Annotated in this window: 107 protein-coding genes and 1 pseudogene; 34 read left to right on the forward strand and 74 right to left on the reverse strand. The window is 69.2% G+C overall.

Translation table 11 applies throughout. The annotated features are described in order from the left end of the window. Nucleotides 1-63: 63 nt before the first annotated feature. The 7 genes from INT51_RS17580 to INT51_RS17610 all read right to left on the reverse strand — a co-directional run bounded on the left by INT51_RS17580 (nt 64) and on the right by INT51_RS17610 (nt 6,833). The gene (locus tag INT51_RS17580) at nt 64-687 is read right to left on the reverse strand and encodes a histidine phosphatase family protein (RefSeq protein WP_193106640.1); all 624 of its coding nucleotides are present in this window, start codon (nt 685-687) and stop codon (nt 64-66) included. 34 nt (nt 688-721) lie between these two features. Next, on the reverse strand, nt 722-1,651 hold the full coding sequence (locus INT51_RS17585) for a carbohydrate ABC transporter permease (RefSeq protein WP_193106641.1): 930 nt from the start codon (nt 1,649-1,651) through the stop codon (nt 722-724). After that, on the reverse strand, nt 1,651-2,658 hold the full coding sequence (locus tag INT51_RS17590) for a carbohydrate ABC transporter permease (RefSeq protein ID WP_304502239.1): 1,008 nt from the start codon (nt 2,656-2,658) through the stop codon (nt 1,651-1,653). The genes INT51_RS17585 and INT51_RS17590 overlap by 1 nt, the downstream gene beginning before the upstream one ends. After that, the gene (locus tag INT51_RS17595) at nt 2,655-4,061 is read right to left on the reverse strand and encodes an extracellular solute-binding protein (RefSeq protein WP_193106642.1); all 1,407 of its coding nucleotides are present in this window, start codon (nt 4,059-4,061) and stop codon (nt 2,655-2,657) included. The genes INT51_RS17590 and INT51_RS17595 overlap by 4 nt, the downstream gene beginning before the upstream one ends. 99 nt (nt 4,062-4,160) lie before the next feature. Then, a complete protein-coding gene (locus tag INT51_RS17600; RefSeq protein WP_193106643.1) occupies nt 4,161-5,411 on the reverse strand; it encodes a cytochrome P450 in 1,251 nt (416 codons plus the stop codon). After that, the gene (locus tag INT51_RS17605) at nt 5,392-6,645 is read right to left on the reverse strand and encodes an NAD(P)/FAD-dependent oxidoreductase (protein WP_193106644.1); all 1,254 of its coding nucleotides are present in this window, start codon (nt 6,643-6,645) and stop codon (nt 5,392-5,394) included. Before INT51_RS17605 ends, INT51_RS17600 begins: the two co-directional genes overlap by 20 nt. Continuing rightward, nucleotides 6,642-6,833 carry a ferredoxin gene (locus INT51_RS17610; protein WP_193106645.1) on the reverse strand — a complete coding sequence of 64 codons (192 nt, stop codon included), beginning with the start codon at nt 6,831-6,833 and terminating at the stop codon, nt 6,642-6,644. Before INT51_RS17610 ends, INT51_RS17605 begins: the two co-directional genes overlap by 4 nt. Before the next feature lie 134 nt (nt 6,834-6,967). Here INT51_RS17610 and INT51_RS17615 point away from each other — a divergent pair, with 134 nt between their 5' ends. Continuing rightward, nucleotides 6,968-7,855: an AraC family transcriptional regulator gene (locus INT51_RS17615; RefSeq protein WP_193106646.1), complete on the forward strand. Its 888-nt coding sequence runs from the start codon at nt 6,968-6,970 to the stop codon at nt 7,853-7,855. Between the two features lie 91 nt (nt 7,856-7,946). Here INT51_RS17615 and INT51_RS17620 read toward each other — a convergent pair whose 3' ends face one another. The 7 genes from INT51_RS17620 to INT51_RS17650 form a co-directional block, all read right to left on the reverse strand. Next, nucleotides 7,947-8,423, reverse strand: coding sequence for a VOC family protein (locus INT51_RS17620; protein WP_304502240.1), 477 nt, complete (start codon nt 8,421-8,423; stop codon nt 7,947-7,949). A 106-nt stretch (nt 8,424-8,529) separates the two neighbouring features. Continuing rightward, nucleotides 8,530-9,510, reverse strand: a complete 981-nt coding sequence (locus INT51_RS17625) for a phosphotransferase enzyme family protein (RefSeq protein ID WP_193106647.1) — start codon at nt 9,508-9,510, stop codon at nt 8,530-8,532. Nucleotides 9,511-9,656: 146 nt separating this feature from the next. Beyond that, complete coding sequence (locus INT51_RS17630) at nt 9,657-10,391, reverse strand: phosphotransferase enzyme family protein (protein ID WP_193106648.1); 735 nt, start codon at nt 10,389-10,391, stop codon at nt 9,657-9,659. 2 nt (nt 10,392-10,393) lie between these two features. Then, nucleotides 10,394-10,876: an HIT family protein gene (locus tag INT51_RS17635; RefSeq protein ID WP_193106649.1), complete on the reverse strand. Its 483-nt coding sequence runs from the start codon at nt 10,874-10,876 to the stop codon at nt 10,394-10,396. A 135-nt stretch (nt 10,877-11,011) separates the two neighbouring features. Then, nucleotides 11,012-11,686 carry an HAD family hydrolase gene (locus INT51_RS17640; protein WP_193106650.1) on the reverse strand — a complete coding sequence of 225 codons (675 nt, stop codon included), beginning with the start codon at nt 11,684-11,686 and terminating at the stop codon, nt 11,012-11,014. Nucleotides 11,687-11,696: 10 nt separating this feature from the next. Further along, complete coding sequence (locus INT51_RS17645) at nt 11,697-12,164, reverse strand: nuclear transport factor 2 family protein (protein ID WP_193106651.1); 468 nt, start codon at nt 12,162-12,164, stop codon at nt 11,697-11,699. Between the two features lie 136 nt (nt 12,165-12,300). Next, nucleotides 12,301-13,305: a BadF/BadG/BcrA/BcrD ATPase family protein gene (locus INT51_RS17650; RefSeq protein ID WP_193106652.1), complete on the reverse strand. Its 1,005-nt coding sequence runs from the start codon at nt 13,303-13,305 to the stop codon at nt 12,301-12,303. A gap of 112 nt (nt 13,306-13,417) precedes the next feature. On the opposite strand from INT51_RS17650, the gene INT51_RS17655 reads away from it, so the two are divergent. After that, the gene (locus INT51_RS17655; RefSeq protein WP_193106653.1) at nt 13,418-15,886 is read left to right on the forward strand and encodes a family 78 glycoside hydrolase catalytic domain; all 2,469 of its coding nucleotides are present in this window, start codon (nt 13,418-13,420) and stop codon (nt 15,884-15,886) included. Between the two features lie 597 nt (nt 15,887-16,483). On the opposite strand, the gene INT51_RS17660 is transcribed toward INT51_RS17655, so the two are convergent. Genes INT51_RS17660 through INT51_RS17670 form a run of 3 tightly spaced genes read right to left on the reverse strand, consistent with a single transcriptional unit; the run spans nt 16,484 to nt 19,133 of the window. Beyond that, nucleotides 16,484-17,278 (reverse strand): ABC transporter permease, encoded by a 795-nt coding sequence (locus tag INT51_RS17660; protein ID WP_193106654.1) that lies wholly within the window; start codon nt 17,276-17,278, stop codon nt 16,484-16,486. Next, nucleotides 17,275-18,114, reverse strand: a complete 840-nt coding sequence (locus INT51_RS17665; RefSeq protein WP_193106655.1) for an ABC-2 family transporter protein — start codon at nt 18,112-18,114, stop codon at nt 17,275-17,277. The genes INT51_RS17660 and INT51_RS17665 overlap by 4 nt, the downstream gene beginning before the upstream one ends. Further along, on the reverse strand, nt 18,111-19,133 hold the full coding sequence (locus tag INT51_RS17670) for an ATP-binding cassette domain-containing protein (protein WP_193106656.1): 1,023 nt from the start codon (nt 19,131-19,133) through the stop codon (nt 18,111-18,113). The genes INT51_RS17665 and INT51_RS17670 overlap by 4 nt, the downstream gene beginning before the upstream one ends. A 283-nt stretch (nt 19,134-19,416) precedes the next feature. On the opposite strand from INT51_RS17670, the gene INT51_RS17675 reads away from it, so the two are divergent. Together INT51_RS17675 and INT51_RS17680 are read left to right on the forward strand one after the other, a co-directional pair. Next, the gene (locus tag INT51_RS17675; RefSeq protein ID WP_193106657.1) at nt 19,417-20,151 is read left to right on the forward strand and encodes an aminoglycoside phosphotransferase family protein; all 735 of its coding nucleotides are present in this window, start codon (nt 19,417-19,419) and stop codon (nt 20,149-20,151) included. Between the two features lie 38 nt (nt 20,152-20,189). Next, the gene (locus tag INT51_RS17680) at nt 20,190-20,729 is read left to right on the forward strand and encodes a GrpB family protein (RefSeq protein WP_193106658.1); all 540 of its coding nucleotides are present in this window, start codon (nt 20,190-20,192) and stop codon (nt 20,727-20,729) included. Between the two features lie 40 nt (nt 20,730-20,769). Here INT51_RS17680 and uppS read toward each other — a convergent pair whose 3' ends face one another. From uppS to INT51_RS17720, 8 genes are all read right to left on the reverse strand, one after another. After that, entirely contained in the window at nt 20,770-21,501 is a 732-nt protein-coding gene (gene uppS / locus INT51_RS17685) for a polyprenyl diphosphate synthase (RefSeq protein ID WP_193106659.1), read from the reverse strand. Nucleotides 21,502-21,511: 10 nt separating this feature from the next. Next, nucleotides 21,512-22,801, reverse strand: a complete 1,290-nt coding sequence (locus INT51_RS17690) for an MFS transporter (RefSeq protein ID WP_193106660.1) — start codon at nt 22,799-22,801, stop codon at nt 21,512-21,514. Between the two features lie 34 nt (nt 22,802-22,835). After that, entirely contained in the window at nt 22,836-23,897 is a 1,062-nt protein-coding gene (locus tag INT51_RS17695; protein WP_193106661.1) for a MerR family transcriptional regulator, read from the reverse strand. 47 nt (nt 23,898-23,944) lie between these two features. After that, nucleotides 23,945-24,559, reverse strand: coding sequence for a hypothetical protein (locus INT51_RS17700; RefSeq protein ID WP_193106662.1), 615 nt, complete (start codon nt 24,557-24,559; stop codon nt 23,945-23,947). Then, the gene (locus INT51_RS17705; RefSeq protein ID WP_193106663.1) at nt 24,552-25,181 is read right to left on the reverse strand and encodes a hypothetical protein; all 630 of its coding nucleotides are present in this window, start codon (nt 25,179-25,181) and stop codon (nt 24,552-24,554) included. Before INT51_RS17705 ends, INT51_RS17700 begins: the two co-directional genes overlap by 8 nt. A gap of 204 nt (nt 25,182-25,385) precedes the next feature. Beyond that, complete coding sequence (locus INT51_RS17710) at nt 25,386-25,679, reverse strand: hypothetical protein (protein WP_193106664.1); 294 nt, start codon at nt 25,677-25,679, stop codon at nt 25,386-25,388. A 169-nt stretch (nt 25,680-25,848) separates the two neighbouring features. Then, nucleotides 25,849-26,811, reverse strand: coding sequence for an aldo/keto reductase (locus INT51_RS17715; RefSeq protein ID WP_193106665.1), 963 nt, complete (start codon nt 26,809-26,811; stop codon nt 25,849-25,851). A gap of 108 nt (nt 26,812-26,919) precedes the next feature. Next, nucleotides 26,920-27,372 carry an anthrone oxygenase family protein gene (locus tag INT51_RS17720; RefSeq protein ID WP_193106666.1) on the reverse strand — a complete coding sequence of 151 codons (453 nt, stop codon included), beginning with the start codon at nt 27,370-27,372 and terminating at the stop codon, nt 26,920-26,922. Between the two features lie 97 nt (nt 27,373-27,469). On the opposite strand from INT51_RS17720, the gene INT51_RS17725 reads away from it, so the two are divergent. After that, entirely contained in the window at nt 27,470-28,030 is a 561-nt protein-coding gene (locus tag INT51_RS17725) for a TetR/AcrR family transcriptional regulator (protein ID WP_193106667.1), read from the forward strand. Nucleotides 28,031-28,043: 13 nt separating this feature from the next. Here INT51_RS17725 and INT51_RS17730 read toward each other — a convergent pair whose 3' ends face one another. From INT51_RS17730 to INT51_RS17740, 3 genes are all read right to left on the reverse strand, one after another. After that, entirely contained in the window at nt 28,044-29,360 is a 1,317-nt protein-coding gene (locus INT51_RS17730; RefSeq protein WP_193106668.1) for an AAA family ATPase, read from the reverse strand. Nucleotides 29,361-29,472: 112 nt separating this feature from the next. Next, a complete protein-coding gene (locus INT51_RS17735; protein ID WP_193106669.1) occupies nt 29,473-30,603 on the reverse strand; it encodes a DNA alkylation repair protein in 1,131 nt (376 codons plus the stop codon). Between the two features lie 142 nt (nt 30,604-30,745). After that, complete coding sequence (locus INT51_RS17740) at nt 30,746-32,128, reverse strand: amino acid permease (RefSeq protein ID WP_193106670.1); 1,383 nt, start codon at nt 32,126-32,128, stop codon at nt 30,746-30,748. Nucleotides 32,129-32,448: 320 nt separating this feature from the next. Here INT51_RS17740 and INT51_RS17745 point away from each other — a divergent pair, with 320 nt between their 5' ends. Then, on the forward strand, nt 32,449-33,231 hold the full coding sequence (locus INT51_RS17745; RefSeq protein ID WP_193106671.1) for a GH25 family lysozyme: 783 nt from the start codon (nt 32,449-32,451) through the stop codon (nt 33,229-33,231). Between the two features lie 28 nt (nt 33,232-33,259). On the opposite strand, the gene INT51_RS17750 is transcribed toward INT51_RS17745, so the two are convergent. The 10 genes from INT51_RS17750 to INT51_RS17795 form a co-directional block, all read right to left on the reverse strand. Then, nucleotides 33,260-33,625 carry a hypothetical protein gene (locus tag INT51_RS17750; RefSeq protein WP_226985883.1) on the reverse strand — a complete coding sequence of 122 codons (366 nt, stop codon included), beginning with the start codon at nt 33,623-33,625 and terminating at the stop codon, nt 33,260-33,262. Beyond that, nucleotides 33,612-34,130 (reverse strand): hypothetical protein, encoded by a 519-nt coding sequence (locus tag INT51_RS17755; protein WP_226985884.1) that lies wholly within the window; start codon nt 34,128-34,130, stop codon nt 33,612-33,614. Before INT51_RS17755 ends, INT51_RS17750 begins: the two co-directional genes overlap by 14 nt. Nucleotides 34,131-34,135: 5 nt before the next feature. Next, the gene (locus INT51_RS17760) at nt 34,136-34,735 is read right to left on the reverse strand and encodes an RNA polymerase sigma factor (protein ID WP_193106673.1); all 600 of its coding nucleotides are present in this window, start codon (nt 34,733-34,735) and stop codon (nt 34,136-34,138) included. Continuing rightward, entirely contained in the window at nt 34,732-35,394 is a 663-nt protein-coding gene (locus INT51_RS17765) for a hypothetical protein (protein WP_193106674.1), read from the reverse strand. Before INT51_RS17765 ends, INT51_RS17760 begins: the two co-directional genes overlap by 4 nt. An 11-nt stretch (nt 35,395-35,405) precedes the next feature. Then, nucleotides 35,406-35,954: a DUF6286 domain-containing protein gene (locus INT51_RS17770; protein WP_193106675.1), complete on the reverse strand. Its 549-nt coding sequence runs from the start codon at nt 35,952-35,954 to the stop codon at nt 35,406-35,408. Further along, entirely contained in the window at nt 35,951-36,334 is a 384-nt protein-coding gene (locus INT51_RS17775) for an Asp23/Gls24 family envelope stress response protein (RefSeq protein ID WP_226985885.1), read from the reverse strand. Before INT51_RS17775 ends, INT51_RS17770 begins: the two co-directional genes overlap by 4 nt. Nucleotides 36,335-36,336: 2 nt before the next feature. Beyond that, the gene (locus INT51_RS17780; protein ID WP_193106676.1) at nt 36,337-36,513 is read right to left on the reverse strand and encodes a hypothetical protein; all 177 of its coding nucleotides are present in this window, start codon (nt 36,511-36,513) and stop codon (nt 36,337-36,339) included. A gap of 62 nt (nt 36,514-36,575) precedes the next feature. Further along, entirely contained in the window at nt 36,576-37,106 is a 531-nt protein-coding gene (locus INT51_RS17785; RefSeq protein WP_193106677.1) for an Asp23/Gls24 family envelope stress response protein, read from the reverse strand. 175 nt (nt 37,107-37,281) lie between these two features. Further along, nucleotides 37,282-37,815: a GNAT family N-acetyltransferase gene (locus INT51_RS17790; RefSeq protein WP_304502241.1), complete on the reverse strand. Its 534-nt coding sequence runs from the start codon at nt 37,813-37,815 to the stop codon at nt 37,282-37,284. A 454-nt stretch (nt 37,816-38,269) separates the two neighbouring features. Continuing rightward, entirely contained in the window at nt 38,270-39,517 is a 1,248-nt protein-coding gene (locus tag INT51_RS17795) for an IS256 family transposase (RefSeq protein WP_193106678.1), read from the reverse strand. Nucleotides 39,518-39,521: 4 nt separating this feature from the next. Between INT51_RS17795 and INT51_RS17800 the strand changes: the two genes are divergently transcribed. Beyond that, the gene (locus INT51_RS17800) at nt 39,522-40,028 is read left to right on the forward strand and encodes a hypothetical protein (RefSeq protein WP_193106679.1); all 507 of its coding nucleotides are present in this window, start codon (nt 39,522-39,524) and stop codon (nt 40,026-40,028) included. Between the two features lie 189 nt (nt 40,029-40,217). Here the strand turns inward: INT51_RS17800 and INT51_RS17805 are convergent, their stop codons facing one another. Further along, nucleotides 40,218-41,030: a sugar phosphate isomerase/epimerase gene (locus INT51_RS17805; protein ID WP_193106680.1), complete on the reverse strand. Its 813-nt coding sequence runs from the start codon at nt 41,028-41,030 to the stop codon at nt 40,218-40,220. 159 nt (nt 41,031-41,189) lie between these two features. Here INT51_RS17805 and INT51_RS17810 point away from each other — a divergent pair, with 159 nt between their 5' ends. The 5 genes from INT51_RS17810 to INT51_RS17830 all read left to right on the forward strand — a co-directional run bounded on the left by INT51_RS17810 (nt 41,190) and on the right by INT51_RS17830 (nt 46,058). After that, nucleotides 41,190-41,930: a Pr6Pr family membrane protein gene (locus INT51_RS17810; protein WP_193106681.1), complete on the forward strand. Its 741-nt coding sequence runs from the start codon at nt 41,190-41,192 to the stop codon at nt 41,928-41,930. Continuing rightward, entirely contained in the window at nt 41,927-42,892 is a 966-nt protein-coding gene (locus INT51_RS17815; protein ID WP_193106682.1) for a LysR family transcriptional regulator, read from the forward strand. The genes INT51_RS17810 and INT51_RS17815 overlap by 4 nt, the downstream gene beginning before the upstream one ends. A 208-nt stretch (nt 42,893-43,100) precedes the next feature. After that, nucleotides 43,101-44,306 carry an LCP family protein gene (locus tag INT51_RS17820; RefSeq protein ID WP_304502242.1) on the forward strand — a complete coding sequence of 402 codons (1,206 nt, stop codon included), beginning with the start codon at nt 43,101-43,103 and terminating at the stop codon, nt 44,304-44,306. Nucleotides 44,307-44,339: 33 nt separating this feature from the next. Next, nucleotides 44,340-45,308 carry an NAD(P)-dependent oxidoreductase gene (locus INT51_RS17825; protein WP_193106683.1) on the forward strand — a complete coding sequence of 323 codons (969 nt, stop codon included), beginning with the start codon at nt 44,340-44,342 and terminating at the stop codon, nt 45,306-45,308. A 3-nt stretch (nt 45,309-45,311) separates the two neighbouring features. After that, complete coding sequence (locus tag INT51_RS17830; RefSeq protein ID WP_193106684.1) at nt 45,312-46,058, forward strand: aminoglycoside adenylyltransferase domain-containing protein; 747 nt, start codon at nt 45,312-45,314, stop codon at nt 46,056-46,058. 12 nt (nt 46,059-46,070) lie between these two features. Here INT51_RS17830 and INT51_RS17835 read toward each other — a convergent pair whose 3' ends face one another. The 3 genes from INT51_RS17835 to INT51_RS17845 form a co-directional block, all read right to left on the reverse strand. Then, the gene (locus tag INT51_RS17835; RefSeq protein WP_193106685.1) at nt 46,071-47,360 is read right to left on the reverse strand and encodes an RNA polymerase sigma factor; all 1,290 of its coding nucleotides are present in this window, start codon (nt 47,358-47,360) and stop codon (nt 46,071-46,073) included. 1 nt (nt 47,361) lies between these two features. Continuing rightward, complete coding sequence (locus INT51_RS17840; protein ID WP_193106686.1) at nt 47,362-47,787, reverse strand: YciI family protein; 426 nt, start codon at nt 47,785-47,787, stop codon at nt 47,362-47,364. Between the two features lie 496 nt (nt 47,788-48,283). Continuing rightward, nucleotides 48,284-49,027: an SDR family oxidoreductase gene (locus tag INT51_RS17845; RefSeq protein WP_193106687.1), complete on the reverse strand. Its 744-nt coding sequence runs from the start codon at nt 49,025-49,027 to the stop codon at nt 48,284-48,286. Between the two features lie 81 nt (nt 49,028-49,108). Between INT51_RS17845 and INT51_RS17850 the strand changes: the two genes are divergently transcribed. Both INT51_RS17850 and INT51_RS17855 read left to right on the forward strand, forming a co-directional pair. Next, a complete protein-coding gene (locus INT51_RS17850) occupies nt 49,109-49,660 on the forward strand; it encodes a TetR/AcrR family transcriptional regulator (RefSeq protein WP_193106688.1) in 552 nt (183 codons plus the stop codon). A 106-nt stretch (nt 49,661-49,766) separates the two neighbouring features. Next, nucleotides 49,767-50,342, forward strand: coding sequence for a sugar O-acetyltransferase (locus INT51_RS17855; RefSeq protein ID WP_193106689.1), 576 nt, complete (start codon nt 49,767-49,769; stop codon nt 50,340-50,342). A 94-nt stretch (nt 50,343-50,436) separates the two neighbouring features. Here the strand turns inward: INT51_RS17855 and INT51_RS17860 are convergent, their stop codons facing one another. Next, nucleotides 50,437-51,309, reverse strand: a complete 873-nt coding sequence (locus INT51_RS17860; RefSeq protein WP_193106690.1) for a helix-turn-helix domain-containing protein — start codon at nt 51,307-51,309, stop codon at nt 50,437-50,439. A 131-nt stretch (nt 51,310-51,440) separates the two neighbouring features. Further along, the gene (locus tag INT51_RS17865; RefSeq protein ID WP_193106691.1) at nt 51,441-52,295 is read right to left on the reverse strand and encodes an SDR family oxidoreductase; all 855 of its coding nucleotides are present in this window, start codon (nt 52,293-52,295) and stop codon (nt 51,441-51,443) included. A gap of 199 nt (nt 52,296-52,494) precedes the next feature. Here INT51_RS17865 and INT51_RS17870 point away from each other — a divergent pair, with 199 nt between their 5' ends. Then, nucleotides 52,495-52,833 carry a cupin domain-containing protein gene (locus INT51_RS17870; RefSeq protein ID WP_193106692.1) on the forward strand — a complete coding sequence of 113 codons (339 nt, stop codon included), beginning with the start codon at nt 52,495-52,497 and terminating at the stop codon, nt 52,831-52,833. Beyond that, nucleotides 52,817-53,335, forward strand: coding sequence for a TetR family transcriptional regulator (locus tag INT51_RS17875; protein WP_193106693.1), 519 nt, complete (start codon nt 52,817-52,819; stop codon nt 53,333-53,335). The genes INT51_RS17870 and INT51_RS17875 overlap by 17 nt, the downstream gene beginning before the upstream one ends. Before the next feature lie 333 nt (nt 53,336-53,668). Here INT51_RS17875 and INT51_RS17880 read toward each other — a convergent pair whose 3' ends face one another. Beyond that, nucleotides 53,669-54,112, reverse strand: a complete 444-nt coding sequence (locus INT51_RS17880) for a cytidine deaminase (protein ID WP_193106694.1) — start codon at nt 54,110-54,112, stop codon at nt 53,669-53,671. Nucleotides 54,113-54,220: 108 nt separating this feature from the next. Next, a complete protein-coding gene (locus tag INT51_RS17885) occupies nt 54,221-54,661 on the reverse strand; it encodes an NUDIX domain-containing protein (protein WP_193106695.1) in 441 nt (146 codons plus the stop codon). Nucleotides 54,662-54,692: 31 nt separating this feature from the next. Here INT51_RS17885 and INT51_RS17890 point away from each other — a divergent pair, with 31 nt between their 5' ends. Then, the gene (locus INT51_RS17890) at nt 54,693-55,577 is read left to right on the forward strand and encodes an aminoglycoside phosphotransferase family protein (protein WP_193106696.1); all 885 of its coding nucleotides are present in this window, start codon (nt 54,693-54,695) and stop codon (nt 55,575-55,577) included. Here INT51_RS17890 and INT51_RS17895 read toward each other — a convergent pair whose 3' ends face one another. The 5 genes from INT51_RS17895 to INT51_RS17915 all read right to left on the reverse strand — a co-directional run bounded on the left by INT51_RS17895 (nt 55,578) and on the right by INT51_RS17915 (nt 59,786). Next, nucleotides 55,578-55,967, reverse strand: a complete 390-nt coding sequence (locus INT51_RS17895; protein WP_193106697.1) for a hypothetical protein — start codon at nt 55,965-55,967, stop codon at nt 55,578-55,580. After that, the gene (locus INT51_RS17900; RefSeq protein WP_193106698.1) at nt 55,964-56,605 is read right to left on the reverse strand and encodes a uridine kinase; all 642 of its coding nucleotides are present in this window, start codon (nt 56,603-56,605) and stop codon (nt 55,964-55,966) included. Before INT51_RS17900 ends, INT51_RS17895 begins: the two co-directional genes overlap by 4 nt. A 158-nt stretch (nt 56,606-56,763) precedes the next feature. Continuing rightward, nucleotides 56,764-57,984 carry an exo-alpha-sialidase gene (locus INT51_RS17905; RefSeq protein WP_193106699.1) on the reverse strand — a complete coding sequence of 407 codons (1,221 nt, stop codon included), beginning with the start codon at nt 57,982-57,984 and terminating at the stop codon, nt 56,764-56,766. 13 nt (nt 57,985-57,997) lie between these two features. Continuing rightward, nucleotides 57,998-58,969: a peptidoglycan-binding protein gene (locus tag INT51_RS17910; protein WP_193106700.1), complete on the reverse strand. Its 972-nt coding sequence runs from the start codon at nt 58,967-58,969 to the stop codon at nt 57,998-58,000. 502 nt (nt 58,970-59,471) lie between these two features. Beyond that, on the reverse strand, nt 59,472-59,786 hold the full coding sequence (locus tag INT51_RS17915) for a putative quinol monooxygenase (RefSeq protein ID WP_193106701.1): 315 nt from the start codon (nt 59,784-59,786) through the stop codon (nt 59,472-59,474). Between the two features lie 135 nt (nt 59,787-59,921). Here INT51_RS17915 and INT51_RS17920 point away from each other — a divergent pair, with 135 nt between their 5' ends. From INT51_RS17920 to INT51_RS17930, 3 genes are all read left to right on the forward strand, one after another. Continuing rightward, entirely contained in the window at nt 59,922-60,461 is a 540-nt protein-coding gene (locus INT51_RS17920) for a type IV toxin-antitoxin system AbiEi family antitoxin domain-containing protein (RefSeq protein ID WP_193106702.1), read from the forward strand. Continuing rightward, nucleotides 60,458-61,375, forward strand: coding sequence for a nucleotidyl transferase AbiEii/AbiGii toxin family protein (locus INT51_RS17925; protein WP_226985886.1), 918 nt, complete (start codon nt 60,458-60,460; stop codon nt 61,373-61,375). Before INT51_RS17920 ends, INT51_RS17925 begins: the two co-directional genes overlap by 4 nt. A 321-nt stretch (nt 61,376-61,696) precedes the next feature. Then, nucleotides 61,697-62,236 carry an MOSC domain-containing protein gene (locus INT51_RS17930; RefSeq protein WP_193106703.1) on the forward strand — a complete coding sequence of 180 codons (540 nt, stop codon included), beginning with the start codon at nt 61,697-61,699 and terminating at the stop codon, nt 62,234-62,236. A gap of 103 nt (nt 62,237-62,339) precedes the next feature. On the opposite strand, the gene INT51_RS17935 is transcribed toward INT51_RS17930, so the two are convergent. Further along, on the reverse strand, nt 62,340-62,873 hold the full coding sequence (locus INT51_RS17935) for a kinase (protein ID WP_193106704.1): 534 nt from the start codon (nt 62,871-62,873) through the stop codon (nt 62,340-62,342). A 167-nt stretch (nt 62,874-63,040) separates the two neighbouring features. Here INT51_RS17935 and INT51_RS17940 point away from each other — a divergent pair, with 167 nt between their 5' ends. Both INT51_RS17940 and INT51_RS17945 read left to right on the forward strand, forming a co-directional pair. Further along, entirely contained in the window at nt 63,041-63,604 is a 564-nt protein-coding gene (locus INT51_RS17940; RefSeq protein WP_193106705.1) for an AAA family ATPase, read from the forward strand. Then, nucleotides 63,605-64,537 (forward strand): aminoglycoside phosphotransferase family protein, encoded by a 933-nt coding sequence (locus tag INT51_RS17945; protein WP_226985887.1) that lies wholly within the window; start codon nt 63,605-63,607, stop codon nt 64,535-64,537. Nucleotides 64,538-64,578: 41 nt separating this feature from the next. Here INT51_RS17945 and INT51_RS17950 read toward each other — a convergent pair whose 3' ends face one another. From INT51_RS17950 to INT51_RS17970, 5 genes are all read right to left on the reverse strand, one after another. Beyond that, a complete protein-coding gene (locus tag INT51_RS17950) occupies nt 64,579-65,025 on the reverse strand; it encodes an SRPBCC family protein (RefSeq protein WP_304502243.1) in 447 nt (148 codons plus the stop codon). Nucleotides 65,026-65,134: 109 nt separating this feature from the next. After that, entirely contained in the window at nt 65,135-65,788 is a 654-nt protein-coding gene (locus INT51_RS17955; RefSeq protein ID WP_193106708.1) for an alpha/beta hydrolase, read from the reverse strand. 130 nt (nt 65,789-65,918) lie between these two features. Next, on the reverse strand, nt 65,919-66,365 hold the full coding sequence (locus INT51_RS17960) for an NUDIX hydrolase (RefSeq protein WP_193106709.1): 447 nt from the start codon (nt 66,363-66,365) through the stop codon (nt 65,919-65,921). Nucleotides 66,366-66,394: 29 nt separating this feature from the next. Next, nucleotides 66,395-66,925 (reverse strand): hypothetical protein, encoded by a 531-nt coding sequence (locus tag INT51_RS17965; protein WP_193106710.1) that lies wholly within the window; start codon nt 66,923-66,925, stop codon nt 66,395-66,397. Continuing rightward, the gene (locus tag INT51_RS17970; RefSeq protein WP_193106711.1) at nt 66,922-67,998 is read right to left on the reverse strand and encodes an aldo/keto reductase; all 1,077 of its coding nucleotides are present in this window, start codon (nt 67,996-67,998) and stop codon (nt 66,922-66,924) included. The genes INT51_RS17965 and INT51_RS17970 overlap by 4 nt, the downstream gene beginning before the upstream one ends. Nucleotides 67,999-68,183: 185 nt before the next feature. On the opposite strand from INT51_RS17970, the gene INT51_RS22765 reads away from it, so the two are divergent. Next, a complete protein-coding gene (locus INT51_RS22765; RefSeq protein WP_193106712.1) occupies nt 68,184-68,777 on the forward strand; it encodes a DUF402 domain-containing protein in 594 nt (197 codons plus the stop codon). A gap of 15 nt (nt 68,778-68,792) precedes the next feature. Here the strand turns inward: INT51_RS22765 and INT51_RS17980 are convergent, their stop codons facing one another. The 3 genes from INT51_RS17980 to INT51_RS17990 all read right to left on the reverse strand — a co-directional run bounded on the left by INT51_RS17980 (nt 68,793) and on the right by INT51_RS17990 (nt 71,310). Next, nucleotides 68,793-69,713 carry a class I SAM-dependent methyltransferase gene (locus INT51_RS17980; RefSeq protein ID WP_193106713.1) on the reverse strand — a complete coding sequence of 307 codons (921 nt, stop codon included), beginning with the start codon at nt 69,711-69,713 and terminating at the stop codon, nt 68,793-68,795. Nucleotides 69,714-69,770: 57 nt separating this feature from the next. After that, nucleotides 69,771-70,151, reverse strand: coding sequence for a hypothetical protein (locus INT51_RS17985; protein ID WP_193106714.1), 381 nt, complete (start codon nt 70,149-70,151; stop codon nt 69,771-69,773). Between the two features lie 91 nt (nt 70,152-70,242). Continuing rightward, nucleotides 70,243-71,310, reverse strand: a complete 1,068-nt coding sequence (locus INT51_RS17990; RefSeq protein WP_193106715.1) for a LacI family DNA-binding transcriptional regulator — start codon at nt 71,308-71,310, stop codon at nt 70,243-70,245. 158 nt (nt 71,311-71,468) lie between these two features. Between INT51_RS17990 and INT51_RS17995 the strand changes: the two genes are divergently transcribed. Beyond that, entirely contained in the window at nt 71,469-72,644 is a 1,176-nt protein-coding gene (locus INT51_RS17995) for an epoxide hydrolase family protein (RefSeq protein WP_193106716.1), read from the forward strand. A 37-nt stretch (nt 72,645-72,681) separates the two neighbouring features. On the opposite strand, the gene INT51_RS18000 is transcribed toward INT51_RS17995, so the two are convergent. The 3 genes and pseudogenes from INT51_RS18000 to INT51_RS18010 form a co-directional block, all read right to left on the reverse strand. Continuing rightward, nucleotides 72,682-73,257, reverse strand: coding sequence for an ABATE domain-containing protein (locus INT51_RS18000; protein ID WP_193106717.1), 576 nt, complete (start codon nt 73,255-73,257; stop codon nt 72,682-72,684). A gap of 46 nt (nt 73,258-73,303) precedes the next feature. After that, nucleotides 73,304-74,137, reverse strand: coding sequence for an HAD hydrolase family protein (locus tag INT51_RS18005; RefSeq protein ID WP_193106718.1), 834 nt, complete (start codon nt 74,135-74,137; stop codon nt 73,304-73,306). Between the two features lie 42 nt (nt 74,138-74,179). Continuing rightward, a pseudogene (locus tag INT51_RS18010) lies at nt 74,180-74,257 on the reverse strand (MarR family transcriptional regulator); the annotation flags it as partial. Between the two features lie 142 nt (nt 74,258-74,399). On the opposite strand from INT51_RS18010, the gene INT51_RS18015 reads away from it, so the two are divergent. Continuing rightward, on the forward strand, nt 74,400-74,924 hold the full coding sequence (locus tag INT51_RS18015) for a pyridoxamine 5'-phosphate oxidase family protein (protein ID WP_193106719.1): 525 nt from the start codon (nt 74,400-74,402) through the stop codon (nt 74,922-74,924). 86 nt (nt 74,925-75,010) lie between these two features. After that, entirely contained in the window at nt 75,011-75,568 is a 558-nt protein-coding gene (locus INT51_RS18020) for a dihydrofolate reductase family protein (protein ID WP_193106720.1), read from the forward strand. A gap of 37 nt (nt 75,569-75,605) precedes the next feature. Here INT51_RS18020 and INT51_RS18025 read toward each other — a convergent pair whose 3' ends face one another. The 3 genes from INT51_RS18025 to INT51_RS18035 all read right to left on the reverse strand — a co-directional run bounded on the left by INT51_RS18025 (nt 75,606) and on the right by INT51_RS18035 (nt 77,951). Further along, complete coding sequence (locus INT51_RS18025; RefSeq protein WP_193106721.1) at nt 75,606-76,352, reverse strand: phosphotransferase family protein; 747 nt, start codon at nt 76,350-76,352, stop codon at nt 75,606-75,608. Nucleotides 76,353-76,431: 79 nt separating this feature from the next. Further along, a complete protein-coding gene (locus INT51_RS18030; protein WP_193106722.1) occupies nt 76,432-76,884 on the reverse strand; it encodes an NUDIX domain-containing protein in 453 nt (150 codons plus the stop codon). A 110-nt stretch (nt 76,885-76,994) separates the two neighbouring features. After that, on the reverse strand, nt 76,995-77,951 hold the full coding sequence (locus INT51_RS18035; RefSeq protein WP_193106723.1) for an SDR family NAD(P)-dependent oxidoreductase: 957 nt from the start codon (nt 77,949-77,951) through the stop codon (nt 76,995-76,997). Between the two features lie 81 nt (nt 77,952-78,032). On the opposite strand from INT51_RS18035, the gene INT51_RS18040 reads away from it, so the two are divergent. Beyond that, nucleotides 78,033-78,920: a helix-turn-helix transcriptional regulator gene (locus tag INT51_RS18040; RefSeq protein WP_304502244.1), complete on the forward strand. Its 888-nt coding sequence runs from the start codon at nt 78,033-78,035 to the stop codon at nt 78,918-78,920. Nucleotides 78,921-79,092: 172 nt separating this feature from the next. Here INT51_RS18040 and INT51_RS18045 read toward each other — a convergent pair whose 3' ends face one another. From INT51_RS18045 to INT51_RS18060, 4 genes are all read right to left on the reverse strand, one after another. Then, entirely contained in the window at nt 79,093-79,635 is a 543-nt protein-coding gene (locus INT51_RS18045; RefSeq protein ID WP_193106724.1) for a hypothetical protein, read from the reverse strand. Between the two features lie 357 nt (nt 79,636-79,992). Beyond that, complete coding sequence (locus INT51_RS18050) at nt 79,993-80,457, reverse strand: GntR family transcriptional regulator (protein ID WP_096196587.1); 465 nt, start codon at nt 80,455-80,457, stop codon at nt 79,993-79,995. Next, on the reverse strand, nt 80,457-81,407 hold the full coding sequence (locus INT51_RS18055; protein WP_096196586.1) for a hypothetical protein: 951 nt from the start codon (nt 81,405-81,407) through the stop codon (nt 80,457-80,459). The genes INT51_RS18050 and INT51_RS18055 overlap by 1 nt, the downstream gene beginning before the upstream one ends. A gap of 344 nt (nt 81,408-81,751) precedes the next feature. After that, nucleotides 81,752-82,933, reverse strand: a complete 1,182-nt coding sequence (locus INT51_RS18060; protein ID WP_193106725.1) for an NAD(P)/FAD-dependent oxidoreductase — start codon at nt 82,931-82,933, stop codon at nt 81,752-81,754. Nucleotides 82,934-83,027: 94 nt separating this feature from the next. Between INT51_RS18060 and INT51_RS18065 the strand changes: the two genes are divergently transcribed. The 4 genes from INT51_RS18065 to larB all read left to right on the forward strand — a co-directional run bounded on the left by INT51_RS18065 (nt 83,028) and on the right by larB (nt 86,897). Beyond that, the gene (locus tag INT51_RS18065; protein WP_193106726.1) at nt 83,028-83,519 is read left to right on the forward strand and encodes a MarR family winged helix-turn-helix transcriptional regulator; all 492 of its coding nucleotides are present in this window, start codon (nt 83,028-83,030) and stop codon (nt 83,517-83,519) included. 309 nt (nt 83,520-83,828) lie between these two features. Next, nucleotides 83,829-85,178: a lactate racemase domain-containing protein gene (locus tag INT51_RS18070; protein WP_193106727.1), complete on the forward strand. Its 1,350-nt coding sequence runs from the start codon at nt 83,829-83,831 to the stop codon at nt 85,176-85,178. Between the two features lie 137 nt (nt 85,179-85,315). Continuing rightward, nucleotides 85,316-86,170 (forward strand): ATP-dependent sacrificial sulfur transferase LarE, encoded by an 855-nt coding sequence (gene larE / locus INT51_RS18075; protein ID WP_193106740.1) that lies wholly within the window; start codon nt 85,316-85,318, stop codon nt 86,168-86,170. Further along, nucleotides 86,163-86,897, forward strand: a complete 735-nt coding sequence (gene larB / locus INT51_RS18080; RefSeq protein WP_370540829.1) for a nickel pincer cofactor biosynthesis protein LarB — start codon at nt 86,163-86,165, stop codon at nt 86,895-86,897. Before larE ends, larB begins: the two co-directional genes overlap by 8 nt. Nucleotides 86,898-86,912: 15 nt before the next feature. Here larB and INT51_RS18085 read toward each other — a convergent pair whose 3' ends face one another. Further along, nucleotides 86,913-87,275 carry a type II toxin-antitoxin system death-on-curing family toxin gene (locus INT51_RS18085; protein ID WP_193106728.1) on the reverse strand — a complete coding sequence of 121 codons (363 nt, stop codon included), beginning with the start codon at nt 87,273-87,275 and terminating at the stop codon, nt 86,913-86,915. Then, nucleotides 87,272-87,475 (reverse strand): CopG family transcriptional regulator, encoded by a 204-nt coding sequence (locus INT51_RS18090; RefSeq protein WP_193106729.1) that lies wholly within the window; start codon nt 87,473-87,475, stop codon nt 87,272-87,274. The genes INT51_RS18085 and INT51_RS18090 overlap by 4 nt, the downstream gene beginning before the upstream one ends. A gap of 115 nt (nt 87,476-87,590) precedes the next feature. Between INT51_RS18090 and INT51_RS18095 the strand changes: the two genes are divergently transcribed. From INT51_RS18095 to INT51_RS18105, 3 genes are read left to right on the forward strand one after another with little or no spacing between them, the layout of a single operon-like run. Then, nucleotides 87,591-88,214 (forward strand): TetR/AcrR family transcriptional regulator, encoded by a 624-nt coding sequence (locus INT51_RS18095; RefSeq protein WP_304502245.1) that lies wholly within the window; start codon nt 87,591-87,593, stop codon nt 88,212-88,214. Next, nucleotides 88,211-88,618 (forward strand): multidrug efflux SMR transporter, encoded by a 408-nt coding sequence (locus tag INT51_RS18100; RefSeq protein ID WP_193106730.1) that lies wholly within the window; start codon nt 88,211-88,213, stop codon nt 88,616-88,618. Before INT51_RS18095 ends, INT51_RS18100 begins: the two co-directional genes overlap by 4 nt. After that, complete coding sequence (locus tag INT51_RS18105; RefSeq protein ID WP_193106731.1) at nt 88,615-88,935, forward strand: multidrug efflux SMR transporter; 321 nt, start codon at nt 88,615-88,617, stop codon at nt 88,933-88,935. Before INT51_RS18100 ends, INT51_RS18105 begins: the two co-directional genes overlap by 4 nt. Nucleotides 88,936-89,049: 114 nt before the next feature. On the opposite strand, the gene INT51_RS18110 is transcribed toward INT51_RS18105, so the two are convergent. Beyond that, nucleotides 89,050-89,775 carry an NPP1 family protein gene (locus tag INT51_RS18110; protein ID WP_193106732.1) on the reverse strand — a complete coding sequence of 242 codons (726 nt, stop codon included), beginning with the start codon at nt 89,773-89,775 and terminating at the stop codon, nt 89,050-89,052. Next, nucleotides 89,772-90,323, reverse strand: a complete 552-nt coding sequence (locus INT51_RS18115) for an HAD family hydrolase (protein WP_304502246.1) — start codon at nt 90,321-90,323, stop codon at nt 89,772-89,774. Before INT51_RS18115 ends, INT51_RS18110 begins: the two co-directional genes overlap by 4 nt. Nucleotides 90,324-90,600 lie beyond the last annotated feature (277 nt).

Here is a 90,600-nt window from a genome sequence, read left to right on the forward strand (position 1 = left end):
CTTCACCCATCACGACCCACCCCTCGGACACCTCAACGATGAAAGCCCGAGGCTAGAGGATGCTCACCCGCCGAGGTGTCGCGTGTCGTTCAGGCGCTCGAGCGTGCGGTCATGGAATCTGTCGTCCTCGGCCAGGTGGGTGATGCCTCCGGGGCTCACGCGGAACCTGACGCGGTCGAGCGATGCCAGGGGCATGCCGAGCCAGTGGGCGATCGCGAAGGTCGCGGAGCCGCCGTGGGTCACGATGATCTTCGTGGCCTCCGGGCCCGCCGTCACGGCGTCCATCCCGGCGTACACGCGCCGTGCCCACGCGAGCTTCGTCTCCGAGCCGGGGATGCCCTCGTCGTGGTCCAGGCGTTCGCCGTGCACCGGGGGTGAGATGAAGCGCTCGCGCAGCCACGCGTTGGGGCGACCCTCCGCCTCGCCGTACGACTTCTCCCGCAGCCCGGTGAGCAGAACCGGATCGGCGCCGAGCCGGTTCGCAAGGATCGTTGCCGTCTCGACGGTGCGACGGAGGTCCGAGGAGAAGACGGGCACAGCGTCCTCGACCCTCTCGCGGAGGGCGTCGGCGATGCGCTCGGCGTGCGCCCGGCCTCTCGCGGTGAGGCGCGAGTCGAACCATCCTCCGACGCGATCCTCGACGGAGTGCGTGGCCTCGGGGTGGGTGACGACGAAGAGCTCCCTCATGTCGCGAGTCAACCACGGGCGTGTCCAGTCCTGCTCAGTCCTTGATGCCCGACATCGTGATCCCTTGGATGAACGTCTTCTGGGCGAAGAAGAACAGGACGATGACGGGGATCAGGATGATCGTGGAGACCGCCATCAACGGACCGGTGGCGCTCTCGCCCTGGGCGCCCTGGAAGAACGTCAGCCCGAGGGAGAGGGTGTACTGGCTGGACTTGGTGAGGTACAGCAGCGGCCCCAGCAGGTCGCTCCACGAGGCCAGGAACTGGAACAGCATGACCGCGGCGAGGGCAGGCTTGCACAGCGGGAGGATCACCTGGGCGAAGATGCGCAGTTCGCTCGCGCCGTCCACGCGGGCGGCGTCCGAGAGGCTCTCCGGGATGCTGAGGAAGAACTGCCGCATCAGGAAGATGAAGAAGGGGACGCCGAAGAAGGTGGGCACGATGAGGGGCAGGAAGGTCCCGGTCCATCCGATGGAGCGATAGAAGATGAACAACGGCACCATCGTGACGTAGAACGGGATCATCATGGTCGAGATGAGCAGGGCGAAGATCCCGTTGCGCCACGGCCAGCGGATCCGGGAGACCCCGTAGCCCACCATGGCGCTGGACAGGGCCGCACCCAGCATCGAGGGCACGCTGATCAGCAGCGTGTTGAGGAAGTATCTCCCGAGCGGGAAGGCGGAGAGCCCGTAGGTGAAGTTCCCGGTCGTGATCGTGTCCGGGAACCATTCCACCGGGAAGGCCCCGATGTCGGCTTGGGTCTTGACCGAGCCGGTGACCATCCAGAGCAGCGGCAGCAGGAACACCAGGCTGAAGGTGATGAGCACTGCGTGCTTGGCGATCGACTCCGCGATCTGGGGCCAGGTGCGGGGGCGCTGTCGTGGGCGAACCCCCGGGGAGAGGGTGGCCGTGTCCGGCTCGGCGCCGGTGCGGCCGGCATCGGCCGGCTTCTCGATCGTGGTCATCAGGCAGCACCTCCGTAGTAGACGCGGCGTCCCATGAGGCGATACGCCACTATCGAGACGAGCGCGATGATCACGAAGAGCACCCACCCGATCGCGCTCGCATATCCGAGCTGGTAGTTGAAGAAGGCCGACTGGTACAGGTACACCCCGGAGACCAGCGTCGAGCCGGCCGGATCCCCGTTGCCACCGGTCAGGACGAAGGCCGGGGTGAAGTACTGGAAGCCGGCGATGAGCCCGGTGATCACGGCGAACAGCAGGTGGGGACTGATGAACGGGACTGTCACGTTGCGGAACCGCTGCAGGGCCCCGGCGCCGTCCAGCGACGCCTGCTCGAGGAGGTCCTGCGGTACGCCCTGCAGGCCCGCCAGCAGGATCACCATCAGGTTCCCCGTGCCCCAGAGGCCGAACAGGATCAGGGCGGGCTTGGACCAGGCGGGGTCGCTCAGCCACCCGGGGCCCTCGATCCCGACCACCCCGAGCAGGTTGTTCAGGACGCCGTACTGGGGGTTCAGGACGTAGGCCCAGACCACGGCGCTCGCGACCACCGGGACGATCGAGGGGATGTAGAAGATGACCCGGTAGAAGCCGATGCCGCGGACCCGCCAGTTCAGCAGGAGGGCGAGGCCGAGGGCGACGGCGATGCCGAGCGGGACGGAGACGATGGTCAGGAAGAACGTGTTGAACAGGGAGCTCCACCACTGCTCGTCGCGCAGCAGTGTCGCGTAGTTCTCCAGGCCGACCCAGCGCCGGGTCCCACTGCCCAGGAGGTTCGCATTGGTGAAGCTGGTGACGGCACTCGCGATCACGGGGCCGCCGGTGAAGAAGACCAGGCCGATCAGCGCGGGGGAGGTGAAGAACAGCCCCCACCAGAAGGTGTGCCGCTGCGACCGGGTGCGGGGGATCCAGCGGGTCAACCGATTGCCCGCGGGGCGGCGTGGGCGCCGCGGGCTCGACGTCGTGGGAACGGGGGCTGATCCCCCGGGGTGAGGAACGGTTCCGGTGCTCACGCGTTCTCCTGACGGTAGGCATCCATCGCTGCGTTGACCTGGTCGGCGACCTTCGTGAGCGCCGCCTCGGGAGAGAGCTGGCCGTAGATCGCCGCGCTCACATTGGTGTCGAGCGAGGTGGTGTAGAGGCCGGAGACGGGGATGGTCGGGCGGATGTTCCGGCAGGTGATGAGCGCCTCGTGGTAGATCGAGAGGCGCGGGTCCTCCGCGAGCGCCTCCAGCGCGGGGGACGGCGAGTAGCCGGGAACGAGGGTGCTGGATTCGTAGTTCGTCATCGTCCCCTCGTCCGAGACGGTGGCGAACTGGAGGAAGTCCCAGGCCGCGTCGTGCTGGGTCGACTCCTCGGGGATGAACAGGTCGTACCCGCCCAGCCAGGTGGCGCTGCCGGGTTCGCCGAGGCCCTCGGCGTAGGGGAACAGGGCCGCGCCGAGGTCGACGGTCTCCGGGTCGCCGTTGAGGAAGACGTTCTGGGCGTCGGCCGTGGTCATCGGGGCCAGGCCCAGGTTCCCGCTGGCGATGGTGGGCAGCGTCTGCGACGGGGAGGTGATGGCGAGGCGGCTCGCTCCGCCCACTCGCTCCGCGTAGTCGCACATCCAGGTCAGGGCCTCGACGAGGTGCGGATGGTCGGGGGTGGCGACCTCGTTGTCCTCGCTCATGAAGGTGCCCCCGAAGGCGAACCCGCAGGTGTACATCGAGTTGCTGAAGCCGTAGTAGTCCCACGGCACGGTGCCGATGCGGGTGATCTGGCTCCCGCCCTTGGTGAGGATCGCGTCGGACATACGGTCGAGATCGTCGATGGTGGCCGGCGGGACGTCCGGGTCGAGACCGGCATCGGCGAAGACCTTCTTGTTCCAGAACAGCGGGAAGTTCACGTCGACGAGCACCGGGTGCGCGTAGATCGCATCCGTCTTCGTCATCTGGTCCCAGACGGCGGCGGGGTACTGATCCCCTGCGAGCCCGGCTTCGCTCATGTAGCGGTCCAGAGTGGCGATCACCCCGAAGCCGGCCAGCTGCGGGTACTCATCAGGGGTGCAGAAGGCGAGATCCGGTGGGGTGCCGGCGGCGATGGCGGTCTGCAGGCGGATCTGCGTGTTCCCGGACATCGGCGCGTAGGTCACGCGCACTGCCGTGTGGGATTGGGACGCCTCGTAGACCTCGGCGAGCTGCACCCAGGCGTTGCCGGTGCGGCCGCCCCAGATGTTGAACAGCTCGATGGTGTTCTGCCGTCCCGGCGCGGGCTCCTTGTGCAGCTCCAGGTCCATCTGATCGGGAGCGACGGCGCCGTCGTCGATCACTGTGCAGGCACTGGTACTGAGGGCTGCGGCGCCTGTGGCGAGGGCGGCGAGGGCCCGTCGTCGGGAGATGCTGTGTGAGGAGGGCCTGGTGGGGGGAAAGGGGGACATGGTGCTCCGTTCGTCGTCGTTGACCGGCGGAAGTCCTGCGGGAAACGTTTCAAGAGCGAGCGGTGAGGGAGCCTCCGCCGAGAGCAGAGGCGGCTGCCGTCACTGCGAGCCGGCGTCACCCCATCTCACCCGCACGGCGCCTGCCTCATAGGTCGCCACCGGATTGGCGAAGGGCAGCGGGCGGGTCTGCTCGGCGTCCACCAGGCGGAGGTCCTCGAAGCGCTCCAGGAGCTGACGGATCGCCTCGCGGATCTCGAGGCGCGCGAGCTGCTGGCCGATGCATCCGTGCGGGCCGTGACCGAAGCCCAGGTGGCCGAAGGCATCGCGCTCGATGTCGAACTCCTCCGCCCGCTCCCACCGCTGCGGGTCCCGGTTCGCGCCGACGGGGGAGACGGAGACCGTGCGCCCGCGCTCGACCACGACGCCCTCGATCTCCACGTCCTCGGTCGCGGTGCGAGGGAACAGCGTCAGGAACATCGCGCCGGTGCGCATGAACTCCTCCACCGCGCCGGCCAGTCGCGAGGGATCCTCTCGGATCGCCTGCGCCTGCTCGGGCTGGCTGAGCAGAGCGACCGAGGCGGTGGCGATCAGGTAGGCCACCGAGTCGTGCCCGGCGCTCATCAGCTGGAAGACCAGCCCCTCGGCCTCCACTCGGGAGAAGTCCGAGGCCAGCAGGTCGGTGATGACGTCCTCACCGGGATCCCCCTCCCGCCGGGCGACGACCTTGCGGATGAAGTCGAACTTCGCCTGCAGGGACGCCGGCTCCGTGAAGAGCTCCCGGAACCGTGGCACGAGATCGTCGGGGACACCGATGGCGAGGCAGTGCGTCGCGGCGGCGATCGGCTGCGCGTAGGAGGCGAACAGATCCGCCTCGCCCGCCGCCTCTCTGCCGTGGGTGAGCTCGTCGAGCTGCTGGGTGATCCGCCGACCCACCCATTCCTGCCGCGTGCGCACCTGCTTCACGGAGAAACGACCGGTGATCCCGCGGCGCATGCGCTGGTGGGTCGCACCGTCCAGGGCGAGCAGGTTCGCCGCGTCGATGGACGCCTTCGCCTGGTCATCGAGGGGATCGGGCCCCGGCGACTCTGCTGTCTCTGCCGTTTGCGCCGTGTCCGGAGGGCGCTGATGGCCGACGGCCGTGGGCATGCGGTGGGGGAGCTGGCTGAACCGCGGGTCGGACAGGATGGCACGGGCGGCGTCGTACCGGGTCACGACCAACCCGACGTGGTCGTCGTCGTAGAGCAGCGGCACGGCGGGGGCGGCGTCCCGCCAGTGGGCGATGGTCGGCGAGGGGCGCAAGGGGGTGCCATCGCGGGGGAGCTGCTGGGGGTCATGGAAGGGGCAGGACATCTCGAACTCCTGGAGAATCGGCGGTTCCGGCTCCGGCGCCCGCGAGCTGACGGTCGCGGTCGACGAGGGGTCGGGCGTCGCGGAACGCGCGGGCGGCCCTCCATCCGATGATGCCGAGGGTGCGCCCGCTGCGTGGATCGAGGGAGGCCAGCAAGGCGCGCCCGCCGGACTCCTCGAGGATGGTGAGTGGGATATCGGCAGGGAGAGTGCCGTACGCCTGGAGACGGGTCCCGTGGATCCCGGACCAGAAGAACGGCACCGGGGAAGCGGGGGAGGGAGCGCCCTGGATGGATTGCGCGACATGGTGCGCCTGGTCGATGGCGCTGGTCTGGTGGTCGACGCGGGTGCTCACCCCGGTGGCAGGGTCCATCCACCGGGCGACGTCGCCGATGGCGTGCACGTCCGGGGCTGCGCGACCGTGGGCATCGCAGAGCACACCGTCCTCGATCGGCAGTCCGGATCCGTGCAGCCAGTCCGTCCGCGGCCTGCTCCCGGTCGCCGCGACCACGACATCGGCGAGGATGTCCCGGCCATCACCCAAGGTCACGCGATGGCGAGGGGTGCCGGTCGCGGCCGACCGGCCTGGGACGGGCGCCACGTCCTCCACGGCACGCACGCCCGCGGCCAGCTCGAGGTGGACGCCGTTCGTCTCGTGCAGGGTGGCCACCCGGTCGGTCAGCAGGGGCCCGATGGTGCCGACAGTGAGTGCGCCGCTGCGACCCACGAGCGTGACATGGCACCCGGCGCGGCGAGCGGCGGTGGCGATCTCCGAGGCCAGGACCCCTGCTCCGAGGACGACGACGTCGCGACCCGGTCGGGACATTGCCTCGCGCAGGGCAAGGGCGTCGTCGAGAGTGCGCAGCACGAGGGCACGATCGACCCCCGGGACTGCGCCCGGTCGCGTGGGCTCGGCCCCGGTAGCGAGGACGAGGGCGTCGTATCCGAGCCTTCCCTCCGTCGTGGCGATCTCCCGAGCCGCGAGATCCAGGCCGGTCGCACGGCAGTGCCGGTGGTCCAGGCCGAGCGCGCGAATCTCGACAGGGGTGCGCAGGGTGACCTGATCCGGCGACCAGCTCCCGTCGAGGACCTGCTTGGACAGCGGCGGTCGGGAGTAGGGCGCGTGGGACTCGTCCCCGAGCAGGACGATGTCCCCGCGAAAGCCCTCGCGCCGCAGCGCCTCGGCGGCGCTGAGGCCGGCGATCGAGGCGCCCGCGATCACGACCCGCACGCTCACTCCGCGATCGTGATCGCGTGCGAGGGACAGAGCGAGGCCGCCCTGCGGGCCAGTGCCTCGTCGGCGGGGGCGGGAGTGTCCTCGAGGAGCTCGACGATCCCGTCGTCGTCCTGGTCGAAGAGGTTCCCGGCCACGAGGGCGCACTGCCCAGCGCCCACGCAGGCGGTCGTGTCGGCGGTGATGCGCATCGAAGAGCTCCTCGGAGGGCTGGCGGTCGTCGAGCAGAGATATTCAATCTAGGTCGATGTGAACGCGTCCGATATGGCGGGCGCGATCAAGGTATGGATAATCCGCGCAGCCGACAGCTCTGTAGCATGTTTGCATGGATCATGCACGCAGTTCCGCCGGGCCCGTGGTCGTGGCGGCGAACTGGTACGCCTTCCGGTCCCGGGAGCACATCGTCCATCCGTGCGTCATGAGCGAGTGCTATCTCTGGGTGCTCGAGGGCGCCGGAGTGATCCGGTCCCGGGGCGAGGAATTCCGGATGACCGCCGGAACGGCACTTCGCCTGCCCTGGGGGCACGATGTCGAGTATCGGGCCGATCGCACCTCACCGTTCCGGCTCGGCACCGTTCATGTCGTGCCGCGGTACGACCACGGCGCACCGGTCGTACCGCTCGTGGCGCACCTCCCAGGTGACCCGCTCCTGGAGGATCCCGCACGGTCTGGGACGCACGGATCGGCGGTGGAGGGGCCGGGCGCGGACCTGCCCCTCCAGGTCGATGCCTTCACCGGGGTCGCCAGACGACTCGCGGATCTCGGCCGTTATGTCGTGGAGCGCTACACCGAAGCGGCCTTCGACGAGCAGGTGTTCCGGGCGCTCGGTGACATCCTGGTCGCCGAGGGGGCGGAATGGGCCGGGGTCACCGGGCCCGAGAGCCGTGCCCCGACCTCGCTCGGGCTCATGACTGCTTACGTCACCGAGAATCTGCGCGCTCCGCTGCGCGTCGCCGATGTCGCGGCAGCCGGCGGGTGCAGCACCTCCACCGCGCAACGACTCTTCGTCCGTCATCTCGGATCCTCGGTCACGGCCTGGGTGCGCTCGGCGCGGATGCAGGAAGCGGCGACGCTGCTGCGCACCACGGGACTGCGGGTCGGTGAGGTCGCCCGCCTCGTCGGGTACGAGGATCAGCTGTACTTCTCGCGAGTGTTCCGCGCCAGGTTCTCGGTACCGCCCAGTGCGTACGCCGCCGACTCCATCCGACCATGAACGGTCGTCGGGCCATTCGTCCGGCGCGCGTCTGCGTCGCCCTCACCGCGCGGGCGAGGGCGACGGGCACGCGACTCGGACTGTGGAGCGTTCAGTTCTCCTCGGTGCCGCTGATGTTGACCTGCCAGACAATGCCGAAGCGGTCCGTGAAGCTGCCGTAGACGTCGCCCCACATCTGCTTCTCCAGGGGCATGGTGATGGTGCCGCCCTCGGAGAGCTTCTCGTAGGCGCTGCGGAGCAGGGTCTCGTCATCGCCCATCAGCGAGAGCGTCACGTTGTTGCCCTGGACGAATCCTTCGGGGCTCATGCCCTCGATGACGTCGGAGACGTACAGGCGGATGAGATCGGTGACCTCGAGGCTGCCGTGCATGATCTTGTCGGCGCTCGGGTCGCCCTCCGGGACTGCCTGGAACTCGCCGAAGGTGGCGAAATTCGGGATCGCACCGAGGCATCGGCCGTAGAACTCGAAGGCCTCGCGGGAGTTTCCGGCGAAGTTCAGGTAGGGGTGGAGTGCTGCGGGCATGGCGTCCTCCTCGACGATGGCGTCGACGTCGTGCCGACGGCTCACGGGAATCGTAGGCACAAGGGCCGACGAACACGAGGCCCGGCGAGTAACCGGGTCGGCTACGAGGCGGCCGCGTCGACGCACAGCGGGTGAGGCTCGGGAGAAGATCTCAGCGAGCGGCGGCCTCGGGGGAAGAAGCACGGTCGACCCCTGCCCGCACAGCGTCGGCGAGGTCGGGTTCGTGCCGGAACTGCCAGCGCAGGGCGTCGAGGGTCGGCTCGAGCTCAGCCTTCTGCGCGGGCAGGAGGCGCCGCTCGAGGCGGCCGGTGAGTATGCGTGTCGTCCACGACGCTTCGAGCAGGTTGATCGCGGTGATCGCGGCCGGCAGTGCTCGGAGCTCGGGTTCTGAGAGGGCAGAGGCGTGGTGGTAGCCGGCGACGAACCGGGACACGTTCTCGAGCGCCGCTGCCGGAGGAAGGCGTCGCTGCCGCCGGCTGAGGTACTTGCCGATGTCCCATACCCGAGGTGCCAGCGGAAGGTGGTCGAGATCGATGAAGGCTGCGGAGCCTTCGGAGCGGGAGACGAGCACGTTGTCGGGCGTGAGGTCGCCGTGCACGAGCTGGAGTTCGAGCGGATCGATCGCCGCGGTGACCTCTGCTCGCTGAGGTGCGAAAAGTTCCCGCACGTCGTCCGGGAGGAGCAGTTCACCATCGAGGCTCTCGGTGATGAGTTCGCGATAGGAGTTCGCGCTCCACGGGTAGGCGGCGAGGGCCTGGTGCAGCAGGGCGACGGACCGGCCGACGAGCCCCTCGACCGGCAGCGACTCCGCCGGATCGATCCGGTCGTGCGCGAGGTGGGGGAGGAGGATGAACGAGTCCTCGACCTCGCCGGCGAAGAGCCGAGCATCATCGGTGATCACGAACTCCGCCACCTCGACACCGCTGCGGGACAGATGCGCGAGGATCCGGGCCTGATCCGCGACGGGGAGATTCCGCCACGGCCCCAGTCGCTTCAGGACGTACTCCCGGCCGTCCTCGGCGGTGACAGGCCAGAGGTCTCGACCTGGCTGTTCGGGACCGACGTGCGGGTGATGGCCGAGAACGGTGCTCCATTCCTGGAGAAGGTCCGACGGCGTCTCGGAAGCAATCATGAGGAGGTCCTTTCCGCGCCAGCTGAGGAGGGGAGAGATGCTCCGCTGTCCTCGATCCAAGGCCATGGTCAGGGGACCAGGCGGCGACCCGTTGACGCACGACTTCTGTGATCTGGTTCACGTGCTGCTGTCGCGTGTGGCCGAGATCAAGCGGGGAACACCCGTCGGCCCGCACCCCGCATGGCCTCGAGGTCGCGACGCCATCGCATCGGCCATCCCTGCGCCACCCAGCTCGCATGGGGCTCGTGGCCGCGCTCGCCGAGCCATTCCACCTCGTCGATCGCCAGTTCGTGGCGGCGGACAGCCACCTCGACGACGTCGAGCGGACCAGACCAGCCGTAACCCTCCAGCAAGGCAGCGGCGCGCTCGCGACGGAGAGCTGCCTCCGCTGCCGAGTACTCCGGTGTCGGCGGGTCGGCATCGATAGGGGTCGTCCACAGGAGGGCGTAGGCGAGGTCGTCGATCGGGGTGCCAGGCCTCGCGGCGTCCCAGTCGAACAGTCCTACTGCCTGGCCATCGATCCATGCGACGTTCCCGGGCTTCGGATCGCCATGGCAGATGATCGGCCCCGAGTCATGGGGGACCGACCACAGCGCGCCGACAGGCGGTGTCCACTCCCGCGTACCGCCGTGAACCGTGCGCAGCAACCGGCCCAGCGATCGCGCGCCCTCGACCGATACCCCGTCGGGCCAGGCTTCGTCCCCGCCGAGACCGGCGACGAGGCTCACGTACTCGAAGCTCTCGTCGAGGCCCAGGGGCTCGGGCACCGGGAGATCGAGCTCGCGCAGATGCCGCAGCAGCGCATGCACGGTCTCGGTCCACGGCTTCCGGGGGCGCCGCACGGTCTCCCCGTCGATCCGGACCTCTCGCGGATTCTCCATCGTCACCTCCTCGCCGGCGCCCACACCGGACGCTCGTCGCGCTCTCGACCAGGAGGCGTGGGCTCGAGAGCGGAGCGGATCCGTTCCGCGTGGTCGTCGAGATCGGAGCGTTGCGGGTTCGATCCCCATCGCGCGTCGATCGTGAATCCGTCGCCGGCACACCGTGGGAAGACGTGCATGTGGGAGTGGAAGACCTCCTGGGAAGCCGCTTCACCATCGGCGTAGAAGAGGTTGATCCCTTCGCAGGGCAGCGACGACCTTCGCAGAGCTGCCGCAACGGCCCTGGCCACGGCGAACATCTCGGTGGCGATGGCATCGCCGAGGTCCGAGAGCTCGGGGAGGTGGGCTTTCGGAATGACGAGCACGTGACCGGCGGTCACCGGGTCGACATCCATGAATGCCAGGACGCTCGCGGACTCGAACACGACTGAAGCATCGAGCTCGCGTGTGGAGATCCGACAGAAGACGCATACATCGATGGTCATGACCTGATGATCGCAGACCCTTCGTGGGGTAGGGCGCTCGCGAAACGCGCTACGAACTCGTGCTGGACACCGCGCCCAGTTCTGGTGAGGAGGTATGCCCGCGCTCGAAAGAGCGCCGGGGAACGGCTGGTGTTCTCAGCGCCGCGTGGCCGGATTCGGTGAGGTCGGAGGCCGCTCTCCGCCTTCGATCAGCTCGAGGACCTCGAGCGTGGTGGGGGCGCGGACGGTCGGCAGCTCGGGATGGGTCCACTGCCGGCCGTGGCCGACCCACCCGGTGTGGAGGCCGGCCGCGCGCCCGCCGGCGATGTCGGCCTCGGCATGGTCACCGATCATCCAGGTCATGCCGTCGGCCGGGAAACCGTCCGTGGCGGCAGCGAAGATCTCGGGTGCTGGCTTCTTCACGCCGATCGCCTGCGAGATCACGACCCGATCGGTCAGAGCGTCCAGGCCGGTCAGCTCCACCTTGCGGGTCTGCTGTTCGACAGTGCCATTGGTGACGATCACCAGGGTGTGCCCGGTGGATCGCAGGTTCTGCAGGTGATCGAGCACGCCGTCGTAGCACCGCACGAACGGTACGTGGTCCAGCAGGAGGGTCTGCACGAGATCGTCCCGGGAGGTCGCGAGACCGTGGCGGTCGCCGAGGCTGTCGGCGAGCGCTGCTCGGTGCGTGTAGCCGTGCGCGTCGGCCTCGAGGAGCCACTGCAGGTCCGCCTCGTCGCCCCGGTGCTGCCCGACGAACTGCTCCGCCCACCGGGAGAACGCCCGGTCGCGATCGACCAGGGTGTTGTCGAGGTCGAGGAGGAGCAGCATGGGCTCGAGTTTAGTGACGGGCCCCGTCGGCATGGCGGGCGAGCAGGTGCGCGTTCTCCTGGTAGGTGGCGGTGAGCGTGACGTGGCTGAACCGCCAGCCGGCCTGGGTGCGCACAGCGCGGTTGTCGTAGAAGCCGACGACCAGCCAACGATTGGGGGCGTCAGCGGTCTGGGTGGGTACCCAGTGCTCGGCTCGTACGTGTGCGTGCGCCCTGGCGTGGTCGCCCTCGATGGTGATGACGTGGCCCGTGATGACGTGGTGCGTCGCCACGAAGGGGTCGAAGGAGCTGCGGAGCACGTCGACGTAGTCGTCCAGTGGGGTCGATGTCGCCGGGATCCCGGCGACGGACTCGAAGTCGAGAGTGAAGGGGTCGGTGTGGACGAGTCGGGGAAGTTCGTCGAAGCTCTTCATGTCGGCGATATCGGCGTACCGGCCGAAGAGCTCGAGGATGGCCGCGCGATCGGTCTCTGGGTTCATGGGAGTTCTCCTTGGATGACAGACCACGAATGTAGACAGCGACAACAGTGTTGTCAATGACTACACGGGCGCATGGGAGTGCAGCGCACGCCGTGGCGCGGCAGGTCCGTCGTGCAGCGTGCTGTCGCGCTGCTCGTCAGGCGTCTGCGCTGGCCAGCGCCGGCGACAAATTCTGAAGGATCGAGTCGTCCGGATCGATGCCGACCATCTCGAGAGCGAGCAGCGAGGCACCGCCCAGGGGGTCGAGCCGCGGCGGGACCAGTTCGACCGCGCGCCACGGACCGCTGGTCAGGGCGTGTTCCAGGCGCGTGCGGAAGCTCAGATCACGCGCCATCGACCCCGTGCACGCCACCGGCGCGGGGTCCGCGGCCATCAGGGGAGCCAGCAGCTGCACGCCCCGGGCCGTGCGCTCGGCCAGGTGTCGCAGGGCGACGTCGGCCAGGGCGGACTCGTCAGCCAGTGCGGTGACCTGCGGTGCGAAGTCCCCGTAACTGCGTTTGGTGTCGTTGCGGTTGCCCGCGGACCTCCGCAGCACGGCCTGCCGCAGCCCGTGGGCGTCATCGGCGCCGAAGTGCTCGAGCGCGGCGGCGTGCAGCGGATCTGCCGGGTCGCCGTCTTCGATGAGGATCCGCTGCACCACGTCGTGCACGAGGTGTCGGGCGGCGCCCGCGTAGTGCTCGAGCTGACCGCTCTCGGTTTCGACGCCGTGCTCGTCGATCGCCAGGATCATCGACCCGGTACCGGCGACCACGACGATGCCCGCTCGACCCGAGAGGGCACCGCGGTGGGCGACTACCGCGTCGTTGACGAGGAGCTTCTCGCACGTCAGGCCGTCGATCGCGACGAAGTGTGCGAACCGGTGGTTGTGCCCGAGGCCCTGATTCGATCCGGTCCGGTTGAAGCCTGCCATTCCGGCCACGAGGGCCGAGGCGCGGGCGGGATCGAGGTCGGCGCCGTCCAGGGCACGGGTGATCGTCGAGCGGACGTTCTCCTCGGCATCATCATTGTGCGTCGGACTGCCTCCGCCGCCAGTGGCGCTCGAGAGGCGACGCCCGTCGAGGTCGACGCAGGCGACGCGCGTATGCGTGCCGCCCGCGTCGATGCCGATCACGAACGTGCCCTGCGCCATCGCCTGGATCATGTCGGCGAACCTAGCATCGGGTCGGGGTGTCCCGCCCCTCGGTCCGAGGCCGGGAGCAGGCCGCCTGCTAGCCTTCCTGAGTCGTTTCATGACGAGCGGAGGACGGCGCCCGATGCACTCATCCACCCGCCCGACCGGTCTGCTGCTGAATCTCCAGGAGCGCGCTGCGGGGGTGAGCAGGGACGCGGCGCGGTTCTCGTGGATCGTGCCGATGCTGGGGGACGCGCGGCAGCGCTCCTCCCGGCTGCAGATCGCCGCTTCCCCGTCGTTCGACCCGCCGGTGTGGGACTCGGGCACCGTCGCCTCGGCGGAGTCCACCGGGGTCCTGGTCGAGGGCCTGCCCCTGGAGCCGTCCACGCCGTACTGGTGGCGGGTGCAGGTCAGCACCACGGTCTGCGGGGAATGGTCAGTGCCGGCCGCCTTCACGAGCGCTCCGGAGCACTGGGCCGCGGCACCGATCTGGGCCGACGACGGTGCGCCCTGGGCCCTGCTGCGCACGGAGATCGACCTTCCCGACGCCCCGATCCGCGCGGCCCTCCTCGAGGTGCTCGGGCTCTCGCCGGAGGGTGGTCCCGGTGGATCCGCAGGTCCCCACGGCGGGCGTCAGCACGTGGTCAAGGTCTGGGTGAACGGGCAGGTCACCGGCTTTGCGAGCGTTCGCAGCCCGGACCATCGCCCGCGACTGCACACCTATGACGTCACCGCCCCGCTGCGATCCGGGCCCAATGCCCTCGCGGCGCTGGCCTGGGCGCAGGAGGGTCAGCAGTTCGCGGCGCGGCTCGTGGTGATCCTCGAGGACGGCACCCGGCTCGAGCACGCCACCGCTCCCGGGACCTGGCGGGCCCGGTCGGGCGAGGGCCTGCTGCCGGGGCGGCGGAGCATCGGCGGCGGCTGGTACTTCGCTCCCGCCGAGGACCGGGACCTGCGCGAGGAGCCCGTGGGGTGGACGCGGCCCGGATACGACGACTCCGGGTGGGTGCCGGCGACCGCCGCGCCGCCCCTGCCCGGCCCGCCCGCGGCCGCGATCGTGAACCTCGAGCAGGTGCGGGGCGAACCTGCGCGGCTGGTACCCGGTGGTGCCGGGACCTGGTCGTTCGATCTGGGACGGGAGGTCGTCGGCGGCCTGCGCGTGGAGTGCCTCGCCAGCAGCGGGGCCCGGGTGGAGGTGCACCTGGGTGAGCAGCTCGATGCGGCGGGACAGGTGATCTCCTCGATGCCCACGGGCAACGTGTACGAAGAGACATGGACCCTCCGCGAGGGCAGGCAGGCGGTGGAGCACTGGGGGTACCGGGCATTCCGCTACGGCGAACTGAGCCTGCTCGACGGGCAGGTCGAGGATCTGCAGGTCACGCCCGTGATCCTGCGCAGCGCGCCGCGGCACACGGGGCGGTTCACGACGTCGGACCCGGACCTGGACCGCGTCCACGAGCTGTGCCGGTACTCGATCGAGGCCACCTCCCTGGATCTCTACCTCGACACCCCCGCCCGGGAGCGGGGGCCCTACGAGGGGGACGCCTTCGTCAATCAGCTCTCCCAGTACGCCTGCGAGCGCAGCTACGCCCTCGCCCGCACCTCCACCGAGTTCCTCACCCGCCGGCCCACCTGGCCGGCGGAATACCACCTCATGCCCGTGCTCGTGGCCTGGGAGGACTACCTCGCCACCGGTGACGACGCCCAGCTGCGCTCCGACCTGGACCTGTGGCGCCGCGCCACCTACGACCGGAACGTGCAGGCCGACGGACTGGTCCACAAGGATCCCGGCCCGTCGAGCTCCTGGGACGCGGACCTCGTGGACTGGCCGCAGACCTGCCGCGACGACTTCGAGTTCACCCCGGTCAACACCGTGCTCAACGCCTTCCAGGTCGCCGCGCACGAGACCCTCGCGAGGATCTGCACGGTCCTCGGCCGACGCGGCGAGGCCGATCATCACGCGGCGCTCGCCGACCGGGGGCGCGAGGGGATCGAGGCCCAGCTGGTGCGCGAGGACGGCACCTTCCGGGACGGCATCGGCACCGAGCACGCCTCCCAGCACGCGAACGCGATCCCGGTCGCCCTGGGCCTCGCGCCGACGGAGCGCCAGGACGCGATCGGGGACTTCCTGGCGGCCGGCGGCATGCGCATGAGCGTGTACGGCGCACAGTTCCTCCTGGATGCACTGTTCACCCTGGGCCGCGCCGAGGAGGCGCACGCCCTCATGACCTCACGGGGGGAGCGGAGCTGGCTGCATCTGATCGATGACCTGGGAGCGAGCATCGTCCCAGAGGCCTGGGACCCCTCCCTCAAGCCGAACATGACCTACTCCCATGCGTGGGGAACCGCGCCCGTGAACGTCATCGCCCGCTGGGTGCTCGGGGTCCGTGTCGTGGCTCCCGGGGCGGCCCGGCTCGAGATCGCCCCGCAGCCCGGGCCGCTCACCCATATGGAGGGCACGGTGCCGACCATCCGCGGGGACGTCCACGTGCGCTACGACCAGGGGGCGGGCGTGCTCGAGGTGCTGATCCCCGCGAACGCCACCGCCCGGGTGCGGTGCGGATCCGTGGAGCGGGAGATCGGCCCCGGGATCAGCACGATCCGGGTGTGAAGGGCCGGGAGCAGGTCGCTCGCCGGCTGCTTCGGCCCCCGCAGCGCTCGCGCCCCGCCCCGCCGCGTCCCGCCCCGCCGCGTCACGCCCCGCCGCGTCACGCCCCGCCGCGTCACGCCCCGCCGCGTCACGCCCCGTCACGCCCCGTCACGCCCCGCCGCGCCGCGCCGCGCCGCGGTGCCCCAGCCCCGTCCAGCCGTGATTCCGCCGGCCCCGGGGTCACGCCGTGGAACCCGGCCGCGTGGCCGTGCCGGTGGGTCCTGCCGCAGGACCCCGCCACAGGTTCTGGCCGCGGGCGGGCGGTGCAGGGGCCTCGTATCCACTGGCGTCACGCGGGCAGCGAGCCCGTATATGGCGCTGGCTGCTCGCCTGGTGCCAGTGGATACGAGGCCTGTTCGGACAGCTGGGCCCCTCAGCACTTCTGCAGGGGAGCGCGGAGGGGAGGGGAGCCCGAGCTCGACGCGGCGGTGCTGCGCGCAGCTTCTCGTATCCAGTGGCGTCAGGTGAGCAAGGAACCCGTATATGCCGCACCCTGCACGCCTGGCGCCACGGGATACGTCGCGTGCCGCCGGCTCAGTTGCCCAGTTGCCCAGTTGCTCAGCTGCTCGCGCTGTCGTAGCGGCGGATCGCGATCCGCCAGTGCACGGCCGTGAACGCGACCCCGATGCCCACGACCGCCGCACCGCCGAGCAGGGGGCCGCCCAGGTCACCGCCCAGCAGCACCTGTGCCGGGAGTGTGGCCAGCAGCAGGGCGGGCACGAGGGTCGTGAAACCGAGCATCGGCAGCCGGCGGAAGGCCGCCCCCGGGTACTGCCCCGCCTCGCGCAGCGCCCCGACGATGGCCTGGACGGGCTCGGCCGAGGCCCACCAGAAGGACAGGAAGCTCGCATTGATCCAGAACAGGGTCCATGCCCCGACCCCGAGGGCCATCATCACCAGGCAGCCGAGGACGCCCCCGATCGTCGGGACGTCGCCGGCCATCGAGAGTGCGCCGATCACGAGCGCGAGCCCCACCAGGAGGCGCGTCGCCTCGGCCGGACGCACCCAGCGCAGTGTCAGGGCGAGGAAGGCGGGGACCGGCCGGATCAACAGGAGGTCGAGCTCCCCGGTGCGCACGGCGGAGTCCAGGCGCAGGAGGTTCGGCCCGATCACCGTGTCCAGGACGGCGGTCGACAGGGTGAACAGTCCGACCACCAGCACTGCCGTGGACTCGTCCCAGCCGTTCTCGCTGGTCCGGGCGGTCTGGGCGAGGACCAGGGCGGGCACGAGAGAGATCGCCACGTCGACCAGGGCGCCGATCGCTATGAGGAGCGTCTGGGTGCGGAACTGCAGGTCACGGGTGATCGCCTGGCGCCAGCACGCCAGCCACCACGACACGATCCGGCCGATCATGCGCCGGCCGCCTCGTACCGTCGCACGCCCCGTGCCCACACCAGGGCGAGCATTGCGAGCGAGGCCCCGGTCCACGCGAGCAGCGCGAGCCAGTCCGCGAGCTCGGCGGTTCCGGAGCCCGTGAGGACCTCGAGCGGGTAGGCGAGGGTGAAACGGAAGGGCTGGAAGCGCACCGCGTCCTGTACCTCGGCCGGCAGGAGCATCAGCGGGACGACCGCTCCGGACAGCAGCCGCTGGGCGAGGACCACGATCCCCTGCACGCCCGCGACGTCCTCGAACCAGAATGCCAGGCAGCCGATGAGCACGTCGAGCACGAAGGAGAGGATCCCCGCGCAGACCAGCGCGCCCAGCGCGGCCGCCCAGACCGACGGGTCCGTCGGCAGCTGCACCTGTCGGCGGAACACGAGCCCGAGCCCGACGACCATCGGCAGCAGGACGACGATCTTCACCGCCTTCTCCGCCAGGTTGTTGGCCACGAGGTGGGCGAGGGCGGGGCACGGCCGCACCAGCCAGATCGAGAGACCGCCGGTGCGGATGTCCTCGGCGAGGAAGGATGCCGTCCAGCTCGAGGTGACCATGGAGACCACCGCGACCAGAACGAACCAGGTGACGATCCGGTCGGCCGGCACGGGTGGAGTGGCCCCTCGGGCGATGGCGCCGGTCCAGACGAGGAGGGAGACGACTGGCGGGGTGACCGCTCCCAGCTGGAGCAGCACCACCCAGGCCCGATTCGTGAGCGTCACCGTGAGGTCGCGCCCGAACAGGGCGATCCCGGTGGCGAGCAGGGCGCGATGGCGCCCTGCCGGGCGCGGCGCCGTGGAGATCACCACGCTCATCGCTGCCCCCGTCCTGCGCCGGCCTGCTCGGCGTAGACGCGGGCCATCACGGCATCCAGGTCGACCTCCTGCACGCTCAGGTCGCGGATGCCGCCGAGGGCGAGGACCGAGGCGACGGCGCCCTCGAGCTCCTCCTCCGACGCCTCGAGGAGCACGGTGCGGGGATCGAGCAGAGTCGCCCCTGTCGGCAGCTCCTCGGGTCTCAGAGCACGATCGAGCACGGTGCGGATCTGGCGCCGCGGCGCGATGCGCGCCCGCAGTCCGGCGAGGTCCCCGTCGAACGTGAGGTGCCCGCCTGCCACCAGGAGGATCCGACGGCACAGCGCCTCCACGTCGTCCATGTCATGGCTGGTCAGCACGATCGTGGTGCCGAGCGCCTCGTTGGTCCGGGCGAGCATCGACCGCAGCGCCTGTTTCGCGGTGACGTCCAAGCCGATGGTCGGCTCGTCGGCGAACAGCAGGCGGGGAGAATGCAGCAGCGACAGGGCGAGTTCGCATCGCATGCGCTCGCCGAGACTGAGCCGACGCACGGGGATGTCGATCACCGCGGAGAGGTCCAGGACCTCGGTGAGCTCGCCGACCCGGCGGCGGTACGTCGGGCCGTCCAGGGCGTACATCGCCTTGTGGACGAGCATCGAGTCGATCGTGGGGACGTCCCACCAGAGCATCGACTTCTGGCCGAACACCACGGCGATCGACTGGAGGAACTCGGCCCGACGCCGCGCCGGCTCGTGCCCGAGCACGCTCACCGTGCCGTTGGTGGGGCGGATGAGGCCGCAGCAGAGCTTGACCAGGGTGGTCTTGCCGGCGCCGTTGGGGCCGAGCAGGCCCACGAACTCGCCCGGTGCGACCTCGAGGTCGAGCGGGGCCAGGGCCAGCCGCTCCTCGGTGCGGCGGCGCACGAAGGCGCCCAGTGCGCCCCGGATCCCGGGATCCTGATGGTGACGGCGGTAGGACTTGGATAGGGAAGCGGCCCGGATAGCGGGCTGGGATGACGAAGTATGGCGTGCAGCAGACATGAAGCGCCTTTGATCTCTGAGCGCGCGGCTATGCCGCGATGACCGGGAGAAATGCCAGCGTTGCCGCCGGCCGGCGCATCATCCGGCCCCCCGCACGTCTCCGTGGGCAGGGGGTGGGACGGGGCGGACCTAGCGGCCCGCGTTACTTCGCGTCATGAGATGCACGGGGTCGAGGCTACCTCGGTCGGCGCTCCGCGTCCACGGATATGCCGGGCGTGAGGCCGACAAGAGGGAGATCGGGAAAGCCGTGGCGTGTACGGCCGGAGCTGGGCAGGATGTCCCTATGGAACAGCCGCTCGAGGGAGGGAACACGACTGCGGGCGTGGTCCGCGTCGGGGAGACCGTGCGCCGCCCGAGGAGCGCAAGGTCCGAATTCTCCTCCTCCGCCGTGGCCTGGCTGAATGCTCACGCATTCCCATATGCGCCTCGCTATCTCGGGATTGACGACAAGGGCCGCGACACCTTCGAGTACATCGGCGGGGTGACCACGGAGCACCCCGCCCAGCGTGACGAGCGGTCGTACGCGGCGATGGCCCGCATCCTTCGCGACCTTCACGCGCTCACTCAGGACAGTGACCTCACGGGCCCGGGGGCCTCCCTGGTCCACGGCGATCCCGGCCCCTTCAACGTGATCTGCCGGGCGGGGATGCCGGTCGCCCTCATTGACTGGGACTCAGCCCACGGGGGCGATCCGTCGGCCGACGTCGGCTACGCCGCCTGGACCTGGTGCGTCGGCGACGTCCCCGGAACCACACCCGCCGAGCAGGCTGGGCGGCTGCGCGGGTTTCGCGACGCCTACGACCCGACGATGACGACCGCGCGGATGCTCGGCGCCATCGAGCGGGCCCAACAGGGGATCATCATGGCCGAGAGTGCTGTTCTCGACGACCCGTGCCGAGATGCCGGGCGCCGCGCCCATGCTGAACGTGCCGTCCGCTGGGCGGAGACGGATCGCCGCTACCTCGCCCGAAACCTCGGAGTGTTCCAGGTGGTGCTGGGCGACGGGATGGCGGAGTAGCAGATCCGTCGGGACGCCACGAGCCGTACGGTGAGGACATGGCGAGCAGAGCGCACACCACTGTCGAGCTGGTTCCCTACGACCAGGGGTGGCCTGCGCGGTTCGCAGCGACGGCGGCGGAGATCCATGCCGTATTGCCGGACGCTGTCATCGAGCACGTCGGATCGACCAGCGTGCCGGGCCTGTCCTCGAAGGACACGATCGACGTGGCCGTGGGAGTCCGCGACGTCGAGGAGGCCCTGGACCCCGAGGTGCTGGCCGCTCTCGAGGTGGCCGGATTCGTGCATCGTCCCGAGTCCTTCGCCTCCGACCCTGATCACGCGTTCTTGCACCGCATCGTCGGTGATCACCGCACCGACCACGTGCACGTCATGCGACTAGGGTCGGCGCCGCTCGAGGGTCATCGGCTCTTCCGTGACTACCTGCGCGCGGTGCCGGAGGCCGCTCGCAGTTACGAGTCCATGAAGCTCGATCTCGCGCGCCGATACGCCGATCACCGCTCCGCGTACGTCGACCAGAAACAGGAGGTCGTGGACCGCCTCATGGTGGAGGCGCGCGCGTGGCGTCGGCGCACATGAGTGACCGGACTGCGGACTGCCGGGCTCGGTGCATCAATGATCACTGAGCGCTCATGCGCCGGGCCGCGTAGTAGGCGAGTGCCTCGTCGAAGTCGCGTTCCGTGAAAGCCGGCCAGGGCCCCGGGCTGACATAGAGCTCCGCAGATTTGCTCTGCCAGGGGAAGAACCCGGACGTGCGGCTGTCGCCGCCCGTGCGGATGATCAGGTCGATGTCCTTCACCGGCCCGCCCGCGAGGCGAGAGGAGATCATCTCCACCGTGAGCGAGCTCGGGTCACCGCTCGGCAGATCTGTGACCGCGCGGCGCAGAGCGTCCAGGATGTCCTGGTGGGCGTCGTATCCGATGGCCAGGGTCAGGTGCCCAGGTCTGTCCTTCGTGTCCTGGACCGCGGTGAGCAGGGCGTCTCGTGTCGAGGAGGGCAGCAGCTCGAGGTCACCGCTGATATGCAGCTGCCATCGTTCCGCCGCGCGCACTCGGTCGGGGATGACGGTCTCGATGAGCGCGAAGAGGAACTGCATCTCCAGGGAGTCGCGCTTGCGGATGTTGTCGGCGGACAGCACGTACACACTCACGTGGTCGATACCTCGCGCGGACGCCCACGCAAGCAGATCGGTCAGGTGTTCGGCTCCAGCGCGATGCCCCTCGCTGATATCTGCCAGCCCCTCGGCGCGTGCCCAACGGCGATTGCCATCCATGATGAGGCCCAGATGACGGGGCCGTGGCGCGCCGACCTGCACTTGGGTCGCAGAGGAGGCAGCTGCAAGAGGGGGCATGGGGCTGAGACTACGGGCTGTGCTGCGGAGGGACGGAGCTCCCCATGTCATCCCGCGCTATGTCGGGAGGGGGTGATCCCCGCAGGTCGAGATCGATGCCTCGTCGGTTCCGCATGGTGAGGGCGATGCACAGGGCCGCAAGGCCGGCCATCCCGGCGGCCAGGAGCATGGCGACGCCGGAGCGGCCGCTACCGGACAGCGCTGCGAACGGAGCGTTCACCAGCGCCGGCGGACCCAGCTGCACGACAGCCATGAGCGATTGGAAACGGGTCATCTGGCCGACGGGCGCGAGCCGGAGGAGCGCCGGCGCGATGTGTGTGGTGAATAGAGCCGTTCCCGCACCGAGGATGACGGATGCGGCCATGGCCAGCGGTGCCGTGATCGGGAGGGCCAGCGCGACCAATGCGAGCGCCGTGACGATGAGCCCACCGGTGAGCGCGAGAATCTGCCTCGTCGTCGTTCCGGTGAACGAGATCAGCAACGTCACGGCCAGCATCCCCGCGGCCCATGCCGACTCGAGCAGACTCGCCTGGGTTGCGCTCCATCCGTTCGCCCGTGCGGTGGAAGGCAGCACGACGGCGACCACCGGCAGCACTGCCGCGCACAGGAGCGCGACGGCCAGGAGGAAGGGCCAGATCCGCAGCTCGTGCGCGGAACGGATCCCCTCCCGCAGCGCTGTCCAGATGCTTCCGCCCTGGCCGCCAGGTGCAGTGGGAGCGACCGGCGTATGGGGTCGCAGCACGAGGAGTGCCGTGATCATGCACGCCGCGATGAACCCGTTCGCGACCAGAGCGACATGCAGGGACCAACCGGTGATGACGAGCCCGCCAGAGGCGACGCCGAGGATGCGCGCCGCATGGATGCTCCCGGAGATCCGTGCCAGCGCCCGGGGCAGCTGGTCGTCGTCGCGCAGCAGCAGCCGTGGATAGACGATCGCGGCCGGCTGCTGGAATGCGGAGATGACGGCGATGACCGCGGCCGTCGTGGCCAGGGCCGCGACCCCCGGCGCGCCACCGTTGAGGGTAGCCAGCAGGATCACGGCGACGGTCTGTGCGCCCGCGGTGGCGACGAGCATGCTGCGCGGTCCGTGACGGTCGCCGAGGACCCCTCCGAACAGGAGGAGCACGATCCGAGGCAGCACGGACAAGGTGCTCACGAGCGCCACTGCCCCGGGACCATGGCCGGTCGCGATCCAGATCAGGGCGAAGGCGAGCATCGAATCGGCGGCGGCGCCGAGGGTGGAGACCGCCCACCACAGATGGAAGCTGGCAGGCAGTCGGGAGGAGTTGCGTGATCTCATGCCAAGGAGGCTGAGGGTTCGAGCGGCGTGAAGGTCAAGCTCGCATGGGCATCACCAGAAGCGTCAGAGTGTCCTGCACCGGCGAGGTGACCCGCGCAGGTGTGCTCTCGTCGGTCAGGGAGATCAGCACCTCCTCCGCCGGGCAGATCGCGACCGCCGCAGCGAGAAGTGCAGGCTGCAGCAGGATCGACAGCGGATCACAGTCCGCTCGCGGGGCAGACGCCCATCCGTGCAGCGGGGGATCCGCGAAAAAGGTGGCGCTCTCCGCCTGGGCGACGAGCCGCAGCGTGTCCCCGAGGGATGGTCGCGCGAGGAGATCCACGAGATCCGCCCGACGGAATCCGGTGACGACACGGGCGGGTGGCTGGGTGGAGACCAGCAGGCCGAGATCCGGCACGGCGCGCTCGACCGTCTCGGATCGCATCAGGAGCGACCTGTCCGCACCGCGGATGGTCAGTTGGTCGCCGCAGAGCTCAATATGCACCTCACCAGCACGTTCACAGATCTCGGCGAGGGAGTTCGCGTCCGAGACGGGCACGATCGCACGGACCTCGTCCCCCTCGGTCTGTGCCCCCACGCGGCGATGCGCGAGCCAGTACCGATCGGTCGCGATCAGCTCGATGCCGCGCGGCCCCACCGTCCACACGAGCCCCGAGACATCGCTCGTCGCGGAGGCCGTCGCCGCCAGGACCTGTCGGACGGCGCTGGCAAGGACGGCGCCCGGGACAAGAGCTCGCGCGGCGTGACGGGACCTGTCGTCGGGCCGCAGCGTGTCGAGCAGGTCCCGCAGGGCAACTTCACGGTGCCGGGAGATCGCGCCGTGGTGGGAGAGCAGGCCCGTGAGCAGTGAGGCGGCATTCTGCCCCGTGCCGGCGAGCGCCTCACGCATCACGGACAGCGGGACGTCGGCGGACCTCATGCGACGTACGAGTACTCCGGTCTCGATCTGCGACGGCGCGTAGTAGCGGTAGCCCGTCACGGGATCCACGTCCGCCGGCTCGAGGACTCCTTGTGCGGAGTAGTAGCGCAGGGCGCTCGCGGGGACGCCGACCGCACGGGCGAAGGTGCTGATCGTCAGCAGTTGCTCGTCGGCCATCCACGCATCCTGGCACGTGCGGCGGTGCGGCTCGGACTGGTGCCGAGTCAGAAGCGGGCGGAGGCTTCCGCGATCACGTCATCGGCGAACCCCCTCAGATGGGGGCGGGCGCCTGCAATGATCTCGGCAAGCTCGATGATCCGATCCGTGCGGCTGGTCCCGAGGGGGTCGAGGGCGATGCGTTCGTAGGCGCGCACGAGCAGGTCGTCGGCCTGTTCCTCCTGGCCTCGCCCCACGGCTTTGACTGTCGCGAGGGCGTTCTGGAGGGCGCTCTCGTACGGGTCCCACTCGACGTCGTCCTGAGACGGGGCGGGCGTGCTGTCGGCGTCGTCGCTGACTGCTGTCCGCACCTCGAGGTCGAGCCGCCACCAGACCGGCACCCCGGCCAAGCGGGCGAAGAGCAGTCGCCGGGAAGGCGAGGTTTGCCAGTCGGGATCGGAGCGGAAGGAGAGCAGCGGGGTGATGGACGCGATCGCCGACGGCGCCGATCCCCGGGCCTGTCCGAAGAGGTGTTCGGGGACGGTCCACCTCAGATCGATGTCGCTGAACTCGTCGGCCGTGCCTGCCGCCAGGGAGCCGCGGAGCTCGACAGTCGATCCCGGGCATGCGCTGGCGAGGGACTCGATGAGGAGGCGTGCGAGGTCGAGCCGGCTGTCAGTCAAGGCGGCGCCTGCCCTGGTCGGACTCGAGCTGATCGAGATCCGCTTCGGCACGCTCGAGTGCCGGCCGGTTGCTGGTGGTCAGGTAGGAATGCACGGCAGTGGCGAGTTCGGTGATCGGGCGCGGCGGGAGATAGCCGGAAGCTCCTGCCTCGAGCATCCGGCTGACGGGGCCCGTGTAGTGGACGCCGAGCTCCTCGTCCTCGATCTCTGTGATCAGCAGGCGGGCGCGAGGGAACTGCCGGCGCAGCGCGCCCACCAGTTGCGGGCTGATGGGCGGGGTGAGCAGGACGTCAGAGCTGGGCGGGGCTTCCTGGAGATCGAGGACGAGGTAGCTCTCCCCGAGCTCATCGGAGAGGCGGCGCCGCACAGAGTCCGTGAGCTCCATTGCGGTCGCAACCACCGTGACCCCCTCGGGGAGCGCGTTCTGCTCCCGGGGCAGTGCAGGTTCGGCCAGGACGGTGCCCTCCAGCGTGGAGGAGCGGAATCCCAGGGTGCCGATCGGGTCCCCGGCTCGGGTGAGCGCGACGTCCTTGCCGGCGACGGCCGCCTCGAGGGCGGCGGCGACGTCGGCAGGAAGGTCTTCCAGTTCCAGCCTGTGGCGGGAACGGCGGCGGTGGCTCACATCGACTCCTCAGCTGGTGCTCGCCGATCGTCGTCAGACGGTCGGCGGGGCGATGCCGCCTCGGCCCGGAGCCCGGACGCGACGACCTCGAATTCCCACTATGCGCGACTCCTCCGCCCGCCACCACCCCGCTGAGCGGGTCCGTCCGTCCGCGCGGCGCTCGTCGCCTGCTCGCGCCGACGACAGGAAGCCCGCCCGCGGCGTTCAGGCTCCGAAGAGCGACCCCAGGTCACCGTGGAGGAAGGCCATGCCCACCCCGGTCACGGCGAGCAGGGCGATCGCGATGATCCAGCCCACCATCGCCAGGACGTTCAGAACGATGCCCCAGCCGGCGCGGCCGCGGGCAGTCGGCTCGTTCCCGAGCGAGGAGATCCCGAGGAACAGTCCGATGACGGGGGCGATCAGCACCCATCCGGCGAGGAGGGAGCAGATGCCGAGGATGAAGCTGGCGGTGCCCTTGCCGGTCCCGCGGTGGGCGATCGTGGTGTAGGTGGTCACGTGAGGTCCCTTCGTATCGGATGCGTTCTCGTCCGGCGCTGCGGGCGGGTATCTGCATCGTAGGAAGGGGTCGGCGCCACCCGGATCCGTCTGCGGGATGGTCCAGGTCCACCTCAGGGTGGACCTCGGCGAGGGCCGTGACCGCGCCGGGCCTGCGCACCGCTGGCGGTCACCAGGCGTAGGCCTCCGGGGCGGGGCCGCCGGGTCCGGGGAAGATCTCGTCGAGCGCGGCGAGGTCCTCGTCGGACAGGACGATGTCCACGGCGGCGATCGCGGAGTCGAGCTGCTCCATCGTGCGGGGGCCGACGATCGGGCCCAGCACGCCGGGTCGGTGCAGCAGCCAGGCGAGAGCAGCCTGACCGGGGGCGAGGTCGCGCTCCTGGCAGAATGCCTCCCAGCGGTCCAGCTGCGCGGTGAGGTCCGCGGGGTCGTGCCGGCGATCGGCGGTCCCGCGGCGCACGCCCTTCTCGGAGCGGCCGCCGAGCTTGCCGCCCGAGAGCGGGGACCAGGCGATGACGCCCATCCCGTAGTGCTCTGCGGCGGGGAGCACCTCGAGCTCGACGTCCCGGGACAGCAGGTTGTACAGGGACTGCTCGGAGACCAGTCCCAGCGCATGGCGGGCCCGGGCGGCCTCGTTCGCCTGTGCGAGGTGCCAGCCGGCGAAGTTCGAGGAGCCGACGTAGCTGATCTTGCCCTGCGCGACCAGCAGGTCCATCGCCTGCCAGATCTCCTCCCAGGGCGCGGAACGGTCCACATGGTGCATCTGGTACAGATCGATGTGGTCGGTGCGCAGGCGTCGCAGCGACTCGTCGACCGCGCGGCGGATGTTCAGCGCGGAGAGCCCGCGGTCGTTCGCGCCCGGACCCATCTCGCCGAACACCTTGGTGGCCAGGACGATCTCGTCGCGGCGGCCGGTCTTCGCGAGCCAGCGGCCCACGATCTCCTCGGTCCGGCCCTTGTGGTCCGTGCCGCCATACACGTTCGCGGTGTCGAAGAAGGTCACGCCCTGATCGAGGGCGCGGTCCATGATCGCGAAGGCATCCTCCTCCGCGGTGTGGGGGCCGAAGTTCATGGTGCCGAGGACGAGCCGGGAGACGGTCGCTCCGGTGCGTCCGAGCTGGGCGTGCTGCATCGTGGTGCTCTCCTCGCGTCGTGGCGGCGTCGCGTCAGGCGACCGGGGTCCACCGTCGGAAAGCGTACGTCCGGAGTCGGGTCGTGGCCAGGGAGGGTCGACCGGTGGTCACAGGAGCGTCGTGGCGACCACCACGAGCACGAACGCCACGACGAGGAGAGCGACCCGCACGATATGCAGGCGGTCCCAGCGCTGCTGGAGCTCCTGCCAGTTCCCGGGGTGGGACTCGGCGGTCCAGGTGATCGTCTGCTTGTTGATCGGGACGAGCAGGACGACCGACAGCACGACGCCGACCAGGAGCAGCGCCGCGGCGAGGAGAGCTGCACCTGCTGAGGAGGTTCCCCAGGTGAGTGCCGTGAGCGTCGCGAGGAGAATCGTCGAGCCGATGTACCAGAACGGCATCGCCCGCCCGAGCATGCGGCCCCCGTGGGCCCGCCCGGCGATCGCCGCGGCGAACGGCAGCCCCCGGAGAATCGGGTTCAGGACGACGGCCACGGCGAGCTCCACACCGACCAGGAGACCGGTGGAGGTGGTGGCGATGACGGCGAGGACGGAGGGCATCGGGGCTCCCTGGGACTAGTGGTGCTAGATTATCTAGCACTGTTAGGCTATGGCGCGGGAGCTGGCATGGCAAGGGGCGAGGGCAGGAGGAGGTCCGATGGTGGAGCCGACGGCACGGAAGCAGCGCACGGAGGAGCGGCGCCGACGGATTCTCGAGGTGGCGCGCGAGCGGGCGGACGCCGACGGATGGTCAGCGGTGACGACCCGACATCTCGCCGACGCCATCGGGTACACGCAGCCAGTGCTCTACGGTCACTTCCCCGGTGGTAAGTCGGAGATCATGCTGACCGTCGCGATGGAGGGCTTCGCTGACCTCACCCAGCGGTGCCGCATCGCGCTCGAGGCCGCAGACGCAGCGCGAGCGCCCGAGGTCGCGGCGCTCGCCTATCTGGACTTCGGAAGCGCGCACCCGGCCGTCTACGAGGCGATGTTCCAGCAGGCCATCGACGCGAAGTTCGACAGCGACGAGACGCCACCTGCCCTGCGGGCGGCGTTCGACCTGCTCAGCACGTCCATCGGGGACGACAAGGGCGGCGCCGCCACCGAAGTCTTCTGGGGCGCCCTGCACGGCATCAGCCTCCTCGAACGCGCCGGTCGTATGCGCCCGGAGCACCGCGCAGACCGGGTGGCGGAGCTGACCGCCCGTTTCGGGGCCTGAGCGGCATCACCTGTCACTTCTCCGGGCCGGGGTCGGTGCGCGGGTCGTAGAGCGCGAGCTCGCCGGCCGTCGGGGTCTGGAAAGCAGCCCGGTACGCGGCGATGTGCTCGCGGGTGATCGGGGGATCCTCTGCCGCGCGTGCGCTGATCCGCCGCCACAGCTCCTCGTCCGGGGCGTCGAGGACGCGCAGCTCGACGCGGACGCCGAGCGCGCGGGCTCCCTCGCGCAGGCGGTCCCGCTCCTCGCGACCCCACGTGCCCCTTTCGACGACCACGCTCACCCCCTGCTCGAGCAGCTCCTGGCCGAGCTGCCACTGCATCTGTTCGATGTGGTCACGCAGGTCCTCCTCCCACAGGGAGCTGCCCAACCGCACCATCCAGTCGTCTGCGCTGAGTCGCATCGCCCCCGTGGCGTCGACGATCCTGTCCGCCTCCGTCGTCTTCCCGCTTCCGGGGAGGCCGCAGAGAATCGTGAGCGTGGGGCGGAACGTACGCGGCCTGCGGCGATGGGCCATGCGTGCCCGCACCTCCTGCAACCAGCCGATGCCGAGCAGATGTCCGTCGGGCAGGGAGTCCTCTCGGTCCCAGCGCCAGGTCGTCACGAGCGCCCGGGTGAGGATCCGGCAGTCCTCCAGCAGCTCACGATCGATGCCCGGATAGTGCTCTGCGACCTGCGCGGGGGCATGGGCGAGGTCGAACTCGACGGGGCCCGAGCAGCAGGTCTCGAGGTCGATGAACAGCACGCCGTCGGCGGTGTCGAGCACATTGCCGGGGTGGGGTTCGCCGTGCAGGGCCTGCTGGTGGCCTCGCCGGTCGATCTCGACCCCGAGGTCGACGAGGGTCTCGCGCAGGAAGGTGCGGTCCGGTTCGGTCAGCCGCGGGGTGCGCGAAGGATCCTCGACCAGGGCGAGGGCCGAGGCGACGCGGTCGACGAACTGCGGGACCTCGAGATCAGCGTCGCGCATCGCCGCATGGAGGCGGGCGAGCGCCTCGGCGAACTCCACGGCCGGCAGCTCCCTGTCCTCGCGCGGGGCGTGGTGGGCCCACAGGGTGATCTCGAAGCCGTCGCGCACAGTCACCTGCGCCGGCGCGCGCGGGTCGAGGATTCCCACCGGGGCTCCGGCCTCCGCGAGGCGGAGCGCTCGGTCGACCTCCACCTGCGCGCCGGCCTGATCGGCGGGCCCGATGCGGGCCACCAGGTCGCAGGGCAGCAGGCGCACGGTGAGGCGATTCGAATTGTGGAGGTCGAGGACGTCGTCCACCTCGAGACCAAGCGCTCTGACCACGTTGGTGGCGGCGAGACGGGCTCGGGCGGCCGCGGGGGTGTGCATTCGGCTGACCGTAGAGCGAAGAGGTAGAGCGCGCAACGTCTTTGCCGGTCGGGGTCTCGGTGCCTGGGCGGGCGGGTGCTCGACTCGACCATGCGCTGAGCGGCCCGATCGCTCAGCCGCCCGCGGGGAGATCCAGGTGGAAGTCCTGACGACCCGAGGTGACGCCGTTGATCTGGAGAGCCACGGCGTGCGGACCGCTGTAATAGCGCCGGGTCGTGATCGGGCGGAACGAGTGGACCTTCCGCACGTCGCGCTCCTGGCCGGGGCCGAGCGTGAGCGTGGTGAGCTTGAAGGCCTTCGTGCTCTGCGTGCCGGCCGCTGTGGCGTGGTGGACGACGTAGTCGATCATCAGGCGCACCGACTCCTCGCCGGTGTTGCGCACGGTCGCCTGCAACTCGATCGATTCGCCCACCACGAGTCGGGCGCGATCCAGATGCGGGCCGTCCACCACGAGGGCGCCAGCGGGGTCCGGATACCCGAGCAGCGCGAGAGCGGCGGGATCCCCGCGCTTGAGGAGGGTGCGCAGCGCGTGGCGGACCACCTTCTCCGTCGCCTTCTCCGTCGCTGCGTCCACCGACCCGAGCCAGCGGGCGGTCGTGGCCACCACGAGTGCTGGATCGTCGCGGCTGAGGTCGTTGAGATGGTTCGCGACGGAGCGTCGCACGTACTCCGACGGATCGCGGTGCAGCCGGTCCAGGATCGGGATCGTCCTGCCGGGCTCGGCGGTCAGTCGCGGGACGCGCACTGCCCACGGCAGGTAGGGGCGGGTGCCTTCGGACGCGAGTCGTCGCACGTGCTCGTCCTGCGAGTGCGTCCACTCCAGAGCCTGGGCCAGAACGTGCTCGAGGTCGTGCCTCAGCAGGGTCCGCAGCGCGAACTCCGAGGTCAGCAGCCCGGTGAGCTCGGCCAGCAGATCGAGGGCGTCGGCGGTCGCAGCCGCGCTGCCATTGGCCGCCGCGGATTCCGCGACAGCGGTGGAGACCGGCCAGATCATCCAACCGCGGAACGTCGGGGAGTCGCGGATCGCTCTGCGGACCACTGTGGCGAGGTCCGTGAAGGGGCCTCCGAGGTCCTGCAGCATCGCGGCGCGCAGGGCGTCGACGCGTTCACGAAGGCTCAGCTCCGACAGGGACTCTGCGGCCGTGCGGAGCCGGGTGGGCGACGTGCCCGGGGCGGCCACCTCCAGGGCGTCGGCGAGATCGAGGGCGGTGCGCCGATCGATCATCTCGTCAGCGAAAGGCATGGCGCTCCTCGGGGTCGGACGCACGGACGGGCACGGGGAATCGGACGACGTGCGCAGGGCGTGCGCCATCGTCGGGACCAGGGTGCTCCATGGGAGGAGAGTAGTCGGCGGTGACCCCGGGGGGAGATGTCTCGTCCCGGGGTCAGGCGGACGTCGCCCGGCGGCGGATCGTCACCGCGTAGAGCAGCGTCATCACAGCCAGGAAACCGACGCCCACCAGGAGCGCCGTGTGGTACTGGCTCTGCCAGACCATGATGCCGAAGGTGAACGCGATGAACGCGATCGCGAAGATCTGCCCGAACGGCCACAGCGGGACCGGGAAGGCGAGCTCCGCGCGCTCCTGGCGGGACATGCTGCGGCGGGAGGCGACCTGCGCGAGCAGGATCATCAGCCACACGAAGATGGTGGCGAAGGTGGCCAGCGACGCGACGATCGTGAAGACCTCCGCGGGCAGTGCATAGTTCAGCACCACGCCGACCACCAGCACGCCGAGCAGGGAGAGCGTGGTGACCACGGGGACACCGCGCACCGTGCGCGCCATCACGCGCGGCGCGAGCCGCTCGCGGGCCATCCCGGCGACCACCCGGCCGGCCCCGAACAGGTCCGCGTTGATCGCGGACAGCGCCGCGGTGAGCACCACGACATTGAGCAGGGCGGCCGCCCAGTTCACGCCGAGGGTGTCGAAGATCTGCACGAACGGCGACACCTCGCCGGTGATCGTGCGCCAGGGGTTGATCAGGAGGATCACCAGGATCGCGAGCACGTAGAACAGCAGGATCCGCACGGGCACGGTGTTCACGGCCTTCGGGATCGCCGTACCGGGATCCTCCGCCTCGGTGCCGGCCACGCCGATGATCTCGGTGCCGCCGAAGGCGAACAGCACCAGGATGAACGCGGAGATCATGCCGCCGGCGCCGTGCGGGAAGAAGCCGCCGTCGGCGGTGAGGTTCGCCAGCGGATTCCCGTCGGCCCCGTTCCCGAGGCCGAACACGAGGATCGCGGCGCCGCCCACGATCATCCCGATCACCGCGGCCACCTTGATGATCGTGAAGACGAACTCGAGCTCCCCGAACCAGCGCACGCTCGCGAGATTCGCCGCTCCCACGATCAGCAGCGTGAGGGCCACCCAGATCCATTGCTCGGTGTCGGGGAACCAGAACCGCATGTAGATCGCGATGGCGGTGAGGTCGGCCAGGCACACGATGAGCATCTCGAAGGCGAACATCCACCCCGTGATGTAGCCGGCCCAACCTCCCAGGAAGCGCCGCGTGTACTCGGCGAAGGAGCCGGAGATCGGCATCCGCACCGCCATCTCCCCGAGGGCGCGCAGCATGAAGTACACGACGGCGCCGCCGAGCAGGTAGACCAGCAGCACCGACGGCCCAGCCGCCTGGATCGCGCCGGCGGAGCCGTAGAACAGGCCGGTGCCGATCGCCGAACCGAGCGCGATGAAGTGGATGTGCCGCGCCTTGAGCCCGGGTGCCCGCCGGGCGGTCTCGGGGGCGGCGTTCGCGGTCGTGCTCATCGGGGAGTTGCTCCGGGGCTGGATCGGTGCGCTCGCCGAAGGGGGCTCGCGCGGTGGGGGAGGCAGGGATCTGCCGTCGACACGGTACGTCCGCCCGGGCCCGGGCAGCACGGTCGGTCGAGGCCCTGGGGCACGGATCACGATCCCTGACGACGGTCGGCAGGGCGCCGGAACGGTCGTCGTGACACGCGACGACGATGAACACCGGGCAAAGGGTGTGTTCGCCGTCACCAGGCTCCGATAGCGTCGCAGGACCGTCCGGCAGGGATCGGGCGGCGAGCAGGGGCCTGGCCGCCCCGACGAGGAGAGAAGGACCCGAGATGAACGCCATGTCAGCCCGACCCGCTCACCGCATCGACCGCCGGAGCGTGCTGCGCTCCGCGCTGCTCGGCACCGCGGGAGCCGTCGCCCTCGGCGGCACGTCCGCCGCTCTGATGCCCGCACGAGCCCGGGCGGAGGAGGCTGGGATCCACGGTCAGGACGTCTCCTCGCACCAGGGGAACGTCGACTGGGCCGCCCAGAAGGAGCTCGGATCCCGGTTCGCCTACTGCAAGACGACCCAGGGGAACTGGTACACGAACCCGTACTTCGCGCAGCAGTACGGAGGCTCCTACGACGAGGGCCTCGTGCATGGTGCTTACCACTACGCCGAGCCCGGTAACAGCGGCCCGGCCGAAGAGTGCGAGTACTTCCTGACGCACGGCGGCGGCTGGACCGACGATGGCCGCACCCTGCCCGGCATGCTCGATGTCGAGGCCAATCCCACGGGCCTCGGACAGGCGGATCTCCAGGCCTGGGTGACCGAATGGATCGACTTCTATCGCACGGAGACCGGCCGCACCCCGGTGGTCTACACCGGAGCCTGGTTCTGGGACGACCAGGTGGGCCCGCAGTGGTCCCCGGAGAACGTGCCGCTGCACGTGGCCGCCTACACGGAGAACCCTCCCGAGGGCGTCGAGATCCCCGGCACCTGGAACGCCTGGGAGATCTGGCAGTACTCCGACTCCGGCCCTTTCGCGGGGGATTCGAACCTCTTCTACGGCAGCGAGGAGCAGTTCGAGGCCTTCGTCTCCGACGCGGACTACGACCCCGTCAGCAACTGAGCCGGGGAGCTGGGCTCACGCTCTGAGGTCACGGCGTGGCGAGGGACTGCACGCGCACCAGCACCTGCGGGCGCCCCGTCCCGGGATCGCCCACGGCGAGCTGGACCGCGCGCTGCACCTCCTCGACGATGCTGCGCACCGGCAGCGGCCCTCCCACTGCGATCTCCACGGTCACGTCCCCGGTCCCGGGGTCGATCACGAGGCCGTAGCGGGAGGCCGTCGGGTCGGAGCGCCGCAGGCGTGCGTCGAGGGCGCGGAGGGTGGTCGCGATCCCGGGCTCGAGGCCGCTCACGCCGGGCACTTCGGTGACGATGTCGATCAGCTCTGCCGCTCCGGTTCGCGGCGTCCGGACGGACTCGGAGCTCAGGGGGCTCTGGGGACTAGTGGGGCTCATGGAGATCCTCGATGTGGATGTCGACGGTCAGCTCGGACAGGCCAAGGTCCACCTCGCAGGCGAGGCGCACGGCGGCGCGGACCTCGTCGGCCAGGGCGGGCAGGTCACGCGTCCCGATCCGTGCGGAGAGGCGGCAGGTCGCCCGGGTGGGCAGCCCGCGGGAGCGTCCGGAGGACGGGGAGTCCTCGTACTCGAACGTGGTGCGCAGCGCCCGGGCGTCCGGGACTGCGTCGATCGTGCGACGCACCAGGGTGCGCAGGGTCAGCTCGGACACGGTGAACGGGCCGACGGGCGTGGGCGGCATCTCCACGTGCGCGCCGTGGCGAGCATCGGCGCGCACCGACTCCTTGATGGTCGACAGGGCGCCAGCGGAGAGTTGCACCGAACTGTCGCCGGCACTCTCCAGTTCATCCCATTCGGTGTGCACGGAACGGATCAGCTCGAGGTACCGCGCAGTGGCGGCGGCGTCCTCGGGGTCGGGGGTGTCCTGGTCGGGGTAGGGCATGGGGTTCACCTCCATTCCTCCATCTCTCGGACGATCTGGGTGCGCGCGCGGGCGATCCGGCCGCGCACCGTGGCTTCCGTCGCGTCGACGACGCGGCAGATCTCCCGGTACGACATCCCGTCGATCTCCCGCAGCACCCAGCAGGTGCGCAGGGCGGGATCGATCGAACCGAGGATTCCGGCGAGTGCGCGCATCTGGGCGTTGACCAGGGCGCTCGCAGCTGGGTCGGCCGCGGTGGATCGGTTCGGCGACACCCGGGAGGAGACGGCAGGATCTCCGGAGCTCGCCTCGAGGGCGTCGTCGGCCGCGGTGGAGGTGGCCCGGCGTGCCAGCCGCCGGACCACGTCGGTCGCGCTGCGGGTGCAGATCTGGGCGACCCAGCCGCGGAAGGCCGCCGGGTCCTCGAGCAGGTGCAGGCGGCGCCAGGCGAGGACCAGGGACTCCTGGACCACGTCCTCCGCGTCCAGGCGATCACCGACCACCATGAACGCGATCCGGAACAGGCGGCCCTGGTGCAGGTCCACGAGCTGCTCGAAGGCCGCGGCCTCGCCGTCCTGCGCCCGCAGGACGAGCGCCCGCTCCTCCGGGGTGGGCTGCGGCGTCATGCGGGGACCGTTCCGGGATCTGCCGGAGCCCCCTGACCGGCGGCAGTGCCGCGCTCCCGAGTACCGACCATGGCCCGTGAGGGGGCGGCCGACGAGCGCAGATGGATCAGCAGATCGATCTGTCGGGCATCGGTCCCCAGGACGGTTCGGACGTCCTCGGCGAGGCGCCCGCGGACGGACTGCGCCGCCCAGCAGGTCTCGGCGTCCTCGGCGATCGTGGCAGAAGCCTGCACCCACAGAGATGTGCTCGATCCGCTGATCTGCACCGAGGCGTCGAGCACGCCGGAGACGTCCTCGATGTGCTCGGACAGTGCGCGTTCCAGCACGGCCGGCTCCAGAGTCCCGAGCAGGGCGGCGCTGTCGTCGGAGAACCGCAGGGGAGCGGTCGTCGGGCGGAAGGGTACCTGGAGGACCAGCAGCCAGATGCCGATCAGGATGGCCAGCACGGTCACGACGACGGCGACCGGGAGCAGCCACTGCTCATGGGCCGCGGAGAGGGAGGCCGGGGTCGAGTCCCCATGGGGGAGGACCACCTCGGCGCCGGGCCAGCGGCTCGTGAGACCCAGCGAGGCCGAGGCGAGCCACGCCCCGGCGAGCAGGGCGATCAGGGACGCCACCACGAGGACCAGCCGATTGCGGGGTCCGGAGACGGTACGCATGATCTCTCCTCTCAATTCTTCCGCTGGATCCGCACGCGGGTGCGGAACGCGGTGGTGGGGCGGAGCTCAGCGACGGACTGCTCGGCGGCTGCGCGGGAGGCCTGGAGCACGGCGTCCGTGTCGTCGACGACGGTGCGGGCGACCACGCTGAGGCGGCGCCCGGCGATGGTGGTCCGGGCGCTGTGCACGCCGTCGACCCGCTCGACGCGGAGCGTCACCCGGCGGGCCAGGTCACGGTGGGACACGACCGTCTGCCCGGGGGTCTCCCCGGCCAGCACGCGACTGCGCGAGGTGGCGCCGGGCAGCAGGGCCGCCAGGAGCATGATCAGGCCGAGCACAGCCAGCACGCCGGCGCTCACGAGCACCGGGGTGGAGTCCAGGCGCAGGGCGCCGATGGTGTCGAGGCGACCCTGTGCGGCGGTCGGCCAGGCGCCGTCCACCAGGAGGGTGCCCAGCAGCCAGACGCCGAGGAGGCCGACGGCCAGGACCGTCAGAGCGAGCAGGCCGACGGGGATGCTGCGGGAGGGGCGTCGATCCAATCGGCGCGGTGCGCTGGTCATCGCAGGGTCCTCCTCGCTCGGGTCGCAGGGTCCAACCAGGAGACGGTGACGTCCAGGCGTCCCACCTCGAGGCCCGTCAGATGCTCGACCCGCTCGCGCACGTGCTCACGCAAGGTGCTCAGCGCGGTGCCGAGCGGGCTCGGGAAATCGACGCCGACGTCGAGGGTCAGGACGGCGGTGCGGCCGTAGAGGTCGCAGCGGGCGGAGGGGCGGGAGGCGAAGTCCTTCCGCGCCCCGACGCCGAGCACCCCGCCGGCGTCGGACCCGATGTGCGGGACCTCCGAGGCGACCTGCTCCGCGATCCGGGCGACCACCTGTGCGGGGACGCTCGTCGTGCCGCGGCTCTCCACGGGGGCCGGCGTGGCCTGAGCGGCGGACACAGTCACCGCCTCCAGCGATCGGTCAGGCCGCGGATCTCGATGCGACCCTCGATCGTCATGCCGACGGCGAGGCCGATCGCGGCGAAGATCAGGACCAGGAAGAACTGGCCGAACGTCCCGAACGCCAGGGCGGCGCCCAGCAGCAGCCCCACCAGCAGTGCGAATTGCGATGTCTTCATGACGACTCCTCGATCGTGGCGCAGGGCGGGCGCCGGATCGGGCCCGCCCTGCTCGCGACGGCTCACTTCAGGTCGGTGGAGCGCTGCTCGGGGGCGGGCTCGTCGTCCTGGCCGGGGAGGTGGACGTCGACGACGTTCACGTTGACCTCGATGACGTCGAGGCCGGTGGTGCCCTCGACCTGATCGATGACGTTGCGACGGATGGCGTTTCCGACCTCGACGATCGAGGCGCCGTACTCCACGACCACGGTCACGTCGACCGCTGCCTGGGTCTCGCCCTTCTCGACACCGATGCCGCCGGTGATGTTGGTCTGCCCGTTGGGGATCCGGTCGGTCACGGCGGAGAACGCACGACGCACGGCGTTGCCCATGTCGTACACGCCGGGGACCTCGCGAGCGGCCATGCCGGCGATCTTCGCGATCACGGTCTCATCCAGCGTGGTCACTCCGCGGCTGGTCTGGAGGGGACCGCGGGGGGCCTTCTCCTGCGTGACGACCTGCTGCTGCTCACGAGCTTCCTGCTGCTCGGCCTCGCGCTGCGCTGCCTCGCGCTCCTTCTGCGAACCGGTCTGGGGGATGGATGCGTCGGGCATGCGTGCTCCTTCGTGGTGCCCTGGTCTGGCCGGGGCCTGCGGTTGCGGACACCAAGAAGACGTCGCGTCGTCCGAGATCCTCACGCCCCAGTATCTGTGATGCCGCTCACTCCGGCTCGGGGTGCGAGGGGGCTTGCCGTGCCGAGGCATCCGGCCCAGTTGGATTCGGCCCTCGTTATCGCAGCCGGAGCAGCATCGTGTCGGATCCGCCTTCGCGGCCCACGACGGTGAAGCCGACTCGTCGGTACAGCTCGCGCGCATGATTGCCGTCCTCGACGCTCAGGCTCAGCCCGGGGAGGCCGCGCTCCGTCGCGTGGACGACCAGCGCTTCCAGCAAGTGCGAGCCGATGCGGCGGCCACGGTGTGCGGGGGCGACGGCAAGGGTCAGCTCGGGGATGGTGTCCGCGACGTAGCCGTATCCGGGGTCGGCGGCGGTGAGCTGGCGGGCCCAGGTCGCACCTGCCGGCTCGCCGTCGCGCTCGGCGATGACCCCGAAGTCGGTGTCCCGCTGCCAGCCGTCGACGTAGTGCGCGGCCTCGGGCGAGGCGAGCAGGGCATCGTCGAACTCCGGGTCATCGCGCCAATCGAATGCTGCGGCGAGCATCGCGCGCAGGAACGCATGGTCCGACCCGATCGCGGGACGGTACGAGAGGCTCGGCGGTGTCGTCGCGCCAAGGGTTCCTTCCCGCTCCGGGGCGCGGTCGGTCACGAGTCGGCGTCCCGTCGGGAGAGGTGGTCGGTGCGCTCTGGTGAGGACATGCGTCCAGGATGCGTGAGCAGCCCGAGGGTGTCGAGCGCGATCTGCAGCCCGCGACTCATCCCCTGCCACGGATCAGGGGTCGTGGAGGAAAGGCGGTTTCAGCCCTCTGATTTTCTGTGCACTGATCTGCAACAACACTGCTCCGAGCCGCGGATGAGGGGTGAGCCTGTCTGTCACAGCGCCTCGCAGACCCCCGACTCCCCGGGCCGACCTGCGCGGTTGTGATGTGCCAGACATTGCGCATAACGTTTCGGTTACGAGCAGAGAGCTCAGCCGGCCCGCCGGCGAACACGATGGGAGTTCGGTCATGACTGAGCAGAACAATTCCGGACAGTTCGGCAACCAGGGAGACGAGGAGGGTCAAGTCCCTGGAAGTGGTGTAGCGGTCCTTCGGTGAGAGCGGTCAGGCTGTCAGGGCCGGCAGGGCTTCGGTGGTCACCTCCTCCACGGGGTTGGTGGTGATGGTCAGGCGGCAGCGGGCCAGGACGTCGAGGCCGAGGTAGCGGCGGCCTTCGGCCCATTCATCGGTCTGTTCGGCCAGGACCGCGCCGACGAGGCGGACGATCGCCTCGCGGGAGGGGAAGATCCCGACGGAGTCCGTGCGCCGGCGGATCTCGCGGTTCAAACGCTCGGCGGGGTTGTTCGACCAGATCTGGACCCAGACGTCTTTGGGGAACCCGGTGAACGCGAGAACGTCGGCTCGGGCGGCGTCGAGGTGCTCGGCCACGGCGGGCAACTTCTCGCCGACGTAGTCCAACAGTCGCTCAAACTGAGCGGTGACCGCTGCAGCTTCGGGCTGGTCATAGACGCTGTGGAGCATCGCCTTCACGGCAGGCCACATACTCTTGGGACAGATGCTCATGAGGTTCGCGGCGTAGTGGGTGCGGCAGCGCTGCCAGGACGCTCCAGGGAGGTGCGCGGCGATCGCCTCGACCAGCCCAGCATGGGCATCGGAGGTCACCAGGCGAACGCCGCCGAGGCCCCGGGCGACGAGGTCGGCGAAGAAGCTGCTCCACGCCGCTCCGGTCTCCGAGGTCGCCACGCGCATGCCGAGGACCTCGCGGTGGCCGTCGCCGTTGACGCCCGTGGCCAGCAAAACCACGGCGTTGATGACCCGCCCGCCTTCGCGGACTTTCATCGTGAGTGCATCCGCGGCGACGAACGTGAATGGGCCAGCAGCGTCCAGGGGCCGGTGGCGGAACTGCTCGACGTGCTCATCGAGATCAGTCGCCATGCGGCTGACCTGCGACTTCGAGAGCGAGTTGATGCCGAGGGTCTTCACCAACTTGTCCATGCGGCGGGTGGAGACGCCAGCGAGGTAGCAGTCCGCGACCACGGTGATAAGCGCGGACTCGGCACGTTTGCGACGCTCGAGCAGCCACTCCGGGAAGTAAGTGCCGGTGCGGTACTTGGGTACGGCGACGTCGATCGTGCCGACCCGGGTGTCGAGGTCGCGGTGGCGGTAGCCGTTGCGCTGGACAGTTCGATCGGGGCTGGGTCGGCCGTATTCAGCGCCGGCGACTGCGTCAGCATCTGCTGAGAGGAGCTCGTTGATGATCCTTTGCAGCATCGTGCGCATCAGATCCGGGGAGGCGTCGGCCAGGGCTTCACCGAGCAGGCCGTGAGGGTCGACAATATGAGGAGCGGTCATCGTGATGACTCCGTTCGAGAGTGCTGTGAGAGGTTCACTCGAAGGATCACACGGTGACCGCGTCCTCGTCAGAGACGATCACGGGGCCACCGCGCTACACCACTATGCGGGACTCAACTACGAGGAGCAGCAGGGCCAGGGTGGCGGATTCGGCGGCGCTGATTCCGGCCAGGGTGGCCAGGGCGGCTATGGCGGTTCCGACTCGGGCCAGGGCGGCTCCGAGTCCAACCAGGGTGGCGGCCAGGGCGGCCAGGGCAACCAGGGCAACCAGGGTGGCTTCGGTGGTTCCGACTCCGGTCAGGGTGGCCAGGGTGGTTCCGACTCGGGCCAGGGTGGCAACGAGGGAGGCTTCGGTGGATCCGATTCCGGCCAGGGCGGGAATCAGGATGGAGGCCAGGGCGGCTTCGGTGGTTCCGATTCCGGTCAGGGCGGCGACCAGGGCAACCAGGGTGGCTTCGGCGGTTCTGAGTCCGGCCAGGGCGGGAACAACGAGGGTGACCGCAACTTCTGAGTGTCATGCCGGGGCATGAGTGTTCCGACGAGTGACGGGGGACGGCCAGGTGGCCGTCCCCCGTCGTGTGTCCGCTGGTCGTGAGGTCCGGGGAGCCCCGCGCACCGACGCTTCCTGCGGGAACCAGCTCGGGCACTATGCGTCGTGCCTTCGGCCCCTATGCCTGCAGAGACCCGATCACGGTCGGCATCACACCTTCTCGCGCACCTGCGCATGCGCTTCGTCGAGCATCGTCCACACGTCCTGCTCCGTGCCGTCGTAGACGAGCGAGAGCGGGCCGGTGTATGCGGCGGATTCCATGATGTCGAGGCAGGCGCGGAAGTCCTCGACGTCGAGCCCGCTGTCAGGATCGATGCTCACCTTCGCCTGGCAGCTCTCTGCAAAGGCTGCGACCTGCGCGAGCTCGTCGTACTTGCCCGGTCCCTTCCAGTTCCCGAAGTCGGCGAGGAAGCCGATCCGGCCCTCGCACCGTTCCAGCAGGTTCAGCGTGACCTCGGCGTTGACCAGCAGGCTCTGCCAGTTCTCCACCAGGATCCGCGTGCCCTCGTGACGATCGGCGAGGCCACGCAGGGCGGCGGCGCTGTGCGCGAGCGTGGTCTCCGACGGGGCCTGGTCGCCGGCGGAGATCCGTACCTTCCCCGCGCCGAGCACCTCGCCGACGGTGATCCAGTCCGAGATCCAGTCGGCCCACCGCGCACCCTCGCGGGGATCGGCGAGGTCGCCATGGTCGACGAGGAAGCACTCGAGGTCCACCCCTGAGCCGACGAAGGCCGAGCGGAGCTCCTCGAGGTACCCCGGGTCCGTCGAGGGGAGCGAGAAATGACAGATCTGGGCGCTCGCGAAGCCATGGGAGGCAAGCAGCTCGGGGAGGTCCAGGAGGGCGACGGCCTGGGCGGGGTCCGTGGCGCGACCTTCGAGCGCCGGCATCGTCCCGGGTGCCGCATAGCTCCCCAGCACCCGGAACAGGGACCAGGTGTGGATCGCTTTCGAGTGGTTCAGCATCGTCAAGGTGCTCCTAGGTCCGTTCCTCGTCGTCGAGCCGGTCGGCGGTGGGGGTATGCCCACCGCAGTAGCCTGTCACCTTCCGTGCGCCAGCGCAGCAGTGATTCTCCGCCGCGCGCGGATACGATGCAGATCGACGCTGCAGAGGGTGGAGACGCGATGACGACCTGGTGGCCCTACCTGCGGCTGGCGGCGGCCGGGCTTGCCCTCGCCGCGATCGTGCGGCAGCTGTCCCTGGCGGTCGCCAATGCTCGGGAGGCCGACACCGCCTGGGGCGCGTGCGTCCCGACGGTGGTGGCGAACTTCTTCAGCTACTTCACCATCCTCTCGAATCTGCTGGCGGCCTGCGTGCTCCTCGTGGGGGCGATCTGGCTGATGCGGCACCGCCACGGCACGGTTGTCGAGCCCGCCTGGCTCGCCACCCTGTTCGCCTGTGCCACGACCTATATCGTCGTCACAGGCGTTGTGTACAACCTGCTGCTGAGGTCCATCTCGATCGCTGGCATCTCTGATGCCTGGACGAACGAGACTCTGCACGTGGTCATCCCGCTCGTCCTGCTCGGGGACGCGTTCCTGGCACCGAAGCGCCGAGCGTTGCCGTGGCGCGCGATCGCAGTGGTCGTGGTGTTCCCGATCATCTGGGTGCTCTACACGATGGTCAGAGCGAATCTCGTCGTCGGGCCGCTCACGGGGGATCCCTGGTGGTACCCCTACCCGTTCCTCGACCCGCACCTGGTCCCGGGCGGCACTCTCGGCGTGGCCGGGTACATCGTCGGCATCGCGGTCGCGATCACCGCCGTGGCAGCGGGCGTGGTGTGGCTCGGCCGGTATCGGGCCCGACCCGCAACGTCGTCTCCTCGCAGCAGCAGCCGACACCCAGGAGGCGGAGAGAACTGGTGACCGAGAGCCATGACCCGGAACAGCCCCCCGTGCCCACCCGCCCCCGGGGCAGGGGTGCGGCACCGAGCCTCGCGCAGGTCGAGGCTCTGATCGCGGTGATCGACTACGGGTCCTTCACCGCCGCCGCAGACATCCTCCAGATCTCCCAGCCCTCCCTCTCGCGACGTATCCACACGCTCGAGGAGGCCCTGGATATCCGCCTGTTCTCCCCGGTCGGTCGCCGGATGGAGCTCACGGAGACAGGCCGTGGAGTCGTCGCCGCGGGGAGACGGGCGCTGGCGGAGATGGGGTCCATCGAGGCGATGGTCGCCTCCGCGCACTCCTTGACGACAGGGTCCCTGCGCGTCACCGGGCTGCCGTCGCTGGTCGGCAGCGTCCTGACTGATCTCGTCGGGCAGTTTCATCGGGCCCATCCCGGGGTGCGGGCGGAGATCTTCACGGTGGACGACGCCGAGGAGCTGTTCGAGGCGATCCGGGTGGGCAGGGCGGACGCCGCCGTCGGAGTCATCAGCCGTGTCCCCGACGACCTGACCGCGATCGCGCTGCCTGCCCAGGAGTTCGCAGCCGTGCTCCCTGCGGTCGCCCACGAGGGCAGAGACGAGGGAAGCGACGAGCAGCCCCTGTCGGCCCACGACCTGGCCGAGCGCACGCTCGTGACCTTGCCTCGAGGCACGTCGATCCGACAGCTCACCGAGTCCGTCTACCGGTCCCTGGGCATCGAGCCCGCTCGCCTCATCACGACCACCCAGCGCGACAGCCTGGTCCAGCTCAGCATCGCGGCCGACGGCGTCACCGTCGTGCCCGAGGTGCTTGCGCGGACGGCGCCCGCCTTCGGAGGCCGTCGGGTCCGGCTGCGCACACCGGTGCAGCGCGCCATCGGGATCATCCATCGACCCGAAGAATTCACGAACCCCGCCCTTGGTGGGTTCCTGGAGCTGGTGAGGCTCAGGCGTGCGCAATGACCTGCACGAACCGTGGGGGTATAGCGCACCTGCATGAATCGCTCGCCGCTCGCTATTGGAGCGTGACGGCCCCGCGTGGTGACCTGGTCCGTGGACCTGGACCGGAGAACTGTGTGAGGAGGGCGCGAGCGTGGACGTTGTCCCGAGCAGAGACCGTCGAACGGACCGGCCGCAGCCCCGGCATCGACGGTTGGGGGCAGGAACTCTGGTGTACCGCCGAGGCCGGATCGCGGCGGTCCTCGCGCTCGCGCTGGTCACCGTCCTGGCCGGCGGGGTGACCGGCACGATGATCCACCTGCGGGGGAACATCACGACCTCCCCGATCCGCGCAGGGTCAGAGATCGACCACGACACCAGGGACAGCAAGGACCTGAATATCCTGCTGCTCGGCTCGGACAGCAGGGACCTCTCGGAGAACGACTTCGGCTCCGGTGACGGCTCCCAGCGCAGCGACGCGATGGTGCTCGCGCACCTGTCCGAGGACGACGGTCGGATCGACGCCGTGCAGTTACCACGGGACACCCTCATGTCGCTGCCTGCCTGCACTGATACAGGTCACGGGCCCTTCTCCGGTGGGCGCGGGATGCTGAACTCGGCTCTGAACTACGGCCCGGCGTGCTCGGTCGCGGCCGTGGAGGATCTGACCGGAGTGCCGATCGACCACTTCGTGGAACTGAACTTCGAGGGCTTCATGGCGATCGTCGACGCCCTGGGCGGATTGCCGGTATGCCTGCCTGACGCGATGAGCGACCCCTACGCGGACCTGGACCTGCCCGCTGGACACCAGACCCTCGAAGGGAAGGACGCGCTGGCGCTCGCCCGCACCCGCCATGCCGTGGGCGATGGCAGCGACATCGCGCGCCTCGGACATCAGCAGATGGTCATGTCCGCTGTGGTGCAGGAGGCGACCAGCCGGCAGGTCGTCACCCGCCCCGACAGGCTGTACTCCTTCCTGGATGCCACGACGTCCGCGCTCACCGTCGATCCGGGGCTGAGCGCGATCACCGACATGGCCGCGCTGGGGAATCGAGTGGCTCGGGTCGCCCCCGAGAACATCACCTTCATGACCATGCCGTGGGAGCCGGCGCCCGGGGATCCCAACCGCGTGGTGCCGTCCGCCCAGGCGGAATCCGTCTTCGCGCAGCTGGCCGCCGACGGCCCGATCACACGAGCGGGCGCGCAGGACGAGGAACCCTCGCCCTCCGACTCCGACTCCGGCTCTGCCTCCGGCTCCGACTCCGACTCCGGCTCTGCCTCCGGCTCCAACTCCGGCTCTGAGGAGGAGCCACCACCGGCATCCGGAACCACACCCCCGGTACAAGAGGAGTCCCGCCCGGCGCCCGAGGCGCCGCCCCAGGACGCTCAGGTGGAGACGACGACGCGGACCGCAGACACGGACCTCTGCTCGGGCTGACGGGCGGGAGGGGCGGAGCTATGCTCTGCCGCTATGAGCTCCTCGACGCGCCGCGCGGTGATCCTGGGGGGAACTGGCGCCATCGGGGCAGCCACGGCGCAGCGCCTCGTCGAGGGCGGTTGGCGCGTCGACGTCACGGGGCGCGACCCGGGCCGGATGCCCCCGGAACTGACGCACCAGGGAGTTCGTTTCCATGCCATCGACCGTCGGGACGGGGCGGCGGTGTCGCGCCTGGTGGGCAGCGGCGCCGACCTGCTCGTCGATCTCCTCGCCTATGAGCGGGACGATGTCAGGGGCCTGCTGCCGATGATGGCCGACTGCGCGAGTCTGGTGATCGCCTCTTCGCGGGCCGTCTACGTCGATGGCGAAGGCCGTCACCTCAACGGTGACCAGCCCCCTCGTTTCCCGCTGCCGATGCCGGAATCCACCGCGACGCTCTCCCCGGCCGCACCGGGGACGAACCCGTTCACCCGCGAGGGATACGCGCCCTCCAAGGTCGCCGTGGAACAGGAAGCTCTCACCAGCGGACTGCCCGTGACCGTGCTGCGCCTCTCGAAGGTGCATGGCCCCTGGGCCCGCAACGCCCGAACTCGACCGATCGTGGAGCAGATGCTCGCCGGCGCCGAGGCGATCGAGCTGACCGACCGCGGGAGCTCGGTCGACCACCTCACGGCCGCGGCGAACACGGCAGGCCTGATCGAGACGGTCGCCGATGCCCCGGGGACCCGCGTGCTGAACTCGGCCGATCCCGACGCACTGACCGCCGCCGAGATCGTGCACGCCATCGGGGCAGCGATCGACTGGGAGGGCGAGATCGTGGGCCTCGAACCGGGAGAGGCAGGCGGCGAACATCCGTGGAGCGCCCCGTCCCCGATAGTCCTGGACATGCGCGCTGCGCGCGAGCTCGACTACCAGCCCGTCGCGTCCGGACGCGAGCTCATCGGGGCCGAGGCCCGATGGGTAGCCGGCATGGACTATCACCCGTGCTCGCCGAGGGCCTGAGTCATGACCTCCGTCGGCCCTGAGCTATGGCGCGCCCAGATGGACGCGCTTCGTGACCTCTTGTCCGCGCGGGTGCCGCGCCTGGTCGGCATCTACCTGCACGGCTCCGCAGCGCTGGGCGGCTTCGGGCCGGCGTCGGACCTCGACGTGCTGGCCGTGGTCGAGGATCTCCCCACGCCGGGCTGGGACCAGATCGCGCAGGAGATTCTCGCGGTGAGCAAGGGTGGGCGCGCCCTCGAGCTGTCCGTGGTGCGGCGTCGCGATGCGGCGCGGCCTGCGTCCCCCTGGCCGTTCGTGCTGCACGTCAGCAGCGGCGAGCACCGATGGGCCCTCGGCGGGCAGGGTGGCGACCCGGATCTGCTGGCGCACTACGCCGTGGTCCGGGCGGCCGGCGTGCCGCTGCTCGGGCCGGACCCGTCGTCCGTCGTGGGCGCTGTGGACAGGGATGCCCTCCTCGCCTACCTGGTCGACGAACTCGACTGGGGCGTGGCCGAGGCCGATCAGCGCTACGTTGTGCTCAACGCCTGCCGCGCGATCGTGTACGCGGAACAGGGAGAGCTGCTGTCCAAACAGGCAGGTGGTCGGTGGTGGATCGCGAGGAACGGCCCGTCGGACCTCGTGGCCGCGGCGCTGGACGCGCAGACCGCAGGCGCTGACCTGGGAGCGTGCAGCCAGCACGCGAGGGATTTCGTCGGCGCCGCGAGAGCGCACCTTCTGACGGCGCTCCGACAGGGCGCCCCGGAGGCCTGAGCCGCCTCGGGATCAGTCCCCGGCGGCCTTCGCCTCGAGCAGGGCGCGTTCGCGGTCGTTCGTGGACAGCGCCGCCGCCGCGGCGAACTCGACACGGGCCTCCTGCGTGCGCCCCAGGCGGAGCAGCAGCTCGCCCCGGGTAGCCGGCAGCAGGTGGTAGGAGCTCAGCGCGCCGGAGGCCGCGATCTCGTCGATCAGCTCCAGGGCCGCGGCGGGACCGGACGCCATCGTCACCGCGGCCGCCCGGTTCAGCTGCACGATCGGTGACGGGGCGACGCGGCCGAGTGTCTCGTAGAGCATGACGATGCGGTCCCAGTCGGTGTCCTCGAAGTCCGCCGCGATCGCATGGCACTGCGCGATCGCCGCCTGGATGCCGTAGGGGCCGCGGCCGCGGCCGATGGCGTCCGCTCGGGTCAGGGCATGCTGGCCGCGCTGGATACGGCCGCGGTCCCAGCGGCGGCGGTCCTGGTCGGCGAGCAGCACAGGGTCACCCTGTGCATCCACGCGCGCCGGGAAGCGTGCCGCGGTCAGCTCCATGAGGGCGAGCAGCCCATGGACCTCGGGCTCGCGCGGCAGCAGCGCGGCCAGCACGCGGGAGAGCCGGATCGCCTCGAGGCCGAGCTCGGGCCGCATCCAGTCGGAGCCGCTGCTGGCGGCGTGACCCTCGTTGAAGATCAGGTAGAGCACGCCGAGCACCGACCCGAGCCGGTCGGTGAGCTCCACGTACGGCGGCACCTCGAACGGGACGTTCGCCGCCTTGAGGGTCTTCTTCGCCCGCACGATCCGCTGCTGCACGGTCGCGGTCGGGACCAGGAAGGCGTGGGCGATCTGCTCGCTGGACAGGCCGCCCACCACGCGCAGCGTCATCGCGATGCGGGCCTCGCGCGAGAGCACGGGGTGGCATGCGATGAACACGAGCCGCAGCACGTCGTCGTCGATCGCCTCCGGATCCCAGGGCGGGGCATCGGCCGCACCCTCACCAGCGCGTTCCAGCTCGACAGCGATCTCGGCCATCCGGTCGTCGCGCCGCTGCTGGCGGCGCCACCCGTCGATCGCCTTGCGCTTCGCCACCGCCGTCAACCAGGCGGCCGGGTTGCGCGGCACCCCGTCGCCGGGCCACTGCCGCAGGGCATCGAGCAGCGCGTCCTGGGCCAGGTCCTCGGCCAGGCCGAAGTCGCCCGTCGTGCGAGCCAGCGTGGCGATGATGCGGGCCGAATCGATCCGCCAGGCAGCGGCGACGGCGCGCTCGACGGCCGAACGGTCGTCGGGGCGCGCCGTCGCCACGTCCCAGGGATCGGCCATCTCAATCCTGGCCGCGCTGCGCCTGCTCCTCGCGCCAGCCCGCTTCCTTCTCGATCCACTCGTTGTCGGCCGGGAAATCCTCCGGCCCGGTCACCCGGCGCACCTCGAGGAACGAACCGCGCCCGAGCGGAGCACGCTTGGCCCACTCGGCGGCTTCGTCCCGGCTGGCGACCTCGAGGATCCAGAAGCCGTTGAACAGCTCCTTGGTCTCGCCGTAGGGACCATCGGTCACGAGCGCCTCATCGGTGGAGAAGTCGACGACGAAGCCCTCGGAGGCATCGCTCAGGCCCTCGCCGGCGAGCAGCACGCCCGCCTTCATCATCGACTCGTTGTACTTCCCCATGGCCTCGATGATCTGCTCGAACGGGACTTCCTGGGAAGCCTCGACGGCTTCGTCGGTTGCGCGCATGATGAGCATGTACTTCATGATGACTCTCCTTGGTCCGGGACCGGCTTCTCGGCCCTCTCACTGACTACGTCGAACGGGAACGCGCCGGATCGACACGGGGGAGAAAGCAGTTCTGAATGCGTCGACCAGACGGCCAATCTATGACGCCTCGCCAGGGCGCGGAAGGCGATCGGGCCTGCGAATAATCGGTGGCCCCTGCCTGCCGGTGCGCCATACGTTGCCGGCATCCGGGCATCACGCCGGCTGATTCCGTCACCGGCCTGCCCGCACGGGCGGCTCCGCCATTCTCCGTACAGAACCCCACCCGTCAGGAATTCACCAGCATGGGCATCCCCTGACGCTTCACCATCGCCGAGTCGAGCCATCGCATCCTCGACCCCCTCACCTCGGAGACGATCACGTCGATGTCAAGAACGGGCTTCGCGGCCAGACCGGGGCGGATATCCGCACGCCCGCGGGGGTGCTGCGAGTCCTCAGCGAGCCGTGACGAAGGGGCCTGGTGATCCCTCCCGACTCAGCCCTGCACCGTGGGTCTGATGGTCAGGTCGCCGATCTCGACGTCGCGGGGCTGCTCGAGCACGAAGCAGATGGCGTTCGCGACCGCCATCGGGTCCAGTCCGAAGGAGCGCATGCCGGCCTGGATCTCGTCGCGTGAGCCCGGCGCCATCCCGTCGGCCAGCTCCGTGCGGACGAAGCCCGGTGAGATCGACGTCGTCTTGATAATCCCGTCGGTCGATTCGGCGCGAAGGCCCTCCATGATCGTGCGGGCGGCATTCTTGGTCGCCGCGTACACCGCCATCGTGGGCGAGATGGTGATGCCGGCAGTGGACACGGTGGTCACCACGTGGCCGTGCCCTTGTCGACGGAAGACGGGCAGTGCCGCGTCGAGCCCGTTGAGCAGTCCGCGGAGATTGACGTCGATCATGGCCGCCCAATCGTCGGTGCCGCCTTCCTCGAGCCGCCCGAGCCGGGCGAGGCCGGCATTGTTGACGAACGCGTCGAGGTGGCCGAATTCCGTGACGGCTGCGTCGACGAGGGCGTGCGTGTCGTCGGCAACGGTGACGTCCGTCGGGACGGCGATCGCACGACCGCCTCCGCTCTGGATGGTGGCGGCGAGGGCGTCGATGCGTTCACGTCGGCGAGCGGCCAGCACGACCGTCGCTCCGCGCCGCGCCATCTCGATCGCGGTCTGCTCGCCGATGCCGCTGCTGGCGCCGGTGATCGCGACGACTCGGTCCTGGAGGGAGGTGGTGTCCATCGGGGCTCCTTGTATAAGCTGACACGTGTCCGGTTCGACGACACTCTAAGCGGACACGTGTCCGCACGGTAAGGGGGAGCGATGCCAGAACGCAGAGTGCGGGCCGATGCCGCCGTTAACCGTGCCAAGATCCTGGAGGTCGCGCGGGAGCAGCTGGAGACCTCGGAGGAGCTGCGTCTGAACGCCGTGGCGAAGGCGGCGGGTGTCGGCCAGGGAACGCTGTATCGACACTTCCCGACGCGGGAGGCGCTGCTCGTCGAGGTCTACCGCGCCGACGTCGACGAGCTCGTCGAGGCGGCACGGGAACTGGTCGCAGTACAGGATGCAGTGACCGCCATGCGGTGCTGGCTGGATCGCGTGGCCGACTATGCGCGGATCAAACGAGGCGTGCTGGCGGCGCTCGAGCCGACGTCGGGCGCGGAGCTGACCTCGAGCCATGCCTCACGGATCGGTGACGCGATCACGATGCTGCTCGAGGCCGGCCGGGCCGAAGGCTCGATGCGCGTCGACGTCGACGAGGCCGACGTGCTCCTCCTGCTCGGCTTCCTGTCACGCATGACGAACGAGCAGGCGGCGAGCCGTGCATCCCATCTGCTCGGAGTGCTGCTGGACGGGGTGCGGGTGCGAGCCTGACGTCTCCTCAGGCCGCGGGCGATCGCCGCCGCACCGGTGAACTCGGCCCGAGGCGTCGATCTGGTCGCGCCGCGGGCCGACGCGCCACGCCTGCCATGATCGAGTCATGGCAACGCATCCGGAGCGCCTCGCGCGAGGCGAGTGGTATCTCGACGACGACGAACTGCAGGCTCGGCGACGCGACTGCTGGCGGCTGCTGGACACGTTCAATGCGGCGACGGCCGACGAGGACGAGGTGCGTCGCGAGACCCTGCTCGCGATGCTCGGCGCGGTGGGGGAGGGGGCCGTGGTGGTCCCGCGGTTCCAGTGCACCTACGGAACGAACATCCGGCTCGGTGCCTCGGCCTTCGTCAATGCGAATGCTTTCTTCATGGACGACGCCCCCATCAGCATCGGAGCGAACGTCCGGCTCGGCCCCGGGGCGCAGCTGATGACCGCGCTGCATCCCGTCGAGGACCACGCGCGCCGTCGCGACGGGTGGGAACAAGCCCTGCCCATCACCATCGGGGAGAACACGTGGCTGGGCGCCTCGGTCACCGTGGGCGCCGGGGTCACCATCGGCCGCAACACCGTGATCGGTGCGGGAAGCGTCGTGCTGCGCGACATTCCCGACCACGTCGTCGCTGTGGGCACCCCGGCGACCGTGACCCGGCAGCTTCCCCTCGAAGACGGCACCGCCTGACCTCGCTGCCTATCCCGCCCGGCATTCTGGCGGTCGTGTTCGACGTGGGGGAGACCTGGTCGAGGGGACCGCGCGTGGTGCGCGGCGCATCGCCTCACCGCTCGACGCGCGGTGCGTTCGAGGCGGGAGGCTGCGCCAGGCTGGCCAGGAGGGTGAGGGCGTCCTGGGAGGTCGAGCCGGGTTCGGTCGTGTAGACGTAGAGCGTCTGTCGAGTGTCCCCGGGGAGGGTCAAGGACTCGAACTGGACGTCGATCTCACCCACCTGAGGATGGTGGAGTCGTTTCGTGCCGTGGGTGCGTAGGTGCACCTGGTGCTGTGACCACCAGGATCGGAACTCCGGGCTGGCGAGGGACAGCTCGCCGATCAGGTGATGCGTCGCTTCGTCGTTCGGGGTCGCCGCGGCCTCGAGTCGGAGCGACTCCACGGCGTTGCGGGCCTGCTGCTCCCAGTCGAGGAAGAGATCGCGCGCGCGATCGTCGAGCAGCAGCCACCTGGCGTAGTTGCGATGCTTGGCTGGCATGACCCGGAAGTCCGCGAACAGCGCTCTGGCGAGGGCGTTCGACGCCAAGACGTCCGTGCGGTGACCCAGCACGAGCGCCGGTTGAGTGGTGAACGAGTCGAGGAGCTGGTGCAGGCCCGGGCGGACCCGTTGGACCGTCGGGCGCGCACGGGGGACGGGTCGTCGCACGGTGGCGATCACGTCGTCGACGTACCTGCGGCCGGCGACATCGAGGCCGAGAGCGCGTGTGAGGGCATCGAGCACCTGCGTGGAGGGCACGATGTGCCGCCCCTGCTCGAGGCGGGTGTAGTAGTCGGTGGAGACCCCGGCCAGCAGGGCCACCTCCTCCCGCCGCAGCCCGGAGACGCGCCGGATGCGCCCGTCGGGGAGAAGGCCGGTGTCCTGCGGATCGCGGGCAGCCCGTGCACGACGAAGGAAGTCGCCGAGGTCGCGATGCGGGTCGGTCATATCGTCATCCTTCCAGGAGCGGGCGGGGTTGTCAGGGGGTCGTCATGCCTCTGGCGTCCCGGCCCTGGTCGCCCGCGCCGGTGCGACGCGAGCGACCAGGGAGGAGCCAGGGTTCGTGGCCTGCCGGTGAGTCAGCGCACGTAGTCGGTGCTGTGCGCGAGCTCCCGGCCCGCAAGGATCTCTGCTCTGAGCGACTCCGCCTTGCCTTCGGCCATTCCCGACGAGTCCGAACCCAGCTGCTGGCGCAGAGGGCCGCTCTCCTGCTGCGCGATCGCCACGAACGCGACGGCGGCCCTGCGCGGGTCGCCGAGCTGGCTGCCCGACATCGCCTTGTGCGCCTCGACCATCTCGCGGATGGCCGGGTAGGCGCCCGGGATCTCGCCGGCGGCAGCGAGGGAGTTGTCCGTCAGGAACGCGGTGTCGAAGTAGCCGGGCTCGACGAGCGAGACGCGGATGTCGTGCTCGGTGACCTCCGCCGCGAGGGATTCCGACAAGCCCTCCACGGCGTACTTCGCGGCGCAGTACAGGCCCCACCCGGGGAAGGACAGCACCCCCAGGATCGATGAGACGTTCATGATGTGGCCGGAGCCAGCGGCCCGCATCTGCGGCAGGACCGCGCGCAGGACGTTCCAGGTGCCGTTGACCTGGACCTGGAACATCGCCTGGATGTCGGCGTCGGTGGTCTCCTCGACGGCGCCGAGGTATCCGTAGCCGGCGTTGTTGACGACGACGTCGATCCGCTCGAAGCGGTCGGTGGCCTCGGCGATCGCGCGAGACACCTCCTCCTCGTCGGTCAACGAGACCTCGAGAACCAGCAGATGCGAGGTGTCGACCTCCGGGAGCGCGGCGAGCAGTCGCTCGGACGAGCGCGTCGTCGCGGCAACCCGATCTCCGCGCTCCAGCAGATGCGCGACGAGGGCGAGGCCGAGGCCGCGCGAGGTGCCGGTGATGAACCAGACGGCGGGACGGTCGGTGGGGTAGGACATGGGGGAGTTCCTTTCTGAGGCGGTGCCACCACCTTCCCCCGAGGAAAGCCCGAGTTCAGCGGCATACCGGGCCCTCTCCTGACGAGGACTGCCATGCCCACCCGAGGGGCCTGGCAGACGATCTGAACCCGATGATCACCCTCTCCCGAACCGCGCTCCGAACGGCGATGCGGTGCACGTAACCGGATAGCGTCGACCTATGTCGTTCTCGAAGATCAACTCGTCGGACCTCTCGCTGGGCCCGGGGCCGCACCCCGCCGCCAGCCCGTTCGACAAGCGCGTCTCCGAACCGCTCGGGGTCTCTGCGTTCGAGGTGTACAAGGTGGAGCTGCCTCCGGGTGCACGCACCGAACCGCATGACCACCTCGCTGATCAGGTGGAGGACGTGTATGCCATCGTGCGCGGCTCGGGCTGGCTCGTCGTCGATGGTCGGCGAGAACCCATCGAGGTCGGCGACTTCCTGGCAGTTGCTCAGGCCTCGACCCGGTACGTGATCGCGGGAGAAAGCGGCTGCGAGCTCATTGCGATGTGCGCCTGACGGTTACGAGGCGACGACAGTTGAGGCCATCTGCGCAGCCGCCGAGATCTCCCGGAGCACGTTCTTCCGGTACTTCACCTCGAAGGACGACGCCGTCCTGACGGATGTCGACGAGGCGTCGGAGCTTCTGCGCGACGCTTTGAGTGCGCGCCCGGACGAGGAGCCCGTCTGGACCGCTCTGCGCCACGCCCTCGAGCCGCTCATAGATCGTTACGATGCTGACCCTCAGCCTGGTCGACAGTTGGCGGCGCTGATCGCCGAAACCCCTGGTCTGGCCGCACATCAGCATGAGAAGCACGTCCGGTGGTGCGAAGCACTTCGTCCCGAGGTCTCCCGCCGCATCGGAGCAGACCCGACTGACAACACCGATCCACGTTCGACAGCCACGATCGCCGCCGCACTTGCCTGCCTCGACGCGGCCGTCAGCGTTTGGGCCACCACCGAAGAGACGCCACCCATCGCATCGATCCTGAAACGAGCAATGGACGCCACCCGGCTCTGATTCCCCAGCCATGGGATCTGGCCACGCACAGAACTGATCTATACGTCACCGCGGGGACGCCAGCGACCACTCATCGAGCACGCAAGCTCAGCCGGTGATCCGGACGGTCGGAGCTCCGGGGTGGTGCACGGGCCGCCAGCGCACGAATCGGCCGGCGGTCTCCTCGTCCCCGCGATGCATGGGGCGAGACCACGGCGCGCGACGAATGCAGTCCGGCTGCGCGGGGAAGCGGATGCGAGCCCTGCTCCGACCTCGTAGCCGTGCCGGTTATCCGCGAGAACCAAGGGACCCGCGAACTTTCCGCGGGGTCTCAGTGCTCCTGGCGTGCGGGTGTCAGCTCGTGACGACCGAGCTCGACCACTCCAGTGGAGCGTCGTCGAAAGCCGTGGCCCAGTAGTGGGGCATGAGCGCTTTCAGCGGCACCCAGCGAACGGGTGTCGAGTCGGATCCGGGGACCGCGGCGAGCACGTCCGGGCCGTGGGTCGCGAGTCGTTCCTGGCACACCCCGCACGGAGCGAGCACCAGATACGCACCGGCCTCGTCCCGGTAGAGGCAGATCGACGCGACGATCTTCTGTTCGAGCCGGTGCGCCGCGCAGTAGGGCTCCGTTTCGTGGCAGACCTCAACGGCGGGATTGATGGCCTCGGGTGCTGTGCCGACCAGGATGGTGCCGTCACTCAGCAGCATGGCCGCTGCGCCCGCCTCCTGCTCAGGGAAGCGCTGCTGGATCAGCGCGCGGCACCGCTCGATGACCTCGTCCAGCTGGGGGTTCGTCATGGGGCAATGCTATACGCCCACGGTGAAGCATTCGACTGCGCTCGGTGGAGAAGGTGGTCAGCCCGCACGCTCGACCCCGATCTTGCTCTTGCGGTCAGGGCGTATTGGTCACTGCTCGAGACCATCGGCGGCACGTTCGCCGCGGTGCGCGTCCGTCCATTCGGCGAGGAACCTCCGGTAGGAGGGGTGCGCCAGACGGAGCGCGGAGACGTCGGAGGCGGAGACCCATCGCAGTTCGTCGTGCTCATCGGTAGCGAGGTTGGTAGGTTCCCCATCCCACTCGGTGACGAACCACAACTGTAGGACCACTCCGTCGTCGGCCGTCTCGTTCTCTACGACTCGCAGATCCGGCGGGCCGGCGATTGTCGCGTCGACGCCGATCTCCTCCCGGAGCTCGCGGGCCAGCGCGTCCGCTGCACTCTCGCCGAGCTCGATATGGCCGCCGGGGAAGTCCCAGCAGTCCGGGTAGTACCGGCGGTCCGGGTGTCGGTGGGCGAGGGGAACGCCTTGCGGCCCGACGAGGGCTCCTGCGACGACGTGATGGGGCATGAGCTCATCTCAGCACACGTACTCTGCACCGATGACGACTCCGTGGACGCCCGGCGCTGACTGGGAAGCGCTCGGTGGAGGTGACGGCGCGGCGACCGCAGGGGTCTGGCGCGCCCGCCTCGATGACGGGGCCTGGATCGTCAAGAGGATCCGACGCGGTGACCCGAGCTGCGAGCCGCACTCATTCCGGTGGTGGCGACGAGAGATCGCCGTCGCCGCATCGAGCGTGACGGCGACGTTCGAGGGACTCATCGCCCCCGAATCCCACGTGCACGAGGACACCGAGGGCGCGAGTCTGTGGACCCGCGACATCGCGTCTCACCGGATTCCGGCACCGGTGGTTGCTGCGGCACTGGGCCGGTTCGCCACCGTGCAGATCGAAGATCCGGGCTGGTTCGTGGTCGGTCGGCTGCGTGACCGCGTTGCCCTGGCAGGCGCCTCCGACGCGCCGCACTTCGCCATCGAAGGCGTCTGCAGCGGGCTCCGGCAGCGGGCGGAGGCGACCTGGTCGCAACGCGACGACGCGCTCACGCTGCTGGACGAGATGCCTCACGTGCTCTCCCACGGAGATGCCCTCCCGAGGAACCTGCTGCGCCATGACGAGGGACTCGTCACCGCGATCGACTGGGACCAGCTGGGATACGCCCCGATCGGCGCCGATCTGGCGACCTTCAGCATGTGGGTCGACGAACCGGTCGAGACGCTGCTGGCGAGCTACCTCGACGGGGCGGGCGCGCTGGACCTCGATCCCCGTCAGCTGCGAGACAGCATCGCGCTGACGATCTCGCTGATCGCGATCTCGCGCGCTCTGCGCACAGCAGGTTGCGAGCGGTTCGCGGGGTACGGGAACCGTTTCGTGGCAGCTGGACCGCAGATGGCGCGCGCCCTCCAGGTGCTCGGAGTGAGCCGGGCCTGACTACGGAATCCAAGGCCCTGAGAAGTAGTCGGCGCGAAGTGTGAGCCCGCTGTTTCCCGGTTCGGCCCACATCCAGATCGTGCGCGGGTCAAGGAACGTCCCGGGTATCTCGAGCTGCGGGGTCGCCCCCATCTCCTCGGCAAGTTCTGTGGGCGACTGTCCTGGCGGGGGCTGCACCGTGAACACCACCCAGCACCCGCCGCTCGCACAGTCACGGTTCTCGCGGAGGATCTCGGCGTCGGCGGGAAGCGGCACGGCAGAGGCCGCGGGCACATCCCCTTCGGTGGCGCCCATGAACAGCAGAGCCACGCGACCCCCGTAGAGCAGTGCGAGGATCACCACGGCGATGAAGAAGGCCGTCCAGGTCCTCCGCCGAGCGGTGGCAGTCATCGCGTCGGGTCCTCACGTATCACTGCTCCAGGGACGTGCTCTGCTGATTGCTCGGTGCCCGTCGAGGACGACGACGCGTAGAGAATCTCAGCTTGCTCACGCGGAGAAAAACCTCGATCGAAGTCTCGTTCGTTCGGGACCCAGACGTCGTGCCACAAGTCCTCGTGGTCCCGGCCGAGCGCTCGATCACGGGCAAGGCCGCGTCGGGCGGCGACATCGAGGGCCACGTCGCACCAGATCCGGACGTCGAGGTGCGGAAGTGCCTCAGGGTGGAACAGCCCGATGAGGTCAACGAGGAGGAGATCGGTGCGGGGCAGGGGCTCGGGATCCGCCAGGGCACGTGCGGACCAGTCGAAGCGACGGAAGGTGCTGGGTCGCTCATGGCGCAGCGGATCCAGGACCTCTGCGACCAGACGGGCCCGGTCGACGCCGTCCCAGTCCGAGGACCTCTGATGCGAGCGGGACGGATCGAGGAAGTCGTCGCCGCGAAGCCTCACCGCACCACGGAGGGAGCCCGCCAGATAGCGGGCCAGAGTCGATTTTCCGGAGCCGGCGTATCCGGAGATGCCGACGACGAGGGGGCGCCGGGATGTGCGGCGGCGAGAGGAGACGTGCTCGAGAATGCCGACGCGGTCCATCGGGCGAGTGTAGGCGCAGCCTCGGGATGGCCTCCTTCGGTGATCGGGTCATCCCACCACGATGGCGGCCGACCTGCATCGCCACCTATGCGTGCCGCCCGCCGCGTTGCGCCGCACGGTGCGGCCCCACCTGCACGAGGTCGGGACCGCGCCGGCGCTCACGCGAGGGTGATGCGATGCCAGTCGATGCGGTCCTTGGCGTCGCCGTCCTCGTCCCCGGCCTCGTGGAGGAGCCCGAGCACCTCGCTGTCGAGCATCGTCATATCCGAGTAGCCGGCGCGCACCGACTCGACGTCGAAGGCCTTGGACCAGGAGCTGCCGGCGTCCTCCGAGCCGAAGACCGCCAGATGCTTGCGGAGCGTGGGGTGGGTGGGAGCCGAGAAGAGCAGACGATCCCCCGGTTCCCCTCCGTGCTGGCCCCGGTTGAGCAGGGCTCCCTGGACACCCGGTGTCGTCTCGAGATCTGCCACCGTCTCGAAGGTCGCGGTCTCGAAGGTCTCACCGCCGTCCGTGCTGCGGGCGGCAGCACGCGACCGTGACGGTGACGTCTCCCCCTCATCGCGGAGTCGCCCGATGGCGATGAGCGACCCGTCGGCCGTCTCCTCGACACCGATCTCGCCGAAGTGGGCGACGTCCTCGGGACCAGGGATCCCCTGCCCTTGCGACCACGACACCCCGTCGTCGTCGCTGAAGATGATGGCTCCCATCCCGCCCTCGTAGTACACGGCGGCGACCAGGCGCCCGGCATGCTCGCCGTGGACCATCTGGATGCCGTGCTGCGGGCCCGTCCCGTACCAGCCCTCGACCGGGGCGCTGTCACCGCCTTTGAGCTGCTCTTCGAGGCTCATCGCATCCGACCAGGTCTCGCCGTCGTCGTCGCTGTGCATCACGAACGGGATCCGCTTGGCCCGAGTCCCCGCCTGATTCCACGTGGTCAGCAGGACGATGCGACCGGCGTTCTCCCCGTGCTGGAGGACGATGGGCACCGGATTCCCGCGGGTGGCATCAGCCTCCCCGCCCCACGGATTGCCGGCGAGAAGCACCTCCTGCGGATCCCAGTCCACTCCGCCGTTCCGGCTCCTCTTCATGACGATGTCGATCGACCCGTCGTCGTAGCAGTACCCCGCGTCCTCGAAGGCTCGACGCCCCTCGACGAACGCGATCGTGGATCCTTCGGGCGTGGTCACCAGCGAGGGGATGCGATAGCACTCGAACTCCCCGCTCGCGCTGCCCTCGAACAGGGTGAACGCCTGGTCCGCGGCTGCCGCCTGCGAGGCATGGATCGCACTGGTCGCGCCGGTCGTGCCGAGGACAGCAGCACCGATCGAGCCGACGATCGCCGTTCTGCGGGTGGGGTTCGCGGTCTTCGTGGTCTTCACGATGGGCACTCCTTCAGTCGGTGATCTTCGGGTAGCGGTAGGGCTCGTAGCTCTCCCCGTTGTCCGAGTCGTAGGGGTAGGAGATGGTCCGCTTCGCCGTCTTGCTGATCGAACCGCCGACCTGCTCGAGGCCTTCATACTCCGTGTGCTCGTCGTTCTTCCATCCGTTGAACAGGACCACGTGGCCGTAGCTCTGACCGTTGGCACTCGGGGTGATGAGAAGAGCGTCGCCCGGCTTCAGATCGTCCTGCTCGATCCGCTCGAGGAACTCCGGGAGCTGCCCGGTGCCGGTGCCCGTGTCCCCGTCGCTGCGACGGAGGTTCCAGGCCATCGACACGAAGCCCGAGCAGTCCGTGCGCCACTGCTTCCCATCGATTCCCGGGCTGGACTTGTCCATGCTGTACGGGCGCGGATCGTCGACCCAGAACATCGCCCGATCGAGCACGTCCTCGCGCGAGATCTCGGCGTTGGGCTCGCCGCCGACCGGCTCCCGCACCCGCTCGACCTCGAGTGCCGTCATGGTCTTCTCGCCTGCTCGGCCCGTCGGCTCGAGCCCGTCCTGAGACTTCTGGAAGGCGGTGACCGCATCAGTGGTGGCGTCGTCGAAGGTTCCGGACTCCTCGATGTCCAGGGCGCCCTGCACGGCGCCGATCACCGTCTCGAGCTCGGTCGCGGTCTTCGGTCCCGGGTCGCCGTCAGCAGAGAGAAGACGGTCCTGCTGGAACTGCGTCGTCGCGGCCTTCGTCTGGGGGCCGTTCTGGCCGTCGATCTCGCCGCTGTAGTAGTCCAGGCCTTGAAGGTTCGTCTGGATCGTGGTCAGCGAGGTGTCGGCGGCGGAGGCTCTCAGGGGACCGGCGAGAGCGCCGGTCGCGGCGAGGATTCCTGCTGCTCCGAAGCCGCGGAACAGCGCCCGGCGGTCCATCTCTCGCGGTGCAGCGATTCGGCGCATCGGGGCCGAGGTGGTGGATGTGCGGGTGGGTGCCATGATGTGTCCCCGTTCATCGGTTCCTGTGGGTCGGTGCCGGCGAGATTCCCCCTCCGGAGGGTGAGGCCCGCCCGAGCCCCAGATCCGTCACGACGCCGAAGGTCGGCCGTCGGGACGTCGGCGTGGATCAGCGCGTTCAGCGAGATCGTTGTCATCCCCGCGAGAGGTGGTCCGCATCGACGGTGCGGCGCGCTCGCCGTGCGAGGTGGCATCGAACCTTCCCGATCGCTCCACCGAGAGCAACAGCGAGGGCGGAGTGTTCACGCAGGGTTCATCGCTCAACGGGGCGCCATCGCGTCGGCTCCGCGGGCGAAGCAGCCTCTCTTCTCGGTGCGGGATCTCGGCAGATCGCCGCGCGCTGCTATGGCCGCGATGCGGACCGGGACGTGATCCCTCCCTGGTGGTCCGTGCGCAGCCTCATCGACTCGCGCCGGATGATCGAGCACGGTTTCTTTCTGGAGGCCCAAGGGTGCGAGCCAGCACTGCGGTGCGGTCCTCTGGCCTACCGCGCGTCGTGGTCCCGCAGCGGCGACCCCACCACGTCGAATCGGAAGCCGCTGAACTCCCCGTCGAGCACATGCTTTGCGGCGGCGATGGCCGCTGCGACGTCAGGGTGACCCAGGGATGCCTGATGCGCTGCCGCATCGACCCACGTCTCGACCACGAAGACCGTGGCGGGCTGCTCATCGTTGATGCCGACCTCGTAGCTCAGACAGCCGAGTTCACGAAGCAGGTCACTGCGCTGTGTGAGGATCGAGACGAGTTGCTCGCGACCGCCGGGGACCACTCCCAGGGTGCCTGCGTTGATGTACGTCATGGTCTCCAGAATAGAAACGCTGAGAGATCTCGCCCATGGTGACAGCAGCATCCCGAACCGTTTGGCACCCTAACCCCAAGGAGCGTTGTCAAAACTGTACCGAAAACGGTACGCTCTTGGCGTGGAGGTGGCGTGATGGGATACCGGCAAGACCTGTGGGAGATCGCGGCTGGACAGCATGGCGTCGTCACCGTGCCCGAGGCCGAGGATGCGGGCGTGCCCGCCGTGGAGGTGCGTAAGCTAGCCCACCGCGGCGCGTTGCGGCCCTACGGAAAGGGCGTGTACGTGCACCGCGATGTGCCTACCACCGCGCTGACGCAGTTGACAGCGGCAGCGGCACTAGCAGGCGAGGACGCGTTCCTGCACCGAGAATCCGTCCTCGATCTGCTGGGCCTGGGCCAATTCAACCCGCGTCGCATCCGGGTGGGTACCCGCCGCCGTGTGCGCCGGGTGCTGCCGGGCTGGATGGAGCTCGAAACCCGAAAAGACATCCCCGACGAGGACCTGGCGCAGTACGAGGGTATCCGGGCGACCACCGTCCGGCGTGCGCTGGAGGACATGCGGGATCGGATGCCGCCGGACCGCTGGAATGCGCTGCTCGTCGAGGCACGCCGGCGAGAACTGATCGACGAGGAGGGCTTCGCCGGTCTGACAGGGAAGCACGGCGCCGCATGAGCACCGTGACGCCGCCGCTGAACATTGCGCAGCTGAACGGTCGGCTCGAAGACGTGGCAGGTGGGCACGACATTCCCGTCGCCCGCGCGCGCCTCATGCTCTGCACGCTCATCGTGTCCCAGATGCTCCCGGACGCTGTTGCGATCAAGGGTGGCATGGGAGTCAAGTTGCGCATGGGGGAGCGCGGGACCCGAGCAACTGCTGACCTGGACGTCTCCACCCGACAGCGCGGTGAGGCCTTCGAGGAAGGGTTCCGCACGCGCCTCGAGAAGGGCTGGGGTGCAGTACCCGCCTCCAGGGGCGCGCAGCGGAAGGACCCCGATGCGCTCGATCGGGTGGCATTCACCGCGACGCTGAAGCTGGGCAGGCTGCACGATCCTGGGCTCGCTCAGCCCACATACGTGATGCACCCCTATCGCGTGACGTTGTCGTTTCTAGGTCGGGAATGGGCCGGGCTCGACGTCGAGGTGTCCGACCCCGAGATCGAGCCGTACGCCCACACCCGCCGTGACGTCGATGGCCAGCTCATCGAGCTGAGCGCGCGCTTCGGCTTCGGCGAGCTGCAACCGGTGGAGCTGATCGACCTGGGGTACCAGATAGCGCAGAAGATTCACGCTGTGACAGATCTCGGTTATGTCCGTGCGCACGATCTGGTCGATCTGCAGCTGCTGTGGGATGCCGGCCCAGTCCTACCCGCGGTGCGGGAGTTCTGTGTGCGGACCTTCGATTTCCGCCGGGCCCAGGCCTGGCCGCCACTGCCACTGCGACCGATGGAGGGCTGGAGTATCGCCTACGACGAGGCGCGCCGGGAGACAGAAGTTGATGGGAGCACCCCCGTGCTGGAGGACATCGCCTCCGCGCGCGAATGGCTCGAACAAGTGATCACGTCCATCGAAGTGGCTGGGAGCGAGTAGCGGTGTCTCGGCGCCAATTGTCGACTGGTTCGGTTGGTCGAGGAAATCGATTCTTCCTACTGGGCCAAGGGCTCTACCTCTCGCTTCCAACCCACGTCGGACAGGACCGTGTCCAGGGTGTTGTCGGCGGAGACCGTGGCGTCGAAGACGATCTTCGGCAGCGTCCCGGAAACAGGTGCCGCTACAGGGGCCAGATCGCCGGCCACGGCGGATCTGCAACGCGCCTGTCAGCCTTCATGCTCGCGGTGCCAATGACCGGGGCTGCCACGTATTTCACGTGATCGCGCCCGGGCTCATGCGCGGTGCTGTCATCATGGCGGCATGGGGGCAACAGTCGAGTCGGTTCACGTCAGCGCAGCACACACCTTCAGCAAGTCGGCAGCTCCAGCGATTCAGCTCGTGGAGGGGATCGGTGTCAGTGGCGATGCGCACGCGGGGACGACGGTGAAGCATCGCAGCAGAGTTGCCCGCGATCCTGATCAGCCCAATCTCCGGCAGGTGCACCTGATGCATCGAGAGATCTTCGAGCTGCTCGCCGCCGACGGCTACAGCGTTCTGCCCGGTCAGCTAGGGGAGAACATCACGACGGCGGGCATCGAACTGCTTGACCTTCCTGTGGGAACACGCCTGCACCTGGCGGAAGCAGTCATCGTGATCACTGGGCTGCGGAACCCATGCCAGCAGATCAATGACTTCCAGCCGGGTCTCATGAAGAAACTGCTTCGCAAGGACGAATCAGGGCAGGTTCAACGACTCGCAGGAGTCATGGGCATCGTGGCCCGAAGCGGCACGGTGCGCCCCGGGGAGGATATCGCCGTCGAGCTGCCTCCGGAGCCTCACCATCCGCTGACCAAGGTGTAGTTCCGACCCTTCAGCTGCCGTCCACAACGGCCGCACCACACGCAGACGGTTGCGTTCGGGCTACGTCTGAATGCACCAGTCCCGTCGTGCCGACCGGGCCCGCCTACGCCAGGAACTCCGTCTCTCGCTCCCAGCCCACGTCCGACAAGACGGCATCCAGAGCGCTCTCGGCAGAGACCGTGGCGTCGAAGACGAACTCCGGCAGTGCGCCAGCCGCGTCGATGGGCCGATACCAGGAACTCACCTGCTCCTCGCTCACCTCCGAGGCCAGGACCTTGGTGCGGTGACGACGCAAGGTCTCCTCCAGGTCGAGGTCATAGCGATAGCAGCGGCTCACTCCGCGGTGGTCCTCCACGAGCGAGGCGAGCATGTCCCCATAGCTCTCGGAGTGCAGGATTCCCTCCACGACCACGTGCAAGCCGTGCTCCAGGGCGAACCGGGCCGAGAGGTCGATGTAGCCGACGCTCAGGGCTCCGGGACCGTCGCGCACGTGGAGGATCTCCCGGCGCAGGACATCGTGGCTGATGATCGCGACACCGCGAGGCCTCGCCTGCCGGATCGCGTGGGCGAGCAGGGTCTTCCCGCTGCCGGAGTTCCCGCGGATGATGATGAGCCGCGAGTGCGTCGTGCCGATCATGTCGCTGCGACCCTTCGTCCCGATCCTGCTCCGCGGCCCTGCCGTCCTCACGGTAGCGGCAGTAGGCCCCCACACCGTGCGTCTGCGGGGACGTGCCATGGCTGCGGGCGCGCCGCACTCGCCGGGATACGCCGCTGCGTGGGTCCGGACCGGAAGGATGTGTCTTCATGCAGACCGACTCCGCTGACGCGCCCGTCCTCGTGATCCTCCGGGGGAACTCCTCCTCGGGGAAGTCGACCGTCGCGCGGCGGGTGCAACGGGATCTGCCCGGATCGAAGATCGCCGTGATCGGCCAGGACCATGTGCGCCGCGACCTGCTGTGGGAGCGGGAGGTCGAGCAGCGCGACACCATCGGACTGATCACCGCGATGGCGCAGCACTGCCTGAGCATCGGGCACCTCACCGTGGTCGAGGGGATCTTCGGCAGCGAGCGCTACGGCGACATGTTCGCGTCGCTGCTGAACGGGCATCACGGGCCGTCCCTCGTCTACTACCTCGACGTGAGCCTGGCCGAGACCCTGCGCCGCCACGCTCGGAAGTCCTTCGCCGCCGATGTGCCCGACGCCGAGGTCGCCTCCTGGTACCGCGAGCACGATGTGCTCGGCGTGAAGGGTGAGGTGGTCCTCGGCGAGGCACTGGGGGAGGACGAGATGGTCGAGCGGGTGCTCCAGGACCTCGCGGCGGTCAGGCCTTCAACTCTCGCCGAGAACGACTCGCAGGGAGGTCATTGAATGCACCTTCCACCGCGTCTGCAGGCGACGGGTTCCACGAGCGCAGTCGGTCGCGACTGGCTCGCTCGCCTCCCGGAGGTGTGCGAGCGACTGAGCGCGCAGTGGAAGATTCAGCTCGGTGAGCCGTACCCGGAGTGCAACATCTCGTGGGTGGCGCCCGCGGAGGGAGCGGCGGTCCCCGCTGTCCTGAAAGTGCCTATGCCGATGACAGTCCAGGTCAAGACGCTTGCGGGAGACTTCCGTGGGCACGAACCCGCTGCTCTTCGGGCTTGGGGCGGAGTCGGAGCCACGCTCCTCCTCGAGCATGACGAAGGCACGGGAGCGATGTTGGTGGAGCGCTGCGTCCCCGGGGACACGCTCGACTCGGTTCCGGACGTGGAAGCCGCCGACGAGATCGTTGCCCACCTCCTCGCCCAGCTGCATCTGCCCGCATGCGACGGCGGCGGTATCCCCAAGCTCGGTGAACGCGCTCAGCAACTGGCTGACGAGCTGCCTGGCCGATTCGAGCAAGCGGGCAGACCGTTCGACGAGTGGCTCGTGCGGCAGGCGGCAGAGAGCCTCGTCGAACTCGCGAGCTGTGGTGGCCCGCCCGTTCTCCTCCACGGGGACACGCACCATCATAATATTCTGGCGAGCGAGCGGGAGTCCTGGCTGGCGATAGATCCTTTGCCCATGGTGGGGGACCCTGCGTATGACAGTGTGCAGTACCTGTTGTTTCGCAAGGGTGATCTACGCGATCCGGAAACTGAATGGGGAACCACTATCTCGCGATTCTGCCGGCTGGCAGATGTGGACGAGGAGCGGGTCAAAGCGTGGACCTTTGCCCGACTCGTGTCCGACGCGCTCGCCGCGTGCGAAGCCGGACGTAAAGTTGAGTACCTCGAGGCCAGACAGGACAGCCTCTGGACGGCCCGATTGTTGCACCGGCTCTGAAGCCCTTCCGCTTCTTGGCGCTCGGCCAGGCCTGCGGCGGATCAGTTCCGTGCTTCGCGGACATCCGTTCCCTGCTCGGCGAATGCTTTGAAATCCTGCATGTGCTGTTGCGACTGCTTGTGGAAGATGCCGGGCATCAGTGCCCCCATCAGTCGCATCAGCGGGTTGCTGAATCGAAATTCGCTCTCGCTGACCCAGAGCGTCTTCTGCGGATCGGCGTCGGTCAGCCGATCGCGCACGAGGTTCCACATGCCCGCGGCGACGATCTCACGGTCGAACTGAACGACGGTGCTCGGGAGAATCTCGTGCAGGTCAGTCGGTTCCCGCCGGGTGATCGTCTCGGTGGCCTCCATCGTCCGCTGCCCCGCCTGCATCACAACCCGCGAGGTGGTGCCGAGCTGCCCGTGCTCCCCGCTCAACGGCTCGTGCAGCACCACGTCCCGCAGCCACATCGGGATATGTGCCGGATCGGCGAGCAGCTGCGCCACCCTCTTTCGGGGCAGGGCGATCTCGATCGAGTTGGTGTACATCATGGCGCGCCTTCCTTCCGGTTGGGGGACAATATCCTGACGTGCCTGCCGTGCTCCTGGATCGAGGTCATGAGTCCATGATGATCCCGGCGAGGAGTTCCGGTTGGGAGATGTACGGAGAGTGGCTCGCGTCGATGACCTGACTGCTGGTGCAGCGGGCGGCCAACCGATGCTGCAGCTCCGGGCTCATGGCCCGGTCGGCCGTGCACACGACGTAATGGCTCGGGACCTGCTTCCACGCGGCGTGGCGGGCGATGCCTCGCCCGTGCCCGGAGGCCTGCGGCACGAGAAGGGCGACCGCGCGCTCAGCGTCCGCGGGCCCGCAGTCCGCGTAGAACAGGTCCGTCGCCGCGTCGGCCGGAACGAAGCTGCCGCCGTCGGGGTGAGGTCGCACCCACGAGTTGACGGGTGCCTCGGGGCCACCGAGTCCCGCGCAGCTCTCGCCGACGTCGGGGACGAAAGCAGCCATGAAGACCAAGCGCTCCGCGCCGTGCACGCCCGTGATCACTGCCCCTCCGTAGCTGTGGCCGACGATCGTCGGTGCGCTGCCGCACCGGTCGACCACCGCCTGGACGGCTGCGGTGTCGGCCTCGAGGGAGCCGCGATGAAGGCGTGGCGTCTGCACGGTGGCGCCCGCGCGACTCAGTGCGTCGGCCAGCGCCTGCAGGTGCTCGGGCTGATGGAAGAGCCCATGCACCAGGACCACCTCGGGTGACGTCATGGGCGCGAGCCAACCACGAGAGCCGTGCCCCGTCGAGTCGCGACGCGCGCCGGGGCGGTCGGCCCGATGCACGCACGAGGTCTGGCCAGAGACCGGCGGGTCGCGCGGAATCCGTGCACCGCTCTGCGTCTCACCCGGCAGCCGGGCGGCTGAGGAGCGCGCATGCCTCATCGACGATCTGCGCTCGAGGCCCGTGGTCCGGGAGCTCTGTCAGAGGGATCCACCGTGCTTCGTCCGTCGTCCCGCCGACCTCGGTGGTCCCGAGGTCTCCGCCGACGACCGTCGCCTCGAAGGCGATACGAACGGCCTTGAACGGTCGCGGGGACCTGTTCCCCACGTCGGCGGTCGCGGTGCTGGTGAACAGCGGACGGCCGACCGCTACATGGAACCCGGTCTCCTCGAAGACCTCGCGCACGACGGCAGCCTCGAGGGACTCCTCGAACTCCACCCCACCTCCTGGGAGCGTCCATAGCGGATGCGGATTGGCGCCGTTGTACCAGGTCAGCAGGATGCGGTCACGATCATCGGTGATGACGGCATAGGCGCCCAGACGCGTGTCCCACTCGGTGAAGTCCATCGCGTCAACGTACCAATGGCAGCCTCCCGTCAACCGTGCCGCGAGGACTCTTCCCACGCTCGACAAAGCACGTCCACCTGCTCATCGACGGACTTCCCTGAGACGTCGAGGACGAGGTCGACGTCCGGTGGGGTCCGCGTCATTGCATGGAGCAGGTCGAACTCCTCGCCTGTCAGGTACTCCGTGCGAGTGGCGGACCGCCGGCGCGCCTCATCGAGCGTGAGGTGGAGATGGACGATGAAGCAGTCGGGAAACTCTGCGCGGTAGACCGGCAGGGTGTCGGGCGTGACCACATCGGAGACCACGAGATCGAACCCGGCCGCGACCAGGTTGCGACCCGATGCTGCGACATTCCGTGCGGCCAGCAGGTGCTGCGCCTCGCCCTCCTCACCGCTCCACAGGGTCGCCGCGCCGGCGATGACGAGCTGACGAATGTCGTCCGCATCGATGTACGCCGCTCGGGAGCGCTGCGCCGCGAGCAGTCTCCCGCAGGTGCTCTTCCCGGCGGCGGGGCCGCCCGAGAGGATCAGCGGTCGCACGGACATCTCACCCGAGGTCACCCGTCCTGGCGAGCATCCAGTGCGCGCTGGTGCTCCTGGTAGAACTCGGTCTCGGCCGGCTCGGGGCGATCCTGGCCGTTGAGCAGGCGGTGCCACAGCGGGTAGTAGGCCGGCTGCTGCGAGGCCAGTGTGATCCGGTCGCGAGCCTCCTCGGGCAAGGTGAGATCGGCGGCGGCGAGGTCCTCCTGGAGATGCTCGAAGGACCGGGCCGCGATCACCGTTCCCTCCACGCCCGGGCGGTCGAGGATCCAGGAGATGACCACCTGGGGGATCGTCCACCCCAGGTCGCCGGCGATCTCGTCGAACAGCTCGATGAGGTCGTAGGCGCGGTCCCAGTCCGTCACGTGCGGCTCGGGCCAGCCGGTGCCCTGCCGCGTATCGGACGGCGTCTCCTTGCCGCGGCGCACCTTGCCGTTGAGCAGTCCCTCGCCCAGCGGGCTCCACCCGAACGTGGCGACGCCCAGGTCGCGGGCGGCCGGGATGATCTCGTACTCGATCTCCCGTGCCTCGGGCGTGTAGTAGACCTGCTGTGCGATCGGGGCCTCGAGCCCGGCCTGCCGCGCCTCGTAGACCGTCTTGGTCAGCTGCCAGGCGCTGTAGTTCGACACGCCCCAGTAGCGGACCTTGCCGGCGCGGATCAGGTCGGTGACGGCCGAAATGGTCTCGAGGATCGGGGTCTGCCCGTCCCACTGGTGCATGTACAGCAGGTCGAGATGGTCGGTGCCCAGGCGCTGCAGGCTCTCCTCGACCGCGCGGGTCAGGTGATACCTGCTCGCGCCCGAGTCATTGGGTCCGTCCCCAGTCGACGTGCGGGCCTTCGAGGTGAGGATGATGTCGTCGCGGCGCTTCCCCAGGGCCTTCCCCACGACGCGCTCGGAGTCGCCGGACGAATAGATGTTCGCCGTGTCGAGGAAGTTCACGCCGTGGGAGATGGCCTCGTCGATCTGCCGACGGGCCTCGTCCACCGAGAGTCCGGCGATCTTCTCGAAACCGCCTCCGGAACCGAAGGGGATCGTCCCCAGTGCCAGGCGGGAGACGTAGAGACCGGAGTGGCCAAGACGGATGTAGTCCATGAATAGCATTCCTCTCGCGCAGTCGCAGGTGATCGCCCCGTGCGGAACGAGCAGTGTGCCCGCGACGCTACGTGACACCGGCGCCCCGGTCACGCCGTATTGCGACGAGAATCGGCACGCACGGCGCGGCTGGCTTCCGTGCGAGCGACCGATCCGGGCCGGCCCCGAGTGCCACACTCGGCCCTGTGCGCGACTACGACTTCCACCCCGATGAAGACAGCGTTCGCTGTTTCGGTGTTCCCGATGCCGGCATCCTCGTCAACGATGACGGCATGTGCGTGATGCAGACGCGCCAGCCCGAGCCGTCCGGCACGATGGACGAGGAGCTGGTGCTGCGCCATTACGCCTTCGCTGACGAATGGTTCAAGCTCAACGTCACCTTCGACCTGCGCGACGAGATGATCGAACCGGGGCCGCAGGGCGAGGCGTTCGCGATCAACTGCGATATCGCGACCCCGATGCTCCGGGTGGGAGACGACGTATCGGCCGTGGATCTCTTCCTGGACGTGCTGGTGCGAGGCGACGGCACCTATCGCGTGATCGACCGGGACGAGTTCGAGCACGCCACGACCGAGGGGCTCATCTCTCAGCGCGAAGCAGAGGGCGCCGAGGTCGGCCTCGAGCGGCTGGTCCGTTGGATCGAGTCCGGCCGACTGCATTCCCTGCTCAGGGAGATCGATCTCGCGCTCGCCGCGACCGCGCCCCCTCCCTTGCCCTTCGAGCGGGTCCCGATCGGCGCCGTCCCCTCTGTCGCACCGGGAACTCGCCCGACCTGGTGAGCGCCGCGCGACCCGTCAGACGTCGGGCCGCAGTTCGAAGTCCCAGGCGACGACGGCCGACTGCCCGGCCTTGGCCGCGTTGGTGGCATCGGGGACCCAGGGGTGCAGCTCCCAGATGTTCGGCGGGCCGGGAGTGAGCGGCGCGGCCTCATCGTCCGGCTTGACGACGAGGTCGCCGAGATAGGTCTCGTGGCAGGCCCGCACCACGAAGCCGTGCGGCAGGGCGGCGCGCAGGTAGTCGCCGAGACCGTGGCTGCGGCCCGTGATATGCCCCGTGCGGCCGTCGGGTGACTGCTTGACCAGGGGGTATCGCGGTGAGCCGACGAAGTGGCCGCGGGTGTCGAGCACCAGCAGATGGCCACCGGGCCGCATGACCCGAGCAGCCTCGGCGAGGAACGGCTCCAGGTCACTGAGGTGGGTCAGCGCCAGACTGCACACGACGTGGTCGACGTCGCCGCTCGGCAGCGGCAGATCGGTGAGGTCGCCTCGCAGGAAGCGAGCGCCGGGTACGGCCTTCCGGGCACGCGACAGCATGGCGTCAGAGAAGTCGACGCCGACGACGTCGTGGCCGCGGTCCACCAACTGCTGCGTGACCGCGCCGGTGCCGCAGGCAGCATCGAGCACCCGACCCGGCGTCAGGACTTCGAGCATCGGGGCGAGCACGTTGTCACGCATCGGGAAGCAGCCGTTGTCCTCACCGTCGTAGGTCGCCGCCCAACCGTCGTAGCCGTCGGCGACCGGCAGGGGAGGGACGTCGACCCCCGGCCCGAGCTCGTCGGCACGATCGAGGAGATCGCGCACCTCGGCGATCCGGGCCTCGGTGAACGCCCGGTCGTACTCGCCGGCGAAGGCCCGCATGAGGGCGACGCCCTCGAGCCCCAGGAGATAGGCCAGGGGGTGCTGGTGGATGGTCTTGTCGGTTCGCTCGTGGGGCATGGAGCCAGTCTTCGGGGCCGGTCACTCCCTGGCAATCGAGTTTTCGTGTCGGTGTCGCTAGGCGGAGGCGCGCTGCATCCGTCGCAGCGCGATCCCCTGGCTCACCGCGAAGGCGGCGATGTCGATCGCCAGGACCCCGGCCGCGAGCGCGAGGACCGTCGTCCCGGCGAACAGGCCGGTCACGGCGAGGCCCGCGCTGGCGACGATGTTGGCGATCATCACGAGCCGTGTGCTGGTGCGAAGGGGCTGCGCACGCGATGCCCGCCAGACGTACACGCCCCACAGGGCGGTGGCGATGCCCGTGCCGACGAGGAGAACGACGGGAAGACCGACGGGGTTCGTCGCGAAGGGTGCGGCAATGCCCACCAGGATGCCCAGAGCGACGCAGTAGATCGCGTCGAGGCGGAGGCTTGCGCGGGCGAGTCGGTCTCCGGTCATGAGCCGATTCTGCTCGACCGCGCGCATCGTCGCAATGCTCGTCGAGCGCGAGCCGCGGCTCGGCCAAGCGGACTGCACCGATGCTCCCGAGTCACGTCGAGCTGTCCCGCACGATCAGGCGGTGCGGGACGGTGACGGTGCGGGGTGGCCCGTCGAACCCGCGGACGCGCTCGGTGAGCATGTGCAGTGAGTCCCGGGCGATCTGCACCGTGTCGGGCCGGATGGAGGTCAGTGGCGGATGGGTGAACTGGGCATCGGGTATGTCGTCGTAACTGACCACGGCCACATCCTGCGGGACGCGCCGACCGTGGTCGCGCAGACCGGCCAGCACCCCCAGCGCCAGGTCGTCGTTGCCGCAGACGATTCCGTCGATGTCGTGGTGGGTCTCCACCAGGCGGACCACCGCCTGGTGCCCGTCGGTCCGGTGCCAGGTGTCGACCGGGACGACGGGTGCGTCCAGCGCGGAGAGTCCGTGCGCCGCGAGCGAGGCTCGGAACCCGTCCAAGCGCAGTTTCATCGACCCATGGGGCTGGCTGGCCTTGGACTCCGTCAGTGCGCCGACGAAGGCGAGCCGGGTGCGGCCGCTGGCGATGAGGTGGTCGGTGAGCTCGGCGAACGCGAGCCTGTTATCGATTCGCACGTAGTCCGACCCGGCGGGAAGGCTCCCGGCCGGGACGTGCTCACCGATGAACACCGTGGGCTGACGGACCTCCGAGAGCTCCGCGATGAACTGCTCGCCGACCAGCAGCGGGTTGACGATGAACCCGTCACCGAGGCGTTGGTCGAACCCGGTGAGCGCCTTCATCTCCTCCTCGCGACCCGTCGAGTTGTTGCGCAGGACGATCGTCAGCTCCTGACGGGTCGCTTCGTCCACGAAGTCCTGGGCCAGGCCCGAGAAGTACGAGAACGACAGCGAGGGGAACGAGAGCGTGACGATGTTGCTGGCCCCGGTGCGCAGCTGCCGGGCGGCATTCCGGGGGATGTAGCCGAGCTCAGCGATCGATTGCTTCACCGTCGTGCGCGTCCGGTCGCTCACGTACTCGTAGTCGTTGATGACATTGGAGACCGTCTTGAAGGACACCCCCGCGTGCTCCGCGACGTCGCGCAGAGTCGGGGCTCGCTTCCTTGTCGGCCGCTCGGTCGGAGACGTATCGGTCATGTGTCCATCCTGCCAACACCGGTCGCATCTGTCGCGGGAACCGGGCAGGCGACAAGCTCCTCGAGGTGCTTGCCCGCTGGCGCAATATCGTGCTAGAACCGCCTTAGCCGGTTCAATGGTGATCCTCGCCGGGTCCCCCCCGTCGGCCAGGAGGCCACATGTCCCGTCCATCCAGCGACGTCCGCGCCGTCGATTCCCACGCACCTGAGGCCGACCTCGTCGATCTCCGGGCGCGGCTCGCTGCGGCGCGGCTGCCCGAGGCCGAGACGGTCCATCGCGCGTCACCTGACCCTCGTCGCTGGGAACAGGGCGTTCCTCTCGCCGACCTGGTCGACCTCGTGGACTACTGGCGCACCGACTACGACTGGCGGGCGTTCGAAGCGCGTCTCGACGAGATCGGTCAGTTCCGTACGACGATCGACGGAGTGGGGATCCACTTCCTGCACCGCCGATCCTCGCGCGCAGACGCCACACCGTTGATCGTGACGCATGGGTGGCCCGGCAGCATCGCGGAGTTCATCGACGTCGTGGACGAGCTGGCCGACCCGACCGACGCCGACGCGCCCGCCTTCGACGTCGTCGTCCCGTCGCTGCCGGGCTTCGGCTACAGCGACAGACCGGCCACCACCGGGTGGGGGATCGAAAAGATCGCTGCCGCGTGGGTGGACCTGATGGGACGGCTCGGCTACCGCAGATTCCTCGCCCACGGCGGCGACTGGGGAGGCAGCATCACCACGGTTCTCGGCGGCAGGTTCCCGGAGCACGTTCTCGGCATCCACACGACGTTCGCGGAGGCGCCGCCCGGGATGACGACGGACGGGCTGACGGCCGTCGAGAGGAAGCGGACCGAGGAGACCCGCGACTTCTGGCGCCACCATCGGGCGTACGCGACGCAGCAGGCAACCCGCCCGCAGACCATCGGCTACTCGCTCGTGGATTCGCCGGTCGGCCTCCTTGCCTGGCTGCTCGACAAGTTCGCCGAGTGGTCGGACACTGAAGACAGCCCGTTCGAGACCATCTCCCGGGACAGAATTCTTGACGATGTCACGCTGTACTGGCTGACGCGGACCGGTGCCTCCTCGGCCCGCATCTACTACGAGACCCCCAACTCGCTCCACCCCGATCTTCGGGTCGACGTCCCGTCGGCGATCACCATGTATCCCGGCGACATCGAGTCGCGCGTTCCGCGGGCCTGGGCGCAGGAGCGGTACCGGCAGATCGTTCGCTGGAATGTGCCCGACGCCGGTGGGCACTTCCCGTCGCTCGAGGTGCCCGAGTACTTCGTGAAGGACCTGCAGGAGGGAGTCGCGGCCGTGCTGGCTACCGGTCGGTGAGGTCAGCGGTCGAGGCCTGCCGCCGGGAGGGCGGCGGTCACTGCACTGGGCGGGAGCTCGTGCGCTGGGCGGCGGTGAAGCGGGCCTTCTTCTCGCGATTCCCGCAGGTGTTCATGTCGCACCATCGGCGGCTGCGACTCTGACTCGTGTCGAAGAACGCGGCTCTGCAGGTGGGCGAGGCGCACAGGGCCAGCCTCCCGGGCCGCTCGCCGGCGAGGATGCTGATCGCGTCCGCAGCGATGACGCTGAGGGCATCCTCGACGCAGGGCGTCGGGCTGAGCTGCCAGAGCCGAGTTCCCTCGGGGGTCAGAATGGCCACGGCTCGCCCGTGGACACTGCGGTCGTTGAGGGTCTGCACGGCGGGCGCTGGGGGAGTCTTGCCCTGCGCCGCAGCCGTCGCGGCGGCGTGGATCGCTTCCCGGAGCTGCGTGGCGATATCGAGCTGGGTGCTGGTGCAGGAGTCCACGGCGATGCCGCTCAGGGCGAGCCAGTCGACACATCGCTGCGGCGTCGGGATCCGCTCGACAGGGTCGCCCTGACGCTCCGTGAGTGTCGCGGCGAAGCTGGTCGCCAGCACGCTGCCGAGGCGGAAGTCGGGGTGCTCAGCGGGCATGGAACCACTTTAGCCGCGACCGTGTGCCGATGAACGGGCGCGACGATCAGCACCCGGCCAGGTGCGCCGCGATCCAGGACGCGACGGCGTCCTCGGTGTGATGGCCGATGGCCGAGGTGGCGATCGCTTTCAGCTCGGGAACAGCGTTGGAGACCGCATGGGACTCGTCGGCGATCTCGAACATGGGGAGATCGTTGTGGTTGTCCCCGAAGACGATCAGGCGGTCGGAGCCGATCGCGGCCACGAGTCTGCGGATGGCGTGCGCCTTCGTCCCTGCCCGATCGTGGAACTCGAGCCAGTCCAGGCCCGGTGTGGCAGGGTCCTCGCTGAGGAAATGGGCGGTCAGTGCCAGAGGCTTCGCGAGGGCGATCCGCACCTGCAGCAGCTCCGACCGCGGAGCGATGAGGGCCACGTAGACCACACTGTCTCCTCGCAGCGGGTCGCCCGCAGCGATCGGGCGGAGGCGCCGGTCTCCCGCTCTCGCGCCGACGAACGCCTCGGTGCCGGCGGTCGCCCCCTCGGGGCGCCACCGGATCCAGTCCGTGCCGTCCTCGACAGTGATCCATACCGGTTCCATCGTGCTGCTTCTGCTGCAGGCGGCGAGGACGCTGTCGACCACCGTCGGGTCGAGGCGGTGGAGATCGTGCGGCGCTCCGGTGTCCGGGTCCGCTGTGATCGTGCCTCCGTAGGTGATCACGGGCAGGTTCAACCGGAGTCGAGTCGTCGCGCGCCGGGACGAATCGAAGGAGCGGGCGGTCGCGTAAGTGAACAGTGCGCCCTTCTCGATCGCGCTGTTCAGCTTCTCCGCGCTCGCGGCGCTGACTTCTCCCGCACCGTCGAGCAGCGTCCGATCGAGGTCCGAGACGTAGAGCGTGCGCATCTACTCGTGCTCCGTCACGGAGCGCGTCATGCGCTGCAGGCCCCGGAGCGCACTCGAGGCCTCTTTCAGCAGGTACCCCAGCGAGGTCTCCAGATCGATGCCGTCGTCGCCCTGACTCATGTCGGCAGTCTGACATGCCGTCCTTGCCCGTCACCGGCGAGGGCTCTGCTGTGGGAGCAGCCCACCGTGCGACATCGCTTTCCAACTGGATGAGCAGCGGGAAGTGGACCGTGGGTGCCCGCGGGCGAATTAGGCCCTCGCCATGGGCACAGTCTTCGACGCCACCGCGCCCCCCGGTGCGGATGGCCACGTGAACGTGTCGCCCCGCGGGCACGACACCTTCTCCGTCCTGGACTCCCACAGGGTCGCCTGGGTCGACTTCACCGGCAGAGGCGTCGAGACCATCGTGCACACACGGGAGAACGGTCGCGTCTGCCTCATGTTCACCTCCTTCGACAAGCGGCCGCGCATCGTTCGCCTGCACGGCACGGGCACGGTGTTCCTCCCCGGTGATGCGGCGTTCGAGGACGTCATCGCACGGCACCCCGAGAACCCGAGCACCCGAGCAGTGATCACCGTGGACGTGACCCGCATCTGTGACTCCTGCGGCTGGGGCGTTCCGATCATGGAGAAGACGGGTGAGCGCGAACTTCTCCGGCTCCAGGCCGAGAAGAAGGGCGTGGACGGCATGGCCCAGTACCGTGCCCAGCGGAACGCCCGGAGCATCGACGGCCCGCCCGGATTGCCCCTGGGGGACGCGGAGTCCCCAGGAGATCTCGCGCGCTGAACGCTTCGTCAGGTGAGCGCAGGCCAAGGCCCCGGCATTCTTTCAAAGCCGCTGCGCGATTGTCCTCGGCGGCCTAGATTTGCCGCATGGGTCTTCTGACATTCAGCATCAACGTCACCCTGGATGGCTGCGTCGATCACCAGGAGGGCATCGCCGACGACGAGACGCACGCCCACTTCACTCGCCTCATGGAAGAGAGCGGCGCCATGCTCTGGGGCCGCACCACCTACGAAATGATGGAGAGCTACTGGCCGGCTGTCGCCCGCGGTGATGTCGATGCGCCACCGGCGCTGCGCGAGTGGGCGCTGAAGCTGGAGGCCAAGCCGAAGTACGTGGTGTCGACGACGCGCAGCGACTTCCCGTGGACCAACAGCCACCACCTCGTCGGCGACCTGCCCACGGCGGTGCAGGACCTCAAGGATCGGACCCCCGAAGGGGTGCTCGTCGGCAGCGGCACCCTCGCGACAGAGCTGGACCGACTGGATCTGGTCGACGACTACAGATTCCTCGTCCATCCCCGGATCGCCGGCCACGGCCCCTCCCTGTACCAGGGCGGACTTCCCCGCACCCGTCGACTCGAGCTGATCTCGGCGGAGCCGCTCAGCAACGGCGCGGTCGCCACGCACTATCGGAGGGCTGACTGACCGCCGTCGCGCGACGGCGTGCAGCCATGACTTGTCGTCAGGGTGCCTGCATCCGAGCTCGGAGTACGTCGAACTCACTCCCTGGCGCGTCCGGATCGAAACCGTGGGTGATCAACCAGCGCGCCGCTGTGAGGCTGCGCAGAGACCACCAGGCACGGATGACCTGCCGGTCAGCACCCTCGCCATAGCCGGCGAGCAGGTCGTCCAGACGGTCCTCCTGCCCGAGCGTCACGATGGCCAGGTCGAACATGGCATCGCCGCAGGACGCCTCGGACCAGTCGATGATGCCGACCACGTCGTCATCCTCGACGAACACGTGCAAGGTCTGCAGGTCTCCGTGGATGAACACCGGCGCCCAGGGCCGGAGCGCGGCCTGCGCGATGTCACGGTTCCGCCGGACGACATCGGCGGGCAGAACTTTGTTGGCGAGCAGCCACGAGCACTCGCGATCGAGATCCGCCGTCACCTCCTCGAGCGTGGGCCCGGCCCACGGCGGCAACGGAGCCTCGTGGAGCCCCCGGATGGTGGCGCCTGTTGCCGCCCATGCCGCGGGCGACGCGGGTGACGGCTCGCCGAGAACTCCGAGCGCTCTGCCGGGCACGGTGGCGATCGCGAGGACGGGCGGCTGGCGCCAGAGCACCGTCGGAGTCGGCACGGGTGCCAGAGCCATGGCCTGCGCCTCGATGTCGGCGTGCGCCGCGTCGCCGTCGACCTTCAGGTACACGTCGCCGACACGCAGCGTCGCACGCTCGCTGTGCGCGACGACCACTTCGACCTCGTCCATGCGGGCCATCGTGGCAAAATTCGTCGCCGAAGTCGCCGAGTTATTCGTCGGCACGCCTCGAGGTTCCGCTGACCTGCCCCTACCGGGTGGCGTCGGCCAGCACTCGGTCGATCCATCCGTGGCGATCGAGCTCGCCGAGGCCAGCAAGAGTCACCCACCGCGTGTCGAGCACCTCGTCGTCCTCGAGCGAGAAGGACGACGACGTGAGCGAGCACCGGTATGCGATCGTCACGTACCCGACGTGGTCGCCATTGGGGTAGACGCTCTCGAGCGCGGCGCCACCGTAGGCGCCGACGATCTCGGCGATCTCGACGTCCACACCCAGTTCTTCGCGCACCTCCCGCAGCAGAGCAGCCCTCGGTTCCTCTCCCGGCTCGACACCGCCGCCTATCAAGCTCCACCGTCCAGAGTCGCTCTGCCGCACGAGGAGGAAGCGGTCGCCGTCCTGAACGACCGCCGTCACGCCGGGGAGCAAGAGATAATCGCCCCCGATCCGGTCACGCAGCGATCGGACGTACGCAGAGGCAGGCATGTGCCGAAGGTACCTCGCCACCCGTCCGCTGAGGGATCAACCATCGGACGGCGTCGGGGATCTGGCGGGCCGAATGGAGAACTGGAGACCGACATCCAGGGCGCTCCAGTTCAGGCTTCCGCCCGTGGCGTCTTGTGCTCTCGGCCCGCCGTTTGCGGAGACCGTTCCAGCCAGGTCCAGAGCGCACGTTCGCGGTCGGCGTCGTACGACTCGGCAGAGGAGGCGGTGGTCTTCGTGCGGTGGATGTAGGCACCGGACGCGGCGGGAGTGACGCCGAGAATCACGTCCGCCAGTTTGCTGCCCGCGGGGACCGGGGTATCCACGAGAGGCGTGACCGTGAGCAGTGGGATGATCCTGCTCATCAGGAACGGAAAGGCTCCACCGGTCTCGCGCGCCAGCCCGGTTCCGACCACGAGGCTGGGGTTGTACGAGACGATCTCTATCCCATCGGGCAGTCGGCGTGCCCATTCATGGACAAGATGGATGCCGCCGAGCTTGCTCGTCACGTACGCACGTCTGCCGGCTCGGACCTCTCCGGAACGATCGAATCCTCCAGGCCGGGAGATCTCCGGCAGGGCCCACCGGGGTGCGGGCATCGTCCCTCCGGTATGCCGGAGGTCCCCGAAATGGGCGTCGCTGACGGTGACGACGATGCGTGACGGTGCCTGGATATGAGGGTGCAGCTGCCGGAGGAGCTGATGCGTGGCCATGACGTTCACGGCAAAGGTCCTCTCGTATCCGTCGACCGTGGCCTCCAAAGCGTTGGACAGGTGGACACCCGCGTTGAAGACGAGCCCCCGCAGCGGTGGCAGCTGATCGGAGTCGAGGAGATCCTCCAGCTGCGCGCCTGCCGCGGCCACGCTCGCCATGCTCGCCAGGTCGATGTCGACGGTGGAGACGTGCGGGGATATCTCTCGCAGGCTCGGCAGGACCTCTGCGGCCGAGGAGCTCCGCCCGAGGATCACGAGGTGGGCGTCCGGGCTTCGTCGGAGGACATCTCGCGCGGCGTGCAGGCCGATTCCTCGGGTGGCGCCGGTCATGATCAGGGTTCGGTTCGCTGTGGTCATGTGGGACCCCTTGGGTGAGATCGTGCGGCTGCGGGTGGGCATCGACGGTTGGCGCTGCCCTTTACCTCTGACACTGACGGAGTGATCCAGGATCAGGGAGACTCCGTCGAGCCTGGTATCGGCAGGGCCATGCAGCCGGACAGCGCCCGCCAGGCGTCGGAGGACAATGAAGACATGGTGGGAGATCAGCGGTTGGATCTGGGCGAGTACCTCCGTCATCTGCGTTCAGAGATGACGCCTCGAGCTCGTCCGGAGGTGTCCCAGTTGTCTCATCGACGCGTCCCGGGCCTGCGTCGTCAAGAGCTCGCCGACCTGGCAGGCATTTCGGTCGAGTACTACACCCGTCTCGAGCAGGGGCGCGCGTCCCGCCCCTCACGGGAGGTCCTTGCCGCGTTGGGAAGGGCCTTCGAGCTCTCGACCGCCGAACACGACCACGTGTTCCGACTGGCCGGCGAGCTGCGTCCGCAGCCGCGAGCGCCCGCTGCCCAGATCCGACCGGGCCTCCAGTTGCTACTCGACAGCCTGGACGACGCCATGCCGGTCACTGTTCACGACGGCCGGCTCGACATGCTGGCTTTCAACGCTGCCGCCGCGGAGCTGTTCGGGCCCGGCTTCGACGACTCACCGTACGGTCGCAACATCGCCTATCAAGCCTTCACCTCGGCTGGACTGCGCGGCGTGCTCGGAATCGATGGAGCTGAGCAGCTGGCCAAAGTGGCCGCCGCTGAACTTCGCAAGGCGCTCAGCCACTACCCGGAGGATGAGCGGCTCCACTCTCTCCTTCTCGAGCTGTCGACGACCAATCCCGAGTTCACCCGCCACTGGGAGCGGGGAGAGATCGGAACATGGATGTCCGTGATGAAGCGCATCAACCATCCGACCAAAGGCGTGCTCGCCTTCGACAGCGAGATGCTGCACGACCCCGAAAGTGACCACTGGGTCATGCTCTTCACGCCTCGTGACGCGTGACGTTTCGAGGTGACTGCACCTCGGAGCCGGCGGCGCTACGCAGCCTCGCGGCAGGACAGCCACCGGGCATCGGTGTCGCGCACGAGGCGATCAGTATGGGGTCGGGGACGGGCCGGATGGTCCCCGCGCATTCGTGACTCCGGGCTGACCGTGTAATCAGATCTGTGTCAGATCAGCCGTCGTCCCCGTCGTTCTCAGGATCCTCCCGAGCCTCGACCACGGCCGCGACCAGGGCGACCAGCCCGGCGTAGCCGATGCCCTGGCTCAGACCCACCGCGAGCCGCGGGTGCCGCACGCCCCGATCCGTGAAGAACGCTTCCATCCGCCTGTCCAACGCGACCCCGAAGGCGGTGGCGCAGCCGGACAGCGTCCCCCCTGCGACCGCGACTGCCGACCTCCGGAGGAGCGCCCGGCGGTCCTCACCACCCCGGGGCCGCGTCCCGTCTCCCACTGTCCCCACAGGGAGAGCCGATGCGGCCTGTCCCTGGGGAGTCCACGGCTTCCAGCCGTCGGGGATGGCCGTCCGTGCTCGCGCACGGGCCTGGAGGCCGAGGAATGTCGCCGCCGCGCCGACGGTGGCGGACGCCGCGACCCAAGCGACGACCTGCCTACCGTGCAGGCGACCAACGGGGATGGCACCGAAGGCCGAGGACACCGCGGCATCGAGAGCGAACTGGGACAGGGAGCGAAGAGGCACGAGGGCGGGGGTCGGCATGGTCGTGACGCTAACAAGCGGACGCCCCGGGAGGACCCGACCTTCAGCGATGCTCGTCGCTTCATGGCCCGACGATGGTCGACGCGCCAGTCGTGATCCGTCCCGTTGGGGTATACCCCAGAGCGCAGATCTGTCACGAAACTGCCGATTCAGACCCTGTGGGACGGGGGAGCCTACGGTGCCGTAGCTGTCTCGCAGGGTGGTGCTCAACATTGCAGCTGTGCGCAGATAGGGTGCCTCTCCTCGGTGTTGCAGACGATGTGGCTCTCGCGGATAGATGGCGGTGTTCTTTTGCTGCTATGTGGCGGTCTCAAGCGCCGTGACGAAGGAGTCGCCAGCGGCTCCCCGGCTCGATCGTCATCTCGGCGAGTCGGACCTAGCCGGTTGCTGGTCGGTTGCCCTTCTCGGCTGGTGGGGATCGGAGAGAGCGGCGTGCACGGCGTGGAGGATTTCGCGGTCACTGTGGCCAGTGGCGCGCGCTGCAGCTACGTGGGCTGCGGACTTTGCCGCCAGGGTCTCATTCGAATCAGCTGTCGTGAGCCGTGCGTCGTCCGCCGCAGTGGGAACCTGGGTGCCGTCACCTCTGCTGGCAACGGTGGTGCCGGCTCCTCGTCGGGTCGTGATCAGTTGCGCTTCCTCGAGGAGCTTGTAGGCGCGAGCGACGGTGCCGGGGGCGAGTCCGAGGTCGCTCGCCAGTGCACGAATGGTGGGTAAGCGATCGCCGGGCCGCAGTCTGCCGGAGACGATTTGGGTGAGAACTCCGCGTCGGACCTGCTCATAGGGGGGCGTCGGGTCGCCAAGGTCGACGACGATTTGGCTCATCAGTGCCCCCCGCGCGCAGGTGTGCTCGTGGCGCTGGGCGCTGAGGGCTCCGGCGTTCGAGCTGAGGGCACGGAGCTGTAACGGGCCAGCACTTCCGGGAACACCACCATGACGAAACCGACTGGAAGAGCCACGAGTCCGGTGACGACGCCAATCGCTGCGACGGCGATGCAGGCCTGCTCGGTGGTTGTGGTTCGCGCGAGCCCATCCGACGTCAATAGACGCGCGATGATGAGGGAGGCTACCGGCAGCATGCTCGCAGCAGTCGCCAGAACCACCGCCCCGATCACGGAGGTAGAGGAACGGCGTCGCAGCAGGATGTCTCTGGTGTCATCGCTCGGACGGCGTAGCAGGATGGCGCGGATAGCGAGAGCGCTGCAGAGAAGGAGGACAAGGATCCCGCCCCACATCGGGAGTGTGTAGTGATGCCCCGGGAAAGGGGTAGCGCCCGACCGCGTCACTTCGCCCGTTGGCAGGTGCCGCACAGCTGTGTATGCGCGCCCACCGTCCGACAGTGCTGTGCCCAGTAGAGAAAGGATCGCAAGCATTACCAAGGAGGCGATCCCGATCAAGAGTGCGCTGCGGGGGACCACCGTGCCTGTCGTGCGGCGTACCAGCGAGGCGCTACGCACGTTGACGTGCGGTGCAGAGAACGTGCGCTCACCGATGGTGATGGCGAGGACGAGCACCGCCGCTCCGATCCCTGGTCCGAGCGTGGCGATCGCCCCGTAGCCGAGGGGCCCCGGCGACGACTGTCCGCCGACGCCGAGCACCAAGAAACCGGTCCCCACGACCACCCCGAGCAGCGACCCCACGCAGCGCGCTACCTGAGCCCCAACATGCAGGCCAGTGCGTTCCACCCCGAGGACCCCCGTGAAAACAAGAACTCCGACGATGACGAGGACCAGCCCCGCAAGGCAAGGCGCCGCGAACAGGACAAGGATCGACATGAGGTGCCTCCGACAGTTCTTGTATCGACAGAACTACACAATGACCCAGACACCATCTTGTGTCAAGAGAGAAGTACAAGCAGGTATTGGGCGGGGAGCCGTGCGTCAGGCTGGGGTATACCCCACTGCGCAGATGTGTCACGAAAGTGCTGTTTCGGACCCTGTGTTACGGGGGAGGTTACGGCCAGTAGCTGTCACGCAGGGTGTGCCCCAACGCGACGGATCTGTCGCATTGGGGCACCTCGTCCCGCACGGTAGGTCGGCCAGCGTCAGTCCCCCGTTGGCTCCTGAAGTGATGAGTTGGCGCTCGCGCGCCTCCCTGGACGCGCCGGAGGGGGCGCCGCTCAGGTCTTCGCGATGCTGTCTTCGGGAGTAGAGCGGGTACGGAGGATCATGTCGACGCCGAACATGGCACGTTGGATCGCTGCCGCGCCCCGCTCGCGCATGCGTGCGTGAACGGGCTCGAGCCTGGCTTCGGGGTTGGTGTCGCCTGCGAGGGCTCCCACGAGGTCCGCTGCGTCTTCGATAGCGATGCCAGCGCCCATGCCGGCCGTCGGCGGGGTCGCGTGCACGGCATCGCCGATCGCGGTTATACGCCCTGCAGCCCACGGTGCGAGCTCGGGAGCCTCGGTCGCTGCGGCGTTGAAGCGGAAGGCCGCGACGCCATCGACCTCGGTGGCAAGAAGCGCGCGCAGCGGCACGTCGCCCCACCCTGCCGCACGCAGAGCACTAACTGTCGCATCTCGAAGCGCAGCGCCGCCCAGCCCACGCAGGGTGGCACCTCGACCGTCTTCGGCCAGCATGGCGCCCCAGATGTACGTTGCTTCCTGCGTGGCAGAGATGAGTGGTGTCGGTCGGCCCTGGACCGCATGCCCGATCGGATCGTGGAAGCCGACGTAGAGGGCTGTAGCATCTGCACCCGTCGCGAGGCTCGATCGTGCACCCAAACGAGTGCGCTCTTCGACGTCAAGTGCAGTGGCAACCGTGCGGCCGGAGACGCCGATGAGTCCGGTTGGTGTGCTCGTCGGACGCCCCGCGAGCATTGCCGCGATCCGTGAGCCGACGCCATCGGCGGCGACCACAAGGTCGCCGCGGAGGACTTCACCGTCGTCGAGTTCGACCATCGCGCCGTCGCGGTCGGCCGTCGCCGCGACACCGACGCGACCGCGCAGCAGTTCGCCGCTAACCGCCTCTGCGAGCAACAGCCTGAGGGTGACCCGGTCAACGTCGATGCCAACGTCGGGATCGATATCGAACGCGCCCCGCTCAGTGCCCTGATCGTCGAAGATCGCATCTGCGCCACGGCGCGCGCCGTCCGACGCGGCATCTAGGAGGAGGTCGAAGCTCTCCGACGAGACGAGTTCGCGCAGAGCCGCCTGTGCCGCGCTGCGCAGCGTGATGTGGTAACCGGGCGTCGCCGCTAGGTCGTGGTCACGCTCGACGACAACGACGTCGTGCGCTGTTCGCGTTAGACCGTTCGCTAGTGCGAGGCCTCCGATGCCTCCACCCACGATAATGATGCGCATGGCTTCCCCTCTCTATTTACTGCGCCGTGCAGTAACTGCGCCACACAGTAGATCCGATAGGGTGGACGCGCAAGGGATGAGGAGGTGACGTCGCATGACCAATGACATGGACGCGGCGCGCGACGCGATCATCGCAGCGCTGCCCAGCTGGCAGGTGCTCGTAGTGCAGCACAACGAACTGGTTGCGCGTCGAATGGGCGTGTCTCCGTCCGACCTTCAGTGCCTGTTCGTGCTTAGCCGCCATGGCACATGCACTCCCGGCCGACTGGCGCGCGAGATCGGGCTCACGACCGGATCTGCTTCGCGGATGGTCGAGCGTCTGCTCGTTGCTGGACTCGTCGAGCGCACGCCTGACCCAGATGATCGGCGTCGCGTGGTGGTCGCGGCTCGTGGTGAGGCGCTCGAACGCGTCGCGGAGCTCTACGAGCCACTCAATGTACGGCTGCGTGAGTTGCTGGGCGATCTGGACCTTGCTGCACTCATGGGCATGCTCGACTTCGTGCGCGCCGCAGAGGGTGCGACAGTACAGACGCTACGCGAACAGGGCGTTGGCCAGCCATCGCCTACGGGACCAGTGATGCGTTGATCGGTCGAGGCGGCCGGCGATCGTGGCTCAGACCGGCCGTCATGTTGGGGTATACCCCAGTAGGACACCCCGCTCCTTGCGTCGCTGCGGTTGCGAATAGGGTCCGCGCGGGCCATTTCGTGACAGATCTGTGCGACTCTCCGAGCAGAGGGCCCTCTCGTGACACGTGCGAGGCATGACCGCTGGTGAGCACGTGAACTGTGACGAGGCTGCTGCACGGCAGGGCGCCCCGGCTTGCGGGGCGGCACTACGCATGGCAACAGCCCGCCCTATCTTGTCGTCCCCGGTCAGAGCGTTCATAGTGGAGTGATGAGCGAGCTGACTGCAACGGTGCCGACCATCGACCCGATCCCCGAAGGCCTCGCCGAACGTGCCGCCCTCCTCGGTGGCCCCGAGGGCGTGCTCACCGACGAGCAGATCGCCACCTTCGTCACCGAGCAGCTCGCGGGGACCGACTACGAGGGCAAGAGCGTCTGCCTGATCATTCCCGACGGCACCCGCTCCGTGCCGCTGCCCGCAGTGCTGCCCGCGATCCACGACGCGCTCGCCGGCCGCGCCAGCTCGGTGACTGTGCTGATCGCGCTGGGCACCCACGCCGCGATGAGCGAGGAGGCGATCGACAAGCTCCTGGGCTCCACCGAGCGCGGCGCGAAGGCGACCTACCCGGAGTGGACCGTCGTCAACCATGCTTGGGACGATCCCGAGCAGATCTCGGACCTCGGCGAGATCTCCGAGCAGCGCATCGCCGAGCTCACCGGGGGCCTGCTCACCGATATCCCGATGCGGGTGCAGATCAACAAGCTGTGCGTCGAGTCCGACGTGAACCTCGTCGTCGGCCCCGTGTTCCCGCACGAGGTGGTCGGCTTCTCCGGTGGCAACAAGTACTTCTTCCCCGGCTGCTCGGTGCACGACGTCATCGACATCTCCCACTGGGTCGGTGCGCTCATCACCGCCAGCCGCATCATCGGCACCCTCGGCATCACCCCGGTGCGCCAGCTGGTCGACGCCGCCAGCGAGCTCATCGACGCCGAGAAGTACGCCTTCACCATGGACGTCGCCTCCGGCGGCGCCGAGCTGAACGCCATCGCCTACGGCGACCCGCAGGCCGCCTGGGCCGCGATGGCGAAGATCTCCGCGCTCACCCACATCACCTACGTCGACAAGCCCTATCAGCGGATCGTCGCGCTGGTCCCGGAGATGTACGACGACATCTGGACCGGCGCCAAGGGCTTCTACAAGTCCGAGCCCGTCTGCGCCGACGGCGGCGAAGTCATCATCTACGCCCCGCACATCACCGAGGTCGCCGCGATGCATCCCGGCCTGCGCGACATCGGATATCACAACATCGAGTACTTCACGAAGCAGTGGGACCGGTTCAAGGACCACCCCTGGGGCGAGCTCGCCCACTCCACGCACGTGACGGGCCTGGGCACCTACGACCCGGAGACGGGGGAGGAGAAGCAGCGGGTGCGCCGCTCCTTCGCGACCTCCATCCCGCAGGAGGTGTGCGAGGAGTACAACGTGACCTACGTCGATCCCGCCTCCCTCGACCTCGAGGCATTGCGCAACGACCCCGACACCCTCGTCATCGACCACGCCGGCGAAGTGCTCTTCCGCCTGGCCGCCGAACGTGACGGTGGAGAGAAGCAGGACCTGTGACCACCACCGACCGCCGCACCAGCCACCTCACCCTCGCGACCACCCCGTCGCCCGCTGGGCCCGCACCGGCCGATGATTCCGCGGCCCAGCCCGCATCCCTGTTCGCCCCCGGGCGCCCCTCCTTCGAGGTCACCGAGATGACCACCGCGGCGCTCGCCGGGGAGGAGCTCGCTCTCGCCGATGAGGTCTCCGCGCAGCTCAAGGGCGTCGGCCGCCTCGGCGTCGCCTACTCCGGTGGGGTGGACTCCGCGACCCTCCTGGCCCTGGCCGTGCGGGCGCTCGGCGCCGAGAACGTGGTCGCGCTGCTGGGAGTCTCCCCGTCGCTCGCCCGTCGGGAGCGCCGCCTCGCCCACCAGGTCGCCGCCGTGATCGGTGCGCACGTCGTCGAGGTGTTCACCCATGAGGGGGAGAACCCCGAGTACCAGAAGAACGACGCCTCGAGGTGCTTCCACTGCAAGGACGAGCTGTTCACCCGCATCGACGACGACATCGTCGGCGAGCACCAGCTGGACGCCGTCGCCTACGGGGAGAACGCTGACGACGTCACCCGGCACGACCGGCCCGGCGCCGGCGCCGCCACCCGCCATCAGGTGCTGCGCCCGCTGTCGACCGCGGGTGCGACGAAGCAGCAGGTCCGCGACATCGCCCGCGCGCTGTCGCTGCCGGTGGCGGACAAGCCCGCCGCCCCCTGCCTCGCCTCCCGCGTGCCCTTCGGGCAGGCCGTCACCCCCGAGAAGCTGCGCCAGATCGACGACCTCGAGGACGCCGTCTACGAGCAGGGCTTCAGCGACTGCCGGGTGCGCCACCACGGCGAGGTGGGCCGCATCGAACTGCCCACCGGCGAGCTGGCCCGCGCCATGGAGCCGCAGATCCGAGCCGCCCTCGTGGCCGCCGGCAAGGAGACCGGCTTCTCCCACGTGACCATCGACCTCGACGGCATCCGCTCGGGCCTGTTCTCCCTGCAGATCCTCAACACCGCACCCCGTGGCTGAGGGCGACCAGGGCGTGGCCGGGCCCCCGAGTGACGGGAAGATCGACGGCTTCCTCGACCTCGACCTCGACCGTGCCTCGCGCCGCGGCGCGCCCGAGGCCGTGCTCTGCGATGCCAAGAGCATCGAGCAGGTCGCCGCGATCGCCACCGAATACGCGCGCCTCCACGCCACCGGCCGCGACGACCTCGGCCCCGTGCTGTTCACTCGCGCCGATCAGGCCCGCGCCGACGCGATCCTCGCCGCCCTGCCCGGCGCCTTCCACGACCCCGACGCGCGCCTGCTCGCCTGGCCCGCGCAGGCCCCGGAGGCGACGGGCGGCCTGGTCATCGTCGCCTGCGCCGGCACCAGCGACCTGCCCGTCGCGAAGGAAGCCGAGCTCACCGCCCGCTATCTCGGCCGCCCCACGAGACTCATCGCCGACATCGGCATCGCAGGCCTGCACCGCCTGCTCTCCCGACTGCCCGAGCTGCGCGAGGCGGCCTGCGTGGTCGTCGCCGCCGGTATGGACGGCGCTCTGCCCACCGTGGTCGCCGGGCAGATCAGCGCACCCGTCGTCGCGCTGCCCACCTCCGTCGGCTACGGCGTCGCGAGCGGTGGGGTCACCGCGGCGCTCACCATGCTCTCGGCCTGCGCTCCCGGGATCGGCGTGGTCAACATCGACAACGGCTACGGCGCCGGCCACCTCGCCGCCCAGATCGCCCGCTGGGCACCGGAGGTAGGGGAGTAGACCTCTGGGGTGGGCTCAATGCCACCTGGTCAGCACCTCGGCGGCTTCTTTTGCTGCGATGGAACCGGTGGCCACGGCGATCACGAGGTCATAGGCGTCATCATCAGGTGCGGCGAGGTCGATGCCGTTCACGCCGTAGAAGACCACAGTGCTGAGCCATCCCAAGCGCTTGTTTCCGTCCACAAGGGGATGGTTGCGAACCAGCGATTCTAGGAGCGCCGCGGCCTTCAGGTCGAGCGACGGATAGGCCTCGCGTCCCCAGAGGGTCGTCGTCGGCCTGTGGGCCGCAGAGTCGAGGAGTCCGAGATCTCTGAGGGGCCCGACCCGGAGGTCGTCGATGAGGCTGAGCAGGTCCTCCGTGCTGAGGAAGACTGTCACTGACCGAGTCGATCGAGGAGATCCGCATATCGAGCGCGGCCCTTGGTGGACAGCTCGCTGACGAGCTGCTGGTGTCCGCGTCGGGCTGCGACGTCCCGAATGGCGCGAACGGTCGCCTCCTGGCGACTCACGCCATCTTTCTCGGCCAGCTCCGCCAGGATCTTCTCGTCAGCGTCGGTCAGACGCAGTGTCATCGCCATGGACGCAATGGTATCACCGCGGTATCACTTCGGGGCGTTCCTGTCACGTGCTCGGCCGCAAAAAGCAGGCTGACGGCTTGCGTTTCTTGTCCGACGGGTTGGTAAAGTAACTAGGGTGCCCCGCTCTCGCTCCACGATCTCCGTGGGATCCACTGCCCCCTCCACGTCCACCCGCCCCGCGCACCGACCCTCCGCCCGCGAGGCGATGCTCGACGCCGCCGAGGCCCATCTCGGGGCCGACGGCACGCTGACCCTCGACTCCGCAGCCCGCGCCGCCGGGGTCACCAAGGCCGGGCTGATGTACCACTTCTCCACCAAGGAGGAGCTGCTCGCCGCGGTGCTCGACCGCATCACCGGGCGTTACGAACGAGAGATGCTCGACCGCATCGCCATCCGGCTCGAGGGGACGGACGGGCACCTCGCCGACGTCGCCGCCCGCGACCGCTATCTGGCCTACCTCGAATGGGCTGCCAACTCTCCGCTCTCGCCCGCTGACCTGGTGATCTTCGCTGATCCGAATCTCCGCGTCACGCTCACGCAGCGCTGGCAGGAGCAGGTCGACCGCTGGCTCGACGTTCCCGCGGGAACGCCTTCCGGGCAATGGCGGCGGCTGCTCGCGGTGCGACTGATGGCCGACGGCGCCTGGTTCGATCGCGCCAGCGGCCTGCTCGAGGTCCCGGCCGACGAGGCCGCCGAACTGCACGCCCTCGCCGTCGACCTGCTGGCGGGCGCGGCATGACCGCCTGGCTGCTGCTGATCGGGGCGATCCTCGCGGAGGTCACCGCGACCCTCTCCCTGCGGGGAGCGCTCGACCATCCCGCGCTCTACGCCATCGTCGGCATCGGCTACCTCCTCACCTTCTCCCTGCTGATCCAGGTGCTGCGCCGCGGCATGGGCCTCGGCGTCGCCTACGGCATCTGGGGTGCCAGCGGCGTGGTGCTGACCGCCGTGCTCTCCGCGGCCCTGTTCGGCGAGCCGCTGACCCCCCTGAAGGTCGCGGGCATCGCTCTGGTCGCCGCCGGTGTGGTGGTGGTCGAACTCGGCTCCCAGCGCGCGCAGGCCGGCGGATCCGGGTCCCAGCACGTGCAGGCCCCGGAGGCGGTCCGGTCGGAACCGGGCGCCTCGCCGGAGGAGTTGTCATGAGCTGGCTGCTGCTCAGCGGCGCGATCCTCTCCGAGGTCGTCGGTACCTTGTCCCTGCGGGCCGCCGCCACGGGACGGCGCGCCTGGTACATCCCGGTGGTGCTGGGCTACCTCGGGGCGTTCGCCTTCCTCTCGGCGACGCTGCAGACGGGTATGCCGCTGGGGGTCGCCTACGGCGTCTGGGTGGCCGTGGGCATCGTGCTGACGGCGCTGCTCTCCCGCGTGCTGTTCCGCGAGGCCCTGACCCCGATGATGCTCGGCGGGATGGCGCTGATCGCCGTGGGCGTGCTGCTCATCGAGCTCGGCGGCGCGCACTGAGCCGTGGCGTGCCCCGGCCGACGGCACGAGCCGGCCCGCTCTCGTCCCGCAGGACGGCGGGGCCCTTCGGCCCGCGACGCCCGTCGTCCCGCGGGACCTGCGACCGACGATCCCTCAGCCGGTGCGCCCCAGCAGGTCCATGATCTGCCCGGGGTCCCCGGGCCAGGAGTGGTACACGTTGCGCTGGAAGGCGCCATCGCGCATCAACGGGGTGCCGGCGCCGTAGTCGCCCTCGTTCAGTGCCGTGCGCGCCGCGTCGGGCAGGTCGTCCCAGTCGATCAGCGGGTGCAGCTCGCCCGGACGGTCGTGCAGCCACATCGAGTGAGTGACCTTCTCGCCGTACCGGCTGTAGCCGAGCATCGGCCGGCCCTCGTGCGTGACCTCGGCCGACGGCTCCACCGTGAACAATCGCCCGTGCTGGGAGTAGCTGAATGAGAACATCTCGGCGTCCCCGTCCCCGTCCCCGTCCCCGTCCCCGTCCTCGTCGCCCTCCGCCTCGCGCAGCCAGATCACCGCGCCCTCCCAGTCGTGGCGGTGGCCGCGGCCGGGGGAGGGGCAGTCCTTGGGGAAGTACCAGGCGTAGACGATCGCGCGGTGCCCGGGCAGGGCGAGCGAGCGCGAGTAGGCCTGGCCGAGGGAGTCGCGCCCGCCGTCGTCCACCGAATCCGTGGGAAGGCCGGCGCTGATGACGCCCTCGGCGTCGACCCCGGGATGCGGGACGCAGCCGGTCAGCGGTGCCAGGTAGGGCTGGAACCGTTTCGCCAGGATCTGGCGCGGCTGGACCGGGTCGACCTCCTCGAAGCCGACGATCTGGTCGTAGGGCAGAGTCGGGATGCTCATGCGGTGCGCTCCTCGGCCTCGCGCAGGCGGGCATCGAGCCGCTCCAGCAGCGGAAGCAGCTCGGCGGGCGTGTCGATGGTGTGGTCCGGGCGCTCCAGGTCGGCCGCGGGGACGCGCGGATAGCGCGGGGTCCACGCCAGGTGGATGCTCGTGATGCCCAGGGCGTTGGCACCGGCGATGTCCCGGGCGAGATTGTTGCCGACCATCACGCAGCGAGCGGCATCGTGCGCCTCCAGATCCAGTGCTCCCAGGGCGGCTTTGAACATGCGCGGGCTCGGTTTCTGATGCCGCACGGCGTCCGAGCAGGTCAGGGTTTCGAACACGTCGAGCACTCCATGCTGGGAGAGCAGGTTCTCGAAGGAGACGAAGCGGCCGTCGGCGACCAGGGCAAGCCGGAATCCTGCGGCATCGAGATCGTGGATCATCTGCTGCGCGCCCGGAATCATCTCCCCGAAGACGACGATCCCCTCGTCATCACGGATCTCGGTTCCCTCGTCGATGAGGGTGTCTCCGCAGTCGAGCAGTGCGATGAGGCGTCGTGGTCTCACGGGAATCCTGTTCTGAAGGGTCGTAGTGGCCAGGGTATCCGGCCCTGAGTTCGACGTTAAGGAGTATCGATGACCGCACCTTGAACACGCGCGGGGGCGCCGGGTGAATCCCCGGGCGGAATTTAGCGCGATCGTGCCTTCCCGATCGGGTGGAATGAACGCTGTGTGAACACCACTGAAGGCAGGAGATGAAGGCGAAGAATACTCATTTCCGCCCTCTAGCCTCGATCTTTCATGGGGTCGGTAGGTCCGCTCGGTCGGCGTCGTTGCCGATCTT

Origin of the sequence: Brachybacterium sp. FME24, assembly GCF_014897705.1 — a bacterium.
Lineage (GTDB): Bacteria > Actinomycetota > Actinomycetes > Actinomycetales > Dermabacteraceae > Brachybacterium.

Coding starts and splice junctions, on each gene's coding strand:
- INT51_RS17580 (WP_193106640.1), bottom strand. CDS start 687: ATGAGGGAGCTCTTCGTCGTCACCCACCCCGAGGCCACGCACTCCGTC.
- INT51_RS17585 (WP_193106641.1), bottom strand. CDS start 1,651: ATGACCACGATCGAGAAGCCGGCCGATGCCGGCCGCACCGGCGCCGAG.
- INT51_RS17595 (WP_193106642.1), bottom strand. CDS start 4,061: ATGTCCCCCTTTCCCCCCACCAGGCCCTCCTCACACAGCATCTCCCGA.
- INT51_RS17600 (WP_193106643.1), bottom strand. CDS start 5,411: ATGTCCTGCCCCTTCCATGACCCCCAGCAGCTCCCCCGCGATGGCACC.
- INT51_RS17610 (WP_193106645.1), bottom strand. CDS start 6,833: ATGCGCATCACCGCCGACACGACCGCCTGCGTGGGCGCTGGGCAGTGC.
- INT51_RS17615 (WP_193106646.1), top strand. CDS start 6,968: ATGGATCATGCACGCAGTTCCGCCGGGCCCGTGGTCGTGGCGGCGAAC.
- INT51_RS17625 (WP_193106647.1), bottom strand. CDS start 9,510: ATGATTGCTTCCGAGACGCCGTCGGACCTTCTCCAGGAATGGAGCACC.
- INT51_RS17630 (WP_193106648.1), bottom strand. CDS start 10,391: ATGGAGAATCCGCGAGAGGTCCGGATCGACGGGGAGACCGTGCGGCGC.
- INT51_RS17635 (WP_193106649.1), bottom strand. CDS start 10,876: ATGACCATCGATGTATGCGTCTTCTGTCGGATCTCCACACGCGAGCTC.
- INT51_RS17640 (WP_193106650.1), bottom strand. CDS start 11,686: ATGCTGCTCCTCCTCGACCTCGACAACACCCTGGTCGATCGCGACCGG.
- INT51_RS17645 (WP_193106651.1), bottom strand. CDS start 12,164: ATGAACCCAGAGACCGATCGCGCGGCCATCCTCGAGCTCTTCGGCCGG.
- INT51_RS17650 (WP_193106652.1), bottom strand. CDS start 13,305: ATGATCCAGGCGATGGCGCAGGGCACGTTCGTGATCGGCATCGACGCG.
- INT51_RS17655 (WP_193106653.1), top strand. CDS start 13,418: ATGCACTCATCCACCCGCCCGACCGGTCTGCTGCTGAATCTCCAGGAG.
- INT51_RS17660 (WP_193106654.1), bottom strand. CDS start 17,278: ATGATCGGCCGGATCGTGTCGTGGTGGCTGGCGTGCTGGCGCCAGGCG.
- INT51_RS17665 (WP_193106655.1), bottom strand. CDS start 18,114: ATGAGCGTGGTGATCTCCACGGCGCCGCGCCCGGCAGGGCGCCATCGC.
- INT51_RS17670 (WP_193106656.1), bottom strand. CDS start 19,133: ATGTCTGCTGCACGCCATACTTCGTCATCCCAGCCCGCTATCCGGGCC.
- INT51_RS17675 (WP_193106657.1), top strand. CDS start 19,417: ATGGAACAGCCGCTCGAGGGAGGGAACACGACTGCGGGCGTGGTCCGC.
- INT51_RS17680 (WP_193106658.1), top strand. CDS start 20,190: ATGGCGAGCAGAGCGCACACCACTGTCGAGCTGGTTCCCTACGACCAG.
- uppS (WP_193106659.1), bottom strand. CDS start 21,501: ATGCCCCCTCTTGCAGCTGCCTCCTCTGCGACCCAAGTGCAGGTCGGC.
- INT51_RS17690 (WP_193106660.1), bottom strand. CDS start 22,801: ATGAGATCACGCAACTCCTCCCGACTGCCTGCCAGCTTCCATCTGTGG.
- INT51_RS17695 (WP_193106661.1), bottom strand. CDS start 23,897: ATGGCCGACGAGCAACTGCTGACGATCAGCACCTTCGCCCGTGCGGTC.
- INT51_RS17715 (WP_193106665.1), bottom strand. CDS start 26,811: ATGCAGCACGCCCAGCTCGGACGCACCGGAGCGACCGTCTCCCGGCTC.
- INT51_RS17720 (WP_193106666.1), bottom strand. CDS start 27,372: ATGCCCTCCGTCCTCGCCGTCATCGCCACCACCTCCACCGGTCTCCTG.
- INT51_RS17725 (WP_193106667.1), top strand. CDS start 27,470: ATGGTGGAGCCGACGGCACGGAAGCAGCGCACGGAGGAGCGGCGCCGA.
- INT51_RS17730 (WP_193106668.1), bottom strand. CDS start 29,360: ATGCACACCCCCGCGGCCGCCCGAGCCCGTCTCGCCGCCACCAACGTG.
- INT51_RS17735 (WP_193106669.1), bottom strand. CDS start 30,603: ATGCCTTTCGCTGACGAGATGATCGATCGGCGCACCGCCCTCGATCTC.
- INT51_RS17740 (WP_193106670.1), bottom strand. CDS start 32,128: ATGAGCACGACCGCGAACGCCGCCCCCGAGACCGCCCGGCGGGCACCC.
- INT51_RS17745 (WP_193106671.1), top strand. CDS start 32,449: ATGAACGCCATGTCAGCCCGACCCGCTCACCGCATCGACCGCCGGAGC.
- INT51_RS17750 (WP_226985883.1), bottom strand. CDS start 33,625: ATGAGCCCCACTAGTCCCCAGAGCCCCCTGAGCTCCGAGTCCGTCCGG.
- INT51_RS17755 (WP_226985884.1), bottom strand. CDS start 34,130: ATGCCCTACCCCGACCAGGACACCCCCGACCCCGAGGACGCCGCCGCC.
- INT51_RS17760 (WP_193106673.1), bottom strand. CDS start 34,735: ATGACGCCGCAGCCCACCCCGGAGGAGCGGGCGCTCGTCCTGCGGGCG.
- INT51_RS17765 (WP_193106674.1), bottom strand. CDS start 35,394: ATGCGTACCGTCTCCGGACCCCGCAATCGGCTGGTCCTCGTGGTGGCG.
- INT51_RS17770 (WP_193106675.1), bottom strand. CDS start 35,954: ATGACCAGCGCACCGCGCCGATTGGATCGACGCCCCTCCCGCAGCATC.
- INT51_RS17780 (WP_193106676.1), bottom strand. CDS start 36,513: ATGAAGACATCGCAATTCGCACTGCTGGTGGGGCTGCTGCTGGGCGCC.
- INT51_RS17785 (WP_193106677.1), bottom strand. CDS start 37,106: ATGCCCGACGCATCCATCCCCCAGACCGGTTCGCAGAAGGAGCGCGAG.
- INT51_RS17795 (WP_193106678.1), bottom strand. CDS start 39,517: ATGACCGCTCCTCATATTGTCGACCCTCACGGCCTGCTCGGTGAAGCC.
- INT51_RS17800 (WP_193106679.1), top strand. CDS start 39,522: ATGACTCCGTTCGAGAGTGCTGTGAGAGGTTCACTCGAAGGATCACAC.
- INT51_RS17805 (WP_193106680.1), bottom strand. CDS start 41,030: ATGCTGAACCACTCGAAAGCGATCCACACCTGGTCCCTGTTCCGGGTG.
- INT51_RS17810 (WP_193106681.1), top strand. CDS start 41,190: ATGACGACCTGGTGGCCCTACCTGCGGCTGGCGGCGGCCGGGCTTGCC.
- INT51_RS17825 (WP_193106683.1), top strand. CDS start 44,340: ATGAGCTCCTCGACGCGCCGCGCGGTGATCCTGGGGGGAACTGGCGCC.
- INT51_RS17830 (WP_193106684.1), top strand. CDS start 45,312: ATGACCTCCGTCGGCCCTGAGCTATGGCGCGCCCAGATGGACGCGCTT.
- INT51_RS17835 (WP_193106685.1), bottom strand. CDS start 47,360: ATGGCCGATCCCTGGGACGTGGCGACGGCGCGCCCCGACGACCGTTCG.
- INT51_RS17840 (WP_193106686.1), bottom strand. CDS start 47,787: ATGAAGTACATGCTCATCATGCGCGCAACCGACGAAGCCGTCGAGGCT.
- INT51_RS17845 (WP_193106687.1), bottom strand. CDS start 49,027: ATGGACACCACCTCCCTCCAGGACCGAGTCGTCGCGATCACCGGCGCC.
- INT51_RS17850 (WP_193106688.1), top strand. CDS start 49,109: ATGCCAGAACGCAGAGTGCGGGCCGATGCCGCCGTTAACCGTGCCAAG.
- INT51_RS17855 (WP_193106689.1), top strand. CDS start 49,767: ATGGCAACGCATCCGGAGCGCCTCGCGCGAGGCGAGTGGTATCTCGAC.
- INT51_RS17860 (WP_193106690.1), bottom strand. CDS start 51,309: ATGACCGACCCGCATCGCGACCTCGGCGACTTCCTTCGTCGTGCACGG.
- INT51_RS17865 (WP_193106691.1), bottom strand. CDS start 52,295: ATGTCCTACCCCACCGACCGTCCCGCCGTCTGGTTCATCACCGGCACC.
- INT51_RS17870 (WP_193106692.1), top strand. CDS start 52,495: ATGTCGTTCTCGAAGATCAACTCGTCGGACCTCTCGCTGGGCCCGGGG.
- INT51_RS17880 (WP_193106694.1), bottom strand. CDS start 54,112: ATGACGAACCCCCAGCTGGACGAGGTCATCGAGCGGTGCCGCGCGCTG.
- INT51_RS17885 (WP_193106695.1), bottom strand. CDS start 54,661: ATGCCCCATCACGTCGTCGCAGGAGCCCTCGTCGGGCCGCAAGGCGTT.
- INT51_RS17890 (WP_193106696.1), top strand. CDS start 54,693: ATGACGACTCCGTGGACGCCCGGCGCTGACTGGGAAGCGCTCGGTGGA.
- INT51_RS17895 (WP_193106697.1), bottom strand. CDS start 55,967: ATGACTGCCACCGCTCGGCGGAGGACCTGGACGGCCTTCTTCATCGCC.
- INT51_RS17900 (WP_193106698.1), bottom strand. CDS start 56,605: ATGGACCGCGTCGGCATTCTCGAGCACGTCTCCTCTCGCCGCCGCACA.
- INT51_RS17910 (WP_193106700.1), bottom strand. CDS start 58,969: ATGGCACCCACCCGCACATCCACCACCTCGGCCCCGATGCGCCGAATC.
- INT51_RS17915 (WP_193106701.1), bottom strand. CDS start 59,786: ATGACGTACATCAACGCAGGCACCCTGGGAGTGGTCCCCGGCGGTCGC.
- INT51_RS17920 (WP_193106702.1), top strand. CDS start 59,922: ATGGGATACCGGCAAGACCTGTGGGAGATCGCGGCTGGACAGCATGGC.
- INT51_RS17925 (WP_226985886.1), top strand. CDS start 60,458: ATGAGCACCGTGACGCCGCCGCTGAACATTGCGCAGCTGAACGGTCGG.
- INT51_RS17930 (WP_193106703.1), top strand. CDS start 61,697: ATGGGGGCAACAGTCGAGTCGGTTCACGTCAGCGCAGCACACACCTTC.
- INT51_RS17935 (WP_193106704.1), bottom strand. CDS start 62,873: ATGATCGGCACGACGCACTCGCGGCTCATCATCATCCGCGGGAACTCC.
- INT51_RS17940 (WP_193106705.1), top strand. CDS start 63,041: ATGCAGACCGACTCCGCTGACGCGCCCGTCCTCGTGATCCTCCGGGGG.
- INT51_RS17945 (WP_226985887.1), top strand. CDS start 63,605: ATGCACCTTCCACCGCGTCTGCAGGCGACGGGTTCCACGAGCGCAGTC.
- INT51_RS17955 (WP_193106708.1), bottom strand. CDS start 65,788: ATGACGTCACCCGAGGTGGTCCTGGTGCATGGGCTCTTCCATCAGCCC.
- INT51_RS17960 (WP_193106709.1), bottom strand. CDS start 66,365: ATGGACTTCACCGAGTGGGACACGCGTCTGGGCGCCTATGCCGTCATC.
- INT51_RS17970 (WP_193106711.1), bottom strand. CDS start 67,998: ATGGACTACATCCGTCTTGGCCACTCCGGTCTCTACGTCTCCCGCCTG.
- INT51_RS17980 (WP_193106713.1), bottom strand. CDS start 69,713: ATGCCCCACGAGCGAACCGACAAGACCATCCACCAGCACCCCCTGGCC.
- INT51_RS17985 (WP_193106714.1), bottom strand. CDS start 70,151: ATGACCGGAGACCGACTCGCCCGCGCAAGCCTCCGCCTCGACGCGATC.
- INT51_RS17990 (WP_193106715.1), bottom strand. CDS start 71,310: ATGACCGATACGTCTCCGACCGAGCGGCCGACAAGGAAGCGAGCCCCG.
- INT51_RS17995 (WP_193106716.1), top strand. CDS start 71,469: ATGTCCCGTCCATCCAGCGACGTCCGCGCCGTCGATTCCCACGCACCT.
- INT51_RS18000 (WP_193106717.1), bottom strand. CDS start 73,257: ATGCCCGCTGAGCACCCCGACTTCCGCCTCGGCAGCGTGCTGGCGACC.
- INT51_RS18005 (WP_193106718.1), bottom strand. CDS start 74,137: ATGCGCACGCTCTACGTCTCGGACCTCGATCGGACGCTGCTCGACGGT.
- INT51_RS18015 (WP_193106719.1), top strand. CDS start 74,400: ATGGGCACAGTCTTCGACGCCACCGCGCCCCCCGGTGCGGATGGCCAC.
- INT51_RS18020 (WP_193106720.1), top strand. CDS start 75,011: ATGGGTCTTCTGACATTCAGCATCAACGTCACCCTGGATGGCTGCGTC.
- INT51_RS18025 (WP_193106721.1), bottom strand. CDS start 76,352: ATGGACGAGGTCGAAGTGGTCGTCGCGCACAGCGAGCGTGCGACGCTG.
- INT51_RS18030 (WP_193106722.1), bottom strand. CDS start 76,884: ATGCCTGCCTCTGCGTACGTCCGATCGCTGCGTGACCGGATCGGGGGC.
- INT51_RS18035 (WP_193106723.1), bottom strand. CDS start 77,951: ATGACCACAGCGAACCGAACCCTGATCATGACCGGCGCCACCCGAGGA.
- INT51_RS18045 (WP_193106724.1), bottom strand. CDS start 79,635: ATGCCGACCCCCGCCCTCGTGCCTCTTCGCTCCCTGTCCCAGTTCGCT.
- INT51_RS18050 (WP_096196587.1), bottom strand. CDS start 80,457: ATGAGCCAAATCGTCGTCGACCTTGGCGACCCGACGCCCCCCTATGAG.
- INT51_RS18055 (WP_096196586.1), bottom strand. CDS start 81,407: ATGTCGATCCTTGTCCTGTTCGCGGCGCCTTGCCTTGCGGGGCTGGTC.
- INT51_RS18060 (WP_193106725.1), bottom strand. CDS start 82,933: ATGCGCATCATTATCGTGGGTGGAGGCATCGGAGGCCTCGCACTAGCG.
- INT51_RS18065 (WP_193106726.1), top strand. CDS start 83,028: ATGACCAATGACATGGACGCGGCGCGCGACGCGATCATCGCAGCGCTG.
- INT51_RS18070 (WP_193106727.1), top strand. CDS start 83,829: ATGAGCGAGCTGACTGCAACGGTGCCGACCATCGACCCGATCCCCGAA.
- larE (WP_193106740.1), top strand. CDS start 85,316: ATGACCACCGCGGCGCTCGCCGGGGAGGAGCTCGCTCTCGCCGATGAG.
- INT51_RS18090 (WP_193106729.1), bottom strand. CDS start 87,475: ATGGCGATGACACTGCGTCTGACCGACGCTGACGAGAAGATCCTGGCG.
- INT51_RS18100 (WP_193106730.1), top strand. CDS start 88,211: ATGACCGCCTGGCTGCTGCTGATCGGGGCGATCCTCGCGGAGGTCACC.
- INT51_RS18105 (WP_193106731.1), top strand. CDS start 88,615: ATGAGCTGGCTGCTGCTCAGCGGCGCGATCCTCTCCGAGGTCGTCGGT.
- INT51_RS18110 (WP_193106732.1), bottom strand. CDS start 89,775: ATGAGCATCCCGACTCTGCCCTACGACCAGATCGTCGGCTTCGAGGAG.